This window comes from Streptomyces sp. NPDC027189, from assembly GCF_055566975.1.
Genome location: NZ_JBVHRI010000008.1, coordinates 230,687 through 343,936 on the forward strand (window position 1 = coordinate 230,687; position 113,250 = coordinate 343,936).

Annotated in this window: 105 protein-coding genes and 5 pseudogenes (2 of these 110 only partly in view); 56 read left to right on the top strand and 54 right to left on the bottom strand. The window is 69.0% G+C overall.

From position 1 onward, the window contains the following. Positions 1–287, top strand: the 3' portion of a protein-coding gene (locus ACZ4RZ_RS21755; RefSeq protein WP_467746751.1) for an MFS transporter. It extends 1,012 nt beyond the left edge of the window; 287 of the gene's 1,299 nt are visible here — the last part of the coding sequence; its start codon lies off the left edge, out of view; it ends in the stop codon at positions 285–287. Between the two features lie 33 nt (positions 288–320). Here ACZ4RZ_RS21755 and ACZ4RZ_RS21760 read toward each other — a convergent pair. The 5 genes and pseudogenes from ACZ4RZ_RS21760 to ACZ4RZ_RS21780 all read right to left on the bottom strand — a co-directional run. Beyond that, a pseudogene (locus ACZ4RZ_RS21760) lies at positions 321–416 on the bottom strand (IS5/IS1182 family transposase); the annotation flags it as partial. A 275-nt stretch (positions 417–691) separates the two neighbouring features. Then, complete coding sequence (locus tag ACZ4RZ_RS21765; protein ID WP_467746752.1) at positions 692–1,198, bottom strand: hypothetical protein; 507 nt, start codon at positions 1,196–1,198, stop codon at positions 692–694. 47 nt (positions 1,199–1,245) lie between these two features. Beyond that, positions 1,246–2,067: a ThiF family adenylyltransferase gene (locus ACZ4RZ_RS21770; protein WP_467746753.1), complete on the bottom strand. Its 822-nt coding sequence runs from the start codon at positions 2,065–2,067 to the stop codon at positions 1,246–1,248. Further along, complete coding sequence (locus tag ACZ4RZ_RS21775) at positions 2,049–2,435, bottom strand: hypothetical protein (RefSeq protein ID WP_467746754.1); 387 nt, start codon at positions 2,433–2,435, stop codon at positions 2,049–2,051. Before ACZ4RZ_RS21775 ends, ACZ4RZ_RS21770 begins: the two co-directional genes overlap by 19 nt. Beyond that, complete coding sequence (locus ACZ4RZ_RS21780; protein WP_467746756.1) at positions 2,432–2,710, bottom strand: multiubiquitin domain-containing protein; 279 nt, start codon at positions 2,708–2,710, stop codon at positions 2,432–2,434. Before ACZ4RZ_RS21780 ends, ACZ4RZ_RS21775 begins: the two co-directional genes overlap by 4 nt. A gap of 178 nt (positions 2,711–2,888) precedes the next feature. Here ACZ4RZ_RS21780 and ACZ4RZ_RS21785 point away from each other — a divergent pair. From ACZ4RZ_RS21785 to ACZ4RZ_RS21815, 7 genes and pseudogenes are all read left to right on the top strand, one after another. Beyond that, a pseudogene (locus ACZ4RZ_RS21785) lies at positions 2,889–3,074 on the top strand (helix-turn-helix domain-containing protein); the annotation flags it as partial. Between the two features lie 18 nt (positions 3,075–3,092). Then, a complete protein-coding gene (locus ACZ4RZ_RS21790) occupies positions 3,093–3,275 on the top strand; it encodes a hypothetical protein (RefSeq protein ID WP_467746983.1) in 183 nt (60 codons plus the stop codon). 3 nt (positions 3,276–3,278) lie between these two features. Next, complete coding sequence (locus ACZ4RZ_RS21795; RefSeq protein ID WP_467746758.1) at positions 3,279–3,860, top strand: ImmA/IrrE family metallo-endopeptidase; 582 nt, start codon at positions 3,279–3,281, stop codon at positions 3,858–3,860. Positions 3,861–4,156: 296 nt separating this feature from the next. Continuing rightward, positions 4,157–4,798 (top strand): annotated as a pseudogene (locus ACZ4RZ_RS21800) (ATP-binding protein); the annotation flags it as partial. Further along, entirely contained in the window at positions 4,795–5,940 is a 1,146-nt protein-coding gene (dprA, locus tag ACZ4RZ_RS21805; RefSeq protein WP_467746759.1) for a DNA-processing protein DprA, read from the top strand. The pseudogene ACZ4RZ_RS21800 and the gene dprA, both read left to right, overlap by 4 nt. 272 nt (positions 5,941–6,212) lie before the next feature. Beyond that, entirely contained in the window at positions 6,213–7,055 is an 843-nt protein-coding gene (gene whiG, locus ACZ4RZ_RS21810; RefSeq protein ID WP_467746761.1) for an RNA polymerase sigma factor WhiG, read from the top strand. 142 nt (positions 7,056–7,197) lie between these two features. Then, complete coding sequence (locus ACZ4RZ_RS21815) at positions 7,198–7,755, top strand: TetR/AcrR family transcriptional regulator (protein ID WP_467746975.1); 558 nt, start codon at positions 7,198–7,200, stop codon at positions 7,753–7,755. A 158-nt stretch (positions 7,756–7,913) separates the two neighbouring features. Here the strand turns inward: ACZ4RZ_RS21815 and ACZ4RZ_RS21820 are convergent, their stop codons facing one another. Then, on the bottom strand, positions 7,914–8,528 hold the full coding sequence (locus tag ACZ4RZ_RS21820; protein WP_467746763.1) for a M23 family metallopeptidase: 615 nt from the start codon (positions 8,526–8,528) through the stop codon (positions 7,914–7,916). Positions 8,529–8,798: 270 nt separating this feature from the next. On the opposite strand from ACZ4RZ_RS21820, the gene rpsB reads away from it, so the two are divergent. From rpsB to ACZ4RZ_RS21845, 5 genes are all read left to right on the top strand, one after another. Further along, on the top strand, positions 8,799–9,716 hold the full coding sequence (gene rpsB, locus ACZ4RZ_RS21825) for a 30S ribosomal protein S2 (RefSeq protein ID WP_467746764.1): 918 nt from the start codon (positions 8,799–8,801) through the stop codon (positions 9,714–9,716). A gap of 95 nt (positions 9,717–9,811) precedes the next feature. Continuing rightward, on the top strand, positions 9,812–10,648 hold the full coding sequence (tsf, locus tag ACZ4RZ_RS21830; RefSeq protein ID WP_467746766.1) for a translation elongation factor Ts: 837 nt from the start codon (positions 9,812–9,814) through the stop codon (positions 10,646–10,648). Positions 10,649–10,831: 183 nt separating this feature from the next. After that, positions 10,832–11,602, top strand: a complete 771-nt coding sequence (gene pyrH / locus ACZ4RZ_RS21835; protein ID WP_095936924.1) for a UMP kinase — start codon at positions 10,832–10,834, stop codon at positions 11,600–11,602. Positions 11,603–11,792: 190 nt separating this feature from the next. After that, on the top strand, positions 11,793–12,350 hold the full coding sequence (frr, locus tag ACZ4RZ_RS21840; protein WP_010984060.1) for a ribosome recycling factor: 558 nt from the start codon (positions 11,793–11,795) through the stop codon (positions 12,348–12,350). Then, the gene (locus ACZ4RZ_RS21845; protein WP_467746767.1) at positions 12,350–13,477 is read left to right on the top strand and encodes a phosphatidate cytidylyltransferase; all 1,128 of its coding nucleotides are present in this window, start codon (positions 12,350–12,352) and stop codon (positions 13,475–13,477) included. The genes frr and ACZ4RZ_RS21845 overlap by 1 nt, the downstream gene beginning before the upstream one ends. Before the next feature lie 192 nt (positions 13,478–13,669). On the opposite strand, the gene ACZ4RZ_RS21850 is transcribed toward ACZ4RZ_RS21845, so the two are convergent. The 19 genes from ACZ4RZ_RS21850 to ACZ4RZ_RS21940 form a co-directional block, all read right to left on the bottom strand. Then, the gene (locus ACZ4RZ_RS21850; RefSeq protein WP_467746769.1) at positions 13,670–14,011 is read right to left on the bottom strand and encodes a DUF6233 domain-containing protein; all 342 of its coding nucleotides are present in this window, start codon (positions 14,009–14,011) and stop codon (positions 13,670–13,672) included. Positions 14,012–14,021: 10 nt separating this feature from the next. Further along, complete coding sequence (locus ACZ4RZ_RS21855; protein ID WP_467746770.1) at positions 14,022–14,603, bottom strand: hypothetical protein; 582 nt, start codon at positions 14,601–14,603, stop codon at positions 14,022–14,024. A 106-nt stretch (positions 14,604–14,709) separates the two neighbouring features. Continuing rightward, complete coding sequence (locus ACZ4RZ_RS21860) at positions 14,710–14,949, bottom strand: hypothetical protein (protein ID WP_467746771.1); 240 nt, start codon at positions 14,947–14,949, stop codon at positions 14,710–14,712. A 457-nt stretch (positions 14,950–15,406) separates the two neighbouring features. Then, positions 15,407–15,853 (bottom strand): hypothetical protein, encoded by a 447-nt coding sequence (locus ACZ4RZ_RS21865; protein WP_467746773.1) that lies wholly within the window; start codon positions 15,851–15,853, stop codon positions 15,407–15,409. 40 nt (positions 15,854–15,893) lie between these two features. Next, on the bottom strand, positions 15,894–17,150 hold the full coding sequence (locus tag ACZ4RZ_RS21870) for a tyrosine-type recombinase/integrase (protein ID WP_467746775.1): 1,257 nt from the start codon (positions 17,148–17,150) through the stop codon (positions 15,894–15,896). After that, positions 17,150–17,347 carry a helix-turn-helix transcriptional regulator gene (locus tag ACZ4RZ_RS21875; protein ID WP_467746776.1) on the bottom strand — a complete coding sequence of 66 codons (198 nt, stop codon included), beginning with the start codon at positions 17,345–17,347 and terminating at the stop codon, positions 17,150–17,152. Before ACZ4RZ_RS21875 ends, ACZ4RZ_RS21870 begins: the two co-directional genes overlap by 1 nt. A gap of 1 nt (position 17,348) precedes the next feature. Beyond that, on the bottom strand, positions 17,349–18,737 hold the full coding sequence (gene repSA / locus ACZ4RZ_RS21880) for a replication initiator protein RepSA (RefSeq protein WP_467746778.1): 1,389 nt from the start codon (positions 18,735–18,737) through the stop codon (positions 17,349–17,351). Next, on the bottom strand, positions 18,734–19,432 hold the full coding sequence (locus tag ACZ4RZ_RS21885) for a DNA methylase (RefSeq protein ID WP_467746779.1): 699 nt from the start codon (positions 19,430–19,432) through the stop codon (positions 18,734–18,736). The genes repSA and ACZ4RZ_RS21885 overlap by 4 nt, the downstream gene beginning before the upstream one ends. Continuing rightward, the gene (locus ACZ4RZ_RS21890) at positions 19,425–19,838 is read right to left on the bottom strand and encodes an ASCH domain-containing protein (RefSeq protein WP_467746780.1); all 414 of its coding nucleotides are present in this window, start codon (positions 19,836–19,838) and stop codon (positions 19,425–19,427) included. The genes ACZ4RZ_RS21885 and ACZ4RZ_RS21890 overlap by 8 nt, the downstream gene beginning before the upstream one ends. Beyond that, complete coding sequence (locus ACZ4RZ_RS21895) at positions 19,835–20,071, bottom strand: hypothetical protein (protein WP_467746781.1); 237 nt, start codon at positions 20,069–20,071, stop codon at positions 19,835–19,837. The genes ACZ4RZ_RS21890 and ACZ4RZ_RS21895 overlap by 4 nt, the downstream gene beginning before the upstream one ends. Then, entirely contained in the window at positions 20,068–20,274 is a 207-nt protein-coding gene (locus ACZ4RZ_RS21900; protein WP_467746782.1) for a hypothetical protein, read from the bottom strand. Before ACZ4RZ_RS21900 ends, ACZ4RZ_RS21895 begins: the two co-directional genes overlap by 4 nt. 92 nt (positions 20,275–20,366) lie before the next feature. Continuing rightward, a complete protein-coding gene (locus ACZ4RZ_RS21905) occupies positions 20,367–20,684 on the bottom strand; it encodes a SpdD-like protein (RefSeq protein WP_467746783.1) in 318 nt (105 codons plus the stop codon). A gap of 24 nt (positions 20,685–20,708) precedes the next feature. Continuing rightward, a complete protein-coding gene (locus ACZ4RZ_RS21910; RefSeq protein ID WP_467746784.1) occupies positions 20,709–20,864 on the bottom strand; it encodes a hypothetical protein in 156 nt (51 codons plus the stop codon). 17 nt (positions 20,865–20,881) lie between these two features. After that, positions 20,882–21,085 (bottom strand): mobile element transfer protein, encoded by a 204-nt coding sequence (locus ACZ4RZ_RS21915; RefSeq protein ID WP_467746785.1) that lies wholly within the window; start codon positions 21,083–21,085, stop codon positions 20,882–20,884. Between the two features lie 19 nt (positions 21,086–21,104). Further along, positions 21,105–21,779, bottom strand: a complete 675-nt coding sequence (locus tag ACZ4RZ_RS21920) for a DUF2637 domain-containing protein (protein ID WP_467746786.1) — start codon at positions 21,777–21,779, stop codon at positions 21,105–21,107. Between the two features lie 78 nt (positions 21,780–21,857). Further along, positions 21,858–22,058 (bottom strand): hypothetical protein, encoded by a 201-nt coding sequence (locus tag ACZ4RZ_RS21925; RefSeq protein ID WP_467746788.1) that lies wholly within the window; start codon positions 22,056–22,058, stop codon positions 21,858–21,860. Further along, the gene (locus tag ACZ4RZ_RS21930; protein WP_467746789.1) at positions 22,058–22,261 is read right to left on the bottom strand and encodes a hypothetical protein; all 204 of its coding nucleotides are present in this window, start codon (positions 22,259–22,261) and stop codon (positions 22,058–22,060) included. Before ACZ4RZ_RS21930 ends, ACZ4RZ_RS21925 begins: the two co-directional genes overlap by 1 nt. A gap of 84 nt (positions 22,262–22,345) precedes the next feature. Beyond that, a complete protein-coding gene (locus ACZ4RZ_RS21935) occupies positions 22,346–23,692 on the bottom strand; it encodes an FtsK/SpoIIIE domain-containing protein (protein ID WP_467746790.1) in 1,347 nt (448 codons plus the stop codon). Between the two features lie 5 nt (positions 23,693–23,697). Then, positions 23,698–24,045 carry an SCO3933 family regulatory protein gene (locus tag ACZ4RZ_RS21940; protein ID WP_467746791.1) on the bottom strand — a complete coding sequence of 116 codons (348 nt, stop codon included), beginning with the start codon at positions 24,043–24,045 and terminating at the stop codon, positions 23,698–23,700. A gap of 154 nt (positions 24,046–24,199) precedes the next feature. Here ACZ4RZ_RS21940 and ACZ4RZ_RS21945 point away from each other — a divergent pair, with 154 nt between their 5' ends. From ACZ4RZ_RS21945 to ACZ4RZ_RS21955, 3 genes are read left to right on the top strand one after another with little or no spacing between them, the layout of a single operon-like run. Beyond that, on the top strand, positions 24,200–24,931 hold the full coding sequence (locus tag ACZ4RZ_RS21945; RefSeq protein ID WP_467746793.1) for an XRE family transcriptional regulator: 732 nt from the start codon (positions 24,200–24,202) through the stop codon (positions 24,929–24,931). Positions 24,932–24,972: 41 nt separating this feature from the next. Beyond that, the gene (locus ACZ4RZ_RS21950) at positions 24,973–25,443 is read left to right on the top strand and encodes an NUDIX hydrolase (protein WP_467746795.1); all 471 of its coding nucleotides are present in this window, start codon (positions 24,973–24,975) and stop codon (positions 25,441–25,443) included. A gap of 9 nt (positions 25,444–25,452) precedes the next feature. Next, entirely contained in the window at positions 25,453–25,677 is a 225-nt protein-coding gene (locus ACZ4RZ_RS21955) for a hypothetical protein (RefSeq protein WP_467746797.1), read from the top strand. Here ACZ4RZ_RS21955 and ACZ4RZ_RS21960 read toward each other — a convergent pair. Next, complete coding sequence (locus ACZ4RZ_RS21960; protein ID WP_467746799.1) at positions 25,672–26,232, bottom strand: HDIG domain-containing metalloprotein; 561 nt, start codon at positions 26,230–26,232, stop codon at positions 25,672–25,674. The genes ACZ4RZ_RS21955 and ACZ4RZ_RS21960 overlap by 6 nt on opposite strands. Before the next feature lie 882 nt (positions 26,233–27,114). Between ACZ4RZ_RS21960 and ACZ4RZ_RS21965 the strand changes: the two genes are divergently transcribed. Then, a complete protein-coding gene (locus ACZ4RZ_RS21965; protein WP_467746800.1) occupies positions 27,115–27,876 on the top strand; it encodes a hypothetical protein in 762 nt (253 codons plus the stop codon). Positions 27,877–28,126: 250 nt separating this feature from the next. After that, positions 28,127–29,101: an OmpH family outer membrane protein gene (locus ACZ4RZ_RS21970; RefSeq protein WP_467746802.1), complete on the top strand. Its 975-nt coding sequence runs from the start codon at positions 28,127–28,129 to the stop codon at positions 29,099–29,101. A 107-nt stretch (positions 29,102–29,208) separates the two neighbouring features. Here the strand turns inward: ACZ4RZ_RS21970 and ACZ4RZ_RS21975 are convergent, their stop codons facing one another. From ACZ4RZ_RS21975 to ACZ4RZ_RS21985, 3 genes are all read right to left on the bottom strand, one after another. After that, a complete protein-coding gene (locus tag ACZ4RZ_RS21975; RefSeq protein ID WP_467746804.1) occupies positions 29,209–29,694 on the bottom strand; it encodes a type II toxin-antitoxin system VapC family toxin in 486 nt (161 codons plus the stop codon). Then, positions 29,687–30,514, bottom strand: coding sequence for a hypothetical protein (locus tag ACZ4RZ_RS21980; RefSeq protein ID WP_467746805.1), 828 nt, complete (start codon positions 30,512–30,514; stop codon positions 29,687–29,689). Before ACZ4RZ_RS21980 ends, ACZ4RZ_RS21975 begins: the two co-directional genes overlap by 8 nt. Before the next feature lie 239 nt (positions 30,515–30,753). Beyond that, on the bottom strand, positions 30,754–33,714 hold the full coding sequence (locus ACZ4RZ_RS21985) for an ATP-dependent helicase (protein WP_467746807.1): 2,961 nt from the start codon (positions 33,712–33,714) through the stop codon (positions 30,754–30,756). Positions 33,715–33,911: 197 nt separating this feature from the next. Between ACZ4RZ_RS21985 and ACZ4RZ_RS21990 the strand changes: the two genes are divergently transcribed. The 7 genes from ACZ4RZ_RS21990 (at position 33,912) to ACZ4RZ_RS22020 (ending at position 46,033) form a co-directional block, all read left to right on the top strand. After that, positions 33,912–35,213: a restriction endonuclease gene (locus tag ACZ4RZ_RS21990; RefSeq protein WP_467746809.1), complete on the top strand. Its 1,302-nt coding sequence runs from the start codon at positions 33,912–33,914 to the stop codon at positions 35,211–35,213. Positions 35,214–38,362: 3,149 nt separating this feature from the next. Next, positions 38,363–38,995 carry an SMI1/KNR4 family protein gene (locus tag ACZ4RZ_RS21995; protein ID WP_467746811.1) on the top strand — a complete coding sequence of 211 codons (633 nt, stop codon included), beginning with the start codon at positions 38,363–38,365 and terminating at the stop codon, positions 38,993–38,995. 1,101 nt (positions 38,996–40,096) lie between these two features. Next, positions 40,097–41,203, top strand: coding sequence for a dual-specificity RNA methyltransferase RlmN (gene rlmN / locus ACZ4RZ_RS22000; RefSeq protein ID WP_467746813.1), 1,107 nt, complete (start codon positions 40,097–40,099; stop codon positions 41,201–41,203). A gap of 207 nt (positions 41,204–41,410) precedes the next feature. Further along, positions 41,411–42,532 (top strand): thiamine ABC transporter substrate-binding protein, encoded by a 1,122-nt coding sequence (locus ACZ4RZ_RS22005; RefSeq protein ID WP_467746814.1) that lies wholly within the window; start codon positions 41,411–41,413, stop codon positions 42,530–42,532. Next, a complete protein-coding gene (locus ACZ4RZ_RS22010; RefSeq protein ID WP_467746816.1) occupies positions 42,508–44,187 on the top strand; it encodes an ABC transporter permease in 1,680 nt (559 codons plus the stop codon). Before ACZ4RZ_RS22005 ends, ACZ4RZ_RS22010 begins: the two co-directional genes overlap by 25 nt. Continuing rightward, positions 44,188–45,222 (top strand): ABC transporter ATP-binding protein, encoded by a 1,035-nt coding sequence (locus ACZ4RZ_RS22015; protein ID WP_467746818.1) that lies wholly within the window; start codon positions 44,188–44,190, stop codon positions 45,220–45,222. It begins immediately after the preceding gene. Positions 45,223–45,232: 10 nt separating this feature from the next. Next, entirely contained in the window at positions 45,233–46,033 is an 801-nt protein-coding gene (locus tag ACZ4RZ_RS22020) for a maleylpyruvate isomerase family mycothiol-dependent enzyme (RefSeq protein WP_467746819.1), read from the top strand. Positions 46,034–46,093: 60 nt separating this feature from the next. On the opposite strand, the gene ACZ4RZ_RS22025 is transcribed toward ACZ4RZ_RS22020, so the two are convergent. The 7 genes from ACZ4RZ_RS22025 to ACZ4RZ_RS22055 form a co-directional block, all read right to left on the bottom strand. Beyond that, positions 46,094–46,750: an LAETG motif-containing sortase-dependent surface protein gene (locus ACZ4RZ_RS22025; protein ID WP_467746820.1), complete on the bottom strand. Its 657-nt coding sequence runs from the start codon at positions 46,748–46,750 to the stop codon at positions 46,094–46,096. 178 nt (positions 46,751–46,928) lie between these two features. After that, positions 46,929–48,044, bottom strand: a complete 1,116-nt coding sequence (locus ACZ4RZ_RS22030) for an LOG family protein (protein ID WP_467746822.1) — start codon at positions 48,042–48,044, stop codon at positions 46,929–46,931. 106 nt (positions 48,045–48,150) lie between these two features. Beyond that, entirely contained in the window at positions 48,151–48,558 is a 408-nt protein-coding gene (locus ACZ4RZ_RS22035) for a VOC family protein (RefSeq protein WP_467746824.1), read from the bottom strand. A gap of 119 nt (positions 48,559–48,677) precedes the next feature. Further along, complete coding sequence (locus tag ACZ4RZ_RS22040) at positions 48,678–50,390, bottom strand: hypothetical protein (RefSeq protein WP_467746825.1); 1,713 nt, start codon at positions 50,388–50,390, stop codon at positions 48,678–48,680. Then, positions 50,372–51,109, bottom strand: a complete 738-nt coding sequence (locus ACZ4RZ_RS22045; protein ID WP_467746827.1) for an ABC transporter ATP-binding protein — start codon at positions 51,107–51,109, stop codon at positions 50,372–50,374. The genes ACZ4RZ_RS22040 and ACZ4RZ_RS22045 overlap by 19 nt, the downstream gene beginning before the upstream one ends. A gap of 234 nt (positions 51,110–51,343) precedes the next feature. Then, positions 51,344–52,726, bottom strand: a complete 1,383-nt coding sequence (locus tag ACZ4RZ_RS22050; protein WP_467746828.1) for an aspartate aminotransferase family protein — start codon at positions 52,724–52,726, stop codon at positions 51,344–51,346. Further along, positions 52,711–53,226 carry an Lrp/AsnC family transcriptional regulator gene (locus tag ACZ4RZ_RS22055; RefSeq protein ID WP_467746829.1) on the bottom strand — a complete coding sequence of 172 codons (516 nt, stop codon included), beginning with the start codon at positions 53,224–53,226 and terminating at the stop codon, positions 52,711–52,713. Before ACZ4RZ_RS22055 ends, ACZ4RZ_RS22050 begins: the two co-directional genes overlap by 16 nt. A 188-nt stretch (positions 53,227–53,414) precedes the next feature. On the opposite strand from ACZ4RZ_RS22055, the gene ACZ4RZ_RS22060 reads away from it, so the two are divergent. Then, on the top strand, positions 53,415–54,854 hold the full coding sequence (locus ACZ4RZ_RS22060; protein ID WP_467746830.1) for a gamma-aminobutyraldehyde dehydrogenase: 1,440 nt from the start codon (positions 53,415–53,417) through the stop codon (positions 54,852–54,854). A gap of 77 nt (positions 54,855–54,931) precedes the next feature. On the opposite strand, the gene ACZ4RZ_RS22065 is transcribed toward ACZ4RZ_RS22060, so the two are convergent. Further along, a complete protein-coding gene (locus ACZ4RZ_RS22065; RefSeq protein ID WP_467746832.1) occupies positions 54,932–55,489 on the bottom strand; it encodes a hypothetical protein in 558 nt (185 codons plus the stop codon). Positions 55,490–55,623: 134 nt separating this feature from the next. On the opposite strand from ACZ4RZ_RS22065, the gene ACZ4RZ_RS22070 reads away from it, so the two are divergent. The 3 genes from ACZ4RZ_RS22070 (at position 55,624) to ACZ4RZ_RS22080 (ending at position 59,008) form a co-directional block, all read left to right on the top strand. Further along, a complete protein-coding gene (locus ACZ4RZ_RS22070; RefSeq protein WP_467746834.1) occupies positions 55,624–56,280 on the top strand; it encodes a response regulator transcription factor in 657 nt (218 codons plus the stop codon). Between the two features lie 278 nt (positions 56,281–56,558). Continuing rightward, positions 56,559–57,716: a sensor histidine kinase gene (locus ACZ4RZ_RS22075; protein ID WP_467746835.1), complete on the top strand. Its 1,158-nt coding sequence runs from the start codon at positions 56,559–56,561 to the stop codon at positions 57,714–57,716. A 101-nt stretch (positions 57,717–57,817) separates the two neighbouring features. Then, on the top strand, positions 57,818–59,008 hold the full coding sequence (locus ACZ4RZ_RS22080) for a polyamine ABC transporter substrate-binding protein (RefSeq protein ID WP_467746836.1): 1,191 nt from the start codon (positions 57,818–57,820) through the stop codon (positions 59,006–59,008). A gap of 143 nt (positions 59,009–59,151) precedes the next feature. Here ACZ4RZ_RS22080 and ACZ4RZ_RS22085 read toward each other — a convergent pair whose 3' ends face one another. The 7 genes and pseudogenes from ACZ4RZ_RS22085 to ACZ4RZ_RS22115 all read right to left on the bottom strand — a co-directional run bounded on the left by ACZ4RZ_RS22085 (position 59,152) and on the right by ACZ4RZ_RS22115 (position 65,778). Beyond that, positions 59,152–59,619: a hypothetical protein gene (locus ACZ4RZ_RS22085; RefSeq protein ID WP_467746838.1), complete on the bottom strand. Its 468-nt coding sequence runs from the start codon at positions 59,617–59,619 to the stop codon at positions 59,152–59,154. 60 nt (positions 59,620–59,679) lie between these two features. Further along, a pseudogene (locus tag ACZ4RZ_RS22090) lies at positions 59,680–59,985 on the bottom strand (putative T7SS-secreted protein); the annotation flags it as partial. A 219-nt stretch (positions 59,986–60,204) separates the two neighbouring features. Then, positions 60,205–61,074, bottom strand: a complete 870-nt coding sequence (locus ACZ4RZ_RS22095) for a carbohydrate ABC transporter permease (RefSeq protein WP_467746839.1) — start codon at positions 61,072–61,074, stop codon at positions 60,205–60,207. Beyond that, positions 61,071–62,030, bottom strand: a complete 960-nt coding sequence (locus ACZ4RZ_RS22100; protein WP_467746841.1) for a carbohydrate ABC transporter permease — start codon at positions 62,028–62,030, stop codon at positions 61,071–61,073. The genes ACZ4RZ_RS22095 and ACZ4RZ_RS22100 overlap by 4 nt, the downstream gene beginning before the upstream one ends. Next, complete coding sequence (locus ACZ4RZ_RS22105; RefSeq protein WP_467746843.1) at positions 62,024–63,364, bottom strand: ABC transporter substrate-binding protein; 1,341 nt, start codon at positions 63,362–63,364, stop codon at positions 62,024–62,026. Before ACZ4RZ_RS22105 ends, ACZ4RZ_RS22100 begins: the two co-directional genes overlap by 7 nt. Beyond that, positions 63,361–64,341 carry a GNAT family N-acetyltransferase gene (locus ACZ4RZ_RS22110; RefSeq protein ID WP_467746846.1) on the bottom strand — a complete coding sequence of 327 codons (981 nt, stop codon included), beginning with the start codon at positions 64,339–64,341 and terminating at the stop codon, positions 63,361–63,363. The genes ACZ4RZ_RS22105 and ACZ4RZ_RS22110 overlap by 4 nt, the downstream gene beginning before the upstream one ends. Positions 64,342–64,581: 240 nt before the next feature. Then, positions 64,582–65,778 (bottom strand): exo-beta-N-acetylmuramidase NamZ family protein, encoded by a 1,197-nt coding sequence (locus tag ACZ4RZ_RS22115; RefSeq protein WP_467746847.1) that lies wholly within the window; start codon positions 65,776–65,778, stop codon positions 64,582–64,584. A 632-nt stretch (positions 65,779–66,410) separates the two neighbouring features. Here ACZ4RZ_RS22115 and ACZ4RZ_RS22120 point away from each other — a divergent pair. From ACZ4RZ_RS22120 to ACZ4RZ_RS22145, 6 genes are all read left to right on the top strand, one after another. Then, complete coding sequence (locus ACZ4RZ_RS22120; RefSeq protein ID WP_467746848.1) at positions 66,411–66,851, top strand: OsmC family protein; 441 nt, start codon at positions 66,411–66,413, stop codon at positions 66,849–66,851. Between the two features lie 174 nt (positions 66,852–67,025). After that, positions 67,026–67,421 (top strand): sortase-dependent protein, encoded by a 396-nt coding sequence (locus ACZ4RZ_RS22125; RefSeq protein ID WP_467746850.1) that lies wholly within the window; start codon positions 67,026–67,028, stop codon positions 67,419–67,421. Further along, on the top strand, positions 67,418–68,029 hold the full coding sequence (locus ACZ4RZ_RS22130; RefSeq protein ID WP_467746852.1) for a class F sortase: 612 nt from the start codon (positions 67,418–67,420) through the stop codon (positions 68,027–68,029). Before ACZ4RZ_RS22125 ends, ACZ4RZ_RS22130 begins: the two co-directional genes overlap by 4 nt. A 108-nt stretch (positions 68,030–68,137) precedes the next feature. Beyond that, positions 68,138–68,629 (top strand): RNA polymerase sigma factor, encoded by a 492-nt coding sequence (locus tag ACZ4RZ_RS22135; protein ID WP_467746853.1) that lies wholly within the window; start codon positions 68,138–68,140, stop codon positions 68,627–68,629. After that, positions 68,613–69,068, top strand: coding sequence for a hypothetical protein (locus ACZ4RZ_RS22140; protein WP_467746855.1), 456 nt, complete (start codon positions 68,613–68,615; stop codon positions 69,066–69,068). Before ACZ4RZ_RS22135 ends, ACZ4RZ_RS22140 begins: the two co-directional genes overlap by 17 nt. A gap of 37 nt (positions 69,069–69,105) precedes the next feature. Then, positions 69,106–69,636 carry a hypothetical protein gene (locus tag ACZ4RZ_RS22145; RefSeq protein WP_467746856.1) on the top strand — a complete coding sequence of 177 codons (531 nt, stop codon included), beginning with the start codon at positions 69,106–69,108 and terminating at the stop codon, positions 69,634–69,636. On the opposite strand, the gene ACZ4RZ_RS22150 is transcribed toward ACZ4RZ_RS22145, so the two are convergent. Continuing rightward, positions 69,629–70,777: a serine hydrolase domain-containing protein gene (locus tag ACZ4RZ_RS22150; RefSeq protein WP_467746857.1), complete on the bottom strand. Its 1,149-nt coding sequence runs from the start codon at positions 70,775–70,777 to the stop codon at positions 69,629–69,631. The two genes, ACZ4RZ_RS22145 and ACZ4RZ_RS22150, sit on opposite strands and share 8 nt — an antisense overlap. 256 nt (positions 70,778–71,033) lie before the next feature. On the opposite strand from ACZ4RZ_RS22150, the gene ACZ4RZ_RS22155 reads away from it, so the two are divergent. After that, the gene (locus tag ACZ4RZ_RS22155; protein WP_467746977.1) at positions 71,034–72,731 is read left to right on the top strand and encodes a sigma-70 family RNA polymerase sigma factor; all 1,698 of its coding nucleotides are present in this window, start codon (positions 71,034–71,036) and stop codon (positions 72,729–72,731) included. Here the strand turns inward: ACZ4RZ_RS22155 and ACZ4RZ_RS22160 are convergent. Next, positions 72,713–73,069, bottom strand: a complete 357-nt coding sequence (locus ACZ4RZ_RS22160) for a winged helix-turn-helix transcriptional regulator (RefSeq protein ID WP_467746859.1) — start codon at positions 73,067–73,069, stop codon at positions 72,713–72,715. The genes ACZ4RZ_RS22155 and ACZ4RZ_RS22160 overlap by 19 nt on opposite strands. A gap of 69 nt (positions 73,070–73,138) precedes the next feature. On the opposite strand from ACZ4RZ_RS22160, the gene ACZ4RZ_RS22165 reads away from it, so the two are divergent. Next, positions 73,139–73,780 (top strand): NADPH-dependent F420 reductase, encoded by a 642-nt coding sequence (locus tag ACZ4RZ_RS22165; RefSeq protein WP_467746861.1) that lies wholly within the window; start codon positions 73,139–73,141, stop codon positions 73,778–73,780. Positions 73,781–73,876: 96 nt separating this feature from the next. Here the strand turns inward: ACZ4RZ_RS22165 and ACZ4RZ_RS22170 are convergent, their stop codons facing one another. Further along, positions 73,877–74,560 (bottom strand): glycerophosphodiester phosphodiesterase, encoded by a 684-nt coding sequence (locus ACZ4RZ_RS22170; protein ID WP_467746862.1) that lies wholly within the window; start codon positions 74,558–74,560, stop codon positions 73,877–73,879. A gap of 26 nt (positions 74,561–74,586) precedes the next feature. Further along, positions 74,587–75,648 carry an adenosine deaminase gene (locus ACZ4RZ_RS22175; RefSeq protein WP_467746863.1) on the bottom strand — a complete coding sequence of 354 codons (1,062 nt, stop codon included), beginning with the start codon at positions 75,646–75,648 and terminating at the stop codon, positions 74,587–74,589. A gap of 530 nt (positions 75,649–76,178) precedes the next feature. Here ACZ4RZ_RS22175 and ACZ4RZ_RS22180 point away from each other — a divergent pair. Next, positions 76,179–77,114, top strand: coding sequence for a DUF4190 domain-containing protein (locus ACZ4RZ_RS22180; protein ID WP_467746865.1), 936 nt, complete (start codon positions 76,179–76,181; stop codon positions 77,112–77,114). A 197-nt stretch (positions 77,115–77,311) separates the two neighbouring features. Here ACZ4RZ_RS22180 and ACZ4RZ_RS22185 read toward each other — a convergent pair whose 3' ends face one another. Continuing rightward, positions 77,312–77,932, bottom strand: coding sequence for an NADAR family protein (locus ACZ4RZ_RS22185; RefSeq protein ID WP_467746867.1), 621 nt, complete (start codon positions 77,930–77,932; stop codon positions 77,312–77,314). A gap of 178 nt (positions 77,933–78,110) precedes the next feature. On the opposite strand from ACZ4RZ_RS22185, the gene ACZ4RZ_RS22190 reads away from it, so the two are divergent. From ACZ4RZ_RS22190 to ACZ4RZ_RS22225, 8 genes and pseudogenes are all read left to right on the top strand, one after another. Beyond that, positions 78,111–79,637 carry a gamma-aminobutyraldehyde dehydrogenase gene (locus tag ACZ4RZ_RS22190; RefSeq protein WP_467746868.1) on the top strand — a complete coding sequence of 509 codons (1,527 nt, stop codon included), beginning with the start codon at positions 78,111–78,113 and terminating at the stop codon, positions 79,635–79,637. Between the two features lie 76 nt (positions 79,638–79,713). After that, on the top strand, positions 79,714–80,961 hold the full coding sequence (locus tag ACZ4RZ_RS22195; protein ID WP_467746870.1) for a polyamine ABC transporter substrate-binding protein: 1,248 nt from the start codon (positions 79,714–79,716) through the stop codon (positions 80,959–80,961). Beyond that, positions 80,958–82,127 (top strand): ABC transporter ATP-binding protein, encoded by a 1,170-nt coding sequence (locus ACZ4RZ_RS22200; RefSeq protein WP_467746872.1) that lies wholly within the window; start codon positions 80,958–80,960, stop codon positions 82,125–82,127. Before ACZ4RZ_RS22195 ends, ACZ4RZ_RS22200 begins: the two co-directional genes overlap by 4 nt. Then, a complete protein-coding gene (locus ACZ4RZ_RS22205; protein WP_467746874.1) occupies positions 82,127–83,050 on the top strand; it encodes an ABC transporter permease in 924 nt (307 codons plus the stop codon). The genes ACZ4RZ_RS22200 and ACZ4RZ_RS22205 overlap by 1 nt, the downstream gene beginning before the upstream one ends. Then, positions 83,051–83,851, top strand: a complete 801-nt coding sequence (locus tag ACZ4RZ_RS22210) for an ABC transporter permease (protein WP_467746876.1) — start codon at positions 83,051–83,053, stop codon at positions 83,849–83,851. Positions 83,852–83,881: 30 nt separating this feature from the next. After that, positions 83,882–85,309: an NAD(P)/FAD-dependent oxidoreductase gene (locus tag ACZ4RZ_RS22215; RefSeq protein ID WP_467746877.1), complete on the top strand. Its 1,428-nt coding sequence runs from the start codon at positions 83,882–83,884 to the stop codon at positions 85,307–85,309. Between the two features lie 132 nt (positions 85,310–85,441). Continuing rightward, positions 85,442–85,662: pseudogene (locus ACZ4RZ_RS22220) on the top strand (hypothetical protein); the annotation flags it as partial. A gap of 176 nt (positions 85,663–85,838) precedes the next feature. Continuing rightward, positions 85,839–87,659, top strand: a complete 1,821-nt coding sequence (locus tag ACZ4RZ_RS22225) for a chitinase (protein ID WP_467746879.1) — start codon at positions 85,839–85,841, stop codon at positions 87,657–87,659. Here the strand turns inward: ACZ4RZ_RS22225 and ACZ4RZ_RS22230 are convergent. Together ACZ4RZ_RS22230 and gabT are read right to left on the bottom strand one after the other, a co-directional pair. Next, positions 87,598–88,422 carry a phosphatase PAP2 family protein gene (locus tag ACZ4RZ_RS22230; RefSeq protein ID WP_467746880.1) on the bottom strand — a complete coding sequence of 275 codons (825 nt, stop codon included), beginning with the start codon at positions 88,420–88,422 and terminating at the stop codon, positions 87,598–87,600. The two genes, ACZ4RZ_RS22225 and ACZ4RZ_RS22230, sit on opposite strands and share 62 nt — an antisense overlap. Positions 88,423–88,620: 198 nt before the next feature. Further along, the gene (gene gabT / locus ACZ4RZ_RS22235; protein WP_467746882.1) at positions 88,621–89,955 is read right to left on the bottom strand and encodes a 4-aminobutyrate--2-oxoglutarate transaminase; all 1,335 of its coding nucleotides are present in this window, start codon (positions 89,953–89,955) and stop codon (positions 88,621–88,623) included. A 350-nt stretch (positions 89,956–90,305) separates the two neighbouring features. Here gabT and ACZ4RZ_RS22240 point away from each other — a divergent pair, with 350 nt between their 5' ends. The 3 genes from ACZ4RZ_RS22240 (at position 90,306) to ACZ4RZ_RS22250 (ending at position 95,990) form a co-directional block, all read left to right on the top strand. Beyond that, on the top strand, positions 90,306–92,453 hold the full coding sequence (locus ACZ4RZ_RS22240; RefSeq protein WP_467746884.1) for an ATP-binding protein: 2,148 nt from the start codon (positions 90,306–90,308) through the stop codon (positions 92,451–92,453). Between the two features lie 142 nt (positions 92,454–92,595). Then, positions 92,596–94,263: a PucR family transcriptional regulator gene (locus tag ACZ4RZ_RS22245; protein ID WP_467746885.1), complete on the top strand. Its 1,668-nt coding sequence runs from the start codon at positions 92,596–92,598 to the stop codon at positions 94,261–94,263. 281 nt (positions 94,264–94,544) lie between these two features. Continuing rightward, positions 94,545–95,990: an aldehyde dehydrogenase family protein gene (locus tag ACZ4RZ_RS22250; RefSeq protein ID WP_467746886.1), complete on the top strand. Its 1,446-nt coding sequence runs from the start codon at positions 94,545–94,547 to the stop codon at positions 95,988–95,990. Between the two features lie 179 nt (positions 95,991–96,169). Here the strand turns inward: ACZ4RZ_RS22250 and ACZ4RZ_RS22255 are convergent, their stop codons facing one another. Beyond that, positions 96,170–99,016, bottom strand: a complete 2,847-nt coding sequence (locus ACZ4RZ_RS22255) for a glycoside hydrolase family 3 C-terminal domain-containing protein (protein WP_467746888.1) — start codon at positions 99,014–99,016, stop codon at positions 96,170–96,172. Positions 99,017–99,379: 363 nt separating this feature from the next. Between ACZ4RZ_RS22255 and ACZ4RZ_RS22260 the strand changes: the two genes are divergently transcribed. The 7 genes from ACZ4RZ_RS22260 (at position 99,380) to ACZ4RZ_RS22290 (ending at position 110,659) form a co-directional block, all read left to right on the top strand. Next, positions 99,380–101,059, top strand: a complete 1,680-nt coding sequence (locus tag ACZ4RZ_RS22260) for an extracellular solute-binding protein (protein ID WP_467746889.1) — start codon at positions 99,380–99,382, stop codon at positions 101,057–101,059. A gap of 26 nt (positions 101,060–101,085) precedes the next feature. Next, complete coding sequence (locus tag ACZ4RZ_RS22265) at positions 101,086–102,150, top strand: ABC transporter permease (protein WP_467746890.1); 1,065 nt, start codon at positions 101,086–101,088, stop codon at positions 102,148–102,150. Beyond that, on the top strand, positions 102,147–103,094 hold the full coding sequence (locus ACZ4RZ_RS22270; protein WP_467746892.1) for a carbohydrate ABC transporter permease: 948 nt from the start codon (positions 102,147–102,149) through the stop codon (positions 103,092–103,094). The genes ACZ4RZ_RS22265 and ACZ4RZ_RS22270 overlap by 4 nt, the downstream gene beginning before the upstream one ends. 260 nt (positions 103,095–103,354) lie before the next feature. Further along, on the top strand, positions 103,355–105,604 hold the full coding sequence (locus ACZ4RZ_RS22275) for a 1,4-beta-glucanase (RefSeq protein ID WP_467746893.1): 2,250 nt from the start codon (positions 103,355–103,357) through the stop codon (positions 105,602–105,604). Next, positions 105,604–107,610 (top strand): beta-galactosidase, encoded by a 2,007-nt coding sequence (locus ACZ4RZ_RS22280; RefSeq protein ID WP_467746895.1) that lies wholly within the window; start codon positions 105,604–105,606, stop codon positions 107,608–107,610. Before ACZ4RZ_RS22275 ends, ACZ4RZ_RS22280 begins: the two co-directional genes overlap by 1 nt. Continuing rightward, on the top strand, positions 107,607–109,910 hold the full coding sequence (locus ACZ4RZ_RS22285; RefSeq protein WP_467746896.1) for a glycosyl hydrolase family 95 catalytic domain-containing protein: 2,304 nt from the start codon (positions 107,607–107,609) through the stop codon (positions 109,908–109,910). Before ACZ4RZ_RS22280 ends, ACZ4RZ_RS22285 begins: the two co-directional genes overlap by 4 nt. Positions 109,911–109,945: 35 nt before the next feature. Continuing rightward, positions 109,946–110,659 carry a glycoside hydrolase family 12 protein gene (locus tag ACZ4RZ_RS22290; protein ID WP_467746897.1) on the top strand — a complete coding sequence of 238 codons (714 nt, stop codon included), beginning with the start codon at positions 109,946–109,948 and terminating at the stop codon, positions 110,657–110,659. A 51-nt stretch (positions 110,660–110,710) separates the two neighbouring features. On the opposite strand, the gene ACZ4RZ_RS22295 is transcribed toward ACZ4RZ_RS22290, so the two are convergent. Both ACZ4RZ_RS22295 and ACZ4RZ_RS22300 read right to left on the bottom strand, forming a co-directional pair. Then, a complete protein-coding gene (locus tag ACZ4RZ_RS22295; protein WP_467746898.1) occupies positions 110,711–112,759 on the bottom strand; it encodes a glycoside hydrolase family 31 protein in 2,049 nt (682 codons plus the stop codon). Between the two features lie 217 nt (positions 112,760–112,976). Next, positions 112,977–113,250, bottom strand: the 3' portion of a protein-coding gene (locus ACZ4RZ_RS22300) for a LacI family DNA-binding transcriptional regulator (RefSeq protein WP_467746900.1). Its footprint extends 737 nt past the window's final position; the window shows 274 of its 1,011 coding nt (coding positions 738–1,011); the start codon falls outside the window, past its right edge — the gene reads right to left on this strand; it ends in the stop codon at positions 112,977–112,979.

Sequence of the window (113,250 nt, forward strand, 5' to 3'; positions counted from 1 at the left end):
TCCCCGAGGAGGCTCTGTCCCGCGTCAGCTCCTACGACTGGTTCGGCTCCCTGGCCTTCGCTCCCCTCGGTCTGCTCATCGCCGGCCCGATCGCCACCGCGGTCGGCACCAGCCAGACCCTGGCAGGCTGCGCAGCCCTAGTCGTCCTGGCCACCGCAGCAACGCTGCTCTCACCACAGGTACGCACCCTTCGCGCCCCCACCCAGACAGCAGCTGAAGCCCGGGCCGAGGACCACCAGGACAGCGAAAGCACTGCAGATACAGACCCTGGGCCAGCAAAGGCATAGAGCTCCGGGCCCGGTAGGGCCCCTTCTCCCTGCTCAGCGCCGGGCCCAAATGAGGATGGCAGCAAGGTGGAGTGCGGCTTGGTAGGCGATGGCGAGCTTGTCCGCTCGCATGGCTAGACCGCGCCACTGTACGCAGGCGGTTCGTCCTTGGCCTCGCCGGCGGCGCCGGATCGGGCTGCGTGATGCTGCTCGTCCAGTACGCCGGGCACCGCGCTTGACGTGATGCGGCCCCCGGGGGCGGCGAGGATTCTCGCTCGCCGCCCCCGGCGGATCCCTATCCGGCCTCGGCCACAGCCCTGTGGCGCGCGGCCTCGCACACGGGGCAGTGCTCGCAGTCGTCTTCGTGCCGCCTCCGTGGCATGTTGCGGCGGAGACCAACGAGCCACCGCAGGTCTGGCGGACCCTCAGAAGATCGAGCTGTCGCTGGTACCTCGGCCGAGACGTCCGTGCCGAGTGCACCAGCGGCAAGCGGGATCTTGACGCGGCTCCTGCAGATCGCGTTGGCGCGTTCGGGGCCGATGGATGGTCGCTGCGTGATCGTCATCCACCTGGTGCAGGCCGGCGGTGGCGAGGAGGAAGTAGTTCGCCGCTTCGGAAGCGGCGAGGGAGTTGAGCGTGATCACACTGGGGGCAGGGACAGCAGCGACATATTGAGCCGCCTCGCGTTCCGCCTGGGGATGCATGTCGATGGCGAGCCTTGTTGGGTCGACGAGGCGGTTGCACCACAGGCAGCCGTCTCCGGGAATCATGATCCGAGTGGCGGTGTGAATCTGACCGATCTCTCCTTCGCGGCTTGCGGGAATCTTTACACCGACCTGAACTGCGGGAATCAAGTACTGCTGGACGGCAGCGTTGACCCAGTGACGTGCGGCGTCGCTGTCGGCGGCCAGGAAGATCCAGTCACATCGCACGAGCTCCGTGAGCGAGTCCGGATGCTCAACGCGCCGCGCTGCGGGGGTCAGATGGTGCTGGGATTCGCGCGCTGGGCGTTGCGGACCGCCAGTTCGACCTTGGGACGGTCGACGTCACTCGGTTCTGCGGCGATCAGGCGGGGCAGATTGGTGAGATCGACGGTTTCGTCATCGATCAGTACGAGTTCGCCGATGCCGAGGCGGGCGAGTTGCTCGACGAGGATGCTGCCGACGCCGCCGAGTCCGACGACGGCGACGCGAAGCCTGCGCAGAGTCTCCTGGCCGAGATCGCCGAGGAGTCGGGTCTGGCGGTCGTGTTGTGGGCCCTTCTGGCTGGCCATGGCTGGTCTGGGCCGAAGGCGTAGAAGATTGCAGGCGGGGACGACTGTCTCCGCAAGCTGCGCGCGGCCGCCATCGGGCAGCCAGAGGTCCCCGGCGGCCGCGTGCGGAGTGAGCACCAGTCCGCCGACGATCTGGCCGCTGATCTGCTGCAGAGCGGGGTATCCGCGCTCATGGCTGGCCAGGTCGATGCGGGAGAACCCGACGCGGTCCAGCCCGGGATGTGCGTGAACGGCCAGGTAGGCCAAGTTCTCGTCCCTGGCGCGGAGTACGGCATCGCGGACGAAGCGAGCTCCAAGGGCCCGGTGGCCGTATTCGCCCGGGACGTAGTCTGTGCCGTCGGTCGCGATGATCAAGTCTCGGGCCAGCAGGCGACGGCCGCGGGGGCCATCCGCGTGGCCCGCGAGGAGCACAGCTCCGTGTTCGTCGCCGTCGGCTTGGAACAGATGCTGTGACAGGCTCGCCCACAGCCTTGGCGGGATGGTGAGACTCCAGCCCTCTGCGGGCGGGTTCACTGGTCGGAGAGCCACCGGCGGATCCTCTCGGCCTTCAGCACCGCACTGTCGACGGCCATGTCACGACGCGGGGAACGACGGGAGATCTGCAGCGCCGCGCGGTCACGCCAGGCCACCGACTGGATGGCTGGTCCGTGAGGCTGCCCGTCGTTGCGGGTAACCGGCCCGGTGTAATGCGGGTATACGTCAGAGTCCGGATACGCCGCGCTGATCTGGAAGCCAAGCCACGTGACCGAGGGGCTGTAAGAGGGCCCGATCGGAACCTGCTCGATGGTGACGAACACCCCGCCGGTGCCGTCCGGGACCACCTCGACCGGATGACCGGTGAAGTGGGCTCGGACGGCTTCGACGGCTTCGGCGACTGCCGGAGCGACGGTGATCACGAGTTGTCGTCCGGGGGGACGGCCAGAAACTCCTGGCGCTGGTGGACCCGGATGCGCTCGTCGTCGTCCACGACTTCGAAGCGCCCGTGGCTCCGCTTGACCGACAGCTGGAAACCGGTGTCGATCGGCACGCCCTGGGCGATCGCTGCCTGCTTGAGTTCCAGACCGGTGACCTCACGCTCAGGGAGGATCACGGGCTGGTTGTTGACGGTGACCGAGACCGTGGAGTGCCGGCCCGTACCCGGGTCCGCCGCCAATTCGATGGGAGTCTCCATCGTCCACCTCTTTCTGATCTTGCCCGTGTCCGCGCACGAAGCGGACGGACACAACTGTATCGAGATCTTCGCATCGTTTGAGATGTCGAACACCTAGGGCTCAAGGTAGCACGGGGGTGTTTGAGATGTCGAACACTGATAGAAAGGGAGAAGACAGCACTGGCTGAGGAGGAGGCCGATGGCCCGGACCCGTGTAAACGTGGCCGCCTTGTATGCGGCCCTTGATGCCACGAGGAACACGAAGAAACTTTCATGGCGGCAGCTGGCGGCAGAGGTAGGAGTCAGTCCGTCGACGATGACGCGTCTGGCCAACGGCAACCGGCCAGACGTGGATGCTTTTGCAGCCCTCGTCCGATGGCTCGGAGCTCCCGCCGAGAGCTTCATGATCGATGCTGAAGGTGAGGGCGAGACCCGCCCCGCTGAGGAACCCGAGCTGCTCGTGCAGCTGGCCCCGCTCCTGCGGGCCCGCAGGGACCTGGGCGAGGAAGATGTGAGGTATTTGGAAGAGGTGATCGGCGCGGCGATGCGTCGGTTCGCCACCGAGCGGGACTCCCACGTGGGGTGAGGCGTGGGGCAGCGATGGACCAAGAAGGCGCTAGAAGATCTGGCATTGGAGGAGCGTGCCCGGATCGGGGCAAGTCCGCATGTGCCCCTGGATCTGGCCCGTCTCACTGATGAGTACGGCATCCCGGTCTATGCGATCAGCGACCTTGCTGGACACGGATGCTCACCCGAAGCGCTGAAGCACTTCGCCAACGATGGGGCCCGCAGCTGGTCTGCGGCCCTCGTCCCGGCCGGCACGGGATGCTTCATCGTTGAAAACTGCTCTCACTCACCTCAGCGCCGCCGCTCGAACGTGGCGCATGAGATGGCCCACCTTCTCCTGGAGCACGAGTTCGCCGAAGTTGTGTTCACCGACGGCGGCTGCCGCACCTTGGGCCCCGCTATGCAGAAGCAAGAGGAGCAGGCCCTCAGCCTCTCCGCGGAACTCCTGATCCCCAAGACGGCTGCGATCAAGGCTGCGATCGCGAACTGGTCGGATGCTGAAGTCGCCGAGCACTTCGACGTGAGTATCGAGTTCGCGCGCATGCGCATGAACCCTTCGGGTGCCCGAACCATTGCGAGGCGATTCCTAGCGAAGCGGCGGTAAGACGAACTGGCTGCAGCGCACGCGTCGCGCCGCGATCAGTACGGTGGCTCGGCGTGCCGAACGGCCGGGCCAGCGGTTCACCAAGGCTGTCGCTCGATCGAGACACTGCTGGTCACTGCAAACCCGCAACGCCCTTTCGGTGACGTGCTTCTGGATCGGCGAGGCGTTCGCCTTCCGGTTCGCCGGCAGGACGCGTCACCGTGGCAATCTCGCACCTGTGTCTTCGTCGCAGACGTCTACGCGACGTATCTGTCCAGCTCAAGACCCAACCGTTCAGCTAGGCGGTCGGTAAATTCGAGGAGGCGCCGGAGTTCAGCGGTTTCGCGCTCGATGCCCTGCGGCAGCCCCTGGAGGCGGGTCATGTCGTGATCGCGCGCAGTGCCGGTGTCGTGCGGTTCCCGGCGAAGTTTCTGTTGGTGCTCGCCGCCAACCCCTGCCCCTGCGGGCGCTTCAGCGTGGCGAACGACTTCTGCGAGTGCCCGCCCTCCTCCGTGCGCCGCTACCAGGCCAGGCTTTCCGGTCCGCTGCTCGACCGGGTCGATCTGCGGGTGGAGGTCGAGCCGGTCACCCGTTCCGAACTGACCGCGCGCGGCGCCCAGGGTGAGTCGACGCGGACGGTGGCCGACCGGGTGAGCGCTGCCCGCGAGCGTGCCGCCGCGCGGCTGACCGACACTCCGTGGCACACCAACAGTGAGGTGCCGGGGCACGAGCTGCGCAGCCGCTGGCAGGCACTGCCGGGAGCGATGGATGAGGCGGAGCGCGGACTGGAGCGCGGTGTGCTGACCGCACGCGGCCTGGACCGGGTGCTCCGCGTGGCGTGGACGGTCGCGGACCTGTCAGGACATGACCGACCCGACGCGGGGGATGTCGCCCTGGCTCTCCAGCTGCGCACCGGCGTCCCGCGAGGGGTGCCGATGGTGATCGGCTCGCCGAAATGACGGACGACGAGCGCATGGCCCGCGTCGCGCTCGCCCGAGTCATCGAACCCGGGGACGAGGTCGGCGGGCGATGGCTGCGGGAGCTCGGGGCCGTCGAGGTGGCGCGGCGGCTCGCGCAGGGAGGCGAGCCGCTGCCGGGGGTGAGCGAGAAGCGATGGGAGGGGCTGCGGGGGCGGTCCGGCCGGGTGCGGCCGGAGCGGGATCTGGCTCAGGCACGGCACGCCGGGGTGAGGTTCATCTGTCCCGGTGAGCCCGAGTGGCCCGCGCAACTCGACGACCTGGGGGACGCCCGGCCCACCGGCCTGTGGGTACGGGGGCACCGCAGTCTGCGGATATGGGCGCTGCGCTCCGTCGCCGTCGTCGGAGCCCGGGCCTGCACCGAGTACGGCGCCCACATGGCGGCCACCCTCGGCGCGGGTCTCGCGGAGCGCGGCTGGGTGGTCGTGTCCGGCGGTGCCTACGGCGTCGACGGTGCCGCGCACCGGGGTGCCCTCGGGGCGGGCGGCGCCACCGTCGCCGTGCTGGCCTGCGGCGTCGACCGGCCCTACCCGCGCGGGCACACCGAGCTGATCACCAGAATCGCGGAACAGGGTCTGGTGGTGGGGGAGTTGCCACCCGGCGACCACCCGACGCCGAGCAGATTCATCCTCAGGAACCGGGTCATCGCGGCGCTCACCCGGGGGACCGTGGTCGTCGAGGCGGCGTATCGCAGTGGTGCGCTGGTCACAGCCCGTGCGGCGCAGCGGCTCGGGCGGTTCACCATGGGGGTGCCGGGCCCCGCCACGAGCGGTCTGTCGGCCGGGGTGCACGAACTGCTCCGCGGTGAGGCGGTGCTGGTTTCCGACGCCGCGGAAGTCGCCGAGCTGGTGGGTGACATGGGTGAGCTGGCCCCCGACCGCCGCGGGCCCGTGCTGCCGCGCGACCTGCTGGACCCGGGTGCCGGACGCGTGCTCGCCGCGCTGCCGGCGCGCGGTCCGGCGGGGGCGCAGGAGATCGCCCGGGGCGCGGGGACCACCGTGGACGACGCGGTCGGGAGACTGTACGAACTCGGAGCACTTGGTTTCGTCGAACGACACGGCGACGGCTGGAAGTTGACACGCCAGGCGATGATCTCCGTCCGCCGCGATCGGGGACGGTGCTGACCCAGCGTGTTCGGCCGTCCGGGCGAACGCCGACACCCTTGGGAATTCCCGCAGTTGGCGTCTCTCGGTGGTCACGCAGCGCGATCGCCGTGACACCGGGAGACGCTCAGCGGAATGCCTCTGTGTGTGGGTGATCCGCGGCCCTTCGCGCACTGCGACACCTCAGTCACGCTACGCTCACGAGGATTCCGACTCAGGCTGGCGATCTCGACATCACACCGACACCTCACCCAGGTACTCCCAGTTCACGGCAGAACGGCACAAGGCGACGAATGCCCCAGCACACCTCCGGGTCCGACCGGGCGGCGCTCCCGCCAGCCGCCCGCGACGGCGGTAGCGTGCGCCCGCCCGCTCCCTCGACGCTCGATGAGCTGTGGCGGTCGTACAAGGCGACGGGTGACGAGCGGCTGCGGGAGCAGTTGATCCTGCACTACTCACCTTTGGTGAAGTACGTCGCGGGGCGGGTGAGCGTGGGCCTGCCGGCCAATGTCGAGCAGGCCGACTTCGTCTCGTCGGGCGTGTTCGGGCTGATCGACGCGATCGAGAAGTTCGACATCGAGCGGGAGATCAAGTTCGAGACGTACGCGATCACGCGGATCCGGGGCGCGATGATCGACGAGCTGCGGGCGCTGGACTGGATCCCGCGGTCGGTGCGGCAGAAGGCGCGCAACGTGGAGCGGGCGTACGCGACGCTGGAGGCACGGCTGCGGCGCACCCCGTCGGAGTGCGAGGTGGCCTCCGAGATGGGCATCGCGGTGGAGGAACTCCATGCGGTGTTCAGCCAGTTGTCGCTGGCGAATGTGGTGGCTCTGGAGGAGCTGCTGCATGTCGGCGGCGAGGGCGGTGACCGGCTGAGCCTGATGGACACGCTGGAGGACACCGCGGCCGACAATCCGGTCGAGGTGGCCGAGGACCGGGAGCTGCGGAGGTTTCTGGCGCGGGCGATCAATACGCTCCCCGACCGGGAGAAGACCGTCGTCACGCTCTACTACTACGAGGGGCTCACGCTCGCGGAGATCGGCAACGTGCTGGGGGTGACCGAGAGCCGGGTGAGCCAGATCCACACCAAGTCGGTGCTCCAGCTGCGCGCCAAGCTGGCGAGTTTCGGCCGCTGAGGGCGGCGGTGGCATGCCGCTGAATCGTCCCTGCCCAGCAGGTGTACACACCCCCCTCCACTGGTCGGGTGGGCGGAGTGGCTGCCGTCCGGGGCGGTCCGTCCGTAGAGTGGTTGACGTGCCAAGGATTCGAGCGGCCTCCGTGGCCGAGCACCGGTCGATGCAGCGAGCCGCCCTGCTGGACGCGGCGCGGTCCCTGCTGTCCGAGGGCGGGACGGAAGCGCTGACCTTCCCGGCTCTCGCCGAGCGCACGGGGCTCGCGCGGTCCTCCGTGTACGAGTACTTCCGGTCGCGGGCGGCCGTCGTCGAGGAGCTGTGCGAGGTCGACTTTCCCGTCTGGGCCGCGGAGGTTTCGGCGGCGATGGAGCGGGCCTCCTCTCCGGAGGGCAAGGTCGAGGCCTATGTTCGGCAGCAGCTGGCGCTGGTCGGGGACCGGCGCCACCGGGCGGTGGTCGCCATCTCGGCGAGCGAGCTCGATGCCGGGGCGCGGGAGAAGATCCGTGCGGCTCACGGCGGGCTCGTGGCGATGATCGTCGAGGCGCTGGGGGAGATGGGGCACGGGGAACCGCGGTTGGCCGCGATGCTGCTTCAGGGTGTGGTGGATGCGGCCGTGCGGCGGATTGAGCTGGGGGCGGCCGAGGACCCCGGCGCGATTACTGATGCCGCCGTTTCCATGGCCCTGCGGGGCGTCCGGGGCTGAGGCTCGCTTCTGGGCACCCTGGGTCCGGGCTGGGCCCGGGGTGGGTGCGCTTGTCGGCGCTTGCGGGGGTGCCGCTCTCTTTGGGATGGGTGCCGCCCCAGCGGCACGCATGCCCACAGCTGGGACGGCTTCGCGGCGCCCGGTGCTCCCGCCCACGGCTAAGACGGGGCCTTTGCCACCGGCAGCAAGCGCGACGGGCCCCTCCGCAGCAGCCACGGCGGGAGCAGGGACAGCGGGTCCAAGTACGTTCTCCCTCTCAGCAGGCCCCAGTGCAGGCACGACGTCGGGCAATGCGAATCCCCCGGTTCCACGGTGCCCAGTACGTCGCCCGCCATCACCTCGTCGCCCTTCCTCACGGACGCCCGCACCGAGCCGAATGTCGTCCGGAGCGGTGGCGTTCCCGTGCCCGACAGTTCCACCGAGACGACACCGCGGCCCGCGACCCTGCCGGCGAAGGACACACGCCCGGGTGCGACCGCCCGTACGGCTGTCCCGGGGGCTGCCGCCAGGTCCACGCCGCGGTGGCCCCGGCCGTAGGGCGTTGCCGGGGGTCCCCAGCCTCGTACGACCATTGGGCGTAGACCCACCGGCCACGTACGGGCGACGGTCGGGACCGTGGGATCGGGGCCCGGTGGTTCCGGGGTCCCCGGCCGATCGGGTGTCGCCGTCGCGGTCGTGCGGGCCAGGGCCGCCGGGCTCAGCGCCCCCAGGACGGTCACCGTCATGCCCAGCAGTAACCCCAGCCACGTACGCACACATCGTTTCGCTCGCATGCGAGAACCGTCCCGCATCGGGCGGATCATGGCCGGGATCTGTGGAGTACCGGCCGGTTGTGGACGGCGGCGTCACCCGGTGCCTCTCGGGTCCCGTACACTTCTGATGGCGATCCGGGTCACCGGGTCGACTTCGCACGCCCCGACACCTGGTCATCAAAAACCGGTGTCAGCGCCTCTCGGTCCCTCGTGGCAAGGCGCATCGCGGGCGTCAGGCGCGAGTGCCGTCCGGCACGCGCGGCACAACCGAGAACACCAAGGAGAACGGCCATGGCCGTCGTCACGATGCGGGAGCTGCTGGAGAGCGGCGTCCACTTCGGTCACCAGACCCGTCGCTGGAACCCGAAGATGAAGCGCTTCATCTTCACCGAGCGCAACGGCATCTACATCATCGACCTGCTCCAGTCGCTGTCGTACATCGACCGCGCCTACGAGTTCGTCAAGGAGACCGTCGCCCACGGCGGCACGGTCATGTTCGTCGGCACGAAGAAGCAGGCGCAGGAGGCCATCGCCGAGCAGGCCACCCGCGTCGGCATGCCCTACGTCAACCAGCGCTGGCTGGGCGGCATGCTCACCAACTTCTCCACCGTCTACAAGCGTCTGCAGCGCCTCAAGGAGCTCGAGCAGATCGACTTCGAGGACGTCGCCGCTTCCGGTCTGACCAAGAAGGAGCTTCTCGTGCTCTCGCGCGAGAAGGCCAAGCTGGAGAAGACCCTCGGCGGTATCCGCGAGATGCAGAAGGTGCCCAGCGCCGTCTGGATCGTGGACACCAAGAAGGAGCACATCGCGGTCGGCGAGGCCCGGAAGCTCAACATCCCGGTCGTCGCCATCCTCGACACCAACTGCGACCCCGACGAGGTCGACTACAAGATCCCGGGCAACGACGACGCGATCCGCTCCGTCACCCTGCTCACCCGCGTGATCGCCGACGCCGTCGCCGAGGGCCTCATCGCCCGCTCCGGCGCCGGCAAGGCCGAGGGTGAGAAGGCCGCGGGCGAGCCGCTCGCCGAGTGGGAGCGCGACCTGCTCGAGGGCGAGAAGAAGGCTGACGAGGTCGAGGTCCAGACCTCCGCCGAGACCGAGAAGGTCGCCGACGCCGAGCAGGCCGAGGCTCCGGCCGCCGCCGAGGCTCCGGCCGCCGAGGCCCCTGCCGCCGAGGCCCCGGCCGCGGACGCCGAGCAGGCCTGACCCCTCACCCCTTTGGGTTGTGAACGGCGGGGGCCAACAAAGCCCCCGCCGTTCGGCCCGTAGATCTTCAGACTCCGAGAGAGATTCCAGGAATCATGGCGAACTACACCGCCGCTGACGTCAAGAAGCTCCGTGAGCTCACCGGCGCCGGCATGATGGACTGCAAGAAGGCCCTGGACGAGGCCGACGGCAACGTCGACAAGGCCGTCGAGGCGCTGCGCATCAAGGGCCAGAAGGGCGTCGCCAAGCGCGAGGGCCGCTCCGCCGAGAACGGCGCCGTGGTCTCCGTCATCGCCGACGACAACACCTCCGGTGTCCTGGTCGAGCTGAAGTGCGAGACGGACTTCGTCGCCAAGGGTGAGAAGTTCCAGGCCGTCGCCAACCAGATCGCGCAGCACGTCGCCGCGACCTCCCCGGCCGACCTCGACGCTCTCCTTGCCTCCGAGATCGAGTCCGGCAAGACGGTTCAGGCGTTCGTCGACGAGGCCAACGCCAACCTGGGCGAGAAGATCGTCCTGGACCGCTTCGCCCAGTTCTCCGGCGCCTACGTCGCGGCGTACATGCACCGCACCATGCCCGACCTGCCCCCGCAGATCGGTGTCCTGGTCGAGCTGGACAAGGCCGACGCCGACCTCGCCAAGGGCATCGCGCAGCACATCGCCGCCTTCGCGCCGAAGTACCTCTCCAAGGAGGACGTCCCGGCCGAGGTCGTCGAGACCGAGCGTCGCGTCGCCGAGGAGACCACCCGCGCCGAGGGCAAGCCCGAGGCCGCGCTCCCGAAGATCGTCGAGGGTCGCGTCAACGGCTTCTTCAAGGAGGCCACCCTCCTTGGTCAGCCGTACGCGCTCGACAACAAGAAGACCGTCCAGAAGGTCCTGGACGAGGCCGGTGTCAACCTGAAGCGCTTCGTGCGCATCAAGGTCGGCATCTGAGTCCGTACCGCGATCGACGCGCGACCCCTATAGGGTCGACAGCAGTCGTCCGCGTACGCCGGCACCCACGCGCGTGTGCCGGACGACAGCAGATCTGACGAGGAGGCCATTGCCGAGCATGGGATGCGAACGACACCCCAGCGGCAATGGCCTTCTTCGTATGTGCACCATGAGGAGATCTCCATGACCACCACCCAGGCCGACAAGGGCGAGAAGACCGACGACGGCAAAGGCGCGGGACGCTTTCTGCTGAAGCTTTCCGGCGAGGCGTTCGCCGGTGGCGGCGGACTGGGCGTCGACCCCGACGTGGTGCACAAGATCGCCCGCGAGATCGCGGCCGTGGTGCGTGGCGGCGCCCAGATCGCGGTCGTCATCGGCGGCGGCAACTTCTTCCGCGGCGCCGAACTCCAGCAGCGCGGCATGGACCGGGCCCGCTCCGACTACATGGGCATGCTGGGCACGGTCATGAACTGCCTCGCTCTCCAGGACTTCCTGGAGAAGGAGGGCATCGACAGCCGCGTCCAGACCGCCATCACCATGGGGCAGGTCGCCGAGCCCTACATCCCGCTGCGCGCCGTGCGCCATCTGGAGAAGGGCCGTGTGGTCATCTTCGGCGCCGGTATGGGCATGCCGTACTTCTCCACCGACACCACGGCCGCCCAGCGCGCTCTGGAGATCGACGCCGAGGCCCTGCTGATGGGTAAGAACGGCGTGGACGGGGTGTACGACTCCGACCCGAAGACCAACCCCGAGGCCGTCAAGTTCGACTCGCTCAGCTATGGCGAGGTCATCACCCGGGACCTCAAGGTCGCCGACATGACCGCCATCACGCTGTGCCGGGACAACAAGCTGCCCATCCTGGTCTTCGAGCTCCTGGCGGAGGGCAATATCGCGCGGGCCGTCAAGGGTGAGAAGATCGGCACACTCGTGGGCGACCAGAGCGGCCGGGCCTGACGGGGGCCACCCCGGACGGGGGACGAACCTCGGACGGGGGACGAACCCCGGCCGAAGACGGACCCTGACCGGGGGATGGACAATGTCCTGCCGGTCCGGAACCGTGCAGGAATAAGACGCGACGCAGCCGGCCGCCGACCCCGACGAGGAAACAGCTGCCGGGCCTACTCAAGACACGCAGGAGCAAGTGGTGATCGAAGAGACCCTCCTCGAGGCCGAGGAGAAGATGGAGAAGGCCGTCGTGGTCGCCAAGGAGGACTTCGCCGCGATCCGCACCGGTCGTGCGCACCCGGCGATGTTCAACAAGATCGTGGCCGACTACTACGGTGCACTGACGCCGATCAACCAGCTGGCCTCGTTCTCGGTGCCGGAACCGCGCATGGCCGTGGTGACCCCGTTCGACAAGAGCGCGCTGCGCAACATCGAGCAGGCGATCCGCGACTCCGACCTGGGCGTCAACCCGAGCAACGACGGCAACATCATCCGAGTGGTGTTCCCGGAGCTGACCGAGGAGCGCCGCAAGGACTACATCAAGGTGGCCAAGACCAAGGGCGAGGACGCCAAGGTCTCGATCCGCTCCGTGCGCCGCAAGGCCAAGGACGCCATCGACAAGCTGATCAAGGACGGCGAGGTCGGCGAGGACGAGGGCCGCCGTGCGGAGAAGGAGCTCGACGACACCACGGCGAAGTACGTCGCCCAGGTGGACGAGCTCCTGAAGCACAAGGAAGCGGAGCTGCTCGAGGTCTGATGAACGACTCTTCCTGGGGGGCGCCGCCACAAGCCGGGTACTGGGGGCCGTCCGAGCAGGGGCCTGCCCAGGGGGCGGCCCCGGCGGGTCCCACGTACGATGCGCATGACGCGCAGCAGACTCGCCCCATGCCCATCGCGCCCGACGTATCCGCACATGGCGGAGACCAGGATGACGATCGGGGGGCCGCTCGGCTGAGCGGCCCCCTGTTCCGCGACGACTCACCGCCGGCGGCGTCCTACGGGAACCCGTCACAGAAGCCGCAGGAGCCCATGCCCAGCGCCCCACAGCCCGCCCCCGCACCGCAGAAGAAGAGTGCGGGACGCGACTTGGGCGCGGCCATAGGCGTGGGCATCGGGCTCGGTGCGGTGATCGTCGCGTCGTTGTTCATCGTCAAGGCCGTGTTCGTCGGAGTGATAGCGGTCGCCGTGGTGGTGGGGCTCTGGGAGCTCACCTCACGGCTGGAGGAGCGCAAAGGCATCAAGGCGCCCCTCGTCCCGCTGGCACTCGGCGGTGCCGCGATGATCGTCGCCGGATACGTCCGGGGCGCCGAGGGCGCGTGGGTAGCGATGGCGCTCACCGCGCTGGCCGTTCTGGTCTGGCGCATGACGGAACCGCCCGAGGGCTACCTGAAGGACGTCACGGCGGGGGTCTTCGCGGCCTTCTACGTGCCGTTCCTGGCGACGTTCGTGGCGATGATGCTGACGGCCGACGACGGCCCGCGCCGCGTCCTGACCTTCCTGCTCCTGACGGTCGTCAGCGACACCGGCGCGTACGCGATCGGCTGGCGCTTCGGCAAGCACAAGCTGGCGCCGCGCATCAGTCCCGGCAAGACCCGCGAGGGCCTGCTCGGAGCGGTCAGCTTCGCGATGGCGGCGGGTGCGCTGTGCATGCAGTTCCTGATCGACGACGGCAGCTGGTGGCAGGGCCTGCTCCTCGGGCTCGCGGTCGCGGCCAGCGCCACGCTCGGCGACCTCGGCGAGTCCATGATCAAGCGGGACCTCGGCATCAAGGACATGGGCACCTTGCTGCCGGGCCACGGCGGGATCATGGACCGACTGGACTCGTTGCTTCCGACGGCTCCGGTGGTGTGGCTGCTGTTGGTGATCTTCGTAGGGTCCGGCTGATCTTCGTGCGAACCGGCTGACCTGCGGGCGCGATCGCGGTCGGTACGCCGCTGAGCTGCGGTTTTGACGGTTGGGGGGCTCGTTGTCCACAGGGCGGCGAGTCCCTCTCCGTATGTCTGCGACACCGGTGGGGCCATGCCTTGGCCCGGAGAACTGGCAAGTCCGGCTCCGCGGATGATCGCCGGACGGCTCCTAGTCGAGGATCCCCAGATCCGTGTCAGGCCGGCAGTGCGGGCAGGCGGGCACCCCGCCCTCCGTCAGCGCCCGCACCGCCTGGTCCCGCTCTACTCCGCGGCTCCGCTTCCCGGAGTTCCAGCAGCCGCCGACATGCACGTACACGGGGTCGCGCCCCGAGAGGCCCTGCTCGATCAGCCAGTCCGGCGCGGGCCGCCGGGCCTCGATCCCGCGCTGCCGCTCGTCTTCGCGCTGCTTCTCGGCCTCGATCCATCGCCGCGTACGCGCCAGATCCTGCTCCTGGACGCGCTCCAGGAAGCGCAGCAGATCCAGGCGGGTCAGCGGACGCGGTTCGTTCACATGTTCGAGTCTAGGCCTGTTCGGCCTGGTCAGCGCTACGGGGTCTGATCGTCGCCGGATCCCGGACGTAGTGCCGGCTGAACGTGACGAGGGCCCGCCATTCCGGCTCGTAGAACCGCGGCTGCACCCACGCGACGCACCGGCCGCCCGGCCCGTCGAAGTGGGCCCGCAACGCACCCTCGTGCCAGCGGCCGCCCACGCGCACCTCGACCGCGCGGTGTGGCCAGTAGGAGACCGGCCTGCCGTGGAAGCAGTCGAGCATGTCGCTGCCCGCGATCACCGCGTCGCCGTCGCGCGGCTCGGCCTCGACGGCCGCGGGAACGTGTTGTTCCGTGTACAGCAGGCTCATGCGGTCGGGGTCCCATACGACCCAGGCCATGCGGATGGTGGGCCGGGGCCAGTCGACGATGACGAGCAGGGCGCGACTGCCGTCCGGCTGGTCGCGGTACTCCAGCACCTGGGCCTTCTGCCGTCGGCCTGCCCGCTGGAGCGTGAGCGTGAGTCCCGTGCGGGCGAATTCGATGTCGCGCCAGTCCGGCACCTGATCCGGCACCGGGAGGGCGACCTCTTCCGCATCACGCCATTCGCTCATGCGTTCGAATGTAGCGGGATGCGTGGGGCGGCACGAGACCCCGTACGGGTGATGGCGTGACGGATCCCCCGCCTCAACCGTGAGACGGGGGGCCTATACCGCCCGGCTAGTCCGTCGGGTCCTCCTCTGCCCGCCGTACAGCCTTCTTCACGGCCTGCTCGACCTCGTGGCGCTCCTGCCCGGCCGCCTGCGCGTACTTCGTGATGGCCGCCTGCGCCACCTCGGACGCTTCGCGCCACCGGCGGCACTGCGCCTCGTACTCCTCGCCCGCGAGGCCCGCGCACTTCGCGCGTTCCTCTTCGACGGAATGTTCCAGCCTGATCAATTCGTCGGGGATGTCTGCCACGATTCGGATCCTAAGCTCGTGTGCTCAGCGCGCCGACTGTGCGACTTGCCGACGCCGGGTGTGCCGTCCGCCCCGGTGGCGCAGTACGTGATGAACGCCCCGTCGCACCGTGGACGTCGACGACGTCCTGTTCAACACCCTGGACAGACCGCCTCCCGGGCTCTCGTCCGCAGAAACCGTGCCGCCACCTGCACTGATGTGCCTACCCAGGACCGTAGGCGGGCCGTCTGTGGGCCGTCCGAGGGAGACCGGCGACGACCAACGACGATCGTCGACGACCACCCGCCGATCCAAGGATCGCAGGTCACACAAATCGATCTGCGACACTGGTACAGCCATGCCTAAGCCCGGAGAACTGGCAGCCATCAGACGCGAATAGGCCTTCTATCTGCGCGTATGGCGCCGATAGGGTCCCTGTTTCGACCTGCTGGGCCGTCTCTGGGCCGTGCGCCGATGCTCAGGGATGTGACAGGCGGCGGCGCACCACCTTGCCGCTTGCCGCTACGAACTGCTTCATAGCAGTGTTATGCCGGTCCCAAAGGTCGGAATAGTCTGCATCATTCACGTCCCCACGTCGCCAGCCGCTTCCCAGCCGCCGGCCAGCCCTGTTCAGCTGGTCCAGTGACGACAGCAGGGCTTCATCCTTCGAGAGGATCTGCAGACGGGCTGTTGCCAGCCGCAGGGCGGAAAGATCCCAACCAGCAACCCGCCCTTCCAAGCCCAGGTGACGTTCTTCCCAGATGCGATCCCGGAAGTCTGAGGAGGACGCCGCCACTGCGGCGCACTGCTCAAGTAGAAGTTCCGATATGCGAGCCCGTTCCTCAGCCCGTTTCACCAGGTGCTGACCCACGAGCGCGATCGCGGCACCAGCAATGGTTGCTAACAACGTCCCCCATGCGCCCATGCAAGGCATTGTTCCCTTCCCTCGCACGGGCGCATGCATGTCAGGCGCAGTCGGGATGCGAGAAGTCACGACTACGCGATAGGACGCCGTCCACTGCTTTCCTGGTCCGCTCCTGACTCGAAGGCATGAGGTGCGCGTACACCCGTAGTGTCAGCGCCGGGTCGGTGTGTCCCAGGTACTGGCTGACGGCCTTGATGCTTTCTCCGGCGTCCAGCAGGACCGACGCGTAGAAGTGCCTCAGAGCGTGCATGCCGTGCTCGCGCGCCGACTCGTACTTGCCGTCCGGCCCTGCGTCCGGGATGAGGCCAGCGACCGCCAGCGCGGGCTTCCACTTCTGGATATTGAAGTTGCTGCGCCACACGATCCCGTTTGCGGTGTTCGTGAACAGCAGACGGGCCGACACCTTAGGGCCGTCCGGCTTCCGCCAGGGAAGCGTGATCTCCACCGGCTTGTAGGTGTCCGTGTGGGCGCGCAGGGCCTCAGCCACCGATGAGGGCAGAGGTACGTCCCGCTCCTTGTTGCACTTCGGCGGGGCGAACACGGCCTTGCCTCGGATGAGTTTCACCTGCCGGACCACCCGCAGGACGCCACCCTCGAAGTCGATCGCGTCCTCAGCGAGAGCCACAATCTCTCCCTGCCGGAGTCCGCACCCTGCCCCGGCGTCAACCATGGTCCGGTACCGCTCGGGGAGCGCCGCGCGAACGGCGTGTACCTGGATAGGCAGCCACGGTATGACACGGCGCCGCTCAGCCGTCGGCGGGCGAACTGACTTTGCAGAGCAGGGGTTTCGGAATAGCAGACCGTCGTCCACGGCGGCGCTCAGCACGGCTCGAACGTCGCCGTAGATGTTGCGCGCGTACGCATCGCTCACTGCGGAGTCCTCCTCCAGGACGCTGACGAGGCTCCGGATGTGCTCAGGGCGGAACGAGTCGAGCGGGCGCGTGCCAATGACGGGGAACGCGTGCAGACGCAACCGCTGTTCAGTGACGATCTGGCTAGACAGGTCTGCTGTGTAGGCGCTGAGCCACTTCTCGGCGTAGGCCTTGAAGGTGATACGGGCCGCGCGCGGGTCGATGTATTGACCGTGTGACATGTCGGACGCGATGTTGGTGAGCCACTTCTCGGCAAGGCGCTTCTGGCCGTCGGGGAAGCTCTTGGACTGCTCTCTGCCGTCCGGGCCGATGTAGCGGGCGCGGTAGCGCATGCTCCTGCCGTAGCGCTCGGTCTTGACCTTGCGGGTCTTGCCGTCGGGGCCGGTCTCGGTCTTGTACCAGCGGTCTTGGATGTGTCCGGCCATCAGACAGCCTCCCCAAGCTGGGAGTCCACCCAGGCCCGTACATCGTTCGGATCGAAGCGCAGATGCCGGCCGACGCGGAAGCCGCGGGGACCGGTGCGCTTGCGGCGCCACTGGTAGACCGTCTCGACGCTGGGCAGCTCGAACATGTCCACCAGGTCATCAGGGGTCAGGAAGCGGTTCGGCAGCTCGGAGGGCATGTCACCACTCCCTTTCGTCGGCGGGTTGGTCGCGTAGGGCTTCACGGGCGGTTTCGCGGTTGAGCTGAAGGTCGCGGGCGATGGTTGCGGCAAGGGCCGATTCGCCGGGGGTGTGGCCGTGGCCTGCGTACTGCCAATCGGCCAGGACAAGGACGGTGTCCGGCTCGCGCTCGTCGAGGCCGAGGGCATGGCGTTCCTGCGCGGCGCGGTAGTCGGCGCGTGTCTGGCGGAGGGCGCCGAGGGTGGTGGAGTAGCGGCGGGATTTGGTGGAGAAGTGGCCGCGGAAGCCGAGCATGTGGGCCCAGGCCCACAGCCGCCGGTCCGGGTAGAGGGGGTCGAGGTCGCGGCAGGCGGTGATCAGGCGGCGGGCGTGGTCGGGGACGCCGTGGCGGTCGAGTTCGGCGAGTTCGCCGATGCGCCGGTCGAGGGTGCCGGTGTTCTCGGCGGCTTTGGTGGCGTACTTGGCGACATAGGAGGCGACAGCCTGTTCGGTCAGCTCTGAGCCGTCGCCGAAGGCCTTCACGGGCCGGATGTCGAGTTCTCGGCCCCAGCGGAGCATGCGGGCGGGTTGGTCGCCGGCCGCAGGAACGCGGAGGCTGGTGTAGGAGTGCCGGATGGCGGCGCGGATGGCGTCCGTGAGCAGGTCGACGCTCGCCCACGAGGGCGGCGGGGAGCCGGGTCCGTCTGGTCCGTCGAGGCGGATCACGGCGTGGAAGTGGATGGCGCCGCGTTTCTGGAATTCGGCGACCTTGCCGTACGACACGCGGCAGGCCTCGGAGAGTTCGCGTTGGGTGAGGCCGGCACGGGCGGCGATCTCGCGGCGGAGCCGGTTGGTGAAGCGCTGCCACAGGTCGCCGGCGTGGTTGTTGAACAGCACGGCGCCGGCGTAGTCGTAGGCGTCCGGGTCGAGGGCGGTGCCGAGGGCGGGATCGTCCTCGCGGTGGTGACGGCCGCAGCGGCAGGCGCCGCGGTCGGGCCGGTTGTGGACCGGGCCGAACGAGGGTGCGGTGAGGGTGGCGAAGACGCGGCCGTGATCCCGGACGGCGGCGGGGATGTCGTGGCGGTCGTCGCCGGCGAGCCCGGCGCGGATGAGGTGGTAGGTGTCGCCCGCATAGGTGTAGGCGCAGGAGGGGCAGCGGGAGGCGCGGCGGTTGCCGCAGGCGATGCGCAGCCGGCCACCGGGTTCCCCTTGGGTGGTGTAGCGGTGCAGGGCTTCGCCGGTGGCGGTGTCGACGCGGGTTGTCCAGCCGCGCAGGTGGATGGGGTCGGCGCAGCCGCCGGTGCGTTGGATCTGGTGTTGCCAACGGTCGAAGTCGGGGGCGGAGGCCACCCGCAGCAGGTCGCCGAGGACGAGTGGATTGAGGCCGGTCAGGGTGGCGGTGTCGGTCATGCGAACACCTCCTGGCGAGCCGTCAGGAAGGCGGTGCCGATCCAGCGGGTGTAGGCGGGCGGGATGGCCTCGGTCAGTTCCTCGTGGACGTCGGTCCAGGTGATGCCCATGGCGGCTTGCATTTCGGGGATGGTGGCCTTGCCGCCCCCCTTGCCGTAGGCGGCGACGTAGGGGCCGTCGCGACGGACGCCGTGGCGGTGCCCGCGCACATAACCGCGGTGACGGGGGTGGGTCGGTCGTGGGGTGGTCCAGCGGCCGAGTTCGAAGTTGCGGTGGCGCAGCACGCCGAGGCCGAACATCTCACCGCACAGGGTGAGGTCTTTGCGGATCTTCGCCTTGCCGTTGGGCTGCTCGATCACGTACGGCAGGCCCGTCTTGTCGAGCAGGGCGCGGATCGGCGCCACCAGGTCTTCGTGATCCCCGCCCCAGCCCTGGGAGTGATTGGTTCCCACGGTGAGGGCGCAGCCGGCCTGGCACGGCGGAGAAGCGTGCACGAGGGTGTACCGCTCGATGTCGCCGGTGTCGATCAGATGGGCGAGGTATTCCAGGGCGTCGCCGCGGTGGTAGGCGAAGGGGTAGCGGGGGCGGTCGGCGATGTCGCAGCCGTCGACCGCATATCCGGCGAGGTGGTAGCCCCAGCCAGCCCCGCCGGAGCAGGAGAACAGGTCCAGTACGCGCGGGGCGAGGTCAGACATGGGCGGCCTCCCGAACCTGGTCGAGGAGGGCGGGGGTGGGGGTCCACAGGCCGCGGGCACCGGGCCAGGAGACGGGACAGGCTAGGCGGTGCACGTCCGAGAGGTGCCAGTGCCACTGTCCGGGGGCGGACCACAGGGTGCACATGCCGTCGTCTTCGTGGCAGTCGTCCAGCCGAGCCCAGCCCAGGACGGCGCCGGCCGGTTGGGGGCGGTGCAGGAAGGGGCGGGCCATGACCGCGTACTTGGCGGCGGGGTCGATGGTGGCGCCGGCGTGGATGAGGAGCCAGCCGCGGTAGTCGGTGGCCCACCGGCGGTTTTCGATCCGCTTGGTGCCGTAGGCGATGCAGGAGGCCCAGGGCTGCCACAGGGTCAGGGCCCTCACCTCGACGGGGGCACGGTGGGTCATGCGGTCACCCCCGTCGTGTCGGTGGCCATGGCGTCCAGGACGCTGGCGGCTTCAGTCGCTGCGGTTGCCAGGTTGCGCAGGGCCTCGGAGGTGCCGGGGCGGGCGAGAAGGGCGATCTCGATGAGGTCGCCTTCAATGCGGAGGCTGACGAAGGGGTTCGTGCGGTCCGCGAAGGGGGTGACGCGGCTGCGGGTGTCAGGCTCGATGTGGGCCGAGGTGGTGAGGCTCTTCACGCGGCCACCTCCACGTCCGCGGCGTTCAGGCGGGGGCGGAGGGGGACGGTGCCGGTGCCGTGGCAGGTGCCGCAGTCGATGCGGAGCAGGACGCGGGTGCCGTCAAGGTGGCGGGTGCCGGAGGGTACGGCGGCGGTGGCGAAGCCGTCGCAGTTCGGGCAGATCCGCGCGCGCGTGATCGTGGCCGGGTTGGGGCCGGGCATGATGGAGGTTCCTTCCGGTTCTTGTGGATCGGACAGGGGCACGGCGCCCGGGCGGCGGAGACTTGGCGGTTTCAGGGCCGCCCGGGGGCCGGTCAGCGTCGCTTCGTGTCGGAGGCGACCAGGGAACGCAGGACCACGGCGCATACCGCGACCGAGACGGCAGTGACGGCGACCGCGAGGAGCATGGAGACCAGGACGGCGCCGACGACGATGACCACGGCGGTGCCGCCGCCGACGAGGGCGAGCGCGGTGCCCGGGGTGAGCTGGATCGTGGGGCGGGCCGGCACCGGGGCAATCGGGGCGGGCGGCGGAACCTGTGTGCCGGGGACGATGGCGGTTGGCTCGACGACGGCGGGCGGGACGACGTGGCCCGTGGGCGTGGGCATGGTCGGGATCTTGGGGCGGAGCATCGGTGAACTCCCTTCCGAGGGCGGTTACTTGGCGATCGGGTCGATGGCGGGGGCGAGCAGGCTGTTGGCGAGGAGGTAGCCGCCGATCAGCAGGACGACCACGAGCCACAGGGGCGGGCGGAGGGTCTTGACGCCCACGACGGCCAGGCAGGCGACGAAGAACCACAGCGGCACGGACATGGGGCGTATCCCTTCGGCTAGTGCTTGTTCTTGATCCGGCAGCGGTGGCCCTTGGCGGCCACGCAGACGGCGCCGTAGCTGGTGTATTCGGAGGACCAGCCGCACTGATCGGCGGTGCAGGAGGCGATGTAGCCCTTCTCGCCGGATTTGGTTAGGGCCCGGCCGATCTCGACGGGGCCGTAGCGCTGGAGGCGTTCGAAGAGGAAGAAGCGGTGTCCCATCGGTCAATGTCCTTTCGAATCAAGCAAGTTGGGCGGCGATGGCAGCTGCCATGGGTGCGGGGACGCCGAGGCGGGCGCGCAGGGTGTCGGCGTCGATCGGGCTGCCGGTGCGGGCGTGGTGGTCGTAGGCGACCTTGCGGGCGTGGGCGACCAGCGCGGGCGGTACCGGCATGGCCGCAGCAGGCTCGACGGGGGCCGGGTCGGCGGCGGGCAGGGCCGGAGTGTCATGGGCCGCGGGAACCGTGGCGGGCTCCGGCTCGGGTGTTGGGACGGGTGCGCGTTCGACGTCCAGGGCGGAGGCTGCGGACGCAGACGGGGCGTCTGCCTGGTCGGTGGGCTGTTCGGGTGCGTGGGCGAGCAGGGTGCCGCCGAGGAAGGCGAGCGCGGGCCAGCCGGCGACACCGAGGCGGAGCAGGGCGGGCGGGTTGTCCATGTCGAGGAAGCCGGCCGTGGCGATGTTGGCGCCGAGCGAGGCGACCAGGGCGATCAGGAACCAGCACCAGGCCAGCCAGGATCGACGGGCCCGCAGTCGGCGCCATGCGGCGACCATGAGCAGGTCGACGGAGACGGGGTAGGCCCAGGCCTTCCAGCCGGTCTGGCCTGCGGATTGGGCGAGGTCGTGCAGGTGGGCGAAGGACAGGGCACCGGAGATCACGGCTTGGACGAGAACGAGGTGGTACAAGGCGCGGCGCATGGTCTTCACCTCCCTTCGCAGGTGGTTGGGCCCGGGGCGGGCGGGGAGCGATGTCCGACCGCCCGACCCCGGCGGTGTTCAGTCGGTGGGGGCTTCGCCGGTGCCCCAGCAGGTCAGGCACACGGCGGTCTGGTGGTCGTCGGTGGCACGGCCCTTGCGGGTGCCGACCCGGACGGCTTCGGTGATCTCGCCGTTGCCGTCACAGTCCGGGCACTTCGCGGGCTTGGGCTTGGTTGTCTTACGGCGAGCGGGAGGCCTCTTCGCGGCGGGCACGGTCATCACCCCTCGCTGGGGTACTCGGGGCCGTCGTTCGGGTCGTAGCCGGGCGGGAACAGGCCCGGCGGCGGCTCCGGCAGCGACGCGGCCAGGCACGGGCCCACGGCGGCGACGAAGTCCTGATCGGCGTCGAACATGTCGGCGTAGAGGGCGAGTTGGCCGAGCATGACGACGGTGCGGGCGAAGTCCTCGCAGTTGGGGCACATGAGGGGTGCTCTTCCTTCTTCGGACATGGCTCGGGTAGGGACCTGGCGCGAGGCGGTCGCGCCGACCGTGGAGCGGGGGTGGGATCAGGCGGCTTCGGCCACCGCGGGCACCTCGACGGGCGCGAGATCCACCAGCGGGCGGAAGCCGGCCAACTCGGGAAGATCCGGGGTCAGGCCGGCGTGCTTGTTGCAGGCGGTGACGGCTTCGCGCATCGAGGTGTAGGCGGAGCGGATGCGGGTCCATTCGCCGTTGGAGTAGCCGACCACGGCCATGCCGGGGCGGTCGTTGCGGATCTGCGTGGCGGCGAACACCGCGTGCGGGGAGACGTCGCCGAAGGCCATCTTGGAGCTGGATTCGTCATTGACGCGGTGTGACATGCGGCCGGTGAGCTGGGCGCGCAGCATGGTGATGCCGTCGCCGAGTTCGGAGCCGAAGCGCTGGCCGTAGATGTCGACGAAGATGCCGGCGGCGCGGCCGAGCTGGGCCAGCCGCACGAGGGCGACCACGGCCCGTTCGCGGCGCTTCTTCTCCGCCGTGGTGGTGAACAGGGCCAGTTCGGCGATCTCGTCGATGGTGAGGACCACGGGCACCGGGCGCAGGTGCTCGGGCAGGCCCCAGATGTCGGCGGTGATCTCCACGTCCGGAGTGTCCGCACTGACACGCTGCTCGCGACGGATCACCTGATAGATCCCCTCCATACGGGCCACCAGGGCCTCAAGGAGGTCCGCCGCATCATCAGCGTTGTCGGCCAAGCCCGAGAACCGGCGTGCCAGCGGGGCGAGTTCCACCCCGTTCTTGCAGTCGATGCCGACCAGTGCCACGTGCTGGGCGGCGAGTTCCTTGATGACCCGGCGTTGGGTGACCGACTTGCCAGAGCCGACCGCGCCCAGCGTGATGGAGTGCGGCACCTGCCTGTAGTCGCGGTAGTGGACCGAGCCGTCCTCGCACAACGCCACCGGGATGCGCAGCTCGGCGCGGTCGACGTGGGCCGGCATCTGCACTCGCTTGAGCACGTCGTAGCCGGTCATTGCGATCTCGACTGTGCCCGGTTTGATCTCACGGGAGGTGACCTGATGGACGCCGAAGGCGTGTCGCAACCGGTCGACCGCGGCCGAGTAGTCGAAGGCGTCCTGACCGGGCCGCATCCGGATCCGCAGCCGCAACCCGGTCCGGGTCGGCTTGATCCACAACAGGCGGGGAACCCGCTGGCGCGGCGTGTCCCAGTTGAACCAGCGGGCCAGGGTCAGCCGCAGCCGTGAGGCCGAGACCGTCAGGTCACATGCGTCCATCACGGACGCGTACCGCATGCGGACCTTGAGGGTGGCGTAGAGGACGCCGAAGGTCATCCAGTACCAGGCGGGGCGCTGCCACCGCAGCAGCAACGCGAGCCCGACCAGGATCGCTAACGCGATCAGGAGCAGTTCGGTCATGATGTTCAGCCCTTGCCGTTCGAGCCGACCGGGGTGAGCTGCTTCGCGGCGACCGCGATCGCGCGGTAGGAGATGCCGTGCCCGAAGTCGTTCTCCCACGGGCGGGCCACCAGGCCCGGCAGCTCGACCGGCATGCCCGCCATGAGATCGGGCTGAATGCCGTCCTCGGCGACCACGATCGTCACCGCGTCCGGACGGCCGTCCACGATTACGGCGACGTTGACGTTGTAGAGCACCTTGCCCGACTGCCGGTCCGTAGCGACTTCACCGGTTTCGCGGTTCTTGACCTTCTTCTCCGGTGTCTGGATCAGCATGACCGTCATCGCGGTCGTGTCGACGGGAATCTGACGCATCGTCTGTTCTCCTGTATTGGAGGGATGTTGACCGGCATCGGCCGGTGACATCAGGAGACCGCGAGCGGCCATGGACGCATCACGGTCCGTCTGGACGTTTGGGGACGTCTGAGTTACCGTCAAAACGTCCCTACGTCCACAGGGAGGGAACCTCATGGCGAACGAGCGTCTGCGCGCGGCCATTTCGGCCAAGGGGGAGACCGTCCAGTCCGTCGCTGATCACGTCGGGGTGGACCCGAAGAGCGTCGAGCGATGGATCACCACGAACCGCACTCCGCATCGAGGCCACCGCTGGAAGGCCGCAAGCTTCCTTGGCGTTGACGAGGTCTACCTCTGGCCGACCGTGGAGAAGCAGGCCGAGACTGCGAGCACATCTGAACTAGTCACGTACTACCCGCACCGCGGCGCCGTTCCCGCCTCCCTCTGGTCGTCGTTGATCGAGAAGGCGACGGACCAGGTGGAAATCCTCGTCTATGCAGGGCTGTTCCTCTTCGACAGCCACCCCGATCTCCCCGACCAACTCGCCGAGAAGGCAACAGCCGGCACTCAGGTTCGTGTCCTACTGGGCGACCCGGACTCGCAGATGATCCGCCAGCGAGGTGAAGAAGGAGGCATCGGCGACGACCTGGCCGCCCGCGCTCGTATAACCCGCCGCTACCTCGAACCGGCAGCTAAGACGCCCGGTGTGGAGATCAGGCTCCACGACACGATCCTGTACAACTCGATCTATCGGTTCGACGACGATGTGTTGGTGAACCCGCACGTACTTGGGGCGCCCGCGGGACAGAACCCAGTTCTACACTTCCGGTACATCCCAGGCGCCCGGACATTCCGGCACTACATGCGGAGCTTTGACTACGCGTGGGAGCGCGGACGGCCTGCGTAGGCGCCGTCCCAGCTGGCGCCTGGACGTGCGACGCTGGAGACATGGCCCGCATCGACTACTTCAATGATCCGAACGCCCCAAAGGCAAACAGCATCGTTCCGTCGGTCACCGCCGTCGCGTTGAACGAAGCTGGGGAAGTCCTGTTGATCCACAAGACAGACAACGACCTGTGGGCGCTGCCCGGTGGCGGGGTCGACGTCGGCGAGTCCGCCCCTGATGCCGCCGTAAGAGAGACCAAGGAAGAAACCGGATTCGATGTCGACGTGACCGGGCTGGTCGGCCTCTACACCAACCCCGCGCATGTCATCGCGTACGACGACGGCGAAGTGCGACAGCAGTTCTCAATCTGCTTCACGGCCCAGATCGTCGGCGGAGTGCTGCGAACTAGCAGCGAGAGCAAAGAAGTTGCCTTCGTTAGCCCGAACCGGCTGGACGAGCTGAACATCCACCCGTCCATGCGGATGCGGATCGATCACGGCTTGACCAAGCGGTCCACGCCATACATCGGGTAGGAGAGGTCCATGGCGCATCGCAGCATGAGCCGAGAGGAGGCAGAAGACCTCATTCAGAGGTTGCTGGACCTCGAATTCGTGGAGGACGAAGAGAGAGAAGGCGAGGTCATAGCCGCCCTGCAACGAGGGTTGGTCTGCCCGGACATCATCACTTTGATCTACCACACGACGCCGGAGCTTACCCCGACGGAGATCGTCGAGCAGGCGATGGCGTACGAGCCAATCGCCCTATGACTGATCAGGCGACAGGCGCGCACGAGTCCGCTCGACAGCCGCTCCGAGGTACGGCCGGGCCTTGCTGATCGCGGTGTGCACGACGCTGCCCACCTCATAGCGATCCAAGATCTCATCCATGCGACGGTCGAAGTCGAAGGACTGCCCAGCGGGACCGGTCGTCATGTCGGCGTAGATCAATGCGTCCAAGACGGGGGAGTCCTCCCGCTCATACGCGGCCAACTCGGCGGTAAGCCCACGTTGCTCAGCCTCGTACACGGCACCGGAGTGGTGAGCGACCAGCTGCACGAGCCGCGTCGGCGCGCCGAGCCGCTCCAAATGGCGGGCACCATCGAGGGGATGGAAGCCGGTGTCCTGCAGCTCCGAGGCGTAGCCAAGATCATGTAGCCAAGCAGCGGCGATGAGTAGATCCCGGTCCTCTTCGGACACAGCCGCGGATACCTCACGCGCTCGGGCCGCCACGGCTTGGGTGTGCAGCCAGCGATTCCCGAGCGGGGGCAACAACGACTCGGCCAGCTCAGCCGCGCCCTGGGGCGTGTCCAACGCAGAAGACATGAAACGCACCGTAGCTCAGTCAGGCGGATAGCCGACAGCCCGGCGCCGGATGTTCCGGATCATGGCGCGGTCAGACTTTCCCTACTTCATCAAGGCTCGCTTCGCTCGCGTGGCCGCCTCCATCAGTCGGCTCGCCGACACCGCCTCCAGCCGCGGAGCACCTGCCCGCCGACACGCGGGAGAGCCGACACCGCACCGCCACCACGATCCGACCTCAGGTAGGGAAACCACGTCAGCCACTGTTGTTTCCCCTACGCGGCTCGACGTTCCTGGCCTCGATACACCCGCACTGCCTGACACAGTCAGGTCGATCATGGATCGAGGGCCGCGCACAGCGCGGCGGCGCCGGTCGGCCGCCGCTCCGCTGCCTCCATGTCTCCGCCACCGGCTGCGGACCGCCGTCCGCCCGTCGCCACTCGCAAACGGCCAAAACACAGCACTGGGCGTGGTGGGCCGAGGGGGCTGCCGCCCTGCAGGTCAGTGACGCTTTGTGTTACGAACGAGGCCGGATCGTGGTGGCGGTGCGGTGTCGACTCGCCCGCTCCCGTGGACGTTGCCCCGTGGCTGGGGCGGCCGGCTCCGCGACTTTAGCCAGCCACTTTGGCGCGAGCCTCGAAGATCATGGCCCCAACGTCGTGCTTTACCGGGCAGGTCCACAGACTGCCCGACGCGCCGGAAGCTTACGGGGCCATGATCACTCGCGCCAAAGCAGCTCCCGGCCAAAGTCGCTACGCCGACCTCGGTGACTAACCGACTGTAGCGCTCGGCATTCGGCGTCGAATTGACAGCTATTTTGCCTCATGTGACCCTGGAGTTGTCCGGTGTGGGCTGTTCAACCGGGAGGTCATGATGGCTGGATCCAGCAGGTCTTATGTTAGTTGGGTGCAGGACGAGACTTCCGATTGGGCGACGTGGGAGCCGGGCGATCTCGTTAACCTTGGCGATATTGGCTACTTTGATCGATCGCTTAAATTTACTAATGCTGACACCTCGGAAAACTTGCTCAGCGTAACTCCGGATACTTACGAGCGGCAAACCGTTGCCGGCCGCCTTCACTACAGCTCACGCTATTTTTCCGTCTCATCGACCGCTGGCGTTGATGTTCCGGGCGCAGCTGCCGCAGAGGTCACCTTCAAGCTCAAAAAGGGGGAGGGGTATGTATTGAAGCTTGACAAGGGCGCGTCAGAGGGGGTTCGCAACGAAAGAGACATGCTTGAAGGTGCTAAGCGAGCGCTCGTGGCTGGTGACTGGTGCCTCGCCTGGATTCTGATCTGCGAGCGATCAACGGTGAACGGCGGATTCGCGGTGACGTGCAAGGGGCATGGGTCGAGTTTCACCATGGGAGCAAATGTAGAGCCTCCAGATCTCTCGCGAGAGGGGCTCGGAAAAGTTAGTTTCACCATGACTAGTAGTAGCGGACACGTCAATCATTGGGAATTCGATTCGGAAAGCATTCCAAAATTTGACTGCGCATGGAGAATTCGCCCTGATCTAATTAGGCGACTGTATGGGGATGATGCCGAATGGGTTTCGCCGGATAAGCTGTATTACAGGGGAGGAAAGGCATCCTTGAAGCCTGCGGTTATTGAGGGAATGAAGATTAGAGAGCTGTTTGAGAAAGACTTCAGCGTCTCTACGCTGTGATGGCCCAAAGTTCTGTCCATCAGCACTTGCCCTGAGCTGCTCCGGCCCGCCCCGCTTTTGTCATCTTGATCGCATCCGCACCCGCACCGCGTGGTCGGTGGAGTCTCAATGGACGAGTCAAGTGCCGCAGGCTGCGATTAGTGGCCGGTGTGCTGATCAGCTGTCCGGCTGACTAGCGAGGTAGAACAGGCCCACGGCTCGGATCACTCGGCGTGAAGCTGACCACCCGTTTACTTAGGGATGTGCCTTCATGCTTTCCAGAGTTTTGCGGGCCGTGACGTCCAACATGGCTAACCGAGATCTTGACAGGATCGACAATATTACAGCGGCTGCCATAATAGATGATGAAAATGCCCGCGAATTGCACATCGAACAGGGTCGAAGGATAAAAGAAGAAGCCTCCCTACGTCTGAGAGTCCTGAAGTCGGGACTGCGCCGGCTCGATAAACTCGAAAGCGAGATTCAGAGCGATGTTGATTTGATGGTGGCGAAGGCGCGAACTGAGGCTGCAGTGTGGCACTTAGAGGCCAGGCGGAAGGAACTCAGAGCTGTCGAAGAGCAACAGCAGCGCGAATTGCAACGGGAGGAGCTTGCTGCGCGTGATGAGTTGATGGATTCTCTGATTCGCCAGCTAGACGATCCTGGGCTGGCCACGCCCTTCATCGGCATGCGAGAAATCACGCGCTTTGGATATCCCGACGAATCGACCTTCCAAGCTTGGGCATCGCTCGAAATAGGGCTGCGGGATCGGTACGCGGGTCAAAGCGAGGCTATGGCAAGTAAGATAGGTCGAACAAGATGGGAGTTTTCTATTGCGCAGGCCATTCGTTGGATCGTGCGGATAACATGCGGGTTCCTCACCCTCGTACTCCTAGTGGATCAAGGGCTGCATCTATTCCATTTGGAACTCTGGTACATAGTGGCGTTGATCTTGTTTATCGCATGGATAACCGGCGACACTCTCGTCGGTAAGTTCCATGAAAAACTTGACGCGCTCTATCGCGAATGGCGCCTCCGTAGAAGAATCATCTACAAAGTGGCGGTGTTCAAGGCCACCTTCGCGACATGGCAGGTCTCAATAGAGACACTTAGGAGCAGTCCGAGGCCGCAGGGAACGGAACATACGAGTGATGCTGAGTGCGACTCCGCGGATATGGATCCATTGGATCCATCCGACACGCAACCTGAGACACCGGAGGTCAATGGACCAGGGGACGGAAATTAAGCCCCGTGGCCGACTGCTCCTCCCCAGCGCCAGAGCGCAGCGAGGACTCGCCCATTGAGTAACCGACCTACGACTCGCACCAAGGGCGAGCCACACGGTATCCGGCTTCAGTTCCCAATCTCCGACGACGCCAATACATCAATCTCGGCATCATCTGTGGTCGGGTTCCAAACTTCGCGAGGATTCGTAATATGCGTTATTCCGATGGTTTGCCCATACGGAAAAGCCTTATCTCGCGAGAAGAAATAATCCGCTTTCATTCGAATTGCAGTGGCCAGGTGAGTGGCATCCGGTCCTCTAAGGTTATGCTCAGCCGCCAACTGCCGAACCTCCCTAGCAACTAGGATGTCTACCTCAACCCACTGGACATCTAGCCGCTCAAGGTACTCATGCACGACGCGATCCCGCTCCCCGGCATCCACGTCACCCTTCCGGCCATTGAGTTCGACCAACAAGAGCGTCGATGCGACGATCTGTATGTCTCCCCTGTATGCAGCACGTAGAACCTTGTAGGAGTTAGGCCACAAGCCCCTTTCCTTCTTTATGACGTTGAGGAAAATATCCGCGTCAACGTACACCAGGGGCTCAGGCACTTCTCACCTGCTTTAGATACTCGGCGGTGCTAAGATCGCCTGTTATCCGAGGATTAACACCCAAGATTTCCGCCGGATCCATCTGGGACTGAAAGTCAGGCAGAATTTCCAGGTCAGTCATCTGCAACGAAACTGCCTGCCCCTCAGAATTCCTTTGCAGAATTCCGGAAGCTACTACGCGACGTCCCCAAGCATTACGCAGCATCTCGCTGTGATCACTGTGAGCCACTACGCGTACAGCGTGCCGTGTGCGCGGATCACGAATCAAGGCCCTCGGCGAACTCCCCTTGCTATGACTCAGGACGTCCAGTGTTCCCGTCACGCTAGAAAAGGCGCTCTTAGCCGGAAGCACGGCCTGTGTCGCGTTGCTAACGGTGTCTTCGTCGACGACTGCGGTGTGACGATCACCATTCAGACTCGTCACCGCGACTTGCTCGATGCCGCCGGGCCCTAGGTGCTTGCCGATATGACCAACTCTGGCTACGGTCCGCTCGCTGAAGAAAGCGGGGATACGCGGTGACTCAGCAAGTGACTCAACCCCATCCACGAAGCCCTTCAGGGGAGCAGCAATTGACTGCAAGGAGCGCCTGGCTGGTACGACAGCCGGCACCAGGACAATTCGAACATCCCCATCCATTGCCATCTCCTCGATGGCCCACCGCAATCGGGGGCTACGGACGGGAAGGGAAGTCCGATCGACCTCTTCGAGCGACATCCTGACCTCGCTGAGAATCTGGGTGTACGTCTTAAGATCGAGGCGGGTCGACGTCGGGGCGATGCGCACCTCTAGAGCGCTATCGTCACGAACAGCAGTGGCCACGGCTACACCCCTTTCCAGCAGCTAGGACCATCGTCGCACCAAGATGTGACGGGCGGGTCAGGCGTGCGCTACTGCTATACCGCCGACGGTACGGATCAGGGGTCCAAAAAGCGCACCCGTCGATCACTGAATTGACCCAATCGTTACACGGACAGTAGTCGCCGCGGCGCGACTGTCACCCTGCATGCCCGAGACATACCTTATGTGGGCGTACGCCCCAGGCGTGTGGGGTCCCCTACCTACTGCTTCGGCCCGGTCCGTGAGAAGGCGCTGACTTGCAGGAACCGCTTGCCGCCGCTGCCATCTGGGAGGTGTAGGGCCGGCGGCTCCTCCTCTGTCGTGAACCGCTCCACCTTCTGGGCGCAGATCTGGGCAAAGTCGCAGGTGCTGCATTTCGTGCCGGACCCGCGCTGGGGGAAATCGTCCTCTGTGATCCGGTCCACGGCCCACTCGACATTGGTGACGGCGGCTGTGATCGCGTCCGGATCGACAGGTACGTCAACTCGTTGCCCGTCCTTGAGGAGGTGGACGGCTCCTGTTCGGGCGTTGACCCCGTGAACCAAGTCAGCGCCGCGCCCGTACAACTGCACTTGGAGAGACAAGTCCTCCCAGTTGAGATCCGGGTTGTTGGTTGGATCGTCCCCGCCCTCCATGGTCTTGAAGTCGATCACTGAGGCTTCGTGGATCTGCTCCGTGTCGTCGAGACTGAGCAGGAGATCGATGGCTCCAGAGATCACCGCGCCCTTCACCGGCACCTCGAAGGGAAGTTCCACCTGCCTCTTGTGTTCGAAGTCCGTGCCGTACTTATCGGCGTAGTCGGAGACGATGTTAGAGGAACTCTGTTTCGCTCGCTCAAAGGCGCCGGGTCGGTTGACAGGATCCGAGCTGGGTGCGATGTGCTTGAGGTGGAAGAGATCCTCAGCGATCGCCCGGGCTTCCTCTGCGCTGGGTGCCTTGTCTTTGTAGGTCTGGTGCAGCTTCCCCACGGCGGCGTGAACGGCTCGACCGAAACCAATGAGTTCGGTGATGGGAGGCGAGAAGCCGTTCACGACACTTAGCTTGTACGCGTGGGGACATCGCATGAATGTGTGGATTTGCGAGTAGGTCGTTGGCAGTACGGACTCGTCGCCTCGCCGGCGGGGGGTTGCCTTTCCGGGTGTCACCCGTGGCGGGGCGGCCGGGTCCGAGAGGTCTCGCCGGATTTCGGAGTGTGTCAACCGGGCGGTGTACGGTGAGACCTTTGTAAGCCTCTTTCCACCGGGAAGCTGCGCTGAACCGGTGATGTACAGGTAGCGCTCAGCTCGCGTGATGGCCGTATAGAAGAGGCGCGCTTGATCCGGCGCTCCTGTCTGGTAAGAGCCGTTGTCGAGTGCTTGGCGGATCAGGGTCTCTGGAATCCATCCGTCATAGCTTCGGCGGCGTCCGGGGAAGCGGCCTCCTTCGACATCGACCACGAAAACCACGGGGAATTCAAGGCCCTTGGCTTTGTGGACAGTTGAGACAGTCACGGCGTCGGGCCTGGCCATCATCTGGTTGTCGGTTTCGTAACCGTCGCCAGCTACGTTTGCCAGGAAGTTGAGGAGTTCACCGAAACGTTGGCTGCCGTCGATGGACAGATACACCGTCTCGACGTCCTGGAGGATGCGGCTGAAGGTGCCCAAGTCCGCCATGACTCCGTCGTTGAAGCCGCTGTTCGCGACGTTGAGCGCAGCAAGCAGATCGTGCAGGAGCTGCTGCGGGAAGAGACGTTGCCGTGGGACGCCCGGCGCGAGCGGAGTGTGGATGCGTCGTCCCCAGTCGGCGAACAGGCGCTTGAGTTGTGCCAGGTCTGCCTGGGGGAAGGCAGGTTGGAGCTCAGAGTGGAAGAGCTGCTCAACCTGTGTGCGGTCCGGCGAAGCGCTACGCAGCAGCTCGAATGCACTCCGTACAGCAGCTGGTTGGGCTCGGTCGAAGAGCTGCCCGCCGGCGTTCAGGTCGTAAGTGATGTTGCGTGCGTCGAGGGCACGGATGTAGGCGGTGTGCCGCTTGGTGTTGTCCTGCTCTGGCTGCTCTGTCGAACGCATGAGGATCGCGAAGTCCGCAGGCGTCAGGCCGCGGATAGTGCCATCGGATTCTTCGTATTCTGTGCCGAGCAGTTCACTGATGCGTTCGGCGACAAACTCGGCCTCTGCCGGGCGATCAGGAAAACTCAGGATGCCGAATTCACGCGGGTCGCGATTGGCGTGCGCTTTCAGCTGCTTGGGAAGTCGAGAGGCTCCCAACTCTTGAGCTGCGAAGTCGCCTGCCGCCTCGACGATTGCAGGCGTGGAGCGGAAGTTGGTCAGCAGCTTGTGGACCGCTGCGTTCGGATAGCGACGATCGAACTCCAAGATGTTGTTGACGTCTGCGCCACGCCACCCGTAGATCGCCTGGTCGTCGTCTCCCACGACGAACAACGTTTCCGAGTGCTCGTGCATAAGGCCGATCAGACGTTCTTGGACGACGTTCACGTCCTGGTACTCGTCGACGAGCACGTGCCGGAGGGAATCCAGCGCCTGAACTGCACCCGGTTCGTGCGCTTCCAGAGCTTCCACCACGAGCCGCTGCATCAGCGAGAAGTCGATGAAGTTGTCTTGCTCCATGTGCGCGCGCAGTCGCTCGAGTGCCTCGCCGAGGGTGGGCTCCTCGGCAGCGATCTGGGCTGGGTCGAGCAGTTCGTCGTTCATCATCTGCCAAGCGCGGCTGAGCTGCTTCAAGGTGTCGAAGTAGCCCCGTGGCGCCCCCTTCGCCGTGGCGTGCTCGTTACGCAGGGGATTGATGTTGAGTTTGGGATAGCGGGAGATGAGATAGACGAGGAACTGCATCTCGTCCAGCACGTCGAACTGGCGGTAGCGGGCGTCCATGTCGCCCAGTACCCGGCGGCACCAAGCGTGGATGGTTCCGATGTACATGCCTCCGACCAGAAGGGGGTCCAAGCCGCACACCTGCAAGGCCGACGCCACCCGCGTCTTGATCTGGTCACCTGCCTTGTCGGTGAAGGTGAAGGCGACGATCGCTTCCGGGACTGCTCCGGAGGCAACCTGGTGGGCCACCCTTCCCGCAAGGGTCCGGGACTTCCCCGATCCTGCGCCAGCCAGCGCGAGAACCTCGTGCTCTGGCGCGATGGCAGCGGCGTACTGCTCCGATGTGAGCCAACTGCTGAGCGCCTGCTCTGCGTCCACTCTCCTGCTCCCCTCCTGGAGTTTCAACTAGTGCTGACACACTGCCAGGTGGGTCTGACAATTGCCCCTCACGTGCAGGAATCACTCCCGACACAGGGGGGACTCTGCTAAGCGCCGCTGCAAGCAAAGCACTGTCAGTGGTCACCACTACTGTCGGTGGAAGATCGTCCGGAGTGATCACATGGGGAGGCCCAACAGTGGGAGGCACGTTGCGAATCGGGCAGGTCTTTCGCTACGCGAGCGGCAAGGACCCGAAGCCGGCCACGTTGGACGGCTTCCCGAACTTCCACCACGTGACGTCCTCGTCAGGCCTCAAACGGGCACTCCTGGAGGCTGGCATCAACGGGATGGCCAAGGTCAACACCCCTGACGGTGCCCGGCGTCCGGCGATTTTGATCCGGTCGAGTCCATGGAAAGCTGGCACCGAACAGACGCCGTGGCACGACGTGTTCGACATGGACAACGGCCACGTCCGCTACTTCGGTGATCACAAAGCCGGTCTAAGCGCAGCACCCGGCACCACCACGGGCAACGCTGCACTCCTGGACGCCTTCAACGGTCATCAGGGGCGCACTCCCGCGGAACGGGCGGCCGCCACCCCCCTACTTCTGTTTCGCGCCGTATCGCGGAACGGCAAGCCCAAGGGGCACGTGGAATTCTGCGGAGTGGGCGTCATCGAGCGGACGGAGCGACTGGTCCAGTGGGGAGGACGCGAACACACGACGTTCGTGAACTACGTCTACGACATCGCTCTCATCGACCTGACCTCCGAGGACGATGCGGTTGCATGGAAGTGGATTCATGCTCGCAGAGGCAAGGACGTACCCCACGCCCAGGCCCTCGAACTGGCGCCGCGGGCATGGCGCGAGTGGGTCAAGCACGGCAGCTCAGCTCTCCCAAGGCTTCGCCGGCGAGTCGCTCGGGCCAAGGTCACCAAGGTTCGTGATCAGCGCCCGCAGCCCGGCAGCACCGATGCGATGGATCTGGAACTGGTCTACAAGTACTTCGACGGACGCAAGCACGAATTCGAGGCGTTGGCTGCCGCGGTGGCAGCGCGCGTACTGCGTGGGGACGGACACAGCTATCTCGACGGCTGGTTGACACGCCGTTCCGGCGATGGCGGGGCCGATTTCGTTGGGCGGATCGACCTCGGCAGCGGATTGGCTGGCACAAGTCTGGTCGTGCTCGGGCAGGCCAAGTGCGTCAAACCCGACACCCTCATCACCGCCGAGCAGATCGCTCGCGTCGTTGCCCGGCTCCGTCGAGGATGGATCGGCGTCTACGTGACGACTGGGGCCTACTCGGAACCGGCGCAGACAGAGATGGTGGAGGATCAATACCCGATCGTCCTCGTCAATGGCATGGACCTGGTCAGCGAACTTCGAGACATGGCCCGCGACGACCACGGAGGCGACCTGTTGGCGTGCATCGAGCATGTCCTCAGCAGTCAAGAGAGCGTCGTTACGAACCGACGCCCGGAAGAGATCCTCCTGCAGTAGCCCTCCCCCGGATCCCGCGGACAGTATGTGGACACGGGTAGGCTCACAGGCCGGATGACAGGAGCTCTGACCTGCGCGAACCTCGCCAGTCACAACGGCCTCCGGAGCCGTGTGCGCATAGTGCCGACCGCCCGTATGAAGACCCTCAGGCGCCCCTTCCGCGCCACTCCCTCTGAGGTCGGAACATTATTTGGAGCCGGACGTTCACATGCCCCAGCACGCGGCTGCAGTTCACCGCAGAAGCGGCGCGATGTGCCCCGCCGAGAAGCGGCCGCGACCAGCATGGGCGGTGCCCGTGCAGAAGCAACACGACATATCGAACTTCAGCAATTCGCCGCGGGCCTCGCGTGGAACTCTGCGCAGGCATCGCTCACATGCGACGCCCTGCCGAGGGGTCTGCTCACGCTTGATCGCTGCTGATGGCGGCAGGGTGGCCTCTGGGCCACACACGCAGAATGCGAGCCGACCACGATCCACCCAATGGACGCGCTTGGTCCGCAGAGCCTCCAGCTCGACCCCGGCCCGACAGTTGCAGCGCTCGGCGTAGGGCGTGCGCCACCACTCGTCGTCAGGAACTGGCACCGGGTTCGGGCAATGGGGAAGAGTCAGCTTTGGGGGCGGAGGCACACCGGGATGGTACGGCTCCTCCTCTCCACGGATATGAGCGGCGACTACGACAAGCTTGGAGTCCATCGTGGCCGGACTCCGTCGTCAGCGAGTGAGTAGCGCGTGAGATCGACGGCCTGACTCGCGACAACCGCAGAAAGTGCAGGTCAGGCCACCGTGACGGCTCAACGCAGCATGCCCCCGGAGCCGTTGCTGTACAGCAGCGGAGTACAGCAACCACCGCAACCGCAGCCGCCCATCAGAATCTGAAGCGGCTTGGGGTGCAGCGAAGCATACGCGCGCTTGATCGGTCGACGCGCCCGCCATCGTGGCTGACTGTCGTGGGCTGAGGCGCAGGCCAAACCCCGGCGAAGGCGCCGCTGTCCTCTGACTGATCGGTCGCATGTGGCGTGGGCCTCAGGCCCCGTGTAGCTAAACGGTATTGGCACACGAAACACGGAGAAACCCCGCTGCGGCTACCGAGCGGAATCATCAGCCACTCAAGATCTACAGAGACCGGAAAGCTCATGTCCAGGTGGTGAACCACTGCGAGTCTCTCCCTTCGGTCAAGAATGAGGCTCGGCAATAATGCCTTTCATAACCGCTACCTCAAACCCGGGACTTCGAAGGACCGCCATAGCGTCCGTCTAAGAAATCGACGACGGACCCTGTACTCCCACCGCGCAAGTATGCTCGACCTTCCCACAAGTCGAATTACTCCCCCAAAGAGCGGGCCAACCGCCACGTCCCCACTGGAAAGTTTGACAGCGTCGGAGGCCGTCTGGCTGATGTCGTCAATCAGTTCTGATTGACGAGCGGACCTAAGACGTATCGGCCTGATGTCCGCATATTGGAGCACCTCAACCACCGCATCCCGTTGCAAATTATAGCGAGCGCTCAAATCACGGCTGGCAGCCGCTGCGTTCATTCGCTCTCCGAACCCGATTTCACGACTGTCGTGCACGCCCTCGCGAAGAGCAAGCAATAGCTCCGAGATCACAAGGTGGTCGGCAGGTAGTACGCCTCGTTTAAGGTACGCAAGAAGTATCTTAGACCAACGAACCTCATCGGCACTTTGCATAGGTGCCATTGGATAATTGCTCGTGTCTGCTATCGCGTCGACCCGAAGAGGATGGAAGCCAACCCATGTCCCGGCTCCCCAGCGGCTATACGCGTAACCGCGCTGGTACCAGTCGTATCCATAAGCTATGGCGAAAATCGGGAGATCGATGGCCAGCTCAGAAACACGCGCATTGTACTCCCGATCGATCTGGTACTGCCCTCCTATAAGTGCGCCAAGTTTAGGAGCAAGGGCTTCATCTCGAAATTGAATCATTTTTGCGTTCGGGGCTGCGCTAAGGACAGAGGTTACCTCCCTAATCTGTTCAAGAGAGCGGTCCAAGCGGTTACGCCAGTCGACTACGCGGCTCTTGTAGCCCTCAGCTATTTCCGGAGTCAGTTGGAAGCAGAGCCAACCGGACCAATTCGCCGGCCACCGTGCGAGCGCTGATGCGTAGCATCTAAGTACGGCACGTACATCTACATCTGGGCTGGGACCAAATCCCTGCAATCTTTCCTCCGCCGAGGATTGCCATAGATCGAAGAATTTACCACCCACACCCAATTCATGACCTGGGAGCAGAGCGCAACGCACCGGAGAGTTCACGAATGCGTCAACGAACGTTTCAAAGGAGTCTTGGGCTTGCGGGTCGAGCGGTGGTGACGATCCGCATTCGACCAAATGTGCCGCCGATTGCGGCAGTGTGTTGTCGATTGTACGTTGCTGGAACGGAGATTGCACTTTCGCACCCCCTACACACCAATCGAGAGATGCGTACACAAACCATCTTCATGCATCGACAGCTGAGGTTCAAATGAACAAATGACACGACCTGATCACCCAGTCCGCTACCTGACAAACCCGCAGATCAGGAAGCGCCCGCATACCTCGTTGTTTCACCTCCCGCCGGCAGGCCGGACGAGGAGGTCCGTGCCCATGACAGATCATGCGGGGAACCACGGGGAATAGCGGGGACCAGGCCACCGACCAGTCAGGCCCGGTAGCCGCTCCGCCGCAAGTCCGTAGACAACCCAAGCTTCCCAAGCTGAGGCTCCGGTGTCGTCGACACGGGCCGGCCGTCGCGACTTGCTGTGGTTACGACAAGCCCCGATAGCGTGGCTGATGCCGGTGGGGGCAGCGAGGCACACGCGCGCCTGATCAGTCGGCATACTCACCCTCGTGGTCGACTGTCGATGGCTGAGGTTCAGCCCCCGGTGGCGTACTGCATTCCAGCTCGAAGCGCGCCAGCGCTCCATTCAATCGGCCGGCTGAGCCACTGGAGGTCTGCCCGGTACCAGAGCTGTCCCGCTGACATCCAACGCTGACATCAACGGCTACGGACAGCCGCAGACGTCGGCAGTTGCTCGTGGCCCCAGTACACGCAGGAAGGCCCCACCGAGCCGGGGATGGATCGAACTCCTACATTCGGAGTTCAGCCCACCTACCGCGCCAGGCTGTCGTCGCCTGCCTCTAATCTGCCGCTGTGAGTGACATACGAGGCCAGTCTGATGGGCAGTCCTCCGCGTGGCGGGAGTTGCTGCAGCGCTGGAGTGATGAGTGGCTTGATCCGGTGTTGCACGAGCAGGAACGTGCCGAGCCGTTTCCCGAGGATGTGCGCCGGGCCCGTTGGCTGGGTCGGGCGGGTGCCAGCGTCGAGGAGGTCGGCGCGCTTGAAGACCGTCTGGGTGCCGTACTGCCGGCGAGTTACCGGCAGTTTTTGCTGACGAGCGATGGTTGGCTCAACACGACCTCCGACATCGAGCGGATCCTGTCGGTCCAAGAGGTCGGTTGGACCCGGGACCTTGACCCTGACCTCGTGGCGGTCTGGACTGACGCGTACGGGGCTACTGGCGCACGGCTTGCTGACGAGGAGTACTTCGTCTACGGCGAGGCCCAGGACCCCGTCTCAATACGCCCCGAGTACGTGCCGCACACCCTGAAGATCAGCCACACACCCGAGGCCGCCGAGGTCTATCTCCTCAACCCGTGCGTGGTATCGGCAGACGGCGAGTGGGAAGCCTGGTTCGTCGCTCATTGGCTGCCTGGCGCAGTCCGCTACCAGTCCTTCTGGGATCTGATGAATGACGAGTACCGGCGTTTCCGAGGCGACTGGTGATGCTCAGGGTGCTGCAAGCCTGGTAAGCCAGGCGCTTGTCGAATGCGTGTCGACGTTCCCGGTAATCTCTCCGTCAGCCACCCACTTTGCCCAGGTCAGAAGCCAATCACTTGTCGAAGCACCCAGCGCCTTCTAAGCGCTGAGCCAGTGCGCGGCCCGACGTCGAATGCGGCCCGGGCGTGCAGTACGGCAGAGAAATACCGAACCGACGCGACCGTAGCCAGCCATCATCGGCTTGAGGTAACCGTCTGACCAGCCCAGCAGACCTCAGCGGTCGCGGCCGTACTTCGCCTCGAGCGGCGTGCAGGTTGGCTGGTGGCTTGACTCGGCCATCGAGACTCCGCCGACCTCGTTGGAACTGGCGCGCTGAACCGTCCACTTTGCAGAACCGTTCGCTCTGTGCGCCCCCCGTGCGCCTGCACCGTGGGTTAGGTCACGCTTACCCGCAGTTCAAAGCGGATATGAGCGGTGTCACAGTGGCTATACACAAAGACCCACCCATTGCTGCGCAGGCTTCCCGGCGAGAGCAGCGATGGGTGGGCAAGCACCTAGGAGGCGCTGCAATGAGTGTGACCCCGACCAGGCCATCAGTGTCAATCGCCCAACCCGGCGCCAGCGCCGTGATCCTGATCATCATCGTGGTGGTGTGTCTCCGGGTAGACCGAGTACAAAGTCTGCTGTCAAGCTTGATCACCCTGGCTGCTCTGAATGTCACGGCCAAAGCCATGAACTTCGCCGCTTCGGTAGCGCGGCCGCTTGGGGCGACCCGGACCATGTGAGCGCCATCTGGAAGATCCGGTTACGCGATCTTCTGAACCGGCGACGGTCCGGGCTTGCAGAGTCCGGGCCGTCTCTGGGGCGTATGAGGTCAACGCCGATCGCGTGAGCAGGACTAGCGACCATGGCGTCAGCCGAGTACGTGTCGAGGTAGTCGGTCATTGAGACTCCGCCAATGACGTGAGCAGGCGAAAAGCCCCGTCGGCTGGGCCGTCTGTGGGCCGTCCGAGGGGGCTCAGCGGCGACGGACGACGACCACCAACGACAGGTGTCCCGACTCGCAGCCCCAGGTCACCCAAATCGATCTGCGACACTGGTACGGCCATGCCTAAGCCCGGAGAACTCACTTTCGTCGCCCCGCGCGGAGCCCAGAAGCCGCCGCGGCACCTTGCCGATCTCACGCCCGCCGAGCGTAAAGAGGCGGTTGCCGCGATCGGTGAGAAGCCGTTTCGTGCCAAGCAGCTCTCGCAGCACTACTTCGCGCGGTACGCGCACGACCCCGCGGAGTGGACGGACATCCCGGCCGCCTCGCGCGGCAAGCTCCGGGAGGCGTTGCTCCCCGAGCTGATGACGGTCGTGCGGCATCTGTCCACCGACCAGGACACCACCCGCAAGACCCTGTGGCGGCTCTTCGACGGCACGCTCGTCGAGTCCGTGCTGATGCGCTACCCGGACCGGGTGACCATGTGCATCAGCTCGCAGGCCGGCTGCGGGATGAACTGTCCGTTCTGCGCCACCGGACAGGCCGGTCTCGACCGGAATCTGTCGACGGGTGAGATCGTGCACCAGATCGTGGACGGGATGCGCGCCCTCAGGGACGGCGAGATCCCGGGTGGTCCCGCGCGGCTGAGCAACATCGTCTTCATGGGCATGGGCGAGCCGCTCGCCAACTACAAGCGAGTGGTCGGGGCGATCCGGGCGCTCACCGACCCCGAGCCCGACGGGCTGGGGCTGTCGCAGCGCGGAATCACCGTGTCCACCGTGGGGCTCGTCCCCGCGATCCACCGGCTCTCCGACGAGGGCTTCAAGTGCCGCCTCGCCATCTCGCTGCACGCGCCGGACGACGAACTGCGCGACACCCTCGTACCGGTCAATACGCGGTGGAAGGTGCGGGAGGTTCTCGACGCCGGCTGGGAGTACGCGGCCAAGTCCGGGCGTCGGCTGTCCATCGAGTACGCCCTCATCCGGGACATCAACGACCAGGCGTGGCGCGGTGACCGGCTCGGTCGGCTGCTCAAGGGCAAGCCGGTGCACGTCAATCTCATCCCGTTGAACCCGACGCCGGGTTCGAAGTGGACCGCCTCGCGGCCCGAGGACGAGAAGGCGTTCGTCGAGGCGATCGCGGCCCACGGGGTGCCGGTGACCATCCGGGACACCCGGGGCCAGGAGATCGACGGGGCGTGCGGTCAGCTCGCCGCCACCGAGCGGTAACCTGTCCTGCGTACGTACATCTTCATATTCCGACAGGGGAGCGCCACAGCGCTGAGAGTGCGGGAGAGACCGCAGACCCTCTGAACCTTGCCCAGGTCATTCTGGGTAGGAAGTTCGGTCACCACTCAAGCTGTTGCGCCCTGCCCGGGAACTGTCAGAGGTCCCGGGCAGGGCCGCGTCTCTTCCTGGTCAGCCAGGAGGAATTCAGTGAGCAACACCAAGAAGTTCGCGTCCGTGGCCGTCGGCCTGGGCCTGGTCACGCTGCCCGTACTGACGGCGTGCGGGTCAACCGACAGCAGCGGTTCCGCGGACTCCAAGACCGTGACGCTGGTCAGCCACGACTCGTGGGCCGTGTCCAAGAGCGTGCTCAAGGACTTCGAGAAGCAGTCCGGCTACAAGGTCAAGGTCCTGAAGGACGGCGACGCCGGACAGGCCGTCAACAAGGCGATCCTCACCAAGGACAACCCCCAGGGCGACGTCTTCTTCGGCGTCGACAACACCCTGCTGTCCCGCGCGCTCGACAACGGGCTCTTCCAGCCGTACGAGGCCAAGGGCTCGGACCTGATCCTCCCGGAGTACCGGGTCGACCAGGACAAGCACCGGGTCACGCCCATCGACTCCGGCGATATCTGCGTCAACTACGACAAGGCCTACTTCAGCGAGCACAAGCTGACGCCGCCGCAGTCCTTCGACGACCTGATCAAGCCCGAGTACAAGAACCTCCTCGTCACCGAGAACGCCTCCACGTCCTCGCCCGGCCTCGGCTTCCTGCTCGGGACCGCCGCGAAGTACGGCGATGGGGGCACCTCCCGCTCGAGCGAAGCCGAGAGTGGGGGAGGCTGGCAGGACTACTGGAAGAAGCTCAAGGCCAACGGCGTCAAGGTCGTCGACGGCTGGGAGCAGGCCTATAACGACGAGTTCTCCGGATCCGCCGGCGGCAAGAAGGCCAAGGCCGACCGGCCGCTGGTCGTCTCGTACGCGTCGTCGCCGCCCGCCGAGGTCATCTACGCCGACCCGAAGCCGACGACCGCGCCGACCGGAGTCGCGAACGGAACCTGCTTCCGGCAGGTCGAGTACGCGGGGCTGCTGAGCAACGCGAAGAACACCAAGGGCGGCAAGGCGCTCCTCGACTTCCTGCTCACCAAGGAGTTCCAGGACGACATGCCGCTCAACATGTTCGTCTACCCGGTGCGGGAGGCCGCTCAGGTGCCGTCGGAGTTCACGAAGTTCGGCCCGCAGGCCAAGGACCCCGAGACCATGGCCCCCGCCAAGATCGCCGACAACCGCGACCAGTGGGTCAAGTCGTGGACCTCGCTCGTACTGAAGTAGCCCCGCCGAAGGCCCGGAAGGGGAGCGCGGCGCGGCTCGGGCTCATGGCCCTGCCCGTCGCGTTCTTCGCCGTCTTCTTCGCCTACCCCGTCGCCGCGATCGTGGCCCGCGGTCTCAAGGCCGACGGGGTCTGGCAGTTGGGGCGGATCGGCGATGTGCTCGCGCAGTCGGACATCCGGCACGTGCTGTGGTTCACCACGTGGCAGGCGCTCGCCTCGACGGCGCTCACGCTGCTGATCGCGCTTCCCGGCGCGTATGTGTTCGCGCGCTTCGATTTCAGGGGCAAGCAGGTCCTGCGGGCGGTGGTGACCGTGCCCTTCGTGCTGCCCACCGTCGTTGTCGGTACGGCCTTCCTGGCCCTCGTCGGCCGGGGCGGGCTCCTGGACGAGCTGTGGGGGGTACGGCTCGACACCACCGTCTGGGCGATCCTGCTCGCGCATGTCTTCTTCAACTACGCGGTCGTCGTACGGACGGTCGGCGGGCTCTGGTCGCAGCTCGACCTCCGCCAGGAGGAGGCCGCGCGGATGCTCGGCGCCTCCCGGTTCGCGGCCTGGCGCAAGGTGACACTGCCCGCCCTGAGTCCGGCCGTGGCCGCCGCGGCGCTCATGGTCTTCCTCTTCACCTTCACCTCCTTCGGTGTGGTGCAGATCCTCGGCGGACCCACCTTCTCGACGCTCGAAGTCGAGATCTACCGGCAGACCTCGGAGATCTTCGACCTGGCGACGGCGGCGGTGCTGACGATGATCCAGTTCGTGGCCGTGGGCGCGATCCTCGCCGTGCACGCCCGGACCGTACGCCGTCGGGAGACCGCCCTGCGCCTGGTGGCCCCGGAGGCGACCGCGCGCCCGCCGCGCGGGGCTGGGCAATGGGCACTGCTGGCGGGGGTGCTGACGAGCATCGTCGTCCTCCTCGTGCTGCCGCTCGGCGTGCTGGTCCAGCGCTCCCTCGACGTTCCCGGTGGCTACGGGTTCGCGTACTACAAGGCGCTCACCTCCGCCGACGGCGGCATCTTCCTCGTCGCGCCGATCGAGGCCATCGGCAATTCGCTGGAGTACGCGCTCGCCGCCACCGCCATTGCCGTGGCGATCGGGGGACTGGCGGCAGCGGCCCTGACCCGCCGCGACACCGGCCGTCTCGTACGAGGCTTCGACGCGCTGTTGATGCTCCCGCTCGGCGTCTCCGCGGTGACCGTCGGCTTCGGGTTCCTGATCGCGCTGGACAAGCCCCCGCTGGATCTGCGGGCGTCCTGGATCCTGGTCCCGCTCGCGCAGGCGCTGGTGGGCGTCCCCTTCGTCGTACGGACGATGCTGCCCGTGCTGCGAGCGGTGGACGGGCGGCTGCGGGAGGCCGCGGCCGTGCTCGGGGCGTCGCCGTGGCGGGTGTGGCGCGAGGTCGATCTGCCGATGGTGCGGCGGGCGCTGCTGATCGCGGCCGGGTTCGCCTTCGCCGTGTCGCTCGGCGAGTTCGGGGCGACCGTCTTCATCGCACGGCCCGACAACCCGACGCTGCCGGTCGCCGTGGCCCGGCTGCTCGGACGGGCCGGCGACCTCAACTACGGCCAGGCGATGGCCCTTTCGACGATCCTGATGGCGGTGTGCGCGGTGGCGCTGCTGCTGTTGGAGCGCGTACGGACCGATCGGACCGGGGAGTTCTAGATGCTGCTGAGCCTCGAAGGCGCGACCGTATGCTTCGGCGGGCGAGCGGTGCTCGTCGCCGTCGACCTCGATGTCGCCGAGCACGAGATCGTCTGTGTGCTCGGGCCGAGCGGCAGCGGCAAGTCCACGTTGTTGCGGGCGGTGGCCGGATTGCAGGCGCTGGACGCGGGCCGTGTGGTACTGGGAGGGCGCGACCAGGCGGGGGTGCCGGCGCACCAGCGGGGCGTCGGCCTGATGTTCCAGGACCACCAGCTCTTCCCGCAGCGGGACGTGGGCGGCAATGTCGCCTTCGGGTTGCGGATGCGCGGAGCGTCAAAGGGTCAACAGGCCCTGGAAGTGGGCGAGTTGCTGGAGCTCGTCGGGTTGCCGGGTGTCGAACGGCGGGCCGTCGCGGAACTCTCCGGCGGCGAGCAGCAACGGGTCGCGCTGGCCCGCGCGCTCGCGCCCCGCCCGAGCCTGCTGATGCTCGACGAGCCGCTCGGTCAGCTGGACCGCTCGTTGCGCGAACGGCTCGTCGTGGAACTCCGGGAACTCTTCGGCGAGTTGGGCACGACCGTGCTCGCCGTCACGCACGATCAGGGCGAGGCCTTCGCGCTCGCGGACCGGGTCGTGGTGATGCGGGACGGGCGGATCGCCCAGTCCGGAACGCCGCTCGAGGTCTGGCAGCGCCCCGCGGACGAGTTCGTGGCCCGCTTCCTCGGCTTCGACAACGTGGTCGAGGCGACGGTGAGCGGGGAGGCCGCGGTCACCCCCTGGGGGAAGGTTCCGGTGCCGGAGGGCGCCCTCCAGGGGCCGCGCACACTCCTCGTACGGCCCGCCGGCGTACGGCTCGTGGCCGCGGCCGACGGGCTGCGCTGCACGGTCGCCGCGCGCACTTTCCGGGGCACCCACGTCGCCGTACATCTGCAGCCGGAGGACGCGCCCCGGCTCGAAGCGGCGTGCGCGCTGCGGGATGCGCCGGAGCCGGGGGACGAGGTCGGCGTGGAGTTCGACGCGGCCGAAATCGTCGTGCTCGGGGAGCCCCCTGCCGCATAAGGTGCGGATCATGACGCTACTCGGACATGACCGCTACTGCGACGCGATCGAGCTGCAGGTACGTCAGCTCAGGGATGCGGTGGCCGCGGACGGGGCCGACCTGTCCGCCACCGTGCCGACCTGTCCCGAGTGGTCGCTGGAGCAGCTCGTGCGGCACACGGGCGGTGCGCTGCGCTGGGTCGAATTCATCGTCCGCACACGGGCGCAGGAGAACGTCCCCGAGGACAGGATTCCGCTCGTCGGCGGTCCGGAGCCCCAAGGCGACCCCGCGGCTTTGGACACCTGGCTCGCGGAGACCGGCGAGATGCTCGTCGGCACGCTGCGGGAGGCGGGGCCCGACACACGGGTGTGGGCGTGGGCCGGGGTCCTCAACTCAGGCTTCTGGGCGCGCCGGATGACGCACGAGCTGGCGATCCACCGCGCCGACGCGACGCTGGCCGCCGGGCTGCCGTACGAGGTCGACGCCGACGTGGCCGCGGACGCGATCGACGAGTGGCTCGCGATCGTCGAGTTCGTGCAGCGGACGCAGCCGCACGACGCGGCGGCCGAGCTGCGTGGTCCGGGCCGCAGCATCCACCTCCACGCCACCGACACCACCCCTGAGCTGAACGCCGAGTGGGTCGTGGAGCTCACCGAGAAGGGCGTCAGCTGGCGCCGGGGCCACGAGAAGGCGACCGTCGCGCTGCGCGGCCCGCTCACCGACGTACTGCTCGGCTTCTATCGCCGCCTGCCGCTGGACGACGGGCGGTTGGAGGTGCTGGGGGAGCGGGAGCTGCTGGACTTCTGGCTGGAGCGGGCGACGTTCGGATAGCCGTACGCGAATGGCCCGCCCCCTGGGGGACGGGCCACGCGTACGTGCGGGGTGTGCCGGTCAGTTGGCCTTCGACGCGCCACGGCGGCGCATACCGAAGAACACCGCTCCCCCGCCCACCACGACGAGCGCACCGGCGATGCCGGCGATCATCGGGGTGTTGGAGTTCGCACCGGTCTCGGCGAGGTTGGAGTCACCGGCCGCGGGAGACGGGGAGTTGTCGCCCGTCGTCGCGGGGGCAGTGGTGCTCTCGGAGGCCGACGGGGCCGGCGTGTCCGAGGGGGTCTCCGACGGCGCGGGGGTCTCCGACGGCTTCGGGGTCTCCGAAGGCTTCGGCGTCTCGGTGGACTTGCACGCCTCGGACGGCGCGGTCAGTTCCGGCGAGATGTCCTCGTCGACGATGTTCCCGGCCTTGATGTGCACGCGGTACTGGGCGTTGGGGGCCCAGTCCTCCGAGAACGTGACGGTCGCGCCCTCGCGGGTGCCGGTGACCGTCTGGGTGCCGACCAGCTTCTCGTCGGCGCCGTTCGACTCGAGGTAGACCGAGACGGTGGCCTCCTTGCCCGAGGCGTCCGTGTCGGTCACGGTGATGATGCCCTTCCCGTTGTCGTCGCAGGAGGCGACGGCCGAGAAGTCACGAATGTTGCAAGCAAGTGCGTTGCCCGCGACGCCGAGCGCGAGCGCGGCCGAGGCGGAGGCAACACCGAGGATTCGCACGGAACGTGCGGTACGGCGAGATATGGACACGATTGCCCTTCACAGAATGCGCAACTGCGGGGGGTGGGTGGGGGTTCTGTTGCGACAACAGCACCCCCAGGAGTCTCACAGGTCTATAAGCGCCACCTAAGGGCTGTCAATGCATATGCCCTGCCCGGCCGTTGGCTTTGCCTTGTCATTAACCACCGAGGCGTTTGAGCGCCTCCGGAGCGTCCTCGATCCGGTCAACCAGGGCGATTCGCGACTCCATCGAGCGCTCCCGGGCCAGCGACTGGAGGAGCGGCCACGTGGGGTGTTTTTCGGTCCAATGCGCCCGGTTCACCAGGACCATGGGGGTGGGTTCGCCACGGGACTCGTAGTAGTTGGGAGTCGCGTTGTCGAAGATCTCCTGTACGGTCCCGGCGGCGCCCGGCAGGTAGACGACGCCCGCGTTCGAGCGGGCCAGCAGGCCGTCCTCGCGGGTCGCGTTGGCGAAGTACTTGGCGATGTGCTCGGCGAAGGCGTTCGGCGGCTCGTGGCCGTAGAACCAGGTGGGGATGCCGACCGAAGGACCGCCGGACGGCCAGCGCTCCCGTATGTCGAAGGCGGCGCGCGCCCAGTCGGTCACCGAAGGGGCGAACGACGGTGCCTTGGCGAGGAGCTGGAGGGACTCGATGAGCATCTCGTCCTCGAAGGGCGCCGCGTACGCGCCGAGGTTCGCCGCCTCCATCGCGCCCGGGCCGCCGCCGGTGGCCACCGTGAAACCGGCGCGCGCCAGCTCACGGCCGAGGCGCGCGGCACCCTCGTACGCCTGTGTGCCGCGCGCCATCGCGTGGCCGCCCATCACGCCCACCACCCGGGCGCCGACGAGGAGTTCGTCGAGCGCGTCCGAGATGGAGTCGTCGTGGATCGCCCGCAGCATCGACGCGAAAATGTCCCCGTGGGCCTTGGTCTGCTGGAACCAGGCGTATGCGCGGGCGTCCGGCGTCGCCTCATAGCCCGCGTCCAGGGATTCGAAGAGTTCGTCGGGGGAGTAGAGCAGGCCCCGGTACGGGTCGAAGGGCAGCCCGGGCACGGGCGGGAAGACCAGTGCGCCCGCGGCCCTGACCTTCGCCGCCGCCTCGGGGTCCATCGGGCAGCCGAGGAAGACGGCGCCCGCGGTGTCCACGGACAGCAGCTCCGTCGTGCGGTCCGTCAGATCGACTGCCTGAACTCGGAATTGGGCGAGCGAGCCGCCCGCCGAGACGACCTCGTCGAACTCGGCGAGGGACTCGATCTCACGGTCGTGGGATGCGTGGAGAGGTGTCGGCTGCACCCGCTCATGCTAGGCGCGGCGCCCGACGCGGGCGCGCGGACCCCCGTACCGCGCGCCCGGTCCGGCCGAGCATGTGCGCCGCGCCATGTACCGTGCCGGCCGGGGATCAGCCCTGGACCGCCGCCGGGTCCATCCACATGACCTCCCAGGTGTGGCCGTCCGGGTCGTCGAAGGCGCGGCCGTACATGAAGCCGTGGTCCTGGGTCTCGCCGGTCGCGGTGCCGCCCGCCGCGATCGCGCCGTCGACCAGTTCGTCGACCTTCTCGCGGCTCTCGGCGCTCAGACACAGCAGCACCTCACTGGTCTTCGTCGCGTCCGCGATCTGCTTCTTGGTGAAGTCCGCGTAGCGCTGCTTGCTCAGCATCATCGCGATGATCGTGTCGCTGATCACCACGCAGGCGCAGTCGTCCGTCGTGAACTGCGGGTTGATCGTGTAGCCGAGCTCCGTGAAGAACTTCTTCGAGGTGTCGACGTCGGCCACGGGCAGGTTCACGAAGATCATCTGCTGGTACATCTGAGGTCTCCCGTCGGTGATGTGCTGCTCGGAGGGGTAGACCGGCGGTCCGCACGGAACTCATCGCTCGGCGCGAGTTTTTTTGGCACGAGGTTCGGCGGACTCCTTGCGTACGAGGTTCAGTGGACCAGGGGGAGCGCGGCCAGCTCGGCGACCGTCCAGGTCAGCGGGCCGAACAGGGCGAGCAGTGCGCCCACGCGCAGGGCCACGGCGCCGCGGAGCATCGAGGCGGGCGCCCCGAGCCGCAGAAGCGCCGCCGTGGTGTCCGCGCGCGCCTGCTTCGCCTCGACGGCCGCTGTCGCCAGGGTCAGCAGCGTGCACCCCGCGACCAGCAGGGCGCCGAGGGTGGTCAGCGGCCCGAAGTCCGGGCGCGCGCCCGCGTACAGCGTCGCCATCGCGTATCCGCCCGACGCCACCGCGCACACCACGCCGAGCGGCTGCCCGATGCGTCGCGACTCCGCCTGCAGCATCCGCCCGGCGAGCAGCCGCAGCGCGCTGGGCCGCACCGCCTGCAGCAGCCACCCGCACACGTACGTGATCGCCGGCCCCGCCAGCGCCAGGCCGACCGCGGTCAGCGCCCAGCCGACCAGCACCCCGCCCGGACCGCCCACGAAACCGCCGGGCAGCGCGAGCCCGGGCGCCGGGCGGCCCGAGCGGCTCGCGTATGTCTCCACGGCAAGGCCCGCCGCGAGCGCGGCCGCGCCCCAGGGGAGGCCGCTCGGGGTGGACTCCGGGGGCGGGAGCCGACGGGGGGCCGGCTCGGGGGCTGTGCCGCGCCCCGAGCGGTTGGGTCTGCCGGATGCGCCGGACGCGTCGGATGCGCCGTAGGGGGTCGGGTCGCCGGACGGGTCGTCGGCGGCCGCGTGCCGGTGTGCGAGGACGGCCTGGCGGAGGTCGGAGGAGTCGTCCAGGTCGGCGTCTGGGGCGGCGTACGCCTCCGCGGTCCAGTGGAAGTCGGAGCCGTCGAGGGCGGCGGCCAGGTCGCGGTCGGTGCCGGAGAGGTCGCGGGTGTCGGTGCCCGGGCTTCGCAGGGCGTCGCCATCGGCGTACGCTGCCGCGTCCTCGTGGACGCCGGAGCCCTGGCGCCCGTGGGCGCCGGAGCGCGCGCCCGGGGCCCCGAGGGCGTCCGTGCCGCCGTACGCACCCGCGTGCTCGTGGCCGTCGGCGAAAGCGGCCGCGTCGGCGAGATCTGACGCGCCGCGACCGCCCCCCGCGTGGCGCCCGCCCTGCCGGGCCTCGCGGTCGGTGGCATGGCGCGTCGCGCTCTGCCGTGCCGTGATCCAGGTGCGGCCGTACGACCGCACGGCGCCCTGCGGTTTCGCGCCCCGCGGCCGCAGGACCAGGGCCACCGTCACTGAGGCCGCGATCGGGACCAGGCTGAGCAGGGTGAGGGCCGCGGGCAGCGGGAGGGACTCGTCGGCGGCGAGGAAATCCGCCGCCGCGCCGTCGAACGGCATGTCCGTGAGATCGCCGCGCAGGTGCAGGAAGAGGAGCAGCGCCAGCATCGAGCCCAGGGTGGTGGAGAGGGCCGTGGTGACGCAGGAGACGGCCATCAGGCGGCCCGGGCCGAGGCCGATGGCCGAGAGGCCGGGACGGGGGCGGGTGCCGGGGTCGGTGCGGGCGACCGCGACCGCGAAGTACACCGTGGCGGCGAGCGGGGCGACGCACCAGGCCAGGCGCAGGACGCTGGCGGCCGAGGCGTCCGGATGCGCCATCGCGTACCCCAGCGTGCACAGCAGCAGGAAGCCGGTGCCCTCGGACGCGGCGGCGACCAGGAGCCGGCGGAGCTGGACAAGGGGCTGGGCCCCGCGGGCTAGACGGAGAGCGAGCACGCGGCCCGGCCTTCCGTCTCGACGAGCGGGGGCAGGTGGACGGTGTTCACGCGCCGTCCGTCGAGCAGCGACACCGTGCGGTCGGCGAGGGCCGCGGTGTCCGCGTAGTGCGTGGCGAGGACGACCGTGATGCCGTGCGAGCGGGCCGCCGAGGTGAGGGTGCGCAGGACGTGGGCGCCGTCGGCGCGGTGCAGCGGGGCGGTCGGTTCGTCGGCGAAGAGCACCTTGGGGGAGAGGGCGAGCGCCCGGGCGATGGCGACGCGCTGCCGTTCGGCCTGGAGCATGGCGTGCGGGCGCTTGCGGGCGCAGCCGCCGATGTCGAGGCGCTCCAGCCACTCCAGCGCGGCGGTCTTGGCGGCCCGGCGTCCGTAGCCGCGCAGCATCAGCGGCAGCGCCGCGTTCTCCCAGGCGTTCAGCTCGGGGACCAGGACCGGGGTCGGGTCGATCCAGCCGAAGCGGTCGCGGCGCAGCCGTTCGCGGGTCAGCGGGCCCATCGTGTGCACGGGCGTGCTGTTGAACCAGACCTCGCCCTGTTGGGGCAGCAGCTGGCCCGACAGGCACTGGAGCAGGGTCGTCTTGCCGCTGCCACGCGGGCCGCCCACGGCCAGGATCTCGCCGTCGCGGATTGCGACCGAGACACCGCTGAGCGCGGGCGAGCCGTTGTGCTTGACGTACAGGGCGCGTGCCCAGAGCACGTCGTTGTCCGGCGGGACCACCATCGCGTACACCTCGGTTCAGATCTGACTTGCGCTGCCCGAGCGGCCTCGGGAAGGTCGCTCGGTCCCCCGGTCGGGGGAACGAAGGCAGGGCCGATCGGTCACTTCGCACGCTAGGGAGTCGGGGCCGGGAGGCCGGACAGCACGCGGCCCCGGGCCGCCCATTCTCACTCGAACGGGCGGCACCGGGGCCGGTGTTGCTCAGTCGGCCGGAAGGCCGGAGCTTCCTGGAGCGGACTACAGCTTCGTCCACGCCTCCGTCAGCACCTGACGGATGATTCCCTCGATCTCGTCGAAGGTCGACTGGTCGGAGATCAGCGGCGGCGACAGCTGGATGACCGGGTCACCGCGGTCGTCGGCGCGGCAGTAGAGGCCGTACTCGAAGAGCTTCTTGGAGACGAAGCCGTAGAGCACGCGCTCCGACTCCTCGTCCGTGAAGGTCTCCTTGGTGGCCTTGTCCTTCACCAGCTCGATGCCGTAGAAGAAGCCGTTGCCGCGGACGTCGCCGACGATCGGCAGGTCGTGCAGCTTCTGCAGCGTGGAGAGGAAGGCGCCCTCGTTGTCCAGCACGTGCTGGTTGAGACCCTCGCGCTCGAAGATGTCGAGGTTGGTGAGCGCCACGGCCGCGGAGACCGGGTGGCCGCCGAAGGTGTAGCCGTGCAGGAAGGTGTTGTCACCCTTGTAGAACGGCTCGGCGATGCGGTCCGAGACTATGGCGGCACCGATCGGGGAGTAGCCCGAGGTCATGCCCTTGGCGCAGGTGATGATGTCCGGGATGTAGCCGAACTTGTCGCACGCGAACATCGTGCCCAGGCGGCCGAAGGCGCAGATGACCTCGTCGGAGACGAGCAGTACGTCGTACTGGTCGCAGATCTCGCGCACGCGCTGGAAGTAGCCGGGCGGCGGCGGGAAGCAGCCACCGGCGTTCTGCACCGGCTCCAGGAAGACGGCGGCGACGGTCTCCGGGCCCTCGAAGAGGATCTCCTGCTCGATCTGGTCGGCGGCCCAGCGGCCGAAGGCCTCCGGGTCGTCGCCGTGGATCGGGGCGCGGTAGATGTTCGTGTTCGGCACCTTGTGCGCGCCCGGGACGAGCGGCTCGAAGGGGGCCTTCAGGGCCGGCAGGCCGGTGATGGACAGGGCCCCCTGCGGGGTGCCGTGGTAGGCGACCGCACGCGAGATGACCTTGTACTTCGTGTAATTGCCGGTGAGCTTGTGGTACTGCTTCGCCAGCTTCCACGCGGTCTCGACGGCCTCGCCGCCACCGGTGGTGAAGAAGACCTTGTTCAGGTCGCCAGGGGCGTGGTGCGCAAGGCGTTCCGCCAGCTCGACGGCCTTCGGGTGGGCGTAGGACCACACAGGGAAGAAGGCCAGCTCCTGCGCCTGCTTGAAGGCGGTCTCGGCCAGCTCGGTGCGGCCGTGGCCGGCCTGGACCACGAACAGGCCCGCGAGACCGTCAAGGTACTTCTTGCCCTTGTCGTCGTAGATGTAGGTGCCCTCACCACGGACGATGGTGGGAACGGGCGCGTTCTCGTACGAGGACATGCGGGTGAAGTGCATCCACAAGTGGTCGTACGCGGTCTTGCTGAGGTCCTTGGTGCTCACGGCTATCGGGTTCCCCACATGTAGGTCTGCTTCTTGAGCTTCAGATAGACGAAGCTCTCGGTGGAGCGCACCCCGGGCAGGGCCCGGATGCGTTTGTTGATGACGTCCAGCAGGTGGTCGTCGTCCTCGCAGACGATCTCGGCGAGGATGTCGAACGAGCCCGCAGTCATCACCACGTACTCGACTTCCGACATGGCAGTCAGCGCTTCGGCCACCGGGTCGAGGTCGCCCTCGACATTGACGCCCACCATCGCCTGCCTGCGGAAACCCACGGTGAGCGGGTCCGTGACGGCGACGATCTGCATCACGCCCTGGTCGAGCAGCTTCTGGACGCGCTGGCGCACGGCCGCCTCGGAGAGGCCGACGGCCTTGCCGATCGCGGCGTACGGGCGGCGTCCGTCCTGCTGCAACTGCTCGATGATGGCGAGGGAGACGGCGTCCAGCTGGGGACTGCCGTTCCTGGACTCGCGGGAGTCCCTGGGGTCTGCGCTTCGACTGGCCACAAGCTCACTGTGCACGACGTCTCGACAGTTCCGCAAGGCCGCAGCGATGAAATTCGTTGTTTACGAGGACGCGTCTTGCGGATTTCGCAGTTCTGGGGCGATCAGGGGTGTTGAAAACGTGGAGGCACGGATTAGGGTGGGGTCTCAGGCATCTCAGGTAGTGGACACCTGAGTCGTTGGACATCCGACAGGAGGGCCGGGCAGTGAGCACCGAGCTGCGTCGTCTGCGCAATTACATCGACGGAGAGTTCCGCGATGCCGCCGATGGACGGACCACGGAGGTGGTCAACCCCGCGACCGGCGAGGCGTACGCGACCGCGCCGCTCTCCGGACAGGCGGACGTCGACGCCGCGATGGCGGCCGCCGCCGCGGCCTTCCCGGCCTGGCGCGACCAGACCCCGGCCGAGCGCCAGAAGGCCCTCCTGAAGATCGCGGACGCGTTCGAGGAGCGGGCCGAGGAGCTCATCGCGGCCGAGGTGGAGAACACCGGCAAGCCGATCGGGCTGACCCGCTCCGAGGAAATCCCGCCGATGGTGGACCAGATCCGCTTCTTCGCGGGCGCCGCGCGCATGCTCGAGGGCCGCTCGGCCGGCGAGTACATGGAGGGCATGACCTCGATCATCCGCCGCGAGCCGATCGGCGTCTGCGCCCAGGTCGCGCCGTGGAACTACCCGATGATGATGGCCGTGTGGAAGTTCGCCCCGGCGCTCGCCGCGGGCAACACCGTCGTCCTGAAGCCGTCGGACACCACCCCGGCCTCCACCGTCCTGATCGCCGACATCATCGGCGGCATCCTCCCCAAGGGCGTCTTCAACGTCATCTGCGGCGACCGTGAGACCGGCCGCGCGATGGTCGAGCACCCGACCCCGGCGATGGCGTCCATCACCGGCTCCGTGCGCGCCGGTATGTCGGTCGCCGAGTCGGCGTCCAAGGACCTCAAGCGCGTCCACCTGGAGCTCGGCGGCAAGGCCCCGGTCGTCGTCTTCGAGGACACCGACATCGCCAAGGCCGTCGAGGACATCTCGGTCGCGGGCTTCTTCAACGCGGGCCAGGACTGTACGGCCGCCACCCGCGTCCTCGTCCAGGAGTCCATCCACGACGAGTTCGTCGCCGCGCTGGCCAAGGCCGCCGCCGAGACGAAGACGGGCCAGCCGGACGACGAGGATGTCCTGTACGGGCCCCTCAACAACCCGAATCAGCTCAAGCAGGTCGCCGGCTTCATCGAGCGGCTGCCCGCCCACGCCAAGGTCGAGTCCGGTGGCCACCAGGTGGGCGAGAAGGGCTACTTCTACGCCCCGACCGTCGTCTCGGGCCTCAAGCAGGACGACGAGATCATCCAGAACGAGGTCTTCGGCCCGGTCATCACCGTCCAGTCCTTCTCGGACGAGGGCCAGGCCATCGAGTGGGCCAACGGCGTCGACTACGCCCTGGCCTCCTCGGTGTGGACCAAGGACCACGGGCGCGCGATGCGCCTGTCGAAGTCGCTCGACTTCGGCTGCGTCTGGATCAACACCCATATCCCGCTGGTCGCCGAGATGCCGCACGGCGGCTTCAAGAAGTCCGGCTACGGCAAGGACCTGTCGGCGTACGGCTTCGACGACTACACGCGCATCAAGCACGTGATGACGTCGCTGGACTCGTAGTCCGCACGGCGCGAACCGCACGGCCCCGGACGGGAGGTGATCCCGTCCGGGGCCGCGGTGTTCCCCCTCCGAAATGGTCAGGCGTTCTCGATGACGCTGGTGAGGGACGGGAGGTCTGGTTTCCCGGCGGGCTTTCCGGGCTGGATGTGCAGTGACTTGCCCGGGCGCGGTCCCTTGCCCGGCCCGGGCAGCGGCGGCAGGTCGGGTGCGGCCGGGAAGGTGATGCCCGCCTTCTCCAGGATCGGCGCGCACGCGTCCAGGGCGTCCTGGTAGACGTCCGTCGTCGGGTCGAAGCCCTTGCCGGTGACCTTCACGTTCAGGCGTACGTGGCCGTCCTCGTCCTTCGACGCGTGGAAGTGCGGGAAGTACTCCTGGTCCTGGTCGCGCATGCACGCGGCGAACTTGTCGTTCGCGGTGTTCACGTCGCCCGGGGCGTTCGTGGTCGGCCTGTACGCGATCGCCAGTGCTGTTCCCTCCGCAGGCTCGGGGTGCTTGGACGACGTGGGCGCCGTGGACGTCACTGTCGACGGGCCGGACGCCGTGGCCGCCGACGCGCTGACCGTGCCGAGCGTGACTGCCGAGATCATGGCGACGGTCAGGGCGAGCCGTCGTGGCCGGGTGGCCAGAGCGCGCATTTGGGGTTCCTCCTGGTGGTTCCTGGTGGTGGGTCAGTGGTGCTGATGCGCTCCACCGAAGCGGGTGGGCGGTTACGGCACGGGAACGGTGGCGCTTATGACGGTGTAACCGCCGGCCCGCCACACTGACCGGCATGCGTGTGCTGGTGGTCGAGGACCACGAAGAGCTCGCCGAGACCGTGGCCGCCGGGCTGCGTCGGGAGGGCATGGCGGTCGACCTCGCCCTGGACGGGCCCACCGCGCTGGAGCGCGCCGACGTCAACGGTTACGACGTCGTCGTACTCGACCGCGATCTGCCCGGCATCCACGGCGACCAGGTGTGCCGGACGCTGGCCGCGGGCGACAGCCGGGCGCGGGTGCTGATGCTCACCGCGTCCGGGACGGTGGCCGACCGGGTCGCGGGGCTCGGGCTCGGTGCCGACGACTACCTCCCGAAGCCGTTCGCGTTCGCCGAACTCGTCGCGCGGATACGGGCGCTGGCGCGCCGTGCGCAGCCCGCGCTGCCCCCTGTCCTGGTCCGTGGCGAGCTGCGGCTCGACCCGGCACGGCGGCAGGCGACCCGATGCGGTTGGGGACTCGCCCTCAGCCCGAAGGAGTTCGCCGTGCTCGAACTCCTGCTGGCCGCGCAGGGCGCAGTCGTCTCCACCGAGGAACTCCTGGAGCGGGCCTGGGACGAGGCGGCCGATCCCTTCAGCCAGACCGTGAAGGTGACGGTGAGCCGCCTGCGCCGCAAGCTGGGGGAGCCGCCGCTGATCGAGACGGTGGACCGGGCGGGGTATCGGATCCGATGACGCGTCAACGGGGTCGGTGGCGTGGGGCGGGGGACTCAACGGGCGTCCCGGGTTCGCCGTTGGGCTCGTCGGGCGTCCCGGGTTCGCCGATGGGCCCGTCGGGCGGCCGGCGGTGGCGGTGGCGGTTGGGCCTGCCGGGCGGCCGGCGGTGGCCGTTGGGCTCGTCGGGAGTCCGGGGTCGGCCGTCGGGCTCGCCGGGCCTCCGGCGTGGGCCGCTGAGCTTGCAGCGCGTCCGGCGTTGGCTGATCCCGCGCGGGCCCCGCAGCATCCGCCGGCGGTTGACGCTGCTCTACAGCGCGCTGTTCATGCTGGCCGGGGCGGCGTTGCTCGGCTTCACCTACCTTCTGGCCTCGCAGTCCAAGCCGTCGGGGACCATCAGCTCGGTCGAGGGGCCGGGACTGCCGGGGAGTGCGGGCCTGACCAGCCCCGATCCGCCCACGCTCACGACGTACGCCGAGGCCCTGCGCGCCGACCAGCTGCATCAGTTGCTGGTCGAGGCGGGCATCGCGCTGGCCGTGATGACGTTCGCGTCGGTGGCCCTCGGCTGGCTGATGGCCGGACGTGTCCTCGCGCCGCTGCGCACGATGACCGCCGCCGCCCGGCGGATCTCCGTGGACAATCTCCGCCAGCGCCTCGCGATGCCCGGTCCCGACGACGAACTCAAGGCGATGGCGGACACCTTCGACGACGTACTGGCGCGTCTGGAGGGCGCGTTCGAGGCGCAGAAGCAGTTCGTCGCCAACGCCTCGCACGAACTGCGCACCCCGCTCACCCTCCAGCAGACGATCGTGGACGTCGCCCTCGCCGACCCCGACGCCTCCGTGGAGACCCTGCGGGCCGCCTGCCTGCGGGTGCGGGCCGCGGGCCACGAGCAGGAACGGCTCATCGACGCGCTGCTGACGTTGGCGCGCAGCCAACAGGGGGTTCAGCGCCGGGAGTTCGTGGACCTGGCGGAGATCGTCCGCGAGCGACTGCCGGACGGCTGGCCGGAGAACGCGGGCGGGCCACGGGTCGAGGCAGAGCTCAACTCCGCTCCCGTACTCGGGGATCCGCAGCTGATCGAACGGCTCGTGGTCAACCTGACGGAGAACGCCGTGCGGCACAACCACCCCGAGGGCGAGGACAGTTGGGTCCGCCTGTGGACCGGGGTGGAAGGCGGACAGCCCGTCCTCCGGATCGCCAACACCGGTCGGGTGATCCCGCCCGACCAGGTGACCGGGCTCTTCCAGCCGTTCTGCCGCCTCGGCGCCGAACGGGTCCGCGGGCGCGACGGCCTGGGCCTGGGCCTGTCCATCGTCGCGGCCGTCACCGTCGCACACCGCGGCAGGGCCGAGGCGTGGCCACTCGCGGAGGGCGGCCTGAGTGTGAAGGTCACGCTCCCGAAGTACGTTGCGGCTCATGCGCCACCGGTCGCCACAGGGCGCCGTACGACCTGATCAGGCCTCTGCCAACTGATCGACAGGGTGTCGGGTCGCGGGACGACCGCTCGACGCAGCGTCCATTGTCCGGCCATGGGCGGGGGCGGCATGCTGCCCGGGTGGCAGTGATTCGGAAGACCTCGCCCCTGTCCCGCCGGTCCCTGCTGCGCGCCCTGGGCGGTGGTGCCGCGCTCGGCGCCCTGGCCGGATGCGGGGTGCCCGCCGCCTATGTGTCACCCGGCGACCGGGCCGAGGCCGACCTCTCCGCCCGCGACAAGCGGCTGACGTGGGCGAACTGGCCGCTGTACATCGACACCGACGACAACGACACCACGAAGCGGCCCACGCTGGAGGCCTTCGAGAAGCGCACCGGGATCTCCGTCGACTACATCGAGGAGATCAACGACAACGACGAGTTCTTCGGCAAGATCAGCCCGTCCCTGATGAACCACCAGCGGACGGGGCGCGATCTGATCGTCATCAGCGACTGGATGTGCGCGCGCTTCGTCCGCCTCGGCTGGGTCCAGGAGATGGACCGGGCACAACAGCCGAACGTCACCAAGTACCTTGACCCGCTGCTGCGTTCGCCCGCCTTCGACCCGGGGCGCAAGTCCTGCGTGCCGTGGCAGTCGGGCATCACCGGCATCGCGTACAACCACCGCAAGGTCGGCCGCGAGATCAAGCACGTCTCCGACCTGTGGGCCGACGACCTCAAGGGCAGGGTCACTCTTCTCTCCGGCCTGGACGAAGCGTTCGCGCTGCTGATGCAGGGCAACGGCGTCGACATCACCAAGTGGACGCCGGACGACTTCCACCGGGTCTGCGACCAGGTCGAGAAGCACGTCCACAGCGGCCAGATCCGGCGCTTCACCGGCAACGACTACATCAAGGACCTCTCCAGCGGCGACGTCCTGGCCTGCCAGGCGTACTCCGGTGACGTGATCCAGCTCCAGGCCGACGACCCCGACATCCGCTTCGTCGTCCCCGAGGAGGGCGCCGAGTTGTGGGCCGAGTCGCTGATGATCCCCAACCTGGCCCGTCACAAGGCCAACGCGGAGAAGCTCATCGACTACTACTACGAGCCGGAGGTCGCGGCCGAACTCGCCGCCTGGGTCAACTACGTCTGCCCCGTCCCCGCGGCCCAGGACGTCCTCGCCTCCTCCAAGGACAAGGACACCGCCGCCCTCGCCGAGGACCCGCTGATCTTCCCCGACGCCGGCATGCGGAAGCGTCTCGCGATCGCCCGCGACATCACGTCCGGCGAACGCACGGAGTTCGCGAAGCGCTGGAACGCGATCGCGGGGCTTTGACGGGACAGTCGCCGTTGTGACAAGGATTTTTGGTTGGCACTTGGGCGTGCCACCAGCACCAAGATCACCAAGGAAACCAACGGGGCTCCTTTGGGATCCAGGCTTCTCGGCCCGGGACACCGGCCGCATACGGGCACACCCGCTCAGGAGCGGCGTCCGCGCAGGGTCCGCCAGGCGTCGCCGACGGCATCCTCGGACCGCATCCACCAGTACTCCAGCTTGTCCCGCGCGGTTGTCCGCACCATCTGCCACTTGAACCACGGCGGCAGCTTCCGGAACGGCACGAAGGTCAAGGTGTCCCTGATGGCGTGCTCGGCGAAGCCGCCGGGGCCCTCGGCGCGCAGCGCGGTGTACAGCTGCGGGGTCAGCTCACCGTTGAGGCGGGCCGCGGTGCCCGCCGCGGTGAACGCGAACCCCCGCTGACCGCGGTCCGGCAACTGCATCGCCCTGACGATGCGGGGTGAGGCCTCGGCCAGCGTGCAGTTGAAGGCCAGCCCGATGGCCGCCGTACCGAGACTTCTTTCGCCACGCTCGAACGCGGCATCCCACTCGGCGGGGTCGTCGATACCCAGCAGACCCTCGCCGCTCTCCCACTCCCACGCGGCCGTCATGACCGATCTTCCTTTCTTCGCCCATCAATCGCACGGGGGCGGGAGCACCTTCTGCTTCTTCTTATTGTTGTCCGCTTCCTTGTTCGCCCGCGTCACCCACGAATCAGCCGACGACAGACGCGACTTGGCGGAGGACAGATCGGACTGCGCCTCGCGGCCGTTGGCGAGCGCCTTGTCCGTCAGCGCCTGCGCACGCTCCAGCTTCGGCCAGTACACCGCCAGCGCGTCGCCCGCCATCTCGTACGACTTCTTCAGCTTCTTCAGCTGCTTCGGCACACCCGAGAACTCGTCCTCGAACGCCTTCGCCGACTTCCCCGCCCACTTCAGAACGGCGTCCTCGTCCGCCATCCCCCTGATCGAGCGCAACAATCGTATGCACACGTGAACTTATCAAGGTACGGCTGTTCGGCGGGAAGATCGATCACCGGGATGAACGTCTGCATCAGCAGGGCACGGATGGTCCAGCTCAGACTGTCGCCCGGTATGACGACGTCGGCGTGCCGTACGCACGCGCCGCCGTGGGTGGATGGTCGGCATCAAGAGCACCCTCCCTGTTTCGTTTTCACGCCGGTCACGGATTCGCTCTTACTTGAGGCCGCTGAGCATGACGCCGCGGATGTAGTGCTTCTGCAGCAGCAGGAAGAGGATCAGGACCGGCAGGATGCTCAGGACGAGGCCGGCCATGACGATGGGCATCGTGCGGGTCGGGTCGACGTAGTCCTGCAGGAGCTGGATGCCGACGGGCAGGGTCATCACGTCCGGGTTGGCGGTCGAGACGAGCAGCGCCCAGATGTACTCGTTCCAGGCGTCGACGAAGGTCAGCAGCCCGAGCGTCACCAGGACCGGCTTGGTCTGCGGCACCACGATGCGCCACCACACGGCGAACTCGCCGGCCCCGTCGATGCGCGCGGCCTCGAGGACCTCGTCCGGGATCGAGACCATGAACTGGCGCATCAGGAAGATCCCGAAACTGTTGACGAGGAACGGCATGGCGAGCGCGGCGATGCTGACGGTCAGGCCCGCGCCGCCGCGCCCGAACAGGTCGTTGCCGCCCGCCAGCGGCCAGTGCACCAGGATCAGGAAGTGCGGGATGAGGAAGAGGAACGGGGGGAACATCATCGTCGACAGCACAAGGCGGAAGATGAAGTCCCGGCCGGGGAAGCGGAGTTTGGCGAGCGCGTAGCCGGCGAGGGACGAGGTGAGCAGCACCGAGCCGGTGATCACGGCGGTGGCGATGACGCTGTTGCGGAAGAGCACCGGCAGATCGAGCTGACCGACCGCGGCCCGGTAGTTGGACAGGTCGAACGCCTTCGGCAGGAACCGGTACGGCAGCGTGCCGTACTCGCCGGGCCCCTTGAAGGACGTCATCACCATGTCGAGGAACGGCACCACCATGAGGACGGCGCCGGTCACGACCAGCAGATACGAGAACCACGGGAAACGGCGGCGGATCATACGGCCTCCCCCTTGCGCCGGAAGAACCACAACTGCACCAGAGTGACCATGAGGACCACCACGAACAGCACGAAGGCCGCGGCGCTCGCGGTGCCCCAGTCGCCGTACGAGAAGGCCTGCCGGTACATCTCCAGCGCGGCCACGTTGGTCGCGTCACCCGGCCCGCCCCTGGTCATCACGATGATCAGCGCGAACGACTGCAGGCCGGTGAGGAACTGGGTGATGCACACGAACAGCAGGGACGGCCGCAGCAGCGGCACCGTGATCCTCCAGAAGACGGTGACAGGCCCGGCGCCGTCGAGCGCGGCGGCCTCGTAGTACGACTCGGGAATGGACTTCAGCCCGGCGGTCAGGACGAGGATCGCCGAGCCGACCGAGGCCCAGGCCTGCACGACCACGACCGAGGGCAGCGCGGTGTCCGGGTCCTGGAGGAAGGCCACCGAGCCGAGTCCGAGGGCGTTGAGGACGCCGTTGACGAGACCGCCCGGCTCGTACATGTACTTCCATACGTTGCCGACGGCGACGACGGTCGTGATGATCGGCAGGAAGTACAGGGTGCGCCACAGCCCCTGGAACCGCAGCTTGTCGATGCAGGTGGCGACGAGTACGGAGCCGGCGAGCGCGAGGGCCACGGTGCCCAGGGCGAACAGCAGCGTATTGGTGAGGATCGGCGCCAGGAACGTCGATCCGTCCGCGAAGAGGCGGGTGAAGTTGTCCAGGCCGACCGGATCGATGTCGGCCAGGTCGAACCCGGCCCAGCGGGACGTCGACAGCAGCAGCGCGAAGCCGAGCGGCAGGATCAGGAAGACCGCGAAGAACAGCAACGTCGGCGCCAGGAAGAAATAGGCGACGAGGGCCTGGCGGCGCCGGGGCCGGCCGAGGCCGTCGACGGCGGGCGCGACGGACCGCGGGCTGTGCGCTCGCTCGGTCGTCTCCGGCGCCAGGGTGTTCACCATGACCGCGACACCTCCTGATCGACCTGACGGCGGGTGGTCCGCAGCGCCTCGTCGACCGACTGCTGACCGGTCCACAACGCCTCGATGTTCTTGCGCAGCAGCGACTTGGCCTGCTGCGCGCCCGGCACGTTCGGCTCCGGCACCGCGTACGCCAGCGCGTCCAGGAAGGGGCGCAGGTTCGGATCGCCGCCCTCGGCGAGGAGCGTCCGCATGTCGTCGGCGCGGCCGGTCAGGGAGCCGACCGACACCTGCAGGGAGCTCATCCGAGTCGCTGCCGCACCCTTCTTGGCGCTCTTCACGCTCACCTTCTCGGTGTTGAGCCAGCGCAGGAACTCCCAGGCCTCGCGAGGGTGTTCACTGGCCGTGTCGACCCCCAGCATGAAGCCGGTGGAGAGCGTGGCGCGCTTGTCGTCCGCCTCGGGGACGGGCACGGGCGCGACGCCGACATCGCGGTAGTCCTTGCCCATCAGGGCCTTCAAGTTCGCGGTCCACCAGCCGGCGCTGACCACCATGGCCGCCTGCCCGGACGCGAACGCCTTGTAGACATTGACGCCGGGGTCGCTCGCGCCCTTGGCCACGAAGCGGTGCTCCAGATCGAGCACGGCCCGGCCGGCCGGCGAATCGATGGCGGTGCGCCTGCCGTTCGCGGAGACGAACCTTCCGCCGGCGGCGTTGAGCAGGGCGAGCGTCTGGCCGACGGTGGTGGAGTCGTCGAAGGTCGACAGCCCGAACCCCTGGACCAGCGTGTTGCCGTACCGGTCCCGCCGGGCGGTCCGGTAGGCCGCCTCCTCCAGCTCCCGCCAGGTGCGCGGAGGGCCGTCGATGCCGGCCTTGCGCAACAGCCGCTTGTTGTAGTAGAGGGCGTACGTCTGCACCTCGGTGGGGTAGCCGTAGACCTTGCCCCCCACCGACGAGGCGCCGACCGCGGCCTCGCCGTAGCCACGCTTGATCTCCTCGGCGTGCTCGGACGGAGCGGGCCGCAGGACGCCGGCCTGGACGAGCTGGCCGTTCCACAGGCAGTACGGCTGGATGATGTCGGCGCCCTGGCCCGCGGCCTGCCGGACCATGAACGTGGTCAGCAGGTCCGTGAACTCGACGGCCTTCGTGTGCACCTTGACCCGGTCGTGAGTGGCGTTCCACTCGTCGACCGGGCCCTGCAGGGCCTCCTTGAGCTCACCGCTCGCGTAGTGGGAGAGCAGGGTGAGAACGATCGGATCCCCGGGCCGCCCGGTGCCCCGGTGCGGCGCGGCGCATCCGGAGGCGAGCAGTGCCGAGGGGAGCGCGAGCGCGAAGTGACGGCGGCTCAGCCCGCCGGTGCGGCGTGACGGCGTCATCCGGCGGCCTCCCGGCGCATCACGCGGAACACCCGGGTCGTGGTGAAACCGCTCTTGCGGTACAGGTGGCCCGCCGGGGAATGCTCGCCGGTCCACAGGAACCACGCGGAGTGCGCACGGCGCGCCCGCATCCGCTCCAGGACCAGGTGGAGCAGCACTGCGCCGAGTCCGGTGCCGCGCATCTCCTCCAGCACACCGATCGGGCCGAATCGCTCGTCCACCGATTCGAACGTGCCGTGCATCGCCCAGCCGACCAGGCGGCCCGACGGGTCTCGGGCTACGACGATCCGGTCGAGCGGCGTGCCCGCGGCCAGACAGTCCCGGATCATGCACGCCCAGTCCGGGCCGAAGTGGTTCCCAGCGAGCGCGAACAGCTCCACCAGGTCGTCGTCGCACGGGGTGGCGAACCGGTAGCCCCGCGCCGTCAGTTCGTCCAAGCGGCGCGCGACATCCTCCGGGATGCAATAGCCGACCAGGCCACGGTCCATCGCCGCCGCCTCGTACAGAGTGCGAAAGCCCAGGGACTCAAGGAGCCCGGCCGCTTCCGGGTACGCCTCGGCGTCCAGGCCGGGGAGGACGTAGTTCGGGGTGTACGAGGAGAAGTCCACCCGGCTGCGGCCGTGGCTGTGCAGCCAGTCGAGGGCGTCGGTCAGCAGCCGGCGGCCGAGGCCGCGCCCGCGGACGGCCGGGTCGACGAAGAAGAACGGGATCCAGCCCTGCTCCGGCTCCAGGTCGGTACCGGTCATCGGCGTCAGACGGCGCACCGCGTAGGCGGCGCCGACGACACGGTCGCCGTCGAGGGCGACCCGAAGCCCCTCCGGATCGAAGTTGGCGTCGAGCAGCACCAGGGAGCGGAAGCGGTCCGGGGTGATGGGGTCGGTCGGCGCACTCCGGCGCCACGCCTCCACCAACTGCGGGCCGTCGCCGGCGCGAAAGCCGCGCATCTCGGCCCGGGATCTCGTCGTGCGATCGGTCATCGACGGGGGTGTCCTTCCATACGCAGGTCGCGGGCGGCGTCGAACGTCGCCCGCAGCGTTGCCTCGGTCTGGTGCGGGTTGCGCTGCGCGACCGCGGTCAAGACGCAATCCACGATGGCGAGTCGGACGACGCCGCGGGTCATCGCGCCCGGGCGTGGTCCCGCTTCGCGCAGCACCGTGGTGAGGACGGCGTCCGCGGCGTCGGCGACGGGGCTGTGCGCGGCGTTGGGGCAGGCGGTCTCAGGGGTAGAGCAGCACGTCGTCGCCGGCCCACCGGCCGGGCGGCGCCGGCGGATCGCACAGCGGTAGCGGGTCGTCGCCCGCGTCGACGGCGCGCCGCAACCGGTCGGACCCCCACAGCAGGTCGATGAAGTGACGGTGGCCGGTCCCCTCCACGCCGCTGTCCGCGGTGCGCCAGGCGAAGTTGTCCGGGTACAGCCGCCGCAGCGTGGCGAGCATCGCGACGGCGGTACGTACGGGAGCAAACGCCTCGCGGTCGGTGATGTGGAGCTGGACCCCGCGTAGCGGCCGTCCGGCGTGTTTGTGGAAGGTCGGTACGTACCGCAGTTCACGGAAGTGCACTCCCGGCAGGGCGAGTTCGGCGAGCGAAAGCGCGAACCGCGCGTCGATGTACGGGGCCCCGACGATCTCGAAGGGCTGCGTGGTACCACGGCCCTCCGAGAGATTCGTCCCCTCGAACAGGCAGGTGCCGGGGTAGACGGTGGCAGTGGCGGGCGTCGGAATGTTCGGTGAGGGCGCGACCCACGGCATGCCGGTGGCCTCCGCGCCCATGGCGCGCTGCCAGCCGACAGCCTCGATCACCGTCAAGTCAGCGGCCCTGCCCGCCACTTGGGGCACTGCCCAGGCGTTGAGATGCCGGGCGAGTTCGCCGCAGGTGAGGCCGTGCCGGACGGGCACCGCGGCGCGCCCGACGAAGCTGGCCCACGCCGGGTCGAGCAGCGGGCCCTCGCTGACGAGCCCACCGAGGGGATTCGGCCGGTCGGCGACCACGAACCGTACGCCCGTACGGGCCGCCGAGACCATCAGGTCAAACATGGTCCACACGTAGGTGTAGAACCTCGCCCCGATGTCCTGCAGGTCGTACACCAGTGCGTCGACGCCGCTGCCGAGCAGCAGTTTGTCGAGGCGCTCGCCGCCGCACCGGTATGTGTCGTGGACCGGCAGGCCGGTGGTGGGGTCCGCCCGAGCGGCCTCGCTCTCGCCGGCCTGGCCGGTCCCGTGCAGCCCGTGCTCGGGACCGAACAGGGCGACCAGCCGAGCGCCGGCCTCGAGCAGCGCGGGCGCGGCCGGGCGCAGGTCGGGGAGGACGCCGGTGTGGTTGGTCACCAGCCCGAGCCGGCCGGGCCCGGCAAGTCCGGGCGACGCGTGCAGTCGTGCGATCCCGGTCGTCACCGCGACGCGGTCGTCCGTGCTCATCCTTTGCCCCCGTCTGCCGGTGACCTCTCGAAGCGGTGGCTGGCAATTTACTTGTATGTCCCGGAATTTCGCAATTACTCACCAATAGTTCGTGCCGAACGCGGCCACGGGATCTCTTACGGTGGCCGGAGCAGCTGGGCTCGCGGGGCAGCAGGGTCCCGGGCGGTGCGCCGCCAGGGCGGGACCGACCGGCGCTCGCGGCGGACTGGCCGCGGGGTGATGCTGAAGGGGGCGACGAAGGGAGCCCCATGTCCGAGCCGGTGAGTACGCCGCGACCGGTCTCCCCGAGGGATGCCTCAGCATCGCGGTCTCGTCCGTCGGCCGGAATCCGATGGTCCATCAGAAGCTGCTGCGGCCCGGCGCGGTTGTCCGGGCGGACTTCGCTTTGCACAGCCGGCAGGACAAGGTGCCGCGACAAGTGCACTAGACACTGCGCGGCGACAACAGGAGCGCCGCCTCGCCTCCCGTCGCTCCGGCGCGTCCGGAGGGCTGTCTCGCCGACCGTCGCTCCGGTGCGATCGGAGGCCTGTCTCGCGTGCCGTCGCTCCGGTGCGCCGGCCGCGCGCAAGGTCCCACCTCGACCGGGCCGACATCCACGGCGGTCTGCGCCGCGCGACACTAGTGTCGTAGGCATGACCGAAAACACCCTGCGCTCCGTGACCATCGAGCGGACCGGCGCCGGCCACTTCACCGCGACGAACCCGCGCGGTGGCGAGATCAGCTTCGGCACCAGTTCCGATCCCCACGGCGGCACCGACTTCACCCCGGTCGAGCTGTTGCTCGCCGCGATCGGGGGCTGCACCGCGGCCGATGTCGATGTCGCCACCGGCCGCCACGCGGAGCCCACCGGGTTCACCGTCACCGTGACCGGCGACAAGATCAGTGACGAGCTCGGCAACCGGATGACCAATCTCGCCGTCACCTTCTCCGTAGCTTTCCCGGACGGCGAACTCGGCGACCGCGCCCGCGCGATCCTCCCCAGGGCGGTCAAGACCTCCCACGACCGGCTCTGCACGGTCAGCCGCACGGTCGAGATCGGCACGCCCGTCACCGCGACGGTCGCGGACGCCTGACCCCACCGAACCCGACCGCGTAACCGCCGCGTTCCCGTTGCGCACGACGCGGCGGCCTCTGGCGACTTTGCCATCTCTTTGCAACCCGCTCCGCCGCTGCCTCGTCTCTCCGCTCGATCCGTAACCCAGCCCGCCGAGTCATCGGGTGGGCGGACCGACGAAAGAGAGCGATTCATGCGCCGAACTGTCCTCAGCGCCATGGCACTCGCGAGCACCGCCGTGCTGGCGAGCACGGTGCCCGCGTTCGCCGACGGGGCGAGCCCCACCCCCACGAGCCGCCCGACCGCCACCTCCGCACCCGCCCCGGCCACCACCGCCCCGACCCCGGCCCCGACCGCGACCTCCGCGCCGACCACCGCCGCCCCGGCTCCGAGCGCCGAACCGACGCGGGCGCCGGCCCCGAGCCAGGTCTCCGTCGTACCGAGCGGTGCGCCGAACACCGGTGTGGCGCCCGTGTCGAAGCAGTCCGGAGCCGGGGGCGGGCTGATCGGCGGGGGAGTGGCCGCGGTGTTCGCCGTGGGAGGCGCGGCGGTGTTCGTCGTACGGCGTCGGCGGGCGACCGGGGCATGACCCTGCCCTCCAGGCGGGCCTTCGCCACCGCGGCGATGGCCTCGTTGCTCGTGGGCTGCGGCGGCCACGGGGCCGGCCGGGCCACGCCCGTACGCCACGGGAGCGCGCCGCCACCTTCACAGTCCCCCGACAAGGCCGTGCACGCCCTCGGGCGTTCGGTGCCGGTCACGCTGCGGATCCCCGCCATCGGGGTCGACACCCCGGTCATACAGCTGGGGTTGGCCGCGGACGGCAGCGTGCAGGTGCCTCCGGTCGTGGCGCACGACCGGGCGGGCTGGTACCGGCATTCGCCGACGCCGGGTCGGCTCGGCCCGTCGGTGATCCTCGGCCATGTCACGGTCGGCGCTTACGGGGACGGGGTCTTCCGTCACCTCGCGCGGCTGCGCCGGGGCGACCGGATCGCGGTGCGCCTGGAGAACGGCACGACGGCGGAGTTCGCCGTCACCTCCGTACGGACGGTAGTCAAGGCGGAGTTCCCGGCGAACGCGGTCTACGGGGACGTGAACCGTCCCGAGCTGCGGCTCATCACGTGCGGCGGCCCCCGTACCGGTGACGGATATCTGGACAACGTGATCGTCTTCGCGGCGCTGAGCTCCGCGACTCCCTGACGCGCCCTCCCGGATCCCGGGCCGACGGAACGTACGCCGACGGCCCGGGCTCTTTCCCTACGAGTTCTCTTCGAGTCCCAACGAGTGCCCTCACGACCATGGAGAGCGTTGAAACGGTCCCGCGAGAAGGCAGCGTCCGAGCTGTTCGCCGCCCTCTACCCGCGTCTCGCCGGCTGGTGCCGCCGGCTGGTCGACGACGACGAGACGGCTCACGAGATCGCCTCGGAGGCGTTCACTCGGCTCTGGGCCCGCTGGACCTCCGTGGCGGAGCCCCGCGGCTTCCTCTACGTCACCGCGGCCAACCTCGTCCGGGACCACTGGCGCAAGCTCGAACGCGAACGCAGAGCCGTGCGCCGTGCCACCACCGAAGCCGCCGTCCGCCCGCAGACCGAACAGGCCGACCCGTCGGTACGCCTGCTCGTGCAGTCGCTGCCGGAACGACTGCGCGTCCCGATCCTGCTGCACTACTACGCTGACATGCCGATCCGGGAGGTGTCCGTGCTGACCGGGCGCAAGGAAGGAACCATCAAGGCCGACCTCCACGCGGCCCGCGAACTGCTCCGCGCCCACCTGAGGAGAAGCCTTGATCACACACTCTGACGACGGCCCGGACTTCGAACCGGACGACCCCCTCGCCGTGATCCTGCGGCCCTCCTCCGACTATCTCGGCCCACCGGCCGGCCGCTACGAGGCGATCCGCCGCGGTGCGGCCCGCCGCAGGCTGCTCCGCACCGCGGTCGGGGTCGGCCTGTCGTGCGCCGTCGCCGCCCTCGTCGCGCTGCCGTTCCGCCTGGCGGCGACCTCCGAGGCGCCCGCGTCCCCGACGGTCCCTCTCGCTCCGCCGCCCGCGAGCAGTCCCTCGGTCGCGCCCACTCCGTCGGCGTCGCCCGAGCCCGTCAGCCCCCATCCCAGCAGCAGCGCTCGGAGCGCCACCCCTCGTCCCACCGCGAGGACTCGTACCGAAAGCCCCGGCACCCCGACCAGCACGGCCGTGCCCACCCGAGCGCCGTCGGCGACAGCGACCCCTGTGCCGAAGTAGTTTTGAACATGTTCAAGTCGGGGCGTACGCTCCTGCCATGAGCGACAGAGCCGCCCTCCTCAAGGGCATTCGCGCATGGCTGGTCATCTTTGTCGTCTGCCTGGTGCTCAGTGGCGCCACGGCATTCCCCCTGGTGCACGAACTCCACTGGACCGAGGACCTGTTGCGGTCCCTGTCGGTGCCCGAGCATTTGCCGGCCCTGATGGACTGGATCGAGCACGTACGCCGCGGGCTCGACGCCACCGACGCCAAGTACCCCTTCGTGCTGTACGGAACGGACTGGCTGGCGTTCGCGCATCTCGTGATCGCGGTCGCCTTCTACGGGCCGTACCGCGATCCGGTCCGCAACATCTGGGTCGTCGAGTTCGGCATGATCGCCTGCGCCGGCATCGTCCCGCTCGCGCTGATCTGCGGGCCGATCCGCGGGATCCCCTTCTGGTGGACCGTCATCGACATGTCCTTCGGCGTCATCGGGGTGATCCCGCTGTACGTCGTACGGAAGAAGATCAAGCGGCTCGAGGCGCTCACCCCGAACCCCGGTCAGGCCGCCCCGGCTCTGGCTACTTGAGCGCCGCCAGCGCGATCCGCCGGGCCACCGGGTTCATCGACTCGCCCTTCGCGTCGGTCGAGTTGACCGAGTAGACGAGGGTGCGGGACAGGTCCCGGGTGGCCGCGACGACCGTGCTGTAGCCGTACCGGGCGCCCGACTTGAGCCAGTAGACCCTGCCCCCGTACTCGAAGCGCTGGAGTCCCGCGCTCATGTCGGCGCCCTCGATGCCCGAGGGAACCGTGAACATCTCCTCCAGCTGCGGCTCGGGGACCAGATCGCCACGGAAGAGGTGGGTGATCAGCCGTTCCAGATCCGCCGTCGTGGAGATCATGTCGCCCGCCGCCCAGCGGTCCGCCTGGTTCCAGTCGGTGACGTCGACGAACTCGGTCGAACCGTCGGCCTGTTTCACCGCCTGGTAGCCGTGATGGTGCGGTCCGTGGATGCGCGGGTCGGTGCCGGGGAAGTACGAGTGGCGCATCCCGGCGGGCCGGAGGATCCGACGGGTCGCTTCCCGCGCGTACGTGCACCCGGTCACCTTCTCGATCAGCATGCCGAGGATCGTGTAGTTGATGTTCAAGTAGTCCTGCCGCTCGCCCGGGCAGAATTCCGGGCCCTTCGCCACAGCCGAGGCGACGACCTCCTTCGGCGTGAGGGTGTCGAAGCGGTGCGCGTACGCGTCCTCGAAGGAGTCGCCGAAGCCGTCGCCCGCCTGGATCCCGCTGGTGTGGTTCAGCAACTGCCGTACGGTGATGGGCTTGAAGGCGGTCGACAGCAGTCCGGGCAGGTAGTGCTGCACGGGGGTGCCCAGGTCGACCTTGCCCTCCGCCGCGAGCTGGAGCACGACCGCCGCCGTGACGACCTTCGTGGTGGAACCGGCGCGGAAGAGCGCGTTCGGGTCGGCCTCCCGTCCGCTCGCCAGATCGTGCACGCCCGCGCTGCCGCGCCAGCGTCCGTCGGTGCCCCCGACCCGAACGAGCGCGGCGGTCGCGTCCGCGTCCGGAAGTCCGGCGAGCGCGGCGCGCAGGGCCTCGGCATCGGGTCCGGCCGTCCGCGCGGCGACCGTGCCCGGGGAGGCGAGCGCGGGTGCGCTCAAGGGGCCGGCGGCGAGGCCGAGGACGAGGGTGGCGGCGAGGGCAACTGCGGGGCGACGTACGGCCATTGAGCGCTCCTGTGATCGGTGCGGCGGTCGAAGATGATGTTCATCCTCCGGCCGTACGCGGTCCCCGGGGATCGTCACTGAGGAGGGGGACGTCCCCCGCATCGGCGCAAGGGTCGCCCCTAGGGGGACTGGAAAGGGTCCTTGCGGGGGGCGTAGGTCCCGCCCCGCCCGCCTTCGCAAAAAACTGTTATCGCGGAGCGTCCTCCTCCGTCTCCCAAGGTGAAACGTCGTGGACACGGCCCCGTACGCCGCGGTCATGGCCGAGAAGGTACGTTCCGAAGGCGAAGAGACCAGGGGAAGGACGGACGTGGACGGGCGGGAGTGGCGCTCCACCATCGCGGCCGCGCAGGCCGGTGACCGGCGCGCGCTCGACGAGCTGGTCGCGGGCTGGCTGCCCCTCGTCTACAACATCGTGGGACGCGCGCTGAACGGCCACGCGGACGTCGACGACGTCGTGCAGGAGACCATGCTGCGCGCCGTCGACAACCTCGGCGCGCTGCGCGATCCGGACAGTTTCCGGTCTTGGCTGGTGGCCATCGCGATGCGCCAGATACGGGACCGGGCGCGCCGCCGGACCTCCGAGACACTCGACGACAGCGCGGGCGACCAGGCCGCCGACTTCGCCGAACTGACCGTACTGCGGCTCCAGCTGGAGGGGCAGCGGCGCGAGGTCGCGGAGGCGGTGCGCTGGCTCGACGACGAGGACCGCCAGCTGCTGTCACTGTGGTGGCTGGAGGTCGCGGGCGAACTCACCCGGCGAGACCTGGCGGCGGCCGTGGGCATCAGCCGGCAGCACGCCGCCGTCCGCGTCCAGCGCATGAAGGAGCGCCTGGAGACCGCGCGCGGCATCGTCCGGGCGCTCGACTCGTCCTGCCCCGACCTGCCCGAGGTGACCGCCCGCTGGGACGGACGGCCCGACTCGGTGTGGCGCAAGCGGCTGGCCCGGCACGTCCGGGGCTGCGCGTACTGCTCGGGTGCGCGCGAGGCCGTCGTGCCGGCCGAACGGCTCCTCGTCGGGATCGCGCTCGTGCCGGTGCCGGTCGGCTTCACGCTCTCGCTGGCCATGGGCGGCAAGACGGCGGCGGCCGCGACCGGCGTCGGATGGTCCGCCAAGGTGATCAGCGCGCTCACCAAGCCCGCCGTGGCGGTGACGGCCGGCGCCACGTTCGTGGCCGGCGGCGCATACGTCGTGACGCAGACCCCGGACAAACCGCCCCCGCGGGCCGCCGTCGCGCCCACGGCGGCGAGTACCGCCCGCCCTCCGTCGCGCACCCCGTCCGCCACGCAGTCCGCCTCGCCCTCACCGTCGCCGACGAAGACCGACGGGTACGGCACGGTCGTCGATGCCGTCGACCGGGCTCCGGATCCGGACGCGCGGCCCGGCGCCCTGCCGCACCGGCCCGAGACCGGGATCACCAGCACCGGCGGCGCGAAGGCCGTGATGCAACACCGCGGGGACGGCGTGACCCTGAGCGGCAAGGGATACGTCCTGGTGCGCTGGCAGATCTCGCCGAAGTCCCGGCCCGGGGCGCTGGTCATGCCGGCCTGGACCGGCCTCCAGGGGAAGCTCTTCCACGTGGCGTCCGGCGGTGGCCGCCGAATGGACGACGCCCTCGAGGGAAGCCCTGACGGCTACGCCACGGGCATGGGCGGGCCGGACATCGGATACGCCGTACTGCCGCCCGGCACCCAGCAGATGTGGCAGAACGAGTACTTCTACCTCGACGGCACCGTCACCCTCACCGTGAACGAACGGGGCGCCGACTACGGTCTGATCGTCTTTCCGTCGAGCTGGGACGAGGCGAACAAGGATGTCACGACCGGCCCGGCCCAGGGCGCGATCCGCTACGGCCTGGTCCGCGACAACGGCCAGGACACGGCCCCGGTACCGCAGTACCTGACCCGCTCCACCCCCACCGACCCGGCGACGGTCGCTCAGCGCTCGCGCGTGTAGCGCTCCTGCGCGGCCATGACCTCGTCGCCGTGCTCGAACGCCCAGGCACCGAAGGCGCCGATGGGGTCGAGCAACGACCGCCCGAGCGCGGTGAGTTCGTACTCGACCCGAGGCGGCGAACCGCCGTACGCCCGCCGCAGGACGAGCCCGTTGAACTCCAGCCGCCGCAGCGTCTCGGTCAGCACCTTCTGGCTGATGCCGCCGATGAGCTCGCGCAGCTCGCCGTGGCGCACCGGGCCGTGCCGCAGGGCCCACAGCACAACGGAGTTCCAGGTGTTGGCGAGCAGATCGAAGGCGAGCCGGGCCCGGCAGTCGGCGAGGAAGTCTTCGGTCGTCACGTACCGAATGGTGCCCGAGCGGATTCCTACTGTCGTGCTGGATTCGGCGACGGAAGGGATACGAGGCTGATGAGGATCGGGATTCTCGGTACGGGCGGCATGGCGGACGCACTCGGCACGCGGTGGGCGCGCGCGGGTCACGAAGTGTGCGTGGGCGGGCGGGACTTGGAACGCGCGGCCGGGCTCGCCCGACGGCTCGGCGGACGCGGTGGCGATCTGCGGGCGGCGGCCGAGTTCGGAGTGGACGCGGTGCTTCTCGCGCTGCCGTACGCGGCCGCTGCCGAGGTCGTCGCGGGGCTCCGGGGCACCCTGCGCGACCGGGTGCTGATCGACTGCGTCAATCCGGTGGGCCCGGGTTTCGTCCTGGAGACGGCGGGGGGTCCGTCCGCGGCCGAACGGCTCGCGGCCGCCGCCCCCGACGCGCACGTGGTCAAGGCCTTCAACCTCTGCCACGAGGACGTCTGGCGGATGACCCCACCGGTCTTCGGCGGCCGCCCGCTCGCGGTTCCGCTGTGCGGCGACGACGAGGACGCGCTCGACGTCGTACGACGACTCGTGCGCGACCTGGGCTGCGAGCCCCTCAACGCGGGGCAGATGGCCCGGGCGGGCCTGCTAGAGGCCACGGCGGCGCTGCTGATCGGTCTGTGGGTGGGCGAGGGGGCGGATGCCCAGGCGATCGCCCCGCCGAGGGAGTTCGCGGGCGCGCGCTGACGCCCGGCGCTGCCGGGCCCCTCCACGGAGCGCTGCCGGGGCCGGCACATGATCCTGCCGTCCAGGTGACGCGAGTACGCCGTACCGGCGCCCGAGTCAGCCCTTGCGCAGGGCGCAGAGCGCGTCGATGCGATTCGTCGTGATCGAGTCGACGCCCATGTCCAGGAGGCGCCGCATGGAGCGGCGGGTGTCCGGAGTCCACACGGACAGCAGGTAGCCGTCGCGGTGGACGCGGGCGGCGAGCTCCCGGTCGACCAGCCCGAAGCGGTAGTTGAGCCACCGCGGCCGTACGGCCGCGAGCAGCGCCGGCCGCGGTGGCGCGACGCTCGTCCAGGTCAGCGCGATCTCCGCGGCGGGGTCGGCGGCGCGCACCGCCAGCATGGCCGGGGCGCCCGCGCAGTAGTACACCCGCTCTTCCGCCCCGCACTCTCGGATGACGTCGATGATCCGGCGTACCGCCCTGCTGTCGGGTTCGCCCGGCAGGTCGACCATGATCCGGCTGTCCTCGGTCTCCTTGAGGGCCTCGACCAGTGTGGGCACGCCGCCGGCCGTGAGCCCGCGCACCTCGTCCGAGGAGAGCGAGCGCAGCGGCCGGTCCTGCTCCCACAGGCGCTTCAGCGTCTCGTCGTGCAGCAGCACGGGCACGCCGTCACGGGTCAGTCGTACGTCGATCTCGACCGCGTCCGCGCCCAGTTGGAGCGCGGAACGCAGCGAGTCGATCGTGTTCTCGCGGACACGGTAGGGGGCGCCGCGATGGGCGACGGCGGTCACGGTGCGCATGCCGCCCATTGTGGTGGTGCGACGCGTCAGGGCGCGAGCCACGTCGAGGCGTACGTGTCGATCTCCTCGGCGAGCTTGGTCTTGCCGGCCTCGTCGAGGAACGACGCCTCGACCGCGTTCTTGGCGAGCGCGGCGAGGCCCAGCTCGTCGAGATCGAGGAGACGGGCGGCGACCGCGTACTCGCTGTTCAGGTCGGTGCCGAACATCGGCGGGTCGTCGGAGTTGATCGTGACGGGCACCCCGGCCTGTACGAACTCCTTGATCGGGTGCTCGTCGAGGGTGCGGACCGCGCGGGTGGCGATGTTGGAGGTGGGGCAGACCTCCAGGGCGATCCGGTGCTCGGCGAGGTGGGCGAGGAGCTTCGGGTCCTGCGCGGAACTGGTGCCGTGCCCGATGCGCTCGGCCCGCAGGTCGTTCAGCGCGTCCCAGACCGTCTGCGGCCCCGTCGTCTCACCGGCGTGCGGCACCGACCGCAGTCCGGCCGCGATCGCCCGGTCGAAGTACGGCTTGAACTGCGGGCGCGGTACGCCGATTTCGGGGCCGCCGAGCCCGAAGGAGACCAGCCCCTCCGGCCGCAGCCGGTCCTCGGTGGCGAGCCGTGCGGTCTCCTCGGCAGCCTCGAGCCCCGCCTCTCCCGGAATGTCGAAGCACCACCGCAGTACGACACCGAGCTCGGCCTCGGCCGCCTTGCGGGCGTCCTCGATCGCCTCCATGAAGGCGAGTTCGTCGATGCCGCGGCGGGTGGAGGACCACGGGGTGATGGTCAGCTCGGCGTAACGGACCTGCTGGCGGGCCATGTCGCGCGCGACCTCGTACGTCAGCAGCCGTACGTCCTCCGGGGTGCGGATGAGGTCGACCACGGACAGATACACCTGGATGAAGTGGGCGAAGTCCGTGAACGTGAAGTAGTCCGCGAGGGCCTCGGGGTCGGTCGGAACCTTGGAGTCGGGGTGCCGTGCGGCGAGGGCGGACACGATCCGCGGGGAGGCGGAGCCGACGTGGTGCACGTGCAGTTCGGCCTTGGGCAGTCCGGCGATGAACGCGTGCAGATCGCGGGCATCATCGAGTGCGCTGCGGTGGTCGGTCAAGGTTCCTCCCCGGAACGGCGTCCCCGGACCGTGGTCGGCGGGACGCGGGTGATCGGCTGATCGGTGATTCAGGGATCATCGTAGGCGGCGGCCCGCGCGGCTCGGGCCCGGGCCGTAGCATGACGGAACGTACGACAGACGAGGGGGCCCCGGGCATGTCCGACGACGCCCAGACGCCGGAAGCGCCACGAGACGCTGCCGCGTGGGCTCCACCGGGCCAGGGGGGTACGACCCCTCCGAGCTACGCGGCGCCTGCGGAGCGCGGCGGCACGCCGGATACGGATCCGACCGACGCGGCGCCTGCGGAGCGCGGCCGCGCTCCGGGTACGGGATCGACCGCGCCGGAGCCTGCGGAGGGCCGTGCGCCGGGTCCGGAACCGGAGGATGTGGTGCCTGGGGACGGCCGGGCTCCGGGTTCCGAGCCCAAGGATGCGGTGCGTGCGGACGGCCGTATGCCGGGCGCCGAGCCGGAAGACGGGATGCCTGCGGACGGCCGTGCGCAGGGTGCTGAGCCCGATGACGCTGCTCGCGTGCGGGGTGTCGAACCCGAGGACGCTGTTGGTGCCGAGGGTGCCGAGGGTGCCCAGGGTGGCGAGCCGGGGCGCGCTTTTCGTGCGCAGGGCCAGGGGCCGGCCGCACAGGCCCGGGGCATCGCGCCCGCAGCGGGGTATGCCCCGGACACCGGCCCCGATCAGGCCGCCCCCGCTCCCAAGGTCCCCCTGGACAAGCCCACCGCCGACCCCCGCCCCGAGCCGAACCCCTGGGCTCCGCCCATGGAAACCGCTCCGTACGGCGGGAGCGCCGCGCCTCTGCCTCCCCCGGTGTACGACCAGCCGCCCTTCACCTCCCTCCCCTGGGCGGGCGCCCCCGACCCCCAGTCGTGGGAGAACCCCTTCGCACCCCCGAGCGACCTCCCGCCCACCGCCGGTCCTACGCCCCCGAGCATCTCCGGAAACCCCTTCGCAGCCCCCGCGGCCCGTACCCTCTACCCGCAGGCCGCCCCTGGAGAACCCGTCCCCCCGCCACCCATCGCGCCCGACGGCCCCGGCCGACTGCCCTACGGATACGGCTACCCGCAGTACGCCCCCGCCCCGCCGCACGCTGCCCACCAAGGCGTCCCCGGCTACGGCTGGCCCCCGGTGCTGCCGCTCGCGCCGAGCAACGGCATGGGCACCGCCGGCCTTGTGCTCGGCATTATCGCGGCGGTCGTGTTCTGTCTCTGGCCGCTCGCCATCGTGCTGGGCATCCTCGGTGTGATCTTCGGCGTGATCGGCCGCCGCAAGGTGCGCCGGGGCGAGGCGACCAACCCGGGGCAGGCGCTGGCCGGAATCATCTGCGGAGCGGTCGGTATCGCCCTGGGGGTCGCGATGCTCGTCTTCCTCATCGTGGTCCCGGACGACAGCGGCAGCGGCGACTCGGGTGGCGACGACGGCTTCTCCACGTCCCTCGTCATGGAGCAGCCGTAACCCCGTAGGCGAGCGGCGCGGCCCACGAGTCGCTCAGCGGCCTCGGGGAAGTGCAGCACGCCCCCACGCCGCCCGGCACGCCCTCTCGCCGCACCGGGCGAAGACCCAAGTACCTCCCAGTACGAGGGCCTTCGCCCGGCACGCCGATAACACGCACCGAACGACGCGGGAACGCACCACACCTCCGCCGAGGACGCTCAGGCCAGCCGCTCCCGCGCCTCCATCAGCGCGAACCCCAACAGATTCGGCCCCCGCCACCGCTCGGGATCCGAGGCCCGCTCGTCGTCCGCGGCGAGCCCGATGCCCCACACGCGGTCCAGGGGGCTGGCCTCGACCAGCACCCTCCCCCAGCCTTCGGCCGGGGGGACCCCCATCTCGCTTTGCGCACCCGTGCCCAGCAGAAACTCCCGCAGGTCGGCGTGCGCGGCGAACTTGTGGACGCTGCCCTCGGCCACGATCCCGAACCGCTCGCGCTCCCATATGCCCTCGTCGAAGCCGCGCACCAGCCGCCCCGCCTTCTTGGCGAGCGCGGGGCTCGAAGCCGCCAGGACCCGCCGCTCGGCCTCCTCGTCGCCGAAGAGCCGTGCCTTCGACGCCATCATCCAGTGCTCCGCCGTCGCGTACTCGACACCGTCGACCACGAAGGGTGACGGCCACCACTGGCTGAGACAGCTCGCGCTCACCCGGCCGTCCGGTCGCGGGCGGTGCCCCCAGAAGTGCAGGTACTTGACCCTCGCCCCCATGTGGACCGCGCTGACCAGCGCTTCCCAAGAATCGATCTTCCCCATGCATGCCACTTTGGCACGCACCACTGACATTCCGTCCCGCCTTTTCCAGCGGGACTCGACACCTGGTCGACAGATTTCGTCGCGTAACCAAAAGGCAACAACGGAATCACTTGTTGGAGTCCCTTTGCTCTGCCAGGATCGGCACTCAAATCGAGCTGGAGCTACGCCGACCCCCGCGGCAGCGGGGAGAACGGCGGAGGAGAGCGACATGCACAATCCGGGCCATCGCTTCCAGGCGCAGGACCGCTTGGCGGACGGCGCGCAGTACATCGCGGGCCGATTCACCAAGGGCACCTCCGGCCGCACGCACGCGGTCGTGAACCCCGCCACCGGCGAAGAGGTGTACACGTACGAGCTGGCGAGCACCGTCGACGTCGACGCGGCCGTCGCCGCCGCCCGCGAGGCGTTTCCCGGCTGGTCGAGTGCCACCCCGGGCGAGCGCTCCGACGCGCTGCACCGCTTCGCCGCCGTGCTCGCCGAGCGTGCCGAGGAGTTCGCCCAGGCCGAGTCGCTCCAGTGCGGAAAGCCCCTCAAGCTGACGCGCGAGTTCGACGTTCCGGGCACCATCGACAACACCGCCTTCTTCGCGGGCGCGGCCCGGCACCTGCAGGGCCAGTCCGCGGGTGAGTACTCCGGTGACCACACCTCGTACGTACGCCGTGAACCCATCGGCGTCGTCGGCTCGATCGCGCCCTGGAACTATCCCCTCCAGATGGCCGCCTGGAAGATCCTCCCGGCCATCGCCGCCGGCAACACGATCGTCCTGAAGCCCGCCGAGCTGACTCCGCTCACCTCGCTGCTGTTCGCCGAGGCGGCCACCGAGGCGGGGATCCCCGACGGTGTCATCAACATCGTCACCGGCCTAGGCAAGGAAGCCGGTGAGCACCTCGTCGGCCACCCCGACGTGGCCATGACCTCCTTCACCGGGTCCACCGCCGTCGGCAAGCGTGTCGCCGAGATCGCCACCTCGACCGTCAAGCGGCTCCACCTGGAGCTGGGCGGCAAGGCCCCCTTCGTCGTCTTCGACGACGCGGACCTGGACGCCGCCGTGAACGGCGCGGTGGCCGGCTCGCTCATCAACACCGGGCAGGACTGCACGGCCGCCACGCGCGCGTACGTGCAAAGGCCGCTCTACGAGGAGTTCGTGGCGAAGACCGCCGCCCTGATGGCGAGTGTCCGCGTGGGCGACCCGTTCGCGCCGGGAACCGACCTCGGCCCGCTGATCTCGCACGCCCAGCGCGACCGCGTCGCCGGATTCGTCGACCGGGCGCGCGACTACGCGCGCGTGGTCACCGGCGGAGCCGCCCCACAGGGCGAACTCAAGAGCGGCGCGTTCTACGCGCCCACGCTCGTCGCCGACGCCGCCCAGGACAGCGAGATCGTGCAGGCCGAGATCTTCGGCCCGGTGCTCGTCGTGCTGCCCTTCGACAGCGACGACGAGGGCATCGCACTCGCCAACGACACCCCGTACGGACTCGCGGCCTCCGCCTGGAGCCGCGACGTCTACCGCGCGGGCCGCGCGACCCGCGAAATCAAGGCGGGCTGCGTCTGGGTCAACGATCACATCCCGATCATCAGCGAGATGCCGCACGGCGGTTACAAGGCGTCAGGCTTCGGCAAGGACATGTCCGCCTACTCCTTCGAGGAGTACACGCAGATCAAGCACGTCATGTTCGACAACACCGCGGTGGCCAGGAAGGACTGGCACCGCACGATCTTCGGGGACCGTCCCTAGCCGACCGTCGGCTGGGGCCCAGTGCCAGACCAGGCCGCGACCACGGCCGCGATCCTCCCGAAAGGGCACCACGAGCATGGAGCAGTACGAGCCCGAGCGCCTGACCCCGGCCCAAGTGGCCGCCATACGGCGCAGTTTCAGGAACGGCAGGGCCTCCCTCAGCCGTCGTTCGCTGCTGCGCGCCTCGGCGGGCGGCGCGCTCGCCGTCGGCGGTCTCGGGGCGCTGAGCGCCTGCGGGATCCCCGCGGCAGGCAAGACCCAGGGAGGCGTCTCCGCCGAGGACCACTCGGCCAAGGAGAAGACGATCAACTTCTCCAACTGGACCGAGTACATGGACGTCGACGACAGCGAGAAGCACCACCCCACGCTCGACGCGTTCACCAAACGGACCGGCATCAAGGTCAAGTACACCGAGGACATCAACGACAACGTCGAGTTCTTCGGCAAGATCAAGCCGCAGCTCGCGGCGGGCCAGGACACCGGGCGCGACATCATCGTCGTCACCGACTGGCTGGCCGCGCGGCTGATCCGCTTCGGCTGGGTGCAGAAGCTCAACGCATCCAACCTGCCGCACGCGTTCGCGAACCTGTCGACGCAGTTCCGCAACCCCGACTGGGACCCGGGCCGCGCCTACTCGTACCCCTGGCAGGGCATTTCGACCGTCATCGCCTACAACAAGAAGGCGCTCGACGGCGTGGAGGTCAAGTCCATCTCCGACATGCTCGACAACCCCAAGCTCAAGGGGCGCGTCGGCTTCCTCTCGGAGATGCGCGACAGCATCGGCATGACGCTGCTCGACATGGGCAAGGACCCGGCGAAGTTCACCGACGACGACTTCGACGCGACGATCGCCCGGCTCCAGAAAGCCGTCGACAAGGGCCAGATCCGCCGCTTCACGGGCAACGACTACACGTCCGACCTCACCAAGGGCGACCTCGCGGCCTGTGTCGCCTGGGCCGGTGACGTGGTCCAGCTCAAGGCGGACAGCCCGGACGTCGACTTCATCATCCCGGACAGCGGTTATCTGACGTCCACGGACAACATGCTGATCCCCAACAAGGCACGTCACAAGACGAACGCCGAGCGGCTCATGGACTACTACTACGAGCCCGAGTCGGCCGCGGAACTCGCCGCCTACATCAACTACGTCTGCCCGGTCGACGGGGTGAAGGACGCGCTTGCCAAGATCGACAAGTCGGCTGCGGACAACCCGCTGATCATTCCCGACAAGGCCATGCAGGCCAAGTCCCACGCCTTCCGCTCGCTGACGCAGAAGGAAGAGACGGCCTACGAAGAGAAGTTCGCGAAGCTCACAGGGGCGTGACCACGATGACCAACGACAGCAGCGGCGACGTCCGCCTCTCCGGGATCAGCAAGACGTACGGAGCCTTCACCGCCGTACACCCGCTCGACCTGACCGTGCCCCAGGGGTCGTTCTTCGCCCTCCTCGGGGCGTCGGGCTGCGGCAAGACGACCACTCTGCGGATGATCGCGGGCCTGGAGGAACCTTCCTCCGGCACCGTCTTCCTCGGCGACCAGGAGGTGACGAACCTGCCGCCCTACAAGCGGCCGGTGAACACCGTCTTCCAGTCGTACGCCCTCTTCCCGCACCTCGACATCTTCGAGAACGTCGCCTTCGGTCTGCGCCGGCGCGGCATCAAGTCGGTGAAGAAGCAGGTCGAGGAGATGCTCGACCTCGTACAGCTCGGCGAGCAGGCCCGCAAGAAGCCGCACCAGCTCTCCGGCGGTCAGCAGCAGCGCGTCGCCGTGGCCCGCGCGCTGATCAACCACCCCAAGGTGCTGCTCCTCGACGAGCCCCTCGGCGCCCTCGACCTCAAGCTGCGCCGCCAGATGCAGCTGGAGCTCAAGCGCATCCAGACCGAGGTCGGCATCACCTTCATCCACGTCACGCACGACCAGGAGGAGGCCATGACCATGGCCGACACGGTCGCCGTGATGAACGCGGGACGCGTCGAGCAGCTCGGCTCGCCCGCCGACCTCTACGAGAACCCGAACACCACCTTCGTCGCCAACTTCCTCGGCACCTCGAACCTCATCGAGGCCGCGGTCGACTCCAAGAGCGGCGACGACATCGTCCTCCAGGCGGGCGGCAGCAAGCTCGTGCTGCCCCAGGCGCGATGCTCGGCGCCCACGGCGACCGGCGGCAAGGTCCTGGTCGGCATACGCCCCGAGAAGATCTCGCTCACGCACGCCGACGACGCGGGCGAGATCCCGGAGGGCCGCAACCGGATCACCGGCAAGATCGCCGACTCCAGCTTCATCGGCGTCTCCACGCAGTACGTGATCGACAGCGCCGTCTGCCCCGAGTTCGAGGTCTACTCGCAGAACATCGACCGCGACGCCCGGCTCACCCCCGGCGCCGATGTCGTCCTGCACTGGAGCCCTGCGCACACCTTCGGCCTGGACGCAGCCCAGGACATCGACGCCGGCGTCGAGACGGTGGAGCCAGAAGAGGGGGTGGCCGCCTGATGGCCGCCATCACCGAGGCGCCACCGCTCGCGCCGCAGCCTGCCGAGAAGCCGCCCCGCAAGCGCGGCCGCCTCGTCCCGTACTGGCTGCTCCTGCCCGGCATCCTCTGGCTGGTCGTCTTCTTCGCGCTGCCGATGATCTACCAGGCCTCCACGTCCGTGCAGACGGGCTCCCTGGAGGAGGGCTTCAAGGTCACCTGGCACTTCCAGACGTACTGGGACGCGCTCGCCGACTACTGGCCGCAGTTCCTGCGCTCGGTGCTCTACGCTGGCGCCGCGACGATCCTGTGCCTCGTGCTCGGCTACCCGCTCGCGTATCTGATCGCCTTCCGCGCGGGCCGCTGGCGCAACCTGATCATGATCCTGGTGATCGCGCCGTTCTTCACCAGCTTCCTGATCCGTACGCTCGCCTGGAAGACGATCCTCGCGGACGGCGGCCCGGTCGTCGGTGCCCTGAACTCGCTGCACGTCCTGGACGTCACCAACTGGCTGGGCTTCACGGCCGGCGACCGCGTCCTGGCCACGCCTCTCGCGGTGGTCTGCGGACTCACGTACAACTTCCTGCCGTTCATGATCCTGCCGCTCTACAGCTCGCTGGAGCGGATCGACGGGCGGCTGCACGAGGCGGCGGGCGACCTGTACGCGACGCCCTTCACGACCTTCCGCAAGGTCACCTTCCCGCTGTCGATGCCCGGTGTCGTCTCCGGCACGCTGCTCACCTTCATCCCGGCCAGCGGTGACTACGTGAACGCCGATCTGCTCGGCTCCACGGACACCCGGATGGTCGGCAACGTCATCCAGACCCAATTCCTGCGGATTCTCGACTATCCGACGGCCGCGGCTCTCTCGTTCATTCTCATGGCCGCGATCCTCATCATGGTCACGCTCTACATCCGTAAGTCCGGGACGGAGGATCTGGTTTAAATGGCCTTCGTACGCTGGCTCAAGCGCCATCTCGTCGTCATCGCGGGACTTCTGACGCTCGCATATCTGCTGCTGCCCAATGTCGTCGTCACGGTGTTCTCCTTCAACAAGCCGAAGGGGCGCTTCAACTACGAATGGCAGCAGTTCTCGACCGACGCCTGGCGCGACCCGTGCGGGGTCGCCGACATGTGCGGGTCGCTCTCCCTCAGCCTGCAGATCGCCGTCTGGGCGACCGTCGGGGCCACCGTCCTCGGCACGATGATCGCCTTCGCGCTGGTCCGCTACCGCTTCCGGGCGCGCGGCGCGGTGAACTCGCTGATCTTCCTGCCGATGGCGATGCCCGAGGTCGTGATGGCCGCCTCGCTGCTCACCCTCTTCCTCAACATGGGTGCTCAGCTGGGATTCTGGACGATCCTGATCGCCCACATCATGTTCTGCCTCAGCTTCGTCGTCACCGCCGTCAAGGCGCGTGTCATGTCGATGGACCCACGCCTGGAGCAGGCCGCGCAGGACCTGTACGCCGGTCCCGCGCAGACCTTCCTCCGGGTCACCCTGCCCATCGCGGCCCCCGGAATCGCCGCGGGCGCGCTGCTCGCCTTCGCGCTCTCCTTCGACGATTTCATCATCACCAATTTCAACGCGGGATCGACCGTCACCTTCCCCATGTTCGTCTGGGGCTCGGCACAGCGCGGAACACCCGTTCAGATCAATGTCATCGGTACGGCCATGTTCCTTGTCGCCGTACTGTTCGTCCTGGCCGGAATGGTCATCGGCAATCGCCGGAACAGGCAAAAGGCATAACGCTCGCCACCGTTGTAGGGAGTTGAAATCATGGCCCCAAGCGCCATGACACGTGGGAATCACTGGACGAAGTCTCTTTCCGACGCCCAGCCGGTCTCGTACTGGCTGGACGACCCCGGCAAGCCCCACCCCGAGCCCGCGCTCACCGGCGCCGAGACCTGCGACCTGCTGGTCGTCGGCGGCGGCTACAGCGGACTGTGGACCGCGCTGATCGCCAAGGAGCGCGACCCGGGGCGCGACGTGGTCCTCGTCGAAGGCCGTGAGGTGGGCTGGGCCGCCTCCGGCCGCAACGGCGGCTTCTGCGCCGCCTCCCTCACCCACGGTCTGGCCAACGGGCTCACCCGCTGGCCGGACGAGATCAAGAAGCTGGAGGAGCTGGGCGCCCGCAACCTCGACGAGATCGAGGCGGCCGTCGCCCGCTACTCCCTCGACTGCGACTTCGAGCGCAGCGGCGAGATCGACGTGGCCACCGAGCCGCACCAGGCGACCGAACTGCGCGAATGGCACGAGGAGCTGGAGCGCGAGGGCCTCGCGGACGGCGTCGAGTTCCTGGACACCGAAGCGGTACGGGAACAAGTCGACTCACCGACATTCCTCGCCGGGCTGCACGACCGCAGGGGCGTTGCCATGCTGCACCCCGCCAAGCTCGCCTGGGGCCTGAAGCGGGCCTGTCTGGAGCTCGGGGTGCGGGTCTACGAGCACACGCCCGCGGTCCAGTTGAAGCCGTACGGCGCCGGCATGGCCGTACGCACTCCGTACGGCTCGATCCGGGCCCGCCGGGTCGCGCTCGGCACCAACGTCTTCCCGAACCTGATCAAACGGGTCCGCTCGTACACCGTGCCGGTCTACGACTACGCGCTCATGACCGAGCCGCTCACCGCCGACCAGCTGGCGTCCATCGGCTGGAAGAACCGCCAGGGCCTCGGGGATTCGGCGAACCAGTTCCACTACTTCCGGCTCTCCGCGGACAACCGCATCCTGTGGGGCGGTTACGACGCGATCTACCCGTACGGCGGCCGGGTGCGCGCCGAGTACGACGACCGCCCGGAGACCTACGCCAAGCTTGCCGAGCACTTCTTCAGCTGCTTCCCGCAGTTGGAGGGGCTCCGCTTCACACATGCCTGGGGCGGCGCGATCGACACCTGCTCGCGGTTCTCGGCCTTCTTCGGCACGGCCCACCAGGGCAAGGTCGCGTACGCGGCGGGCTACACGGGCCTCGGTGTGGGCGCCACCCGGTTCGGCGCGGACGTGATGCTCGACCTGCTGGCGGGGGAGCGTACGGAGCGCACCGAGCTGGACATGGTCCGCAAGAAGCCGCTGCCGTTCCCGCCCGAGCCCTTCGCCTGGACCGGCATCGCGCTCACCAAGTGGTCGCTGGCGCGGGCGGACTCGCACGGCGGTCGGCGCAATCTGTGGCTGAAGACGATGGACAAGCTGGGGCTCGGCTTCGACAGTTAGCCCTTGGTGCTTCGGCGGTCGGGCCTGGTGGGGGCGCGTTGAAGCGTTCGTGATCAAGCGGCGCGCGCCTCGCCCCGATCGGTGAACGCCCTGCGCGATCACCGTGACCCGATGCACTACCAACAAGTAGCAGGCTTCTTCGCGCCCGCGGGCGCCGCGGCCCGGTGGCTCGGCACGGGGGTGCGCACAGCGGGTCACGGCACGTGGTGCCGTACGCGGGACGGGCGACCGGCGGGGTCCGCTGGCTGATCCCGCCGGACGGCTCCGGCACGCTCACCGATCCGGCGCTGCTGGAACTGGTCATGCACGAGGCGGCGGCGGGTCACGCCGGAAACGAGGACCGACAGCCGTGACGCCGCCGGCCCCCGGGGACTGCCGGAGGTCTGGTACGTACCGGAAGCCTGGTGCTTGGCAGCGGCCTTGTGCGTGCTGGAGGCCTTGTACGTGCCAGAGGTCTTGACAACAGAATTGGTCTGGACCAAGTTGGGCGCGCTCCACCCTCCAAATTCCCCCATGCTCGGAGGCAGTTGTGGATCGCACCGGACGCGCCGGACCGTTCCTGCGTCACAGACTCATCGCCGTGTGCACGGCCACCGTCCTGGCCGTACCCGGCCTCGCTGCGCTCTCGTCGGCCGCCCGTGCGGCCGACGCGGACCTCGCGAAGAACGGCGGGTTCGAGTCGGGCCTGGACAGCTGGACCTGTACAGCGGGCAGCACCGTCAATTCACCGGTACGGAGCGGTAGTTCGGCGTTGCGGGCGACCCCGGCCGGCAGCGACTACGCGCAGTGCTCCCAGGCGGTGACCGTCAAACCCGACTCCCAGTACACCCTCTCCGGTTACGTCCGGGGCAGCTACGTCTACCTCGGCGCGAGCGGCACCGGTACCACCGACGTCTCCACCTGGACCCAGTCCGCGACCGACTGGCAGCAGCTCACCACCACCTTCCGCACGGGCGCGTCCACCACCAAGGTCACGATCTACACGCACGGCTGGTACGGCACCGGCACCTACTACGCCGACGACGTCTCTCTGGTCGGCCCCGGCGTCGACGCGGGTCAGCCGCCGGCCGCGCCCACCGGTCTGACGGTCGGCACGGTCACGTCCTCGAGCGTCGCCCTGTCCTGGTCCGCGGTGGCGGGCGCGACCGGTTACGCGGTCTACCGCGACGGCGTCAAAGTCCAGACGGCCACCGGAACCTCGGCGACGGTGAGCGGCCTCTCCGCCTCCACGGCGTACTCCTTCCAGGTCGCCGCGACGAACGACGCGGGCGAGTCGGCGAAGTCGGCGACGGTGACCGCGACGACGTCCGCGGGCTCGGGAGGAGGCTCTTCCGACCTCCCCACCCACGCCCTTGTCGGCTACCTCCACGCGAGCTTCGCCAACGGCGCCGGCTACACCCGCATGGCCGATGTCCCCGACAGCTGGGACGTCATCGACCTGGCCTTCGGTGAACCGACCTCCACCACCTCGGGCGACATCCGCTTCACCCGCTGCCCGGTCACCGAGTGCCCGACGGTCGAGAGCGACACCGACTTCAAGGCGGCGATCAAGGCGAAGCAGGCGGCGGGCAAGAAGGTCCTGATCTCGATCGGCGGCCAGAACGGGCAGGTGCAGCTCACGACGACGGCGGCGCGGGACACCTTCGTGTCGTCCGTCTCGAAGATCATCGACACCTACGGCCTGGACGGCCTGGACATCGACTTCGAGGGCCACTCGCTCTCGCTCGACGCCGCCGACACGAACTTCAAGAGCCCGACCACGCCGGTGATCGTCAACCTCATCTCGGCGCTGAAGACCCTGAAGGCCAAGTACGGCTCGAAGTTCGTCCTGAGCATGGCCCCGGAGACCTTCTTCGTCCAGCTCGGCTACCAGTACTACGGCACGGGCAAATGGGGCGGCCAGGACCCGCGCGCCGGCGCCTACCTTCCCGTGATCCACGCCCTCCGCGACGACCTGACCCTCCTGCACGTCCAGGACTACAACTCCGGCTCGATCATGGGCCTCGACAACCAGTACCACTCCATGGGCGGCGCCGACTTCCACGTCGCCATGACCGACATGCTCCTCACCGGCTTCCCGGTCGCCGGCGACGCGAACAACGTCTTCCCGCCCCTGCGCCCCGACCAGATCGCCATAGGCATGCCCGCCTCGACGAACGCCGGCAACGGCTACGTATCACCGGTGGAGGTGAACAAGACCCTCGACTGCCTCACCAAGAAGACCAACTGCGGCTCGTACGCCACCCACGGCACCTGGCCGGCCCTGCGCGGCCTGATGACATGGTCGATCAACTGGGACCGGTACGGGAGCTGGGAGTTCTCGAAGAACTTCGACGGGTACTTCGGCTGAGGAAGAGCCGCAGGGCGGCCAGCAGCACCGCACAGAGGCACCAACTGGCTACGACATCCAGTGGCCAGTGGTAGCCGCGGCGTACCAGCCCGAAGGCGACCGCGAGGTTGAGGCCGAGGCAGGCGAGGACCAGCGTGCGGCGGGCGGGGGGCGTGCGCAGCCAGGGGAGGAGGAGCAGGGTCGCGGTGCCGTACGCGATGGCGGCGGTGGCGGTGTGGCCCGAGGGGTAGAAGCCCGTGCCCGGGCCCATGACCGGGGGGCCGGGGCGTTCGGTCAGTTCCTTGAAGGGGACGATCAGGGCCGGGACCGCTGTCATGAGGACGGCCGCGGCGGTCGGTTCCAGCCACCAGCGGTGTGTTCCGGCGGCGCGGGCGCGAGAGGCGACGTACACGAGGACTACGGCGAGGATCGGGACGGCGACCGTGATGTTGCCGAGGTCGGCCAGGAGTTCCGCGGGGCGGTCCGGGTGGGCCAGGGAGTCGCTGAGGCGTTCGTCCGCGCGGGCGAGGGGGCCGTGGGCCGCGACCTGCCAGGTGATCAGCGCGAGGAGGAGGGCCGGGAGGCCGAGGAGGATGGTCGGCCGCCCCGGAACAGGGGGGGTAGTTCCGAGGCGGCCGTCCAGACCGGAATGCCGCGCGCCCCGGGGGGTTTGGGGCGGGCGACTGTCCGATCGGTGAGGAGAACCGGAGCCGGAAGCTCCGGGTGTGTGCGCGAGGGCACGACCAGGGCGAAGCTGGGGAGGCCTCGACCCGGTGTCACCCACAGTCCCCTGTGGGCGGGGTGTATCTCTCATCTGGTTAGAACCTACGGCAGGGGGTGCGGCTCCGACAGGCGGAATCGCGTCCCATCATGCACCTCGCACACCTTCTTCACACGCTCTGACGCCGGTCGCCCCAGCACCGGAATCAAGCGGAATCGCCGTGGGTGGCGGCCGGTTGGCGGTACTGGGGCGGGTGGGGCGTCAGATGCGGGCGAAGGCCTGCTCGATGAGGTCGAGACCCTCGTTCAGGAGGTCCTCGCCGATGACCAGCGGGGGCAGGAAGCGGAGGACGTTGCCGTAGGTGCCACAGGTCAGGACCAGCAGGCCCTCCTGGTGGCAGGCCTTGGCCAGCGCGGCGGTCGCCTCGGGGTTCGGCTCCTTGGTGGCGCGGTCCTTGACCAGCTCGATGGCGATCATGGCGCCACGGCCGCGGACGTCACCGATGATGTCGAACTTCTCGGCCATCGCGCCCAGCCGGGCCTTCATGACCGCCTCGATGTTCTTCGCCTTGGTGTTGAGGTCGAGCTCCTTCATGGTCTCGATCGCGCCGAGCGCGCCGGCGCAGGCCACCGGGTTGCCGCCGTAGGTGCCGCCCAGGCCGCCCGCGTGTGCGGCGTCCATGATCTCGGCGCGGCCGGTGACGGCGGCGAGCGGGAGACCGCCCGCGATGCCCTTGGCGGTGGTGATCAGGTCCGGGACGATGCCCTCGTCCTCGCAGGCGAACCACTGGCCGGTGCGGCAGAAGCCGGACTGGATCTCGTCCGCGACGAAGACGATGCCGTTGTCCTTGGCGAACTTGCTGATGGCGGGAAGGAAGCCCTTCGCGGGCTCGATGAAGCCGCCCTCGCCGAGCACCGGCTCGATGATGATCGCGGCGACGTTGTCGGCGCCGATCTGCTTGTTGATCATGTCGATGGCCTGGGCGGACGCCTCGGCACCGGCGTTCTCCGGGCCGGTCAGCCAGCGGTAGCCGTACGCCACCGGCACACGGTAGACCTCGGGCGCGAACGGACCGAAGCCGTTCTTGTACGGCATGTTCTTGGAGGTCAGCGCCATCGTCAGGTTCGTACGGCCGTGGTAGCCGTGGTCGAAGACGACGACGGCCTGGCGCTTGGTGTACGCACGCGCGATCTTGACGGCGTTCTCGACGGCCTCGGCGCCGGAGTTGAACAGCGCGGACTTCTTGGCGTGGTCACCCGGCGTGAGTTCGGCCAGCGCTTCGGCGACGGCCACGTAGCCCTCGTACGGCGTGACCATGAAACAGGTGTGGGTGAAGTCCTGCAGCTGGGCGGAGGCCCGGCGTACGACGGCCTCGGCGCTCGCCCCGACGCTGGTCACGGCGATGCCGGAACCGAAGTCGATCAGGCGGTTCCCGTCGACGTCCTCGATGATGCCGCCACCGGCGCGCGTGGTGAAGACAGGGAGCACCGAGCCCACACCGGCCGCGACCGCGGCGGTACGGCGGGCCTGCAGCTCCTGCGACTTCGGGCCGGGGATGGCGGTGACGACGCGGCGCTCCTGCGGAAGTGCGGTCATGAGGGGCTCCCTGATGATCTTGCGAACCGGAGGGATCCGGCGGGCCGGCTGTTCCGGCCGACCGGGGTGTTCCGGGCGGGGTGTTTTTCGGACGCTTTCTTCTTTCTTCGCAGGCTAGGGCCGGGGATGGGGGGTGGGCATGCTCCATGTGGGCGTTGTCGAAGGATTCGCTTGTCCGTGGTGGACATAGAACGGCGGAGATCCGGTCGGCTCGGTTCGTGCCGGTTTCGCCGCGCGTCCGGCCGTGCCAACGCCCGTGGCCCGGCCGGGTAAACGGTGAACTCGCCCCGCAGGGGCACTAGATTGACTCGCGGACGAAGCACGGAGCGGCTGGTCAGGGGGCAAGGGCGATGGACAGCGACGGGACGCAGGACGCGCGGGGCACGCATGCCGATTCTGTGCCGCGTCCGGCGGGGCCGCCGGATGTGCCGGTGACGCCGCCGGAGGTACCTGCCGCGCCGCCACGGCCCGCGCGGGCCCCGGGGGTGCCGCCGTTGCCGGACGGGTCCGCCTTCCTCACGTGGGTGCGGGCGCCCCGGCCGGAGGCGGCGCCGGGGGTGTGGCGGTTCGGGCACCGGCCGCGACCGGAGGAGGCGCCGGAGCGGATTCCGGCGCGGCAGCTGCTGAGCGGGGCCGTGATCGCCTTTTTGGTGGGGTGGCTGATCTGGTCGCTGCTCTGGAACGGGTATCTGGGTGGCTGGTGGGTCCTGCCGCTGGAGTTGTTCACCCCCGACTCCTGGCGGCACAGCGGCGATCGCATCGGAAACGCGTTCCTCTGGTACGGCTACTACACGCTGATCGCCCTCGTCATCATGATCGGCGTCGGCCGGCTCGGCCGATGGGGTGAGGTGTGGCGGCGCTACGGGCTGCCCGCCTGGCAGCGGGCCGCTCCCGTGAGCGAGCGGCCGCCCGCGCCCGAGGAGGACCCCGCCCAGTGGAACCAGCTCCGCGCCGCGGGGGCCGGTGACGCCGCCGAACGGCTCGCCGCCGAGGCCCGCGCCGGGCTGATGCGGGACGTCGACCACGCCCGGATCGCCCGCGCCTGGCAGGGCGTACGCAGCGGGCGGCACAGTCTCGCCACGTTCACGGGGGCGGTGCTCAAGGACGGGGCCGCCGCCTGTCTGCATCCCTCCGGCGACCGCGATCTGCCGGGTCGGCTCGCGCGGCACGATCTCGTGACCGGGCAGGTACGGCTCGGGACGACCGCCGATGATCCGCGCAATCCGTACGGCTATCGCGGCACCGGACTCGCCCTCGGTCCCGATCTGCTGGGTACGTCGTTGCTCGCCGTCGGCCCCGCCGGGTCCGGCAAGACGGGCGGCATCGTCTGGCCGCTCGCCGAGTCGCTGTGCCTGCACGCGCTCGCCGGGCGGGCCGCGGTCGTCGTGGTGGGCGCCGCGGGCGCGGGGCTCGGCCCCGCCGACGCGTACGACGTCGTCGTACGGATCGGGAATCCCGAGTCCGTGTACGACCTCGACCTGTACGGCGGGACCACCGATCCCGATGAGGCCGCTGCCGTGCTCGCCGAGGCACTTGTCGGGGATCTCGCTGACCCGCATCCAGGGGGCGACAGCCGCCGGTCGACGACCGTGCTCGCCCAGCTGCTGGGGCCCTTCCGGGCCGTCCACCACCGGTTCCCGTCGGTGCCCGAGCTGCGCCGGCTCCTCGACGGCGCTCCCGGACCGCTCGGCGCGCTGCGCAAGGCACTGGAGGACACCGGGCAGGAGTCGCTGCTGCGGGAACTGGACGCGCGCGAGCGGCAGTTGGGGCATCCGGGGGATGTCGGGGGAGTGCTCGCGGATCGGGTCGCCCTGCTCGACCGGCCCGCGTTCGCGGGGTTCTTCGACACGTCCGGGCAGTCGCGGCCCTTCTCGCTGCGCGCGCTCGACCACCCCGTGCGCGTACGGATCGATCTGCCCGCGCGTGGGCACGCCGACGCCTCGCGGATCCTGGCGCGGCTGGTGCTGGCGCAGTTCACGGCGAGTGTCGCGGTGCGCGAGGACCGGTCGCTGTTCGCCTGTCTGGTGCTCGACGACGCGACGGGGGTGGTCACACCCGAGGCCGTACGCGGGATCCAGCGGCTGCGCTCCGGCAACGCGGGGGCCGTGCTGACGCTGCGGACGCTCGACGACGCGCCGCGGCCGCTGCGCAGCCCGCTGCTGGGCGCGATCGGGTGCCGGATGGCGCTGTCCGGACTCACCCCCTGGGACGGGCAGGACTTCGCCGAGGTCTGGGGCAAGGAGTGGACCGAGGCGCGGGACGTCACCGACCGGCAGATCATCGCCGAGACCCCGGCGGGCAAGGCGGTGCACATGCTGCGGCGGGTGATCACCGGGCACGCGCCGACCGCCCGGGCCGTCACCGTGCGGCAGGTCGAGCGGGAGCGCTGGTCCGCGTCCGAACTGGCACACGGGGTGCCGCCGGGACACGCGGTGCTGTCGCTGACCAATGTGAAGGGGGAGCACGCACCGCCGTTGCTGGTGGATCTGCGGAGCTGAGGGTGGTGTGTGGATCTGCGCGGCTGAGCAGGACGTGTGGACATCAGGGCACATGGTGACCGTACGGTGAGGCAGAATCGACACATGCCGTTCATACGTGGCGGCCAAAAGATCACAAAGATCACACAGACTTGAAGGCCTCATGCCCCCCACGCTCGCCTCGCTCGTCCACCACTCCGCGCTCAAGCTCACGGTGCGCGCGGGCGAGGACCGCCTGGACGTGCCCGTCCGCTGGGCGCATGCCAGCGAGCTCGCCGACCCCGTGCCGTACATGGAGGGCGGGGAACTGCTGCTGATCACGGCGCTCCAGCTGGACGCGGAGGACCCCGAGGTCATGCGGCGCTATGTGAAGCGCCTGGTGGGAGCCGGGGTGGTCGGGCTCGGTTTCGCGGTCGGGGTCAACTACGAGGAGATCCCCAAGGCGCTCGTCGACGCGGCGGAGGAGGAGGGGCTGCCGCTCCTCGAAGTGCCCCGGCGAACGCCCTTTCTCGCCATCAGCAAAGCGGTGTCCGCCGCCATCGCGGCGGATCAGTACCGGGCGGTCACGGCCGGGTTCGCCGCGCAGCGCGAGCTGACCAAGCGGGCGCTGAACGACGGGCCCGAGGGGCTGCTCGCCGCGCTCGCCGGGCAGGTCGACGGATGGGCGGCGCTGTACGACGCGTCCGGTGACGTTGTCGCCTCCGCGCCCGAGTGGGCGGGGCGCCGGGCGGCGCGGCTCACGCCGGACGTGGAGCGGCTGCGGGAGCGGCCCGCGCCGGCCAGTTCCGTCGTCGGTGGCGAGGACCGCGAAGACCGCGTGGAACTGCACTCCCTCGGCACCGGGCGGCGGCCGCGGGCCGCGCTCGCCGTGGGGACGGCGAGCGCGCTCGGGACCGCCGAGCGGTACGCCGTGCACTCGGCGATCGCCCTGCTGACGCTCACCACGGAACGGTCGCGGTCGCTGCACGCGGCCGAGCAGCGCATCGGCGCGGCCGTGCTGCGCATGCTGCTCGCGGGCGAGCCCGACCATGCCCGGGCCGTCGCCGGGGACCTGTACGGCGCGCTGCTCGACGCGCCCTTCCGGCTGATCCTCGCCGAGTCGGCGTCCGCGTCGGCCGCGCGGGCACACGCGGACGGCCACGCGCGCGTGGCCGCGACGGCGCCCTCGGCCGCCGCCGTCGCGGTGCCCGACAACAATGGCGACCCGCTCGGCGGGCTGGCCGAGGTCGTGGAGTCCGCGGCCGCCCGCTCCGGTGAGTCCGTGCTCGTCGTGCCCGAGGGGGAGCGGCTCGTCGTGCTCGCGGTGGACGGGGGTGCGGCGGTCGCCGCGTGCAGGGAGTACGCGATGGCGCTGGAGGCCGCGCGGGCCGCCGTGCGGGAGCAGCCCGCCGGTGACGAGGACGAGCTGGTGGTAGGCCTGTCGGCGCCCGCGGGGCCGATCGCCGCGGGCGCCGCCTACAAGCAGGCCGAGCAGGCGTTGTCCGTGGCGCGGCGGCGCGGGCGTTTCTTCGTGGAGCACGAGGAGGTCGCGGCAGGGTCGGTGCTGCCGTTGCTGGCCGATGACGCGGTGCGGGCGTTCGCGGACGGGTTGCTGCGGGCGTTGCACGAGCACGACGCGACAGGCCGGGGGGATCTGGTGGCCTCGCTGCGGGCGTGGTTGTCGCGGCATGGGCAGTGGGATGCGGCGGCTGCGGATCTGGGTGTGCACCGGCACACGTTGCGGTACCGCATGCGGCGGGTCGAGGAGATCCTCGGGCGGTCGCTGGATGATCCGGATGTGCGGATGGAGCTTTGGCTGGCGTTGAAGGCCACGGCGGGGTCGGGGGAGTAGGCGGGGTTTTTCGCCCCCTCCGCCCCTGCCCGTCCCGTGTCCGGGGGCTGCGCCCCCAGCACCCCCTGGGTTGTCTTTTGGGTGCGGGTGGGCGGGGGCTTGTCGCGCAGTTCCCCGCGCCCCTTACGGGGGCCCTGACCCCTTGTCGTCCCTGCCAAAGCGGCGCACCTGCCACCCCGACTGCTACGACTCGGACAAACGACCCTCCGCCGCCCCGGCCCTACCGTGGAGGAGGAAAACCAAGAACAACACCCCCAACGCGGAAGGGCCGGGACTCGCACATGACTTCCACCCACGCTTTCTGGCTCGCCGGCCGCCAGGCCACCGGTGAGACCACCTTCGACGTCACCTCCCCGTGGGACGGTCGGGTCGTCGGCAAGGTCAGTGTCCCGACCGAGGCGCAGGTCGAGGAGGCCGTGGCCGCCGCGTACGCCGTGCGGGACGAGTTCGCCGCCACTCCGGCCCACGTACGTGCCGCCGCCCTCGACCATGTGTCGCGCCGCCTCGTCGAGCGCACCGAGGAGATCGCGCAGCTCATCTCGGCCGAGAACGGCAAGCCGATCAAGTGGGCCCGTGGCGAGGTCGGCCGCGCGGTGTCCGTGTTCCGGTTCGCCGCCGAGGAAGCCCGCCGCTTCAACGGGGGCGAGGCGCAGCGCCTGGACACCGACCTGGGTGGTCAGGGGCGGCTCGCGCTGACCCGCCGGTTCCCCAAGGGTGTCGTGCTGGGCATCGCGCCGTTCAACTTCCCGCTGAACCTGTGCGCCCACAAGATCGCCCCGGCGATCGCCGCCGGCGCGCCCATCATCCTGAAGCCCGCGCCCGCGACCCCGCTGTCCGGTCTCATCATCGGCGACCTGCTCGCCGAGACCGAGCTGCCCGCCGGCGCGTGGAGCATCCTGCCCGTCTCCAACGAGCGGATGCCCGCCCTGGTGCAGGACGAGCGGCTGCCCGTCATCTCCTTCACCGGGTCCGAGAAGGTCGGTTACGCGATCATGGACTCGGTGCCCCGCAAGCACTGCACCCTGGAGCTGGGCGGCAACGGCGCGGCCGTCGTGCTCGCCGACTGGGCGAGCGACGAGGACCTGGACTGGGCCGCCACCCGCATCGCGACCTTCTCCAACTACCAGGGCGGCCAGTCCTGCATCTCCGTGCAGCGCGTGATCGCCGACGCGTCCGTGTACGAGCGGCTGCTGCCCCGTATCGTCGCCGCCGTCGAGGCCCAGGTCACCGGTGACCCGTCCGACGCCACGACGGACGTCGGCCCGCTGGTCAGCGAGGACGCCGCCAAGCGCGTCGAGTCGTGGGTGGACGAGGCCGTCCAGGCCGGTGCCACGCTCCTCGCCGGTGGCAAGCGCGACGGCGCCTCCTACGCGCCGACCGTCCTCGCCGACGTACCGGCCGACGTGACCATCTCCTGCGAGGAGGTCTTCGGACCCGTTCTCACCGTGCAGAAGGTGGAGGGGGAGGCCGCAGCCTTCGCCGCCGTCAACGACTCCAAGTACGGGCTCCAGGCCGGTGTGTTCACGCACGACGTGCAGACCGCCTTCCGCGCCCACCGTGCGCTGGAGGTCGGCGGCGTCGTGGTCGGTGACGTGCCGTCCTACCGCGCCGACCAGATGCCGTACGGCGGTGTGAAGCAGTCCGGTGTCGGCCGCGAGGGCGTGAAGTTCGCGATGGACGACTACACCTACGAGCGGGTGCTGGTGCTGACGGGCCTCGCCCTCTGACCGGACCCCGTAACGAGCCGACGGCCGGAGCCCGCTGTGCGGGGGCTCCGGCCGTCGGCATGTGAGGAATCGGCGGCACAGAGCTGGCTAACGACAATCGTTTTCAGGTACTGTCGATATGAAGGGCCCGGCGCCGATGCCTTCCGGTGCCGGGCCCCTGTGCCGGCCGCTCCGGACCCTCAACCGGAGAAGCCGACGTGCGCGAGCCGCAACGGGCCGCGCAGCCTGAGGTGTACGTCGTGCACACCGACGGCGGCGATCTCGGCGCCGAGGGTGGTGTAGTCGTACGGCCCCTTTGTCGCGCTCAGGGTCAGTACGGCGGTCAACGGGCCCCCGTCCAGGGAGAGTTCAACGGTACCCTCGCCCGCCGCCTCGACAGTGACCGCCGTGGCGCCGTCGTCGCCGAAGTCGCAGTCCCGGAAGACGAGTTCGCCCGCCTCGCCGTCCACCGGTGTCACCGCGTCGCCCGTCACCTTCGTACGGTCGACGATGGCGATGTTCCGCTGCTCGTCGAAGTCGGCGGCCCCCAGGCCGCGATCGCGGACGGGGCGAGGCGCGCCGGGCTCGCCGTCGAGTTCGACCGTCGTACGCATGCGGATGTCCTCGCTGGACGCCCCGACGAGCACTTCGTACGCGCCCGGCTCCAGGCGCGGGCGGCCGAGCGCCACGTCCCAGAACTCGAAGGCGGAGAGCGGGAGTTCGAAGGTGAGGTCCGCCGACGCGCCGGGGGCGAGGTGGACGCGGCGGTGCGCCGCCAGTTCGCGCCGGGGGCGGGGTACGGACGGGTCGACGGCGCGCGTGTAGCACTGCGCGACTTCGTCGGCGGCCACGTCGCCGGTGTTGGTGACGGTGAAGGAGACGGCCAACGCGCCCGCGCGCTGCCCGATTTGAAGATCCGCGTAGGCGAACGACGCGTACGACAGCCCGTGTCCGAACGGGAACAGCGGCGCGCCCTCGAAGTACAGATACGTCTGGCGGCCGCCGATGACGTCGTAGTCGAGGAGGTCGGGCAGGTCGTCGTCGGAGGCGTACCAGGTCTGCGGGAGCCGGCCCGCGGGGGAGACGTCACCGGCGAGTACGCGGGCCAGGGCGGTGCCCGCCGCCTGGCCGCCGTGAGCCGTCCAGAGGACGGCCGGGAGGTCGGCCGGGTCCACCGCGTAGGGGTACGCGGCGACCAGGACCAGCGCCGTGTTCGGGTTCGCGGCGTGGGCGGCGCGCAGCAGGCGCTCCTGGTGCGCGGGCAGCCGCAGCGTCGTACGGTCCTCCGTCTCGCGGCCGTTGATGTGCGGGTCGTTGCCCGCGACGACGAGGACGACGTCGGCGGCGGCCGCCGCGCGGGCCACCGCGTCCTCGCCGCGCTCGGTGAACTCCAGCTCGAAGGTTTCCGGGTGCTCGGCGGCAACCTTCACACCGTCGGCGGCGACAGAGACGTAACCACCCGTTCCCAGGTGCTTCAGGAGGTGACCGTTCTCGTGGGTGCCGGAGGCTTCGAGGCGGAATGTCTCCTGGACGACCCAGCCGCCGGGCTGATCGGCGGAGGCACGGAGGTAGCCGTCCTCGGCGACCGAGAGGTAGCGGCCGTCGGGTGCGCGCAGCGTCAGCACGCCCTCGCCCCAGTCGATCAGTGCGAGCTCGGTGCCGGTGGCGTCGGCGGTCAGCGGGGGCAGGTCGGTGCGGCCCGCGAGGAGCGCAGGGTCCAGTGCGGCCTCGGCGCCGCGCACCTCGTCGGCCGCGTCGTCGACGGCGGGCACCGACAGATACGTACCGCAGGAGGTCCTGAGGCGGACCCGGTCCACGCCCTCCGCGAAGTCCACGCGCTCGGCGCCGAAGCGCTCGTACAGGCCCTCCAGGGGCGTGGAGCGGTGGATGAGCGTGCCGCTGTACCAGTCGAGCTTGCACTCGTCGGCGAGGAGGCCGACGACGGCGACGCGGACGTCGGGGCTCAGGGGCAGCAGGCCGTCGTTCTTGAGGAGCACGACCGCCTGCTCCGCCGCCTCCTGGGCGAGGGCGCGGTGGGCCGGGGTGTCGAAGTCCAGGGCGCCGGCGTGCGGGTCCGACTGCGGGTCGAACTCGCCCAGCCGGAAGCGGATCGCCAGCTGGCGGCGGACCGCCGCGTCGATGTCGGCCTCGCTCAACAGGCCCTGGACCAGCGCCCCCTGGACCCGTTCGACGATCTTCGAGCTGTCCGTGCCGTGATCGGTGAAGCTGTCGACGCCGGCGAGGATCGCGGCCGCGGTCGCCTCCTCGTGGGTGTCGAAGTAGTGCTCGGAGTCCACCAGGTTGGAGGGCGCGCCCGCGTCCGAGCAGACGAGGAGGTCCTCGTCCGTCCAGGTGCGCAGACACTCGCGCAGATACGGCGAGACGTGGTTGGGGCGGCCGTTGACCAGGTTGTACGCGGGCATCACACCGGCCACCGCGCCCGCCCCGACCGTCTCGCGGAAGGCACGCAGGTCGTACTCGTGCAGGACACGCGGCCGGACCGAGGAGGACGTGGTGTCGCGGTCCGTCTCGTTGTTGTGCGCGAGCCAGTGCTTGAGGACGGGTGCGGTCCGCCAGTAGTCGGGGTGGTCGCCGCGCAGACCCCGGGTGTACGCCGTGGCGAGGGCGGAGGTGAGCCTCGGGTCCTCCGAGTAGCCCTCCTCGTTGCGCCCCCAGAGGGGGTGGCGGAGGAGATTCACCGTGGGCGACCAGACGTTGAGGCCCACGCGGTCGTCGCGGGCGCGCATGGCGCGGGTCTCGGCCGACACGGCCTCGCCGATCCTGCGCACGAGGCTGTCGTTCCAGGTCGCGCCCAGGCCCACGGCCTGCGGGAACACGGTCGCCGGGCCCATCCAGGCCACGCCGTGCAGGGCTTCTTGACCGGTGCGGAAGGCCCCGACGCCGAGCCGCTCGACGGCGGGCGCGAACTGGTGCAGGAGCGCGGTCCGTTCGTCGAGTGTGAGCCGCGCCAGCAGGTCGTCGATGCGCTTCGCGAACGGCAGTCGTGGATCACGGAAAGGCGGCGTAGGCGGCGTTTGTGCGGTCACGTGGTGATCCCTTTGCGATGGAGCGACGGGGCGCTTTCGAAGCGCTTCGATGCTCATTCGACCGAGGGGTGGGTGTCAAGACACCTCGGTGCAACAACTGGGTTTGCTCGCCGTGATTTCAAGTGCCTGAAGGGGTGCCCTGGTGACGCGACACCTCCGGGGAATCTTGGAATCGACTCTTGTGCACCCCCAGGTGTTCACTTAACCTCGCAGCAACATCGAAGCGCTTCGACTGACGGAGGGCCCTCTCCGGAGGGCGCAATCCTCCGAGGACCGCTTCAGCTCGGCCAGTTCCACTCAAGACACCGCAGCCGACGGCTGAACCGCCGGGTGTCCTGCTGTGCGCCATGAAGGGTTGACGCAATGACGCCGAACTCCGCCACCTCCGCCCCCAGCCGGAGAAGCTTCCTCGCCTCCACGGCGGTCGCCGCGGCCGCCGTGGCCGGCGGAATGCCGCTGCTCGCCGCTTGTGGCGGCGGGAACGACGGCAGCAAGGACGGCACCACCTCCGGGAAGGACGCGCAGAAGATCCTTCCGACGTTCGTGGCGTCGAGCGTCGTGACGCCCGACATCCCGGCGAAGAACGGGTCGGCGGCGGGCTTCACCCAGGCGATCGACCTGAGCGGGCTGCAGACGTCGGTCCCGAAGAAGCTGGGCAGCGGCGGCAAGCTGAAGATCATGGCGCCGCTGTGGGGCACGCCGCCGTCCAACGACAACGCGTACTACCAGGCCATGAATGAGGCCGCAGGCATCGATGTGACCTGGCAGAACCAGGACGGCAACACCTACGACGAGAAGCTGGGCGCGATCCTCGCCTCCAGCGACATCCCGGACGCGGTGGTCGTCCCCGGCTGGAACCTGATGGGCAAGATACCCAGCGCCATCAACGCCAAGTTCGCCGATCTCGGCCCCTACCTGTCCGGCGACAAGGTCAAGGACTACCCGAACCTCGCGGCCGTCCCCACCGACGCCTGGCAGCGCGCCATCTTCGGCGGGAAGCTGCGCGCGATCCCGATGCCCGCGTCGTACGTCACCGACATCGCGCCCTTCTACCGCAAGGACCTCTTCGAGAAGAAGGGGTACCAACTCCCCAAGTCGGCGGACGAGTTCCTGTCCTGGGCCAAGGAGGCCACCGACGCCAAGTCGAAGGTCTGGGCCTGTGACGACCTGAAGTGGACCGCCTTCAACATGTTCGGCGTGCTGCCCGGCAGCGACAAGGCGCTGTGGTGGAACCTGGACGGCGGCAAGCTGATCAACCGCATCGAGACGGACGAGTACCTCGAAGCCCTGGAGTGGACGCGGAAGCTGTACGCGGCCGGTGTCGTCCACCCCGACGCCAAGGCGGTCAAGGGTGACGCGTCCAACCGTTTCACCGCGGGCCAGGTCCTCGTCTTCAACGGCAACCTCTCCTACTGGTACGGCTCGACCGCCGAACAGCTGACCCAGAAGGCCGACTTCGAGATGGCCGCCATGGACATCTTCGGCCACGACGGGGGCGACCCCACGCTGTGGGCGGTCCAGCCCTCGAACATCTTCACCTTCGTCAGCAAGACGGCGTCGAAGCAGCAGATCAAGGACTTCCTCGCGCTCGCCAACTACTGCGCCGCGCCGTACGGCACCAAGGAGTACATGCTCACGGTCTACGGCGTCGAGGGCACCGACTACACGCTGAAGAAGGGCCTGCCCACCAAGACCACCAAGGGCACCAACGAGGTCAACGGCGCCTACGACTACACCGGTGACCCGGCCGCGTACCTCGCCCACCCCGATCTGCCGGTGATCGCCAAGCTCCAGGTCGAATGGCAGCAGCGGATGGGCGCCTTCACGAAGAAGTCCTCCTTCTACGGCCTGACCGTCACCGAGCCCAACCGCTGGACCAACCTCGCCAACGACTTCGAGCAGCTGGAGGACGACATCGTCCGTGGCCGCAAGAAGATCAGCGACATGCAGCAGGCCGTGTCCGACTGGAAGCAGAAGGGCGGCGACGACCTGCGCGCCTGGTACAAGAAGCTGCTCGACGACAACGGCTCGTCGGCCAAGTGACCCAGGGCTGAGGCAAGGAGAAGGCCGTGTCCCACAGCACGGTGCCTCGGAGCAGGGCCGGGGCGAAGACGAGCAAGAAGGCGCCGGGCGAGGATTCGCCCGGCGGGAGCGGCGCGAAGGCCGCGGGGAGGCCGGCCGGAAAACGGGCCGACAGGCGGGCCGGGAGGCTGAGCTTCCGCCTCCGGTTCAGACGCGACCGCACCCTGATCCTGATGACGCTGCCGGCTGTCGCGCTGGTCCTCGTCTTCACCTACATACCGGTCCTGGGCAATGTCGTCGCCTTCCAGGACTACGACCCGTACCTGAGCGACAACGGCTTCGTCGCCATGTTCGAGAGTCCCTGGGTCGGCTTCGAGAACTTCCAGCGGATCTTCGCGGACTCGGCCTTCTGGCACGCGGTGCAGAACACCTTCGTGCTGTTCTTCCTCCAGCTGGTGCTGTACTTCCCGATCCCCATCCTGCTCGCGCTGCTGATCAACAGCGTGGTCAGGCCCCGGGTCCGGGCGGTCGCCCAGGCGATCATGTATCTCCCGCACTTCTTCTCGTGGGTCCTCGTCGTCACCGTCTTCCAGCAGATCTTCGGCGGCGCGGGCATCATCGCGCAGACCCTGCGGCAACACGGGCACAAGGGCATCGACCTGATGACCGACCCGGGGATCTTCAAGTTCCTGGTGACGGCCGAGGGCGTCTGGAAGGACGCGGGCTGGGGCATCATCGTCTTCCTCGCGGCCCTGTCCTCCGTCTCGAACGACCAGTACGAGGCCGCCGCGATGGACGGCGCCGGGCGCTGGCGGCGGATGTGGCACGTCACGCTGCCCGCGCTGCGTCCGGTGATCGCCCTGCTCCTGGTGCTCCGCGTCGGCGACGCACTCACCGTCGGCTTCGAGCAACTGCTGCTCCAGCGCGACTCCGTGGGCCCCGGAGCCTCCGAAGTCCTCGACACCTATGTCTGGTGGAACGGCATCCGCAACCAGGACTTCAGTTACGCCGCCGCCGCCGGACTCATCAAGGGCATCGTCGGCCTGGGGCTCGTCCTGACCGCCAACAAGGTCGCCCACCTCATGGGTGAGCAGGGGGTGTACAAGAAATGACCGCCGTCATCGACAAGCCCGCCGCCGAACTCTCCGGCAGGCCGAGCCGGTGGGCCGCCCCGCCCCGGCCGCCCTGGGAGGAGGAGCCGAGCAAGGCGGGCCTCGCGGGCAAGGGCCTCGCCCTCACCCTGGCCGCCTTCGCGATCCTCTTCCCGCTCTGGATCGTCATCGTCACCAGCCTCCAGTCGAGGAAGACCATCGACGCGGCCGGCGGTCTGGTGGTGATCCCCAAGGGCATCACCTTCGTCGCCTACCAGGAACTGCTCACCGGCGGCCAGGTCCAGCGTGCCGCCATGGTCAGCCTGGGCGTGACGCTCGTCGGCACCCTGTTCAGCATGGCCGTCTCGGTCCTGTGCGCGTACGGCCTCTCGCGCATCGGATCGCTCGGACACCGCTGGCTGCTGATGCTGCTGCTCGCCACGATGTTCTTCGGCGCGGGCCTCATCCCGACGTATCTGCTGGTGCAGGCCCTCGGCCTCACCGACACCTACCTCGCGCTGATCCTCCCCAGCGCGGTGAGCGTCTTCAACATCCTGGTGCTGCGCTCATTCTTCATGGGGATCTCGCCGGAACTCATCGACAGCGCGCGCATCGACGGTGCGGGCGACTGGCGCATCCTGTGGAAGATCGTGATGCCGCTCTCCCGGGCCGTGCTCGCGGTGATCTCGCTCTTCTACGCGGTCGGGTACTGGAGCGCCTGGTTCAACGCCTCCATCTATCTCACCGACCAGGACATGATGCCGCTGCAGAACGTCATGATCCAGCTGGTGCAGAAGCAGGAACGTCCCGTCGGCCTCGCGACCCAGATCAACACCGGGCAGTTGTCGCCGCTCGCCATCCAGATGGCCGTGATGGTCATGGCGCTGCTGCCGGTCGCGATTCTCTCGCCGTTCGTCCAGCGGCACTTCAAGAAGGGCATGCTCACGGGCGCGGTCAAGGGCTGACTTGCGCCAGCCTTCTGTGCCCCTCTACTCCGCCGCGGCCGACCTGCTCCTGATCAGCGGTCGGCCGTGGCGGGCCCAACGCTCCGCTCCTCGGGGCCGGCCGGAAAGGCGGGTTCGTGAACTGCCTGCCGTCCGTGACCTGCGGGTCCGACGCGGCTGGTCGCGCAGTTCCCCCGCGCCCCTGACGGGGCTTGCCGTTCACCCCTGTCACAGGGCGCCCCTCGCTCCCCCTCGCCCCCTCTCCCAGAACGAGGCATGTCATGCGCACACCCCGCCTCAGCAGACGAGCCGTTCTCGCCGGGACCGCCGCCACGGCCGCACTCACCACCGCCCCCGCCCTGGGGTCCCAGGCGCACGCCGCCGAAGCCACCGCCACTGCGCAGTACCGCTGGCGCAACGCCGTCATCGGCGGCACCGGCTTCGTCACCGGCGTTCTCTTCCACCCCGCCGTACGCGGTCTCGCCTACGCCCGCACCGACATCGGCGGTGCCTACCGCTGGGACGACCGGGCCGCCCGCTGGACGCCGCTCACCGACCACCTCGGCTGGGACGACTGGAACCTCCTCGGCGTCGAGGCGCTCGCCGTCGACCCCGCGCACCCCGACCGGCTGTACGCCGCCCTCGGCACCTACGCCCAGTCGTGGGCGGGCAACGGCGCCGTCCTGCGCTCAGAGGACCGCGGTGCCACCTGGACGCGTACCGATCTGTCCGTGAAGCTCGGCGCCAACGAGGACGGGCGGGGAGCCGGGGAACGGCTGCTCGTCGATCCGCGCGACAGCGACACACTGTGGCTGGGCACCCGGCACGACGGGTTGCTCAAGTCCACGGACCGGGGGGCCACTTGGGCGGCCGTCACCGCCTTCCCGGCGACCGCGAGCTCCTCCGGGCAGGGCGTCACCTTCCTCGTCGCGGCCGGGCGCGCCGTCTACGCGGGCTGGGGCGACGGCGACGGAACCGCGGGCACGGCGAACCTGTACCGCACAGCCGACGGCACGATCTGGGAGGCCGTACCCGGGCAGCCGTCCGGCACCTCAGCCAAGGTCCCGCTCCGCGCCGCGTACGACACGCACACCCGCGAGCTGTACGTGACCTACGGCAACGCACCCGGGCCCAACGGCCAGTCCGACGGCAGTGTGCACAAGCTGCGCACCACCACCGGCACGTGGACCGACGTGACCCCGGTGGAGCCGGGGGGCACCACGGCTGGGGGCACCGCCCACACGTTCAGTAGTGGGGGAGGGTCCGCGGACACCTTCGCCTACGGCGGTGTCGCCGTCGACGCCTGCCGCGCGGGCACCCTCGTCGTGTCCACCAACAACCGCTGGGCGGACGGCGACACGGTGTTCCGGACCACCGACGGTGGCCGTACCTGGACGTCGCTCAAGGACGTTGCTGTGTTCGACGTGTCCGAGACTCCCTTCCTCGACTGGGGTGGCGACCAGCCCAAGTTCGGCTGGTGGATCCAGGCCGTCGCCGTGGACCCGTACGACTCGAAGCACGTCGTGTACGGGACCGGCGCGACTCTCTACGGCACCCGCGACCTCAAGCGCTGGGCGCCCCAGATCCGCGGTCTGGAGGAGACGGCCGTGCGCCGGCTGATCTCGCCCCCGGCCGGGGAGGCGCATCTGATCAGCGGACTCGGGGACATCGGCGTGATGTACCACGAGCGGCTCACGGCGTCTCCGTCGCGTGGCATGGCGACGAACCCCGTGTTCGGGTCGGCGACGGGACTCGCGCAGGCAGCGGCCAAGCCGTCGTACGTCGTCCGCGCGGGCTGGGGCGACAACGGCAACGGTGCTTACTCGAACGACGGCGGGCAGACCTGGGCGCCCTTCGCGGTCCAGCCCGACATCGCCAAGAGCGCACCGGGGCCGATCGCCACCAGCGCCGACGGCAGCACCCTGCTGTGGTCGTTCGTGCACTGGGACGGCACGAAGTACGCGGCGCAGCGCTCGACGGACAACGGCGCGACCTGGTCCGAGGTCTCCTCCTTCCCGAAGGGCGCCACGCCGGTCGCCGACCCGGCCGACCCGACGCTCTTCTACGCGTACGACACCGACACGGGAACACTATTCGCCAGCACTGACAGTGGCGGTTCCTTCACGGCCCGTGCGGTCGGACTGCCCTCCGGCGACAGTCAGTTCCAGCTGGCCGCGGCGCCCGGACGCTCCGGTGACCTGTGGCTGAGCGTGAAGTGGAACGGGCTCTACCGGTCCACCGACGGGGGCGTCGGCTTCGACAAGGTCACCAGCTGCTGGGCCTCGTACACCCTCGGCTTCGGCAAAGCCGCCGACGGCGCGGACTACCCGGCGATCTATCAGGTCGGCTCGACCGAGACCATCACCGCCGTCCACCGCTCCGACGACGAGGCGAGGACCTGGGTCCGGATCAACGACGACGCCCACCAATGGGGCTGGATCGGCGAGGTCATCACCGGCGACCCGCGCGTGTACGGCAGGGTCTACCTCGGCACGAACGGGCGCGGCATCCAGTGCGGGGAGCCCGTCTGATGCCCGCGCACAAGGAACGGAAGACCGAGGGACCGAGTCTCGCCGACGCCACCCGCGGCCGCGTCCTCTTCGGCGGCGACTACAACCCCGAGCAGTGGCCCGAGGAGACCTGGCACGAGGACGCACGCCTCATGAAGGAGGCCGGCGTCAACTCCGTCACCGTCGGTGTCTTCTCCTGGGCGAAGCTCGAACCACGTCCGGGTGCACGGGAGTTCGGCTGGCTCGACCGGCTGATGGACCTGATGCACGCGAACGGCATCGGTGTCGTCCTCGCCACGTCCACCTCCTCGCCCCCGCCCTGGATGGGCCGCCTGCACCCCGAGACGCTGCCCCGGGACGAGGAAGGGCGCACCGAGTGGTGGGGCTCCCGCCAGCACTTCTCGCACTCCAGCGCCGTCTACCGCCGCTACGCCGCCGCCATCACCGAGGATCTGGCCGCCCGCTACGGCAGCCACCCGGCCCTCACCCTGTGGCACATCAACAACGAGTACTGCACCTTCGACTACGGAGACGAGGCGGCCGCCGGCTTCCGCCGCTGGCTCCAGGACAAGTACGGCACGATCGAGACCCTCAACGAGGCCTGGGGAACGGCCTTCTGGGGTCAGGGCTACGACGGCTGGCACGAGGTTCTCCCGCCGCGCCACGCGCACTACATGAAGAACCCGACGCAGGTGCTCGACTTCAAACGCTTCACCTCCGACATGCTCCTGGAGTGCTACCGCGCCGAGCGCGACATCGTCCGCCGGCACACCCCGGACATCCCTGTCACCAGCAACTTCATGCCGATGTGGGTGGGCCAGGACGCCTGGAAGTGGGCCGCGGAGGAGGATGTCGTCTCCGTCGACATCTATCCGGATCCGCGTGACCCCTTCGGCGCCCAGAACGGCGCGTTCATCCAGGACATGACGCGCTCCCAGGCGGCGGGCGGCCCCTGGATGCTCATGGAGCAGGCGGCCGGACCGGTCAACTGGCGCGGTGTGAACCACCCCAAGCCGCGCGGCCTCAACCGCCTCTGGTCCCTCCAGGCCGTGGCGCGCGGCGCCGATGCCGTCTGCTACTTCCAGTGGCGGCAGTCCCGGCAGGGCGCGGAGAAGTTCCACTCGGGGATGGTCCCCCACGCGGGGGAGCGGGGCCGCACCTTCCAGGAGGTCAAGCAGCTCGGTGCCGAACTCGCCCTCATCGGCGGCGAAGTCGCGGGCACTCGGCCCACCTCCGACATCGCGATCCTGCACGACTGGAACTCCTGGTGGGCCGGCGCGCAGGACGGCCGCCTCTCCCGCGAGGTCGACTACCCCGAGGTCGTACGCGCCTGGCACCGCGCCCTGTGGCAGGCCCACCTCACCACGGCCTTCGCGCACCCCGAGCACGACCTCTCCGCGTACCGGCTCGTCGTCGTACCGCAGCTGTACCTGCTCACGGACGCGGCGATCGACAACCTCCTGGCGTACGTACGAGGAGGCGGCACCCTCGTCTGCGGCTTCCTCAGCGGCGTCGCCGACGAGGACGACCGGATTCGCCCCGGCGGCATGGACGCTCGTCTGCGCGACCTGTTCGGAATCCGCACGCTGCACGAGTGGTGGCCGCTGGACGCGGGGGAGACCGCCGAGTGCGACGGCTTCCGGGGCACACTGTGGTCCGAGGAGATCGAGGCGGCCGGGGACGCCGTCGCGGAGGCGGTGTACAAGGGCGGCGAGCTGGACGGGCTGCCGGCCGTGCTCCGTAAGGGCGGCGCCTGGTACCTGTCCACCCTTCCCGAGCCCGAGGCGCTGTGCGCCCTGCTGGCCGGGATCGCGGAGGAGGCGGGTGTGCGGCCGCCGCTCGACGGCCTTCCCGCCGGGGTGGAGGCCGTACGTCGTGGCGGGCTGCTCTTCCTCCTCCATCACGGGCGGGACCGGGTCGCCGTTTCGGTGCCCGGACGCCATCGTGACCTGCTCACCGGTGCCGACGTGGCGGAGGCCGTGGAGCTGGACCGGTACGGCGTCGTCGTGCTGGAGCCGGCCCCATGAGCGCGCCGGTCCACGGCACGTGGGAGCCGCTGCCCGCAGCCCGCTGGGAGGACGCCTTCCTGAGCGGGAACGGTACACACGGCGCCATGGTGTTCGGTGATCCGAACAGCGACCGGGTCATCGTCAATCATCACAGTCTGGTCCGGCCGAACGGCAGCGAGCACGCGCGTCCGCCCGCTCTCGCCGACCGGCTCGCCGACGTACAGGACCGGCTGCTGGCAGGGGACGTCACGGCGGGGGAGGCCTTCACCGACGGGCGGCCGCTGCTCTGGGTACAGCCCTTCCACCCCGCCTTCCAGGTGCGGCTGCGCCGACCGGCCGCGGAGTGGCGCTCGTACCGGCGCGAGGTCGACTTCACCACCGGGGTCGTCGGCGCCGAGTGCGGCAGCTGGCGCAGCGAGGTCTTCGTCTCCCGCGCCGACGACGTCGTCGTCCAGCACGTGACCGAGTCCGACCTCACCGTCGACGTGTCCCTCGACCACCGACTGCCGGGCGCTCCCGCCGACTTGACGGTGGGGCACAGTGCCGTCCTCACCCCCGAGGGCGCACTCCTCACCCTGCGTGCCCGCTATCCGGGCAGTGACCTGGCGTACACGGGGGTGACGCTCGTCGTGGTCACGGGCGGCCGGACTCGGACCGCCCTGCCCGGCGTAGGGGTCGAGGGCGCGCGCTCGCTGCTCCTGCTCACCCGGGTACGGCGGCATGCGGGCGAACTCGACGCGCTGACCGAGGCCCGCGCGCTGCGCGCCCTGCTGCCCCAGGACGTCGGCCAAGCCGCCGGCCGAGTCGACGCCGAAGCCGACGCCTACGCCGAGGCCGACACCTACGCCGAAGCCGACACCGAAGCCGACTCCGACTCCGACTCCGACGATGCCGCGTACACCCACCTGCTGGCCCGCCACACCGCCCTCCACCGTCCGGCCTACCTCCGTACCGCTCTCGACCTGCGCGCCGACGCCGCCGAACGTGCCCTGCCCGGCTCGGACTTGGTCCACCGCCCCAAGAGCCCTGCTCTCCTGGAGCGGCTCTTCGCGGCCGGTCGCTACCACCTGCTGTCGTCCGCCGGGGCGCTGCCGCCACGGCTCACCGGACTGTGGACGGGCGACTGGGACACCGCCTGGTCCGGGGCGTTCACCACGGACGCCAACCTCAACCTCCAGACGGCCTCGGCCGCGGCGGCCGCGCTCCCGGAGGTCACCGAGGCCCATGCCGCCCTGATCCACGGCCAGTTGCCCCACTGGCGCGACAACGCCCGGGCGATCTTCGGCGCGCGAGGTGTCGTGGCCCCCGCGCACACCGACGGCGAGTCCGGGCACATCTACCACCTCGGTCGCGAGTACCCCCTGCACGTGTGGACCGCAGGCGCCGACTGGCTCCTGAAGCCCCTCGTGGACCACGACGAGACGCGTGGCGCACGCGACCCGCGCCTCGGAGAAGCCCTGGCCGAAGTGGCCTGCTTCTACGAGGACTTCCTCACCCGCACCGACGACGGCGGCCACCTCGTGATCGTGCCGTCGTACTCCCCGGAGAACCGCCCCGCGAACGCGAGCTGGGTCACCCTCAACGCCGCGATGGACCTCTCCGCGGCCCGCCACGCCCTGCGCACGGCAGCCGCGTACCATCCCGGTCCCGACGCCGAACGCTGGCGCGCGCTCGCCGAGCGGCTGCCGCCGCACCGGGTCAACGCCGAGGGCGCGCTGGCGGAGTGGGCCTGGCCCGGTCTCGACGACACCTACGACCACCGCCATCTCAGCCACCTCTACGGCGTCTGGCCGCTCGACGAGATCAACCCGTACGACACCCCGGATCTCGCCGGGGCGGCCCATCGCGCGCTCGAACTGCGCGGCGCCGAGAACGACTCCGCGCACGGCCACCTCCACCACGCCCTGGTGGCGGCCCGGCTGAGGGACGGGGAACGGGTGGCGGCGGCCCTGGACAACGTCCTGTGCGGGAACTTCTTCCACGTCTCCCTGATGAGCGGGCACTACCCGAACCGGCACGTCTACAACGCGGACGCCGCCCACACGCTGCCCGCCGTGCTGATCGAGATGCTCGTCCAGTCGACACCCGACCGGCTGGTCCTGCTGCCCGCGCTTCCGGCGGCCTACCCCACGGGTCGGCTACGGGGCATCCGTACACGGTTCGGGGCGGAGCTCGACCTCGTTTGGAGCCCGCAAGAAGCCACCGCGGTCATACGCCCGACCCGTAGCCACCGCATCGAAGTCCGGACTTCCCTCGGCGCCGAACCGCTCGACCTCGTCGCCGGAGAGGACCACGTCCTCACCCTGCGGGCGTGGTAACCCCCGCAACTCCCCCCACCCATGGAAGGGACACCATGGCAACACGCACGCTGAGCAGGATCACCACGGCGATGCTCGCCCCCGCCCTCGCGCTGGGCGCCACCATCGGCCTCGCCTCCGCCCCCGCCCAGGCCGCCGTCTGGAACTCGTGCGACCAATGGGGCAACACAACCCTGAACGGCTACACGCTCTACAACAACATCTGGGGCTCCGGCGCCGGCAGCCAGTGCATCTGGGCCAACTCAGGGACCAACTGGGGAGTGTGGGCGGACCACCCGAACACCGGCGGCATCAAGTCCTACCCCAACTCCAAGAAGGTGATCAACAAGTCGATCACCTCACTCGGCTCGCTCTCCAGCAGCTACAACGTCACGGTCCCGTCGTCCGGCGCGTACAACACGTCGTACGACATCTGGGACACCGACTACGACTACGAGATCATGCTCTGGGTCAACAAGACCGGAGCCGTCGGACCCCTCGGCACCTCGCAGGGCAATGTGACGCTGGGCGGTCACACCTGGACCGTCTACAAGGGCAACAACGGTGCCAACGAGGTCTTCTCGTTCGTGCGCACCTCGAACTCCAGCTCCGGCACGGTGAACGTCCTGCCGATCCTGAAGTGGATCAAGGACACCAAGGGCTGGTTCGGCAACGAGACCATCGGTGACGTGCAGTTCGGCTTCGAGATCACCTCGTCCTCGGGCGGCCTCGACTTCGCCACCAACAACCTGACGGTCAGCAGCAGTTGATCCGGAGATGAGCGTGCGGCCGGTGCCCTGCGGGGGACCGGCCGCACTCGCCTATTCGGCCACGGGCAGCCGCGCCCCGTCCCGCAGGAACAGCGGGATGCGGTCCAGCGGGGCGTCGACGGTCACGGCCGCGCCCCCGTCGTACGTCTCACCCGTCCACGCGTCCGTCCAGTACGCGCCCGCCGGGAGGTATGCCGTGCGGGCCGTCGCGCCCGCCGTGAGCACCGGTGCGACCAGCAGATCGCGGCCGAAGAGATACGAGTCGTCCACGGACCAGGTCGCCTGGTCGTCCGGGAACTCCAGGAACAGCGGTCGCATCACCGGCAGACCCTCCTCGTGGGCCTCCCGCATCACCTCCAGCACGTAGGGCTTCAGGCGCTCGCGCAGCCGCAGGTACTTCTCCAGTACGGCGCCTGCCTCCTCGCCGTACGACCAGACCTCGTTCGGGCCGCCGGTCATGTCGGGGCCGAGCGGCATGCCCGGGTCGCGGAAGCCGTGCAGGCGCATCAGCGGGGACAGCGCGCCGAACTGGAACCAGCGGACCATGACCTCGCGGTATTCCGGGTCGTCCGGGTCGCCGCCGTGGAAGCCGCCGATGTCGGTGTTCCACCACGGGATTCCGGAGAGCGCCGTGTTGAGGCCGGCGGCGATCTGGCGGCGCAGGGTCGCGAAGTCGGTGCCGATGTCGCCGGACCACAGGGCGGCGCCGTAGCGCTGACTGCCCGCCCACGCCGAGCGGTTGAGGGTGACGACCTCGGTCTCGCCGGCGGCCAGCATGCCCTCGTAGAAGGTGCGGGCGTTCTCGCGGGGATAGAGATTGCCCACCTCCAGCCCCGGGCCCGCGTAGTAGCGCAGATTCTCTGAGAAGCCCGGCTTCAGCTCCGGCTCGCAGGCGTCCAGCCAGAAGGCGTCGATCCCGTACGGATCGAGGTAGTTGTCCTTCACACGCGACCAGAGGAAGTCGCGCGCCTCGGGGTTCGTCGCGTCGTAGAAGGCCACCTGGACCGTGGACGCGACCTCCTTGTCGGGCCAGTCGGCGTGCGCCATGGGACCGTACTCGGTGCCGATGAAGTAGCCGCGCTGCTCCATGAGCTGATGGTTCTCGGACAGCGGCGAGACCGACGGCCAGACGGACACGACCAGCTTGACGCCGAGTTCGGTGAGCTCCCGCTGCATCGCCGCCGGGTCCGGCCACTCCGCCGGGTCGAACTTCCACTCGCCCAGGTGGGTCCAGTGGAAGAAGTCGCAGACGATGACGGACAGGGGCAGGCCCCGGCGCTTGTACTCGCGGGCCACCTCCAGGAGTTCGTCCTGCGTGCGATAGCGCAGCTTGCACTGCCAGAAACCGGCCGCCCACTCGGGCAGCATCGGCGTACGGCCGGTGGCGGCGCTGTAGCGGCGCTGGGCGTCGGCCGGGGCGCCCGCCGTGATCCAGTAGTCGAACTGGCGGGCCGAGTCGGCGACCCAGCGGGTGCCGTTGCCCGCGAGTTCCACACGGCCGATGGCCGGGTTGTTCCACAGGAGGGTGTAACCCCGGCTGGAGACGAGCACCGGGACGGTCACCTCGGCGTTGCGCTGGATCAGGTCCAGGACCGCGCCCTTCTGGTCGAGCAGCCCGTGCTGGTGCTGCCCGAGGCCGTACAGCTTCTCGTCCTCGTACGCGGCGAACCGCTGCTCCAGGCGGTGGTGCCCGTTGCCGGTCGGGGTGTACAGGCGCGAGCCGGGCCACCAGAAGTGGGCGCGCTCCTCGGCGAGGAGTTCGCCGCCGTCGGCGGTGCGGACGAAGCGGACGAGCCCCTCGGCGGTCACCAGAACGGTCAGCGCGCCGACCGTCAACCGGCCTTCTCCGCCCTCGATCTTGACGGTGCTCTCGGTGGCCGGCGGCTCGTCCAGCAGCGCGCCCGGGAGGTTCTCCAGGACCGGGCCGCCGAGCCGCGCCCGGACGCGGACCGCGTCCGGACCCCAGGGCTCGATGCGTACGGTCTCCGTACGGCCGCTCCACTCCAGCGCGCCGTCCCGCTCGCGGAATGTACCGACGGTCGGGGAGGACTGCGCGAGGCTGACTGTGCCTTGGGGCTGGTTTTCGGCAGGCTGATTCACGTGGGGTGCTCCTGGGAGAAGGAGTGGCGAAGTGACCCGGCGCGGCTCTGGCGGGCCGGGACGGGGTGGTGCCCTCACACGAGGGCGTGACTCGTCCGCGCCGGGCCCCGGGAGGGCGTACGGCTCGGTGTACGGCGCCTCACGGCGGGGCGTACCGCGTGGTGCGCGGCGTGGTGCGCGATGCCCCACGGCAGGCGTCGCGGCAGGGCGCCGTATGTCAGGCGGCCGGCGCCGGGCCCGTGCTCGCCCGTACCGTCAACTCGGGTGCGATCAGCACGACTTCGTCCTTGCCGTGCCCTTCGAGCTTGGCGATCAGATGCTCCACGGCGTACCGGCCCATCTCCTGCGCGGGGATGGCCACCGAGGTCAGCCGCACCGAGGCCTGCGTGGCGACCTGGTCCGGGCAGATCGCGATCACCGACACGTCCTCGGGCACGGCGCGGCCCTGCTGGCGCAACAGCGCGAGCAGCGACTCGACCGCGGACTCGTTC

Excerpts from the sequence above, each read along its gene's own strand:
- ACZ4RZ_RS21780 (WP_467746756.1), bottom strand. The coding sequence starts at position 2,710 with ATGGAGACTCCCATCGAATTGGCGGCGGACCCGGGTACGGGCCGGCAC.
- ACZ4RZ_RS21790 (WP_467746983.1), top strand. The coding sequence starts at position 3,093 with ATGATCGATGCTGAAGGTGAGGGCGAGACCCGCCCCGCTGAGGAACCC.
- dprA (WP_467746759.1), top strand. The coding sequence starts at position 4,795 with ATGACGGACGACGAGCGCATGGCCCGCGTCGCGCTCGCCCGAGTCATC.
- whiG (WP_467746761.1), top strand. The coding sequence starts at position 6,213 with ATGCCCCAGCACACCTCCGGGTCCGACCGGGCGGCGCTCCCGCCAGCC.
- ACZ4RZ_RS21820 (WP_467746763.1), bottom strand. The coding sequence starts at position 8,528 with ATGCGAGCGAAACGATGTGTGCGTACGTGGCTGGGGTTACTGCTGGGC.
- rpsB (WP_467746764.1), top strand. The coding sequence starts at position 8,799 with ATGGCCGTCGTCACGATGCGGGAGCTGCTGGAGAGCGGCGTCCACTTC.
- tsf (WP_467746766.1), top strand. The coding sequence starts at position 9,812 with ATGGCGAACTACACCGCCGCTGACGTCAAGAAGCTCCGTGAGCTCACC.
- pyrH (WP_095936924.1), top strand. The coding sequence starts at position 10,832 with ATGACCACCACCCAGGCCGACAAGGGCGAGAAGACCGACGACGGCAAA.
- ACZ4RZ_RS21845 (WP_467746767.1), top strand. The coding sequence starts at position 12,350 with ATGAACGACTCTTCCTGGGGGGCGCCGCCACAAGCCGGGTACTGGGGG.
- ACZ4RZ_RS21855 (WP_467746770.1), bottom strand. The coding sequence starts at position 14,603 with ATGAGCGAATGGCGTGATGCGGAAGAGGTCGCCCTCCCGGTGCCGGAT.
- ACZ4RZ_RS21865 (WP_467746773.1), bottom strand. The coding sequence starts at position 15,853 with ATGGGCGCATGGGGGACGTTGTTAGCAACCATTGCTGGTGCCGCGATC.
- ACZ4RZ_RS21870 (WP_467746775.1), bottom strand. The coding sequence starts at position 17,150 with ATGGCCGGACACATCCAAGACCGCTGGTACAAGACCGAGACCGGCCCC.
- ACZ4RZ_RS21875 (WP_467746776.1), bottom strand. The coding sequence starts at position 17,347 with ATGCCCTCCGAGCTGCCGAACCGCTTCCTGACCCCTGATGACCTGGTG.
- repSA (WP_467746778.1), bottom strand. The coding sequence starts at position 18,737 with ATGACCGACACCGCCACCCTGACCGGCCTCAATCCACTCGTCCTCGGC.
- ACZ4RZ_RS21885 (WP_467746779.1), bottom strand. The coding sequence starts at position 19,432 with ATGTCTGACCTCGCCCCGCGCGTACTGGACCTGTTCTCCTGCTCCGGC.
- ACZ4RZ_RS21890 (WP_467746780.1), bottom strand. The coding sequence starts at position 19,838 with ATGACCCACCGTGCCCCCGTCGAGGTGAGGGCCCTGACCCTGTGGCAG.
- ACZ4RZ_RS21900 (WP_467746782.1), bottom strand. The coding sequence starts at position 20,274 with ATGCCCGGCCCCAACCCGGCCACGATCACGCGCGCGCGGATCTGCCCG.
- ACZ4RZ_RS21905 (WP_467746783.1), bottom strand. The coding sequence starts at position 20,684 with ATGCTCCGCCCCAAGATCCCGACCATGCCCACGCCCACGGGCCACGTC.
- ACZ4RZ_RS21910 (WP_467746784.1), bottom strand. The coding sequence starts at position 20,864 with ATGTCCGTGCCGCTGTGGTTCTTCGTCGCCTGCCTGGCCGTCGTGGGC.
- ACZ4RZ_RS21915 (WP_467746785.1), bottom strand. The coding sequence starts at position 21,085 with ATGGGACACCGCTTCTTCCTCTTCGAACGCCTCCAGCGCTACGGCCCC.
- ACZ4RZ_RS21920 (WP_467746786.1), bottom strand. The coding sequence starts at position 21,779 with ATGCGCCGCGCCTTGTACCACCTCGTTCTCGTCCAAGCCGTGATCTCC.
- ACZ4RZ_RS21925 (WP_467746788.1), bottom strand. The coding sequence starts at position 22,058 with ATGACCGTGCCCGCCGCGAAGAGGCCTCCCGCTCGCCGTAAGACAACC.
- ACZ4RZ_RS21930 (WP_467746789.1), bottom strand. The coding sequence starts at position 22,261 with ATGTGCCCCAACTGCGAGGACTTCGCCCGCACCGTCGTCATGCTCGGC.
- ACZ4RZ_RS21935 (WP_467746790.1), bottom strand. The coding sequence starts at position 23,692 with ATGACCGAACTGCTCCTGATCGCGTTAGCGATCCTGGTCGGGCTCGCG.
- ACZ4RZ_RS21940 (WP_467746791.1), bottom strand. The coding sequence starts at position 24,045 with ATGCGTCAGATTCCCGTCGACACGACCGCGATGACGGTCATGCTGATC.
- ACZ4RZ_RS21945 (WP_467746793.1), top strand. The coding sequence starts at position 24,200 with ATGGCGAACGAGCGTCTGCGCGCGGCCATTTCGGCCAAGGGGGAGACC.
- ACZ4RZ_RS21950 (WP_467746795.1), top strand. The coding sequence starts at position 24,973 with ATGGCCCGCATCGACTACTTCAATGATCCGAACGCCCCAAAGGCAAAC.
- ACZ4RZ_RS21955 (WP_467746797.1), top strand. The coding sequence starts at position 25,453 with ATGGCGCATCGCAGCATGAGCCGAGAGGAGGCAGAAGACCTCATTCAG.
- ACZ4RZ_RS21960 (WP_467746799.1), bottom strand. The coding sequence starts at position 26,232 with ATGTCTTCTGCGTTGGACACGCCCCAGGGCGCGGCTGAGCTGGCCGAG.
- ACZ4RZ_RS21970 (WP_467746802.1), top strand. The coding sequence starts at position 28,127 with ATGCTTTCCAGAGTTTTGCGGGCCGTGACGTCCAACATGGCTAACCGA.
- rlmN (WP_467746813.1), top strand. The coding sequence starts at position 40,097 with ATGCCTAAGCCCGGAGAACTCACTTTCGTCGCCCCGCGCGGAGCCCAG.
- ACZ4RZ_RS22015 (WP_467746818.1), top strand. The coding sequence starts at position 44,188 with ATGCTGCTGAGCCTCGAAGGCGCGACCGTATGCTTCGGCGGGCGAGCG.
- ACZ4RZ_RS22020 (WP_467746819.1), top strand. The coding sequence starts at position 45,233 with ATGACGCTACTCGGACATGACCGCTACTGCGACGCGATCGAGCTGCAG.
- ACZ4RZ_RS22035 (WP_467746824.1), bottom strand. The coding sequence starts at position 48,558 with ATGTACCAGCAGATGATCTTCGTGAACCTGCCCGTGGCCGACGTCGAC.
- ACZ4RZ_RS22045 (WP_467746827.1), bottom strand. The coding sequence starts at position 51,109 with ATGGTGGTCCCGCCGGACAACGACGTGCTCTGGGCACGCGCCCTGTAC.
- ACZ4RZ_RS22065 (WP_467746832.1), bottom strand. The coding sequence starts at position 55,489 with ATGCGCGCTCTGGCCACCCGGCCACGACGGCTCGCCCTGACCGTCGCC.
- ACZ4RZ_RS22070 (WP_467746834.1), top strand. The coding sequence starts at position 55,624 with ATGCGTGTGCTGGTGGTCGAGGACCACGAAGAGCTCGCCGAGACCGTG.
- ACZ4RZ_RS22085 (WP_467746838.1), bottom strand. The coding sequence starts at position 59,619 with ATGACGGCCGCGTGGGAGTGGGAGAGCGGCGAGGGTCTGCTGGGTATC.
- ACZ4RZ_RS22095 (WP_467746839.1), bottom strand. The coding sequence starts at position 61,074 with ATGATCCGCCGCCGTTTCCCGTGGTTCTCGTATCTGCTGGTCGTGACC.
- ACZ4RZ_RS22100 (WP_467746841.1), bottom strand. The coding sequence starts at position 62,030 with ATGGTGAACACCCTGGCGCCGGAGACGACCGAGCGAGCGCACAGCCCG.
- ACZ4RZ_RS22105 (WP_467746843.1), bottom strand. The coding sequence starts at position 63,364 with ATGACGCCGTCACGCCGCACCGGCGGGCTGAGCCGCCGTCACTTCGCG.
- ACZ4RZ_RS22110 (WP_467746846.1), bottom strand. The coding sequence starts at position 64,341 with ATGACCGATCGCACGACGAGATCCCGGGCCGAGATGCGCGGCTTTCGC.
- ACZ4RZ_RS22115 (WP_467746847.1), bottom strand. The coding sequence starts at position 65,778 with ATGAGCACGGACGACCGCGTCGCGGTGACGACCGGGATCGCACGACTG.
- ACZ4RZ_RS22120 (WP_467746848.1), top strand. The coding sequence starts at position 66,411 with ATGACCGAAAACACCCTGCGCTCCGTGACCATCGAGCGGACCGGCGCC.
- ACZ4RZ_RS22125 (WP_467746850.1), top strand. The coding sequence starts at position 67,026 with ATGCGCCGAACTGTCCTCAGCGCCATGGCACTCGCGAGCACCGCCGTG.
- ACZ4RZ_RS22130 (WP_467746852.1), top strand. The coding sequence starts at position 67,418 with ATGACCCTGCCCTCCAGGCGGGCCTTCGCCACCGCGGCGATGGCCTCG.
- ACZ4RZ_RS22145 (WP_467746856.1), top strand. The coding sequence starts at position 69,106 with ATGAGCGACAGAGCCGCCCTCCTCAAGGGCATTCGCGCATGGCTGGTC.
- ACZ4RZ_RS22150 (WP_467746857.1), bottom strand. The coding sequence starts at position 70,777 with ATGGCCGTACGTCGCCCCGCAGTTGCCCTCGCCGCCACCCTCGTCCTC.
- ACZ4RZ_RS22155 (WP_467746977.1), top strand. The coding sequence starts at position 71,034 with ATGGCCGAGAAGGTACGTTCCGAAGGCGAAGAGACCAGGGGAAGGACG.
- ACZ4RZ_RS22165 (WP_467746861.1), top strand. The coding sequence starts at position 73,139 with ATGAGGATCGGGATTCTCGGTACGGGCGGCATGGCGGACGCACTCGGC.
- ACZ4RZ_RS22170 (WP_467746862.1), bottom strand. The coding sequence starts at position 74,560 with ATGCGCACCGTGACCGCCGTCGCCCATCGCGGCGCCCCCTACCGTGTC.
- ACZ4RZ_RS22185 (WP_467746867.1), bottom strand. The coding sequence starts at position 77,932 with ATGTCAGTGGTGCGTGCCAAAGTGGCATGCATGGGGAAGATCGATTCT.
- ACZ4RZ_RS22190 (WP_467746868.1), top strand. The coding sequence starts at position 78,111 with ATGCACAATCCGGGCCATCGCTTCCAGGCGCAGGACCGCTTGGCGGAC.
- ACZ4RZ_RS22195 (WP_467746870.1), top strand. The coding sequence starts at position 79,714 with ATGGAGCAGTACGAGCCCGAGCGCCTGACCCCGGCCCAAGTGGCCGCC.
- ACZ4RZ_RS22205 (WP_467746874.1), top strand. The coding sequence starts at position 82,127 with ATGGCCGCCATCACCGAGGCGCCACCGCTCGCGCCGCAGCCTGCCGAG.
- ACZ4RZ_RS22210 (WP_467746876.1), top strand. The coding sequence starts at position 83,051 with ATGGCCTTCGTACGCTGGCTCAAGCGCCATCTCGTCGTCATCGCGGGA.
- ACZ4RZ_RS22215 (WP_467746877.1), top strand. The coding sequence starts at position 83,882 with ATGGCCCCAAGCGCCATGACACGTGGGAATCACTGGACGAAGTCTCTT.
- gabT (WP_467746882.1), bottom strand. The coding sequence starts at position 89,955 with ATGACCGCACTTCCGCAGGAGCGCCGCGTCGTCACCGCCATCCCCGGC.
- ACZ4RZ_RS22240 (WP_467746884.1), top strand. The coding sequence starts at position 90,306 with ATGGACAGCGACGGGACGCAGGACGCGCGGGGCACGCATGCCGATTCT.
- ACZ4RZ_RS22245 (WP_467746885.1), top strand. The coding sequence starts at position 92,596 with ATGCCCCCCACGCTCGCCTCGCTCGTCCACCACTCCGCGCTCAAGCTC.
- ACZ4RZ_RS22250 (WP_467746886.1), top strand. The coding sequence starts at position 94,545 with ATGACTTCCACCCACGCTTTCTGGCTCGCCGGCCGCCAGGCCACCGGT.
- ACZ4RZ_RS22260 (WP_467746889.1), top strand. The coding sequence starts at position 99,380 with ATGACGCCGAACTCCGCCACCTCCGCCCCCAGCCGGAGAAGCTTCCTC.
- ACZ4RZ_RS22270 (WP_467746892.1), top strand. The coding sequence starts at position 102,147 with ATGACCGCCGTCATCGACAAGCCCGCCGCCGAACTCTCCGGCAGGCCG.
- ACZ4RZ_RS22275 (WP_467746893.1), top strand. The coding sequence starts at position 103,355 with ATGCGCACACCCCGCCTCAGCAGACGAGCCGTTCTCGCCGGGACCGCC.
- ACZ4RZ_RS22280 (WP_467746895.1), top strand. The coding sequence starts at position 105,604 with ATGCCCGCGCACAAGGAACGGAAGACCGAGGGACCGAGTCTCGCCGAC.
- ACZ4RZ_RS22285 (WP_467746896.1), top strand. The coding sequence starts at position 107,607 with ATGAGCGCGCCGGTCCACGGCACGTGGGAGCCGCTGCCCGCAGCCCGC.
- ACZ4RZ_RS22290 (WP_467746897.1), top strand. The coding sequence starts at position 109,946 with ATGGCAACACGCACGCTGAGCAGGATCACCACGGCGATGCTCGCCCCC.